Source organism: bacterium, assembly GCA_035380285.1.
Lineage (GTDB): Bacteria > Auribacterota > Erginobacteria > Erginobacterales > DAOSXE01 > DAOSXE01.
In genome coordinates this window covers 1-115,343 of record DAOSXE010000003.1, presented here as the reverse complement: position 1 = coordinate 115,343, position 115,343 = coordinate 1, and the positions used below count along the sequence as shown (strand labels likewise).

The 115,343-nt window shown below is 58.2% G+C and carries 92 protein-coding genes, 2 rRNA genes, 2 pseudogenes and 1 riboswitch; of the genes and pseudogenes, 12 read left to right on the top strand and 84 right to left on the bottom strand.

Annotation, left to right across the window (positions count from 1 at the left end; all coding sequences use genetic code 11):
* Positions 1 to 45 precede the first annotated feature (45 nt).
* From PLZ73_02130 to wecB (PLZ73_02110), 5 genes are read right to left on the bottom strand one after another with little or no spacing between them, the layout of a single operon-like run.
* Positions 46 to 855 carry a glycosyltransferase gene (locus PLZ73_02130; GenBank protein ID HOO76666.1) on the bottom strand — a complete coding sequence of 270 codons (810 nt, stop codon included), beginning with the start codon at positions 853 to 855 and terminating at the stop codon, positions 46 to 48.
* On the bottom strand, positions 848 to 1,840 hold the full coding sequence (locus PLZ73_02125) for a GDP-mannose 4,6-dehydratase (protein HOO76665.1): 993 nt from the start codon (positions 1,838 to 1,840) through the stop codon (positions 848 to 850). The genes PLZ73_02130 and PLZ73_02125 overlap by 8 nt, the downstream gene beginning before the upstream one ends.
* Before the next feature lie 25 nt (positions 1,841 to 1,865).
* Entirely contained in the window at positions 1,866 to 3,380 is a 1,515-nt protein-coding gene (locus PLZ73_02120; protein HOO76664.1) for a glycosyltransferase family 39 protein, read from the bottom strand.
* A gap of 3 nt (positions 3,381 to 3,383) precedes the next feature.
* Positions 3,384 to 4,121, bottom strand: a complete 738-nt coding sequence (locus tag PLZ73_02115) for a glycosyltransferase (GenBank protein ID HOO76663.1) — start codon at positions 4,119 to 4,121, stop codon at positions 3,384 to 3,386.
* Positions 4,118 to 5,209 (bottom strand): UDP-N-acetylglucosamine 2-epimerase (non-hydrolyzing), encoded by a 1,092-nt coding sequence (wecB, locus tag PLZ73_02110; GenBank protein HOO76662.1) that lies wholly within the window; start codon positions 5,207 to 5,209, stop codon positions 4,118 to 4,120. The genes PLZ73_02115 and wecB (PLZ73_02110) overlap by 4 nt, the downstream gene beginning before the upstream one ends.
* Between wecB (PLZ73_02110) and PLZ73_02105 the strand changes: the two genes are divergently transcribed.
* Positions 5,150 to 5,302, top strand: a complete 153-nt coding sequence (locus PLZ73_02105) for a hypothetical protein (GenBank protein HOO76661.1) — start codon at positions 5,150 to 5,152, stop codon at positions 5,300 to 5,302. The two genes, wecB (PLZ73_02110) and PLZ73_02105, sit on opposite strands and share 60 nt — an antisense overlap.
* A 281-nt stretch (positions 5,303 to 5,583) precedes the next feature.
* On the opposite strand, the gene PLZ73_02100 is transcribed toward PLZ73_02105, so the two are convergent.
* The 5 genes from PLZ73_02100 to PLZ73_02080 all read right to left on the bottom strand — a co-directional run bounded on the left by PLZ73_02100 (position 5,584) and on the right by PLZ73_02080 (position 10,699).
* Entirely contained in the window at positions 5,584 to 5,988 is a 405-nt protein-coding gene (locus PLZ73_02100; GenBank protein ID HOO76660.1) for a GxxExxY protein, read from the bottom strand.
* Positions 5,989 to 6,591: 603 nt separating this feature from the next.
* The gene (locus tag PLZ73_02095; protein HOO76659.1) at positions 6,592 to 7,401 is read right to left on the bottom strand and encodes a methyltransferase domain-containing protein; all 810 of its coding nucleotides are present in this window, start codon (positions 7,399 to 7,401) and stop codon (positions 6,592 to 6,594) included.
* 229 nt (positions 7,402 to 7,630) lie between these two features.
* Positions 7,631 to 8,002 (bottom strand): GxxExxY protein, encoded by a 372-nt coding sequence (locus PLZ73_02090; GenBank protein ID HOO76658.1) that lies wholly within the window; start codon positions 8,000 to 8,002, stop codon positions 7,631 to 7,633.
* Positions 8,003 to 8,057: 55 nt separating this feature from the next.
* Positions 8,058 to 9,518, bottom strand: coding sequence for a UDP-N-acetylglucosamine 2-epimerase (locus tag PLZ73_02085; GenBank protein ID HOO76657.1), 1,461 nt, complete (start codon positions 9,516 to 9,518; stop codon positions 8,058 to 8,060).
* Positions 9,515 to 10,699, bottom strand: coding sequence for a glycosyltransferase family 4 protein (locus PLZ73_02080; GenBank protein HOO76656.1), 1,185 nt, complete (start codon positions 10,697 to 10,699; stop codon positions 9,515 to 9,517). Before PLZ73_02080 ends, PLZ73_02085 begins: the two co-directional genes overlap by 4 nt.
* Here PLZ73_02080 and PLZ73_02075 point away from each other — a divergent pair.
* Positions 10,648 to 11,583: a hypothetical protein gene (locus tag PLZ73_02075; GenBank protein ID HOO76655.1), complete on the top strand. Its 936-nt coding sequence runs from the start codon at positions 10,648 to 10,650 to the stop codon at positions 11,581 to 11,583. The two genes, PLZ73_02080 and PLZ73_02075, sit on opposite strands and share 52 nt — an antisense overlap.
* Here the strand turns inward: PLZ73_02075 and PLZ73_02070 are convergent.
* The 14 genes and pseudogenes from PLZ73_02070 to PLZ73_02005 all read right to left on the bottom strand — a co-directional run bounded on the left by PLZ73_02070 (position 11,529) and on the right by PLZ73_02005 (position 26,902).
* Positions 11,529 to 12,842 (bottom strand): glycosyltransferase, encoded by a 1,314-nt coding sequence (locus tag PLZ73_02070; protein ID HOO76654.1) that lies wholly within the window; start codon positions 12,840 to 12,842, stop codon positions 11,529 to 11,531. The two genes, PLZ73_02075 and PLZ73_02070, sit on opposite strands and share 55 nt — an antisense overlap.
* A 5-nt stretch (positions 12,843 to 12,847) precedes the next feature.
* On the bottom strand, positions 12,848 to 14,245 hold the full coding sequence (locus PLZ73_02065; GenBank protein ID HOO76653.1) for a polysaccharide deacetylase family protein: 1,398 nt from the start codon (positions 14,243 to 14,245) through the stop codon (positions 12,848 to 12,850).
* A gap of 16 nt (positions 14,246 to 14,261) precedes the next feature.
* Positions 14,262 to 15,824, bottom strand: coding sequence for an alkaline phosphatase family protein (locus PLZ73_02060; GenBank protein ID HOO76652.1), 1,563 nt, complete (start codon positions 15,822 to 15,824; stop codon positions 14,262 to 14,264).
* On the bottom strand, positions 15,799 to 16,491 hold the full coding sequence (locus PLZ73_02055) for a glycosyltransferase family 4 protein (protein HOO76651.1): 693 nt from the start codon (positions 16,489 to 16,491) through the stop codon (positions 15,799 to 15,801). Before PLZ73_02055 ends, PLZ73_02060 begins: the two co-directional genes overlap by 26 nt.
* A 342-nt stretch (positions 16,492 to 16,833) precedes the next feature.
* On the bottom strand, positions 16,834 to 17,481 hold the full coding sequence (locus tag PLZ73_02050) for a class I SAM-dependent methyltransferase (GenBank protein HOO76650.1): 648 nt from the start codon (positions 17,479 to 17,481) through the stop codon (positions 16,834 to 16,836).
* Between the two features lie 908 nt (positions 17,482 to 18,389).
* The gene (locus tag PLZ73_02045; protein HOO76649.1) at positions 18,390 to 19,679 is read right to left on the bottom strand and encodes an ABC transporter ATP-binding protein; all 1,290 of its coding nucleotides are present in this window, start codon (positions 19,677 to 19,679) and stop codon (positions 18,390 to 18,392) included.
* A 5-nt stretch (positions 19,680 to 19,684) separates the two neighbouring features.
* Entirely contained in the window at positions 19,685 to 20,470 is a 786-nt protein-coding gene (locus PLZ73_02040) for an ABC transporter permease (GenBank protein HOO76648.1), read from the bottom strand.
* Positions 20,471 to 20,486: 16 nt separating this feature from the next.
* Positions 20,487 to 20,948, bottom strand: a complete 462-nt coding sequence (locus tag PLZ73_02035; protein ID HOO76647.1) for a hypothetical protein — start codon at positions 20,946 to 20,948, stop codon at positions 20,487 to 20,489.
* A gap of 138 nt (positions 20,949 to 21,086) precedes the next feature.
* The gene (locus PLZ73_02030) at positions 21,087 to 22,754 is read right to left on the bottom strand and encodes a glycosyltransferase family 39 protein (GenBank protein HOO76646.1); all 1,668 of its coding nucleotides are present in this window, start codon (positions 22,752 to 22,754) and stop codon (positions 21,087 to 21,089) included.
* A 158-nt stretch (positions 22,755 to 22,912) separates the two neighbouring features.
* Entirely contained in the window at positions 22,913 to 23,281 is a 369-nt protein-coding gene (locus tag PLZ73_02025; protein HOO76645.1) for a four helix bundle protein, read from the bottom strand.
* Positions 23,282 to 23,336: 55 nt separating this feature from the next.
* Positions 23,337 to 24,827, bottom strand: coding sequence for a DUF362 domain-containing protein (locus PLZ73_02020; protein ID HOO76644.1), 1,491 nt, complete (start codon positions 24,825 to 24,827; stop codon positions 23,337 to 23,339).
* 76 nt (positions 24,828 to 24,903) lie between these two features.
* On the bottom strand, positions 24,904 to 25,260 hold the full coding sequence (locus tag PLZ73_02015) for a four helix bundle protein (GenBank protein ID HOO76643.1): 357 nt from the start codon (positions 25,258 to 25,260) through the stop codon (positions 24,904 to 24,906).
* A 103-nt stretch (positions 25,261 to 25,363) separates the two neighbouring features.
* A pseudogene (locus tag PLZ73_02010) lies at positions 25,364 to 25,519 on the bottom strand (GxxExxY protein).
* Positions 25,520 to 25,597: 78 nt separating this feature from the next.
* Positions 25,598 to 26,902: a hypothetical protein gene (locus tag PLZ73_02005; protein HOO76642.1), complete on the bottom strand. Its 1,305-nt coding sequence runs from the start codon at positions 26,900 to 26,902 to the stop codon at positions 25,598 to 25,600.
* Positions 26,903 to 27,055: 153 nt separating this feature from the next.
* Between PLZ73_02005 and wecB (PLZ73_02000) the strand changes: the two genes are divergently transcribed.
* Positions 27,056 to 28,135: a UDP-N-acetylglucosamine 2-epimerase (non-hydrolyzing) gene (wecB, locus tag PLZ73_02000; protein HOO76641.1), complete on the top strand. Its 1,080-nt coding sequence runs from the start codon at positions 27,056 to 27,058 to the stop codon at positions 28,133 to 28,135.
* Here the strand turns inward: wecB (PLZ73_02000) and PLZ73_01995 are convergent.
* The 19 genes from PLZ73_01995 to PLZ73_01905 form a co-directional block, all read right to left on the bottom strand.
* Entirely contained in the window at positions 28,092 to 29,195 is a 1,104-nt protein-coding gene (locus PLZ73_01995) for an acyltransferase (protein HOO76640.1), read from the bottom strand. The genes wecB (PLZ73_02000) and PLZ73_01995 overlap by 44 nt on opposite strands.
* Positions 29,196 to 29,266: 71 nt before the next feature.
* Positions 29,267 to 30,250 (bottom strand): glycosyltransferase family 2 protein, encoded by a 984-nt coding sequence (locus tag PLZ73_01990; GenBank protein ID HOO76639.1) that lies wholly within the window; start codon positions 30,248 to 30,250, stop codon positions 29,267 to 29,269.
* Positions 30,213 to 31,241 carry a glycosyltransferase family 2 protein gene (locus PLZ73_01985; GenBank protein ID HOO76638.1) on the bottom strand — a complete coding sequence of 343 codons (1,029 nt, stop codon included), beginning with the start codon at positions 31,239 to 31,241 and terminating at the stop codon, positions 30,213 to 30,215. Before PLZ73_01985 ends, PLZ73_01990 begins: the two co-directional genes overlap by 38 nt.
* Positions 31,238 to 32,395 (bottom strand): DegT/DnrJ/EryC1/StrS family aminotransferase, encoded by a 1,158-nt coding sequence (locus PLZ73_01980; protein ID HOO76637.1) that lies wholly within the window; start codon positions 32,393 to 32,395, stop codon positions 31,238 to 31,240. Before PLZ73_01980 ends, PLZ73_01985 begins: the two co-directional genes overlap by 4 nt.
* Entirely contained in the window at positions 32,388 to 33,404 is a 1,017-nt protein-coding gene (locus PLZ73_01975; protein HOO76636.1) for a GDP-mannose 4,6-dehydratase, read from the bottom strand. Before PLZ73_01975 ends, PLZ73_01980 begins: the two co-directional genes overlap by 8 nt.
* Positions 33,405 to 33,492: 88 nt before the next feature.
* A complete protein-coding gene (locus PLZ73_01970; GenBank protein ID HOO76635.1) occupies positions 33,493 to 34,182 on the bottom strand; it encodes an acyltransferase in 690 nt (229 codons plus the stop codon).
* A 2-nt stretch (positions 34,183 to 34,184) separates the two neighbouring features.
* Complete coding sequence (locus PLZ73_01965) at positions 34,185 to 35,282, bottom strand: DegT/DnrJ/EryC1/StrS family aminotransferase (protein HOO76634.1); 1,098 nt, start codon at positions 35,280 to 35,282, stop codon at positions 34,185 to 34,187.
* Position 35,283: 1 nt separating this feature from the next.
* On the bottom strand, positions 35,284 to 36,312 hold the full coding sequence (locus PLZ73_01960; GenBank protein ID HOO76633.1) for a Gfo/Idh/MocA family oxidoreductase: 1,029 nt from the start codon (positions 36,310 to 36,312) through the stop codon (positions 35,284 to 35,286).
* Between the two features lie 24 nt (positions 36,313 to 36,336).
* Positions 36,337 to 36,828, bottom strand: coding sequence for an acyltransferase (locus tag PLZ73_01955; GenBank protein HOO76632.1), 492 nt, complete (start codon positions 36,826 to 36,828; stop codon positions 36,337 to 36,339).
* A 63-nt stretch (positions 36,829 to 36,891) separates the two neighbouring features.
* Complete coding sequence (locus tag PLZ73_01950; GenBank protein ID HOO76631.1) at positions 36,892 to 38,472, bottom strand: glycosyltransferase family 39 protein; 1,581 nt, start codon at positions 38,470 to 38,472, stop codon at positions 36,892 to 36,894.
* Positions 38,473 to 38,485: 13 nt separating this feature from the next.
* Complete coding sequence (locus PLZ73_01945) at positions 38,486 to 40,006, bottom strand: O-antigen ligase family protein (GenBank protein HOO76630.1); 1,521 nt, start codon at positions 40,004 to 40,006, stop codon at positions 38,486 to 38,488.
* Between the two features lie 595 nt (positions 40,007 to 40,601).
* A complete protein-coding gene (locus tag PLZ73_01940) occupies positions 40,602 to 41,915 on the bottom strand; it encodes an alkaline phosphatase family protein (protein ID HOO76629.1) in 1,314 nt (437 codons plus the stop codon).
* A 120-nt stretch (positions 41,916 to 42,035) separates the two neighbouring features.
* A complete protein-coding gene (locus tag PLZ73_01935; GenBank protein ID HOO76628.1) occupies positions 42,036 to 43,274 on the bottom strand; it encodes a GTP-binding protein in 1,239 nt (412 codons plus the stop codon).
* A 271-nt stretch (positions 43,275 to 43,545) separates the two neighbouring features.
* Complete coding sequence (gene cysD, locus PLZ73_01930; GenBank protein HOO76627.1) at positions 43,546 to 44,349, bottom strand: sulfate adenylyltransferase subunit CysD; 804 nt, start codon at positions 44,347 to 44,349, stop codon at positions 43,546 to 43,548.
* Between the two features lie 168 nt (positions 44,350 to 44,517).
* Positions 44,518 to 45,558: an SDR family NAD(P)-dependent oxidoreductase gene (locus PLZ73_01925; protein HOO76626.1), complete on the bottom strand. Its 1,041-nt coding sequence runs from the start codon at positions 45,556 to 45,558 to the stop codon at positions 44,518 to 44,520.
* Between the two features lie 205 nt (positions 45,559 to 45,763).
* Positions 45,764 to 46,597, bottom strand: a complete 834-nt coding sequence (locus PLZ73_01920) for a CpsD/CapB family tyrosine-protein kinase (protein ID HOO76625.1) — start codon at positions 46,595 to 46,597, stop codon at positions 45,764 to 45,766.
* Positions 46,598 to 46,621: 24 nt separating this feature from the next.
* Complete coding sequence (locus PLZ73_01915) at positions 46,622 to 48,277, bottom strand: Wzz/FepE/Etk N-terminal domain-containing protein (protein HOO76624.1); 1,656 nt, start codon at positions 48,275 to 48,277, stop codon at positions 46,622 to 46,624.
* A gap of 144 nt (positions 48,278 to 48,421) precedes the next feature.
* Positions 48,422 to 49,867, bottom strand: coding sequence for a polysaccharide biosynthesis/export family protein (locus PLZ73_01910; GenBank protein ID HOO76623.1), 1,446 nt, complete (start codon positions 49,865 to 49,867; stop codon positions 48,422 to 48,424).
* Between the two features lie 658 nt (positions 49,868 to 50,525).
* Positions 50,526 to 52,145, bottom strand: a complete 1,620-nt coding sequence (locus PLZ73_01905; protein HOO76622.1) for a hypothetical protein — start codon at positions 52,143 to 52,145, stop codon at positions 50,526 to 50,528.
* A 342-nt stretch (positions 52,146 to 52,487) separates the two neighbouring features.
* Between PLZ73_01905 and PLZ73_01900 the strand changes: the two genes are divergently transcribed.
* Both PLZ73_01900 and PLZ73_01895 read left to right on the top strand, forming a co-directional pair.
* Entirely contained in the window at positions 52,488 to 70,586 is an 18,099-nt protein-coding gene (locus PLZ73_01900) for a right-handed parallel beta-helix repeat-containing protein (protein ID HOO76621.1), read from the top strand.
* 66 nt (positions 70,587 to 70,652) lie between these two features.
* On the top strand, positions 70,653 to 70,937 hold the full coding sequence (locus PLZ73_01895; protein ID HOO76620.1) for a hypothetical protein: 285 nt from the start codon (positions 70,653 to 70,655) through the stop codon (positions 70,935 to 70,937).
* Between the two features lie 9 nt (positions 70,938 to 70,946).
* On the opposite strand, the gene PLZ73_01890 is transcribed toward PLZ73_01895, so the two are convergent.
* From PLZ73_01890 to recG, 27 genes and pseudogenes are all read right to left on the bottom strand, one after another.
* The gene (locus PLZ73_01890; protein ID HOO76619.1) at positions 70,947 to 71,849 is read right to left on the bottom strand and encodes a sugar phosphate isomerase/epimerase family protein; all 903 of its coding nucleotides are present in this window, start codon (positions 71,847 to 71,849) and stop codon (positions 70,947 to 70,949) included.
* An 84-nt stretch (positions 71,850 to 71,933) separates the two neighbouring features.
* A complete protein-coding gene (gene rpsU / locus PLZ73_01885) occupies positions 71,934 to 72,095 on the bottom strand; it encodes a 30S ribosomal protein S21 (protein ID HOO76618.1) in 162 nt (53 codons plus the stop codon).
* 92 nt (positions 72,096 to 72,187) lie between these two features.
* The gene (locus PLZ73_01880; GenBank protein HOO76617.1) at positions 72,188 to 72,856 is read right to left on the bottom strand and encodes a TonB family protein; all 669 of its coding nucleotides are present in this window, start codon (positions 72,854 to 72,856) and stop codon (positions 72,188 to 72,190) included.
* A gap of 3 nt (positions 72,857 to 72,859) precedes the next feature.
* Positions 72,860 to 73,492, bottom strand: a complete 633-nt coding sequence (locus PLZ73_01875; GenBank protein HOO76616.1) for a riboflavin synthase — start codon at positions 73,490 to 73,492, stop codon at positions 72,860 to 72,862.
* Between the two features lie 187 nt (positions 73,493 to 73,679).
* Complete coding sequence (gene ribD, locus PLZ73_01870; GenBank protein HOO76615.1) at positions 73,680 to 74,789, bottom strand: bifunctional diaminohydroxyphosphoribosylaminopyrimidine deaminase/5-amino-6-(5-phosphoribosylamino)uracil reductase RibD; 1,110 nt, start codon at positions 74,787 to 74,789, stop codon at positions 73,680 to 73,682.
* Positions 74,790 to 74,857: 68 nt separating this feature from the next.
* The gene (ftsY, locus tag PLZ73_01865) at positions 74,858 to 75,781 is read right to left on the bottom strand and encodes a signal recognition particle-docking protein FtsY (protein ID HOO76614.1); all 924 of its coding nucleotides are present in this window, start codon (positions 75,779 to 75,781) and stop codon (positions 74,858 to 74,860) included.
* The gene (locus PLZ73_01860; protein ID HOO76613.1) at positions 75,778 to 76,596 is read right to left on the bottom strand and encodes a PHP domain-containing protein; all 819 of its coding nucleotides are present in this window, start codon (positions 76,594 to 76,596) and stop codon (positions 75,778 to 75,780) included. Before PLZ73_01860 ends, ftsY begins: the two co-directional genes overlap by 4 nt.
* Positions 76,583 to 76,999, bottom strand: a complete 417-nt coding sequence (gene nusB, locus PLZ73_01855) for a transcription antitermination factor NusB (GenBank protein ID HOO76612.1) — start codon at positions 76,997 to 76,999, stop codon at positions 76,583 to 76,585. Before nusB ends, PLZ73_01860 begins: the two co-directional genes overlap by 14 nt.
* Before the next feature lie 6 nt (positions 77,000 to 77,005).
* Positions 77,006 to 77,470: a 6,7-dimethyl-8-ribityllumazine synthase gene (gene ribH, locus PLZ73_01850; GenBank protein HOO76611.1), complete on the bottom strand. Its 465-nt coding sequence runs from the start codon at positions 77,468 to 77,470 to the stop codon at positions 77,006 to 77,008.
* A 58-nt stretch (positions 77,471 to 77,528) separates the two neighbouring features.
* A complete protein-coding gene (locus PLZ73_01845; protein HOO76610.1) occupies positions 77,529 to 78,731 on the bottom strand; it encodes a bifunctional 3,4-dihydroxy-2-butanone-4-phosphate synthase/GTP cyclohydrolase II in 1,203 nt (400 codons plus the stop codon).
* Between the two features lie 74 nt (positions 78,732 to 78,805).
* A riboswitch (FMN riboswitch) is annotated at positions 78,806 to 78,940 on the bottom strand.
* Positions 78,941 to 79,000: 60 nt separating this feature from the next.
* Positions 79,001 to 82,501, bottom strand: coding sequence for a chromosome segregation protein SMC (smc, locus tag PLZ73_01840; protein ID HOO76609.1), 3,501 nt, complete (start codon positions 82,499 to 82,501; stop codon positions 79,001 to 79,003).
* A 75-nt stretch (positions 82,502 to 82,576) separates the two neighbouring features.
* Positions 82,577 to 82,846, bottom strand: a pseudogene (locus tag PLZ73_01835) (DUF5989 family protein).
* Positions 82,847 to 82,870: 24 nt separating this feature from the next.
* Positions 82,871 to 83,293 carry a hypothetical protein gene (locus PLZ73_01830; protein HOO76608.1) on the bottom strand — a complete coding sequence of 141 codons (423 nt, stop codon included), beginning with the start codon at positions 83,291 to 83,293 and terminating at the stop codon, positions 82,871 to 82,873.
* On the bottom strand, positions 83,286 to 85,223 hold the full coding sequence (locus PLZ73_01825; GenBank protein HOO76607.1) for a carbamoyltransferase: 1,938 nt from the start codon (positions 85,221 to 85,223) through the stop codon (positions 83,286 to 83,288). Before PLZ73_01825 ends, PLZ73_01830 begins: the two co-directional genes overlap by 8 nt.
* A 94-nt stretch (positions 85,224 to 85,317) precedes the next feature.
* Positions 85,318 to 86,514 carry an electron transfer flavoprotein subunit alpha gene (locus PLZ73_01820; GenBank protein ID HOO76606.1) on the bottom strand — a complete coding sequence of 399 codons (1,197 nt, stop codon included), beginning with the start codon at positions 86,512 to 86,514 and terminating at the stop codon, positions 85,318 to 85,320.
* A gap of 12 nt (positions 86,515 to 86,526) precedes the next feature.
* Positions 86,527 to 87,312: an electron transfer flavoprotein subunit beta/FixA family protein gene (locus PLZ73_01815; protein HOO76605.1), complete on the bottom strand. Its 786-nt coding sequence runs from the start codon at positions 87,310 to 87,312 to the stop codon at positions 86,527 to 86,529.
* An 11-nt stretch (positions 87,313 to 87,323) separates the two neighbouring features.
* Entirely contained in the window at positions 87,324 to 88,481 is a 1,158-nt protein-coding gene (locus PLZ73_01810) for an acyl-CoA dehydrogenase family protein (protein HOO76604.1), read from the bottom strand.
* A gap of 94 nt (positions 88,482 to 88,575) precedes the next feature.
* On the bottom strand, positions 88,576 to 89,814 hold the full coding sequence (gene fabF / locus PLZ73_01805) for a beta-ketoacyl-ACP synthase II (protein HOO76603.1): 1,239 nt from the start codon (positions 89,812 to 89,814) through the stop codon (positions 88,576 to 88,578).
* Positions 89,815 to 89,908: 94 nt separating this feature from the next.
* Complete coding sequence (gene acpP, locus PLZ73_01800; GenBank protein ID HOO76602.1) at positions 89,909 to 90,148, bottom strand: acyl carrier protein; 240 nt, start codon at positions 90,146 to 90,148, stop codon at positions 89,909 to 89,911.
* 56 nt (positions 90,149 to 90,204) lie between these two features.
* The gene (gene fabG, locus PLZ73_01795) at positions 90,205 to 90,945 is read right to left on the bottom strand and encodes a 3-oxoacyl-[acyl-carrier-protein] reductase (protein ID HOO76601.1); all 741 of its coding nucleotides are present in this window, start codon (positions 90,943 to 90,945) and stop codon (positions 90,205 to 90,207) included.
* A 76-nt stretch (positions 90,946 to 91,021) separates the two neighbouring features.
* Entirely contained in the window at positions 91,022 to 92,002 is a 981-nt protein-coding gene (locus PLZ73_01790; GenBank protein ID HOO76600.1) for a beta-ketoacyl-ACP synthase III, read from the bottom strand.
* Positions 92,003 to 92,012: 10 nt separating this feature from the next.
* Entirely contained in the window at positions 92,013 to 93,014 is a 1,002-nt protein-coding gene (plsX, locus tag PLZ73_01785) for a phosphate acyltransferase PlsX (GenBank protein ID HOO76599.1), read from the bottom strand.
* Between the two features lie 3 nt (positions 93,015 to 93,017).
* Positions 93,018 to 93,200, bottom strand: coding sequence for a 50S ribosomal protein L32 (gene rpmF / locus PLZ73_01780; protein ID HOO76598.1), 183 nt, complete (start codon positions 93,198 to 93,200; stop codon positions 93,018 to 93,020).
* Between the two features lie 47 nt (positions 93,201 to 93,247).
* Complete coding sequence (locus PLZ73_01775) at positions 93,248 to 93,715, bottom strand: DUF177 domain-containing protein (GenBank protein ID HOO76597.1); 468 nt, start codon at positions 93,713 to 93,715, stop codon at positions 93,248 to 93,250.
* Positions 93,712 to 94,200: a pantetheine-phosphate adenylyltransferase gene (coaD, locus tag PLZ73_01770; protein HOO76596.1), complete on the bottom strand. Its 489-nt coding sequence runs from the start codon at positions 94,198 to 94,200 to the stop codon at positions 93,712 to 93,714. The genes PLZ73_01775 and coaD overlap by 4 nt, the downstream gene beginning before the upstream one ends.
* Positions 94,200 to 94,790, bottom strand: a complete 591-nt coding sequence (gene rsmD / locus PLZ73_01765) for a 16S rRNA (guanine(966)-N(2))-methyltransferase RsmD (protein HOO76595.1) — start codon at positions 94,788 to 94,790, stop codon at positions 94,200 to 94,202. The genes coaD and rsmD overlap by 1 nt, the downstream gene beginning before the upstream one ends.
* A 33-nt stretch (positions 94,791 to 94,823) precedes the next feature.
* Positions 94,824 to 96,908 (bottom strand): ATP-dependent DNA helicase RecG, encoded by a 2,085-nt coding sequence (gene recG, locus PLZ73_01760; protein ID HOO76594.1) that lies wholly within the window; start codon positions 96,906 to 96,908, stop codon positions 94,824 to 94,826.
* Positions 96,909 to 96,971: 63 nt separating this feature from the next.
* Here recG and rpmB point away from each other — a divergent pair, with 63 nt between their 5' ends.
* Positions 96,972 to 97,199 carry a 50S ribosomal protein L28 gene (rpmB, locus tag PLZ73_01755; GenBank protein HOO76593.1) on the top strand — a complete coding sequence of 76 codons (228 nt, stop codon included), beginning with the start codon at positions 96,972 to 96,974 and terminating at the stop codon, positions 97,197 to 97,199.
* A gap of 48 nt (positions 97,200 to 97,247) precedes the next feature.
* Here the strand turns inward: rpmB and secD are convergent, their stop codons facing one another.
* The 3 genes from secD to tgt are packed head-to-tail and all read right to left on the bottom strand — an operon-like array spanning position 97,248 to position 101,517.
* Positions 97,248 to 99,983: a protein translocase subunit SecD gene (gene secD / locus PLZ73_01750; protein HOO76592.1), complete on the bottom strand. Its 2,736-nt coding sequence runs from the start codon at positions 99,981 to 99,983 to the stop codon at positions 97,248 to 97,250.
* A gap of 24 nt (positions 99,984 to 100,007) precedes the next feature.
* Positions 100,008 to 100,376: a preprotein translocase subunit YajC gene (yajC, locus tag PLZ73_01745; GenBank protein HOO76591.1), complete on the bottom strand. Its 369-nt coding sequence runs from the start codon at positions 100,374 to 100,376 to the stop codon at positions 100,008 to 100,010.
* Between the two features lie 34 nt (positions 100,377 to 100,410).
* Positions 100,411 to 101,517, bottom strand: a complete 1,107-nt coding sequence (gene tgt, locus PLZ73_01740) for a tRNA guanosine(34) transglycosylase Tgt (GenBank protein HOO76590.1) — start codon at positions 101,515 to 101,517, stop codon at positions 100,411 to 100,413.
* A gap of 526 nt (positions 101,518 to 102,043) precedes the next feature.
* On the opposite strand from tgt, the gene ruvA reads away from it, so the two are divergent.
* From ruvA to queA, 4 genes are read left to right on the top strand one after another with little or no spacing between them, the layout of a single operon-like run.
* On the top strand, positions 102,044 to 102,658 hold the full coding sequence (ruvA, locus tag PLZ73_01735; GenBank protein ID HOO76589.1) for a Holliday junction branch migration protein RuvA: 615 nt from the start codon (positions 102,044 to 102,046) through the stop codon (positions 102,656 to 102,658).
* Positions 102,651 to 103,682 (top strand): Holliday junction branch migration DNA helicase RuvB, encoded by a 1,032-nt coding sequence (gene ruvB, locus PLZ73_01730; protein HOO76588.1) that lies wholly within the window; start codon positions 102,651 to 102,653, stop codon positions 103,680 to 103,682. Before ruvA ends, ruvB begins: the two co-directional genes overlap by 8 nt.
* Positions 103,679 to 104,221: an epoxyqueuosine reductase QueH gene (locus tag PLZ73_01725; protein ID HOO76587.1), complete on the top strand. Its 543-nt coding sequence runs from the start codon at positions 103,679 to 103,681 to the stop codon at positions 104,219 to 104,221. Before ruvB ends, PLZ73_01725 begins: the two co-directional genes overlap by 4 nt.
* Before the next feature lie 11 nt (positions 104,222 to 104,232).
* Entirely contained in the window at positions 104,233 to 105,273 is a 1,041-nt protein-coding gene (gene queA, locus PLZ73_01720; GenBank protein ID HOO76586.1) for a tRNA preQ1(34) S-adenosylmethionine ribosyltransferase-isomerase QueA, read from the top strand.
* A 25-nt stretch (positions 105,274 to 105,298) separates the two neighbouring features.
* Here queA and ruvC read toward each other — a convergent pair whose 3' ends face one another.
* The 8 genes from ruvC to PLZ73_01680 form a co-directional block, all read right to left on the bottom strand.
* Positions 105,299 to 105,826, bottom strand: coding sequence for a crossover junction endodeoxyribonuclease RuvC (gene ruvC / locus PLZ73_01715; protein HOO76585.1), 528 nt, complete (start codon positions 105,824 to 105,826; stop codon positions 105,299 to 105,301).
* Positions 105,827 to 105,833: 7 nt separating this feature from the next.
* Entirely contained in the window at positions 105,834 to 106,583 is a 750-nt protein-coding gene (locus PLZ73_01710) for a YebC/PmpR family DNA-binding transcriptional regulator (protein HOO76584.1), read from the bottom strand.
* A 10-nt stretch (positions 106,584 to 106,593) separates the two neighbouring features.
* Positions 106,594 to 108,681, bottom strand: a complete 2,088-nt coding sequence (gene fusA, locus PLZ73_01705) for an elongation factor G (protein ID HOO76583.1) — start codon at positions 108,679 to 108,681, stop codon at positions 106,594 to 106,596.
* 205 nt (positions 108,682 to 108,886) lie between these two features.
* The gene (gene efp / locus PLZ73_01700) at positions 108,887 to 109,444 is read right to left on the bottom strand and encodes an elongation factor P (protein HOO76582.1); all 558 of its coding nucleotides are present in this window, start codon (positions 109,442 to 109,444) and stop codon (positions 108,887 to 108,889) included.
* 33 nt (positions 109,445 to 109,477) lie between these two features.
* Positions 109,478 to 109,777, bottom strand: coding sequence for an antibiotic biosynthesis monooxygenase (locus PLZ73_01695; protein HOO76581.1), 300 nt, complete (start codon positions 109,775 to 109,777; stop codon positions 109,478 to 109,480).
* Between the two features lie 88 nt (positions 109,778 to 109,865).
* On the bottom strand, positions 109,866 to 110,444 hold the full coding sequence (locus PLZ73_01690) for a hypothetical protein (GenBank protein ID HOO76580.1): 579 nt from the start codon (positions 110,442 to 110,444) through the stop codon (positions 109,866 to 109,868).
* The gene (locus PLZ73_01685; GenBank protein ID HOO76579.1) at positions 110,437 to 111,033 is read right to left on the bottom strand and encodes a biotin transporter BioY; all 597 of its coding nucleotides are present in this window, start codon (positions 111,031 to 111,033) and stop codon (positions 110,437 to 110,439) included. The genes PLZ73_01690 and PLZ73_01685 overlap by 8 nt, the downstream gene beginning before the upstream one ends.
* A 102-nt stretch (positions 111,034 to 111,135) precedes the next feature.
* Positions 111,136 to 112,275 carry a THUMP domain-containing protein gene (locus PLZ73_01680; protein HOO76578.1) on the bottom strand — a complete coding sequence of 380 codons (1,140 nt, stop codon included), beginning with the start codon at positions 112,273 to 112,275 and terminating at the stop codon, positions 111,136 to 111,138.
* A 157-nt stretch (positions 112,276 to 112,432) separates the two neighbouring features.
* Between PLZ73_01680 and pdxS the strand changes: the two genes are divergently transcribed.
* Positions 112,433 to 113,347, top strand: a complete 915-nt coding sequence (pdxS, locus tag PLZ73_01675; GenBank protein HOO76577.1) for a pyridoxal 5'-phosphate synthase lyase subunit PdxS — start codon at positions 112,433 to 112,435, stop codon at positions 113,345 to 113,347.
* A 21-nt stretch (positions 113,348 to 113,368) separates the two neighbouring features.
* Complete coding sequence (pdxT, locus tag PLZ73_01670; GenBank protein HOO76576.1) at positions 113,369 to 113,992, top strand: pyridoxal 5'-phosphate synthase glutaminase subunit PdxT; 624 nt, start codon at positions 113,369 to 113,371, stop codon at positions 113,990 to 113,992.
* 175 nt (positions 113,993 to 114,167) lie between these two features.
* Here pdxT and PLZ73_01665 read toward each other — a convergent pair whose 3' ends face one another.
* From PLZ73_01665 to PLZ73_01655, 3 genes are all read right to left on the bottom strand, one after another.
* Entirely contained in the window at positions 114,168 to 114,593 is a 426-nt protein-coding gene (locus PLZ73_01665; protein HOO76575.1) for a hypothetical protein, read from the bottom strand.
* A gap of 130 nt (positions 114,594 to 114,723) precedes the next feature.
* Positions 114,724 to 114,840 (bottom strand): 5S ribosomal RNA (rrf, locus tag PLZ73_01660).
* 92 nt (positions 114,841 to 114,932) lie between these two features.
* Positions 114,933 to 115,343, bottom strand: a 23S ribosomal RNA gene (locus tag PLZ73_01655); the annotation flags it as partial.

Sequence of the window (115,343 nt, the reverse complement as noted above, 5' to 3'; positions counted from 1 at the left end):
ACCTAACATTACTTTCAGGTTATCGAAGCTCACGTATCCCCGAATTTAAGATCCCCCTCGTTTCCCCTCTGTGTCCTCTGTGGTAACTTTTGCCGCGGCCAGGCGCCAGCGGGAGCAGGAAGCGAAGACCCGGAAATAGCCCTTCACCGTGCGCAAAATCTTCATCTTGCTCTTTCCCCGGCGCTTTCCCCAATCCACCCTGTATTCGATCTCCGAGATTCGAGCTCGGAGGAGCGCCAGCTTATAGAGCAGTTCCACCATGCATTCGAAACCGGGGCTCTCGATTATTTCCGGGCCGTAGATCATCTGGAGTCGCCTGATAATTCCACCGCGATAAAGCCGAAAAAAACTGCTGAACACCGTCAACCCGTGGATATTGAGCACGACCTTAACCAGGGCGTTGGCGACGTGGCTGACCAGCACCCGAAAAAAAGATACCTGCTCGAACCCGCCGCCGTAGGCATAGGGGCTGGCTAGAATCACATCATACCCTTCCCTCTCTCTGACCAGCATCCGGGAAACCATCCCCAAGCCGGAGGTGTTGTCGGCTTCCATGGTCACTACTAAATCTTCGCTTCGCAACCGTGGTTTCAGCTTGGAGAAAGCCCGGGCAAAAGAACGGCCCGGACCCAGATTGGCTTCATTGACGACGACTTCAATCTCGCACTGCCCTCGATGATCGTTCAAAATGCTCGCCCCCCCGTCGGTGCTGCCGTCGTCGATCGCCAGAACTTTGACTGAATATTCGGGATGATTATCGCTGAACATTTCGATCCCATGTAAAAGAGAAGGAAGATTGTCGGCTTCGTTCAGAAAGGGAAAAACCAGGTAGAGGACAACGGGTTCTTCAGGCATCTTTGCCGCTCCGAACCGCCTCGACCATCAAGCGCAACGCCTGTTCGAAGGGAATCTCCGGGCGATAACCCAGAATTTCCCGGGCGCGAGTCAAATCCGGTATTCGGCGCATGATATCCCGATACTTTCCGAAAACTTCATCGAAAGGAACATAGCGGATTTTAAGTTCTTTCCCCGTACCGGCAATTCGATGAATCATTCTAGCGGCTTCAATGACGCTCACTTCCTCGTCGTTCCCCAGATTGATGATGCATCCCACCGCTTTATCGCACTCCATCGCCTGAACGGTGCCTCGAACCAGATCGGTGACATAAGCCATAGACCGAGTCTGGGAACCGTCACCGTGTATTAAAACCTCCTCGTCGTTGAGGATGGCATTAACGAAGATCGGGATGTGGCCGCCGCTCCACTTGAAACTGGAACGAGGACTGAAACCGCCGAAGTATCTGAGAACCACGATCGGAAGACCGTATTGCTTATGATATCCAAAGGCCAACTGTTCGTCATAAAGCTTGGAAACCGCGTAGCTCCAGCGCTTGATCATACTGGGTCCGAGCAGAAGATCTCCATCCTCCCGAAATGGCAGATCCGGCGACATCCCATAAACGTCCGAGGTCGAGGCCAAGATAACCTTGGCTCCGGTATCTCGGGCTGCTTCCAGAATATTTTCCGTTCCTTTGGTATTTACCAATAATGTCGGCAGCCGCGAATCCGCTTCGGCGATTTTCTTCACTGCGGCCAAGTGAATTACTATATCCGCTCCCTCAGCCGCCTTCCGTACCAAAGACGCATCTAAAATATCGCCTTCAATAAGACTAAAGTTTTCGTCATTCCAATGCGACGCAATATTCTCGGCCTTTCCAAAACTGAAATTATCCAAGCCGACGACGTTGTAATTCCCATCCAAGAGAAGCGCATCCAACAAATGGGAACCGATCATGCCCCCGACGCCGGTAATAAATATCTTTTCTTTCGTATCCTTCACTGTCCTCTAAAAAATCCCGATCTATTTATTCTCCAATTATGTTCACATGGTAAATAGTATATCTTCCCTTGGATACAACCGGAGACAACTCTATTCCTGGATCGGAGGCCAACCAGCACATCTCCCCTCGTCTTATTTCTGCGGGAGACCTTCCCTTGATTCTATCGACTATCTTTTCCAACCAAGACCGTTGCTTATTATACGCGAAAATATAACTAATCTCCTTTCCTTGTGAGGCATTGCGTAACTCATCAATATTTTCCACTGCCTGTGGATCCGAAACTACTCCCTTCGACGTCGGGAAACAACATAATTCAGGATAAGCAACCCGTAAATATGAAAAGGTATTTGTCGGGCCGTCGGTAAGATATATTGTCGAATCAACGTCCTTGGCTATATTCAATACGCTGTCAAGTTCGCGACCGACTAGACCGACCTCTCCCAACGTACGCATCAAAAATAAGTTGACTGCCAAAATCGCCATAACAGTTACAACAGAGCATGCACAGGACTCCCCCAGAAGACGCAGTTTTTTTATACGCTCCAAACCCAAAGCGGCAATCAGGCCGGCTCCCAATATCCCCATATATTGGTGCCGCATGGCAACCGTTAATAAAACAATCAGCAACGCAACGGTAGGCAGGATATAGATGGAAGCTCCAAGCCGTAAGATGGGCCGTTTAAAATTTAAAATCCCCAATATGATCAGAGGCCACAAAACGCCGACGGCTAACAACGAATTCATTACGTTATATGGATAATCCCTGACACAACCTGAAAGTTGTTGGTTATCTGCCGCAGTATAAGGATTTATTCCCGTGATTGCAAAAAACAGCACTCCCGCAATCGCAAAGAAGATCGAAAATATAACAAACTTTTTAATGATATTTCTGTATTGGCGAGGGTTGTATAAAAGCATCCCGATTCCAAATGCGTAAAAAAGCGTTATGACTTCCATTCTACTGGTTACGCCACCCAATAAACTAATAGCGCTGCAAGCCATTAAGCCAAATTTCCAACCGTTTTTGGCGGTCCAACTCGAAACGAAGAGATACAGTGAAAGCACGACGAAAAATATAGCGGTTGTTTCAGTTAATGCTTTATAAGAAAGATACAAGGCAACCGGAGTACTAAGAGTCAGTATCGCTGATAATTTAGCGTATTTATCGTTTTCGGTGATAGATCGAATAATTCTTTCCCACCAAAAACCGACTGCTACCATCATCAGAGCAAACATTAAGCTCACGCAGAACAACCCTGATTTTCCAATGCCAAACAAAGCAAAAAAGAAATCTAATAACAATAAATGCGAGATTTTGGCTCGATACCAATCATATTCCCATGCCGCTCGCCCGCTTTGCATAAGCCAAGAATCCAAGTCCCAGACGTTAAGATAAGCAGTACGTGCCAGATAGGTATTTTCATCCCAGTCCCTATTCCCGTCGTAAGAAACAAATAAAAAGAGTAGATAAAAACCTATCGTTAGGAGACGTGAAGATCTGCAAATACGCAAAATTCCGCTGTTTTTTCCACTACTCATTCTTTACTTCAGCCCTAATCGCCGGCGGAGTAAAAGCATCAAAGTTTGCTTGACCGTCAATTTGACGTTCATTTTGCTGGGACCGGCCTTGAGATCGTATCGCAGGATAAAAGGGACTTCGGTAATTATCGGTTCGTAACGATTTACTTTTAAAAGCAAATCGACCATACAAGAAAAACCGGGTTCCGAAATAATTTCTTGGCCATAATCGGTAAATACCCTTTTGAGGAGAAATGCCTTATAGGCTCGATAGCCGCAGGTATAGTCTCTCACTCCCCTGATGGGAAAAGTAAGTTTACATAGGATTGCCGCTCCTCGACTCATTAACCTCCTGAAAAGGCTTACACCTCGTATCCGTGAACCTGCCCGATACCGGGAAGCGATAACGACATCATGACCTTCTTTAACAAGACGTACCATTCTGAAAACAAGGCCCGGAAGATGACTACCGTCAGAATCCATTGTGATAATAATTTCGTCATCGGCAGCGGTTTCCACCGCTCTTATCAATCCGGTTTTCAGCGCCTCAGCTAACCCACGATTAACACTGTGTGCAACAACTTCAATATCTATCGTCCCTTGGTAACTCCGAGCAATATCACCGGTACCATCCGAACTCCCATCATCGACTAAAATAATTCTCCAACGACGTTTTTCCTCCTCAAAAGCCCGAATAAAACTATCCAAAAGGTTCCCAATCGAACCGGCTTCATTGAATGCGGGCAACATAATCGTAATCATCGGTTACTCCCTCCTTTCGATCGGGATATATCACGGAAGAAATATCTCGTAATCTTGTCCATGATCCGTTTAGAAGCGGCTCCGTCTCCATACGGATTTTTCTTCCGTCCCAATTGCATTTTGCTATAAAAATCGTGACTCTCCAGTAACAGCTCCGCGGTAGAGATAATACGTTTTCGATCGGCGCCGACGAGCTTGGCCACCCCTAACTTCACGCCCTCCGGGCGTTCGGTCTTTTCCCTGAGGACCAGCACCGGCTTGTTGCAGGACGGTGCTTCCTCCTGAATACCTCCGGAGTCGGTGAGGATAAAATGCGACCGCTGCATCAGCTTGACCAAATCCCGGTAATGCAGCGGATCGACAAGCCAGACGTTGGCGATGTCGGACAATTCTTCCAATACCGGTTTCTTGACGTTCGGGTTCATATGAACCGGATAAACGAGCAACGCTTCGGGATGACGCCGGGCTATATCGGCCATCGCCCGGCAGATGTTCCGCAGCGGAATTCCGAAACTTTCCCGACGGTGTATGGTGATTAAAATCACCTTCCGATCCGCTTCGATCCGACGCAGGCGGGGATTAATAAAAGCTCGATTCAGGTTCCACACATACTGCAAGGCATCGATGACAGTATTACCGGTGACGAAGACCGACCCCGGATCTTTCCCCTCCGCAAGCAGGTGGCTTTTAGCCTCCGGAGTAGGAGCGAAGTGAAGATCGGCAAGAGTGGAAATCAGGCACCGGTTGGCTTCCTCGGGGTACGGCCGAAAGCGGTCGCCCGTCCTCAACCCGGCTTCGATATGACCGACGGCGATCCGGTTGTAAAACGCGGCCAGGGCCGCCATGGCCGCGGTCGTGGTGTCTCCCTGGACCAGAACCATCTCAGGCTCGACGTCTTCCAGCACCCCCTGAAGACGGGTGATGGTTCTGGCGGCCAGGCCGGTCAAGGTCTGATTTTTTTTCATCACCTTGAGATCGAAATCCACCGGAATCCGAAAATCCCGAAGCATCTGGTCGACCATCGACTGATGCTGACCGGTAAAGCAGACCTTGACCCGGAATCGACGGCGGCGGCGAGCTTCAAGGATAACCGGGGCGGTCTTGATGATTTCGGGCCGGGTTCCGATTACGAAAAGAATCTTTTTCATGCTTCACCTGCCATGGGATTCAATAAGTTGTAAGAGGAGATAGCCACAAAAGGCGCAAAATGCTCATGCTTTTGGGGGATGGCCACAAGAGGCACAAGAGGCGCATGTTTCTGGGGGATGGCCACAAGAGGCACAAAAGGCGCAAAATGCTCATGCTTTTGGGGGATGGCCACAAGAGGCACAAGAGGCACAAAAAGCTCAAATTCTTGAGGGAGTTTAATGACATCTCAATTTTCCGGTAGGGCTATGTTTTCAAATCCTTTGGAATATCACAAAAAATTGCTAACCGTTCGCGTCCCGTCGAATAGCCCTCTCTAGCAATCGCCTTCGCGTATGTCGTCGCGATTCAAGATATATTTTCTTATCTGCAGCCGAGGAGCGCCAAAGTTAATAAGCATACCGTGTTCCAACCCCGTGGCCCTCAAATAACCCAGTATCTGGGCCGTATGTTCCTCGGCTATATTCCGGCATGCCTTTAATTCGACGAGAAGCTCCCCTTCAATCAGCAGATCCGCTACGAATTGCCCCAACAATTCCCCATCTTCATCATAAACCGACACCGGGTATTGCCTTTCCAGTTTTATTCCGGCTTTATAAAGCCTGTGAACAAGCGCATTTTCGTATACTTTTTCAAGGTGACCCCATCTCAGATATTTATGTATCGCCATACTTGTTTCCCGTACCCGGTCACATAGTCTCATTACCTCCTTTTCTTCCATCGATTCTCCTTATTTCCTCTTGTGCCTTTTGTGCCTCTTGTGGCTATCTCTCCCCTCTTCCCCTGGATATCTTTGCACCTGATTTCTCTGATTAACCCTGATTGGGGAAGAATTCAGAATACAGTATTCAGTATTCAGTAGCCCCCAACCTCACCCCCTTCCCCCCTTCATGAACTTCATGTCCTTCATGGTCAAACAATTTTCCCGATGGGAAAAGGCCCATAGCTCCCACTGGCTGCTGGGCGGCATCTTCAGCCCGTCTTCAAACTTCTAAAGATCCTCTTGTGCCTTTTGTGCCTCTTGTGGCTATCTCTCCCCTCTTCCCCTGGATATCTTTGCACCTGATTTCTCTGATTAACCCTGATTGGGGAAGAATTCAGAATACAGTATTCAGTATTCAGTAGCCCCCAACCTCACCCCCTTCCCCCCTTCATGAACTTCATGTCCTTCATGGTCAAACAATTTTCCCGATGGGAAAAGGCCCATAGCTCCCACTGGCTGCTGGGCGGCATCTTCAGCCCGTCTTCAAACTTCTAAAGATCCTCTTGTGCCCTTTTGTGCCTCTTGTGGCTTCCTCTTTTCCCTCTTGTGGCTATTCCCCATTCATTTCCTGGCCAGGGTCAGCAGGTAAGGAAAAAAATCGGGACGAGTCCTTCCCAGGACAAATCCCACCAGGCGCCCGAAACGGCGGAACCACCGGCGCTGCTCGCCGCAACCGTCCAGGGAACTGTAATCGTCATGGAAATAAAACCGGACTTCCCGGAATCCGGCTGCACGAAGCTGTTCTTCCAATTCGGCCGGATTCAGACCTTTGAGGACGTGATGCCCGTATTCCGCCAGTTCCGCTTCTCCATGGCCGTCGGGGGGGTGCTCGTGCCTCCGAATCCGGCTGCCGCGCAGACGTACCAGGGCTGCCTTGATCCGGTCGTATACCCTTCCCCGCCGGGTGGCGTCGTGAAAGCGGTTGGGATCGTAATCGGCGTAAAAAAACCCTCCGGGTTGGAGGACCCGGAACGTTTCGGCCAGCAATGTCTTTTGATCGACCAAGTGATGAATAACCGAAAACGCGGTCACCCCCGAAAAGGTCTCGGCCGGAAAAGGAATGTGGTCGAAGTCGGCGCAGACGACGTCGGCTCCCTTTCCCGCCGCACGGCGGCACATCTCGAAACTGATATCGAACTGGAAAACCTCGGAAAAACGATTCCGGGCTTCGCGGAGAACGTTCCCGGTCCCGCACCCGGCGTCGAGCAGGCGACCGCCGTCGGCTCCTTGCCTGATGATATCCAGCACCTCGGCGATCCGGGCCTGGGTGACGCGGTTGTAATGGGCGGGATTTTCTTCGTCGTAGCGGGAAGCGCCCCGATCGAAGACCGCTCGGTTGGCCGATTTGACCCTGTCAGGTAAATTAGTCATTGCATACTTTCAAGCCGGAGAAACTTTTGCACCTGATTACTCTGATTAACTCTGCAAAGGGAAATTTTTAATGGGAAAGCAGAGCCTGCACTAAACCTCTTTTTCCACCATCCTATGCTCCACGCTCTAAGCCCTATGCTTCCTTCCCCCGAATCCTTTTTGCACCTGATTACTCTGATTAACTCTGACTGATAAATCGTAGGAACATTTCTCGTGGGCTGACCGGCTGTTAATGATGCAGGTATTTCCTCTTGGTTTGAACCGAGGTTCCGAAGTTAATCAACAGTCCGACTTCAAGCCGGCAACCTTTCAAGTAGTTCAATAACTGAATCTCATGCACATCGATGAGTTTCTTAACCGCCTTGATCTCTACCACGATCTTCCCGTCCACGAGCATGTCGATGACGAAATCGCCGACAATGTTTCCTTCATAATACACGGCTAAAGGCTTCTGTTGTTCCACCATCATACCGGTATTGCCGAGTTCGACGGCCAAGGCATTCTCATACACTTTTTCCAAAAATCCGAAACCCAGTGTCTTATGCACACGATAAGCAGCCTGTATTATTTTCTCCGTCGTCTCGCTATAGAGATATTCCATCCTAACCGTTCCATTCAGAGTAAATCAGAGTAATCAGGTGCCGACTTCCCTGCTCCTAAAATTTCAGGTATTCGATGTCGCCCTCGTCCGGGAATTCGAAGCCTTCGGCCTGGTGGGCCCATCGGAACGGCTTGGCCCCGCGCTCGATCAGGTCCGCCACCACCTCGATCATCTTCTTCCCGGCGCCGCTGCCGTAGAGGGAGCGCCGGGGGACCATCTTCCGGTACAGTTCCGGATTTTCGAAGAGGTAACCGACCATCGTTTCGATGAATTCGCCGCTGATCGGGGGAACCAGGAGGTTGCTCCGCGCCTGCATGACCGTTTCCGGCCGGTCGGTATTGAACCGGCAGGTAAGGCAGGGCTTTCCCAGCAGGTTCATCTCCTCCTGAACGCCGCCCGAGTCCGTGAGGACCGAAAAACAGCGGTCGGACTCGAGAAACTCGATCACATGGGAATACTTGGGCCAAACCTCGGTATAGAGGAAATTGGGCCGCCCGCGGAGACGGTCGAGATCGGGACGCAGGCCGTAGACGTCGAGAGCGTGGCGGGTCGCGTTCATCTCCACGAAATTCACGTTCCGGCCCGCCTCCACCAGGCGGACGATACCCTCGACGATGGACCGGAATCGGTGGGGAGTGAGGTTCCCGCGCCGGTGAATATCTATCCTCAGCCAGTCGCCCCGCCGTAATTGGGGATACTCATCGAAGACGCTGACGGGGTCCCGTTCCCGGCGCTTGAGCTCCAGAGCGTCGCTGACCACTCCGCCGATGACCCAGATGTTTTCGGCGGAATGCCCTTCCCGTAGGAGGTGGTCCCGGTTCAGCTCCAGGGGAGCGAAATGAAACTCGGAACCGGCGGCGGAGGTGAAGGTGTCGAACTGTTCCGGCATCGGCTCGTCACGCAGCAGCTCCCAGGGCCCGTTGAACTGCTTCTCGATGAAAGCCCCGGGTTCGAGCTCGACGATTCCTTTCATCTCCCGGGGAGCCATGCTTCTCAGCCCCGCCTCGTTCTGAATCGCTTTTTCCCCCCGGGAAAACATCCAGGCGGGCGGGATCATGCTGGTAAGAATGGTGTCTCCCAGGACCACGGGAACGACCGTGACTTCGGGCCAGCGCTCGCGCAGCATTTTCCCCAACCAGCGCATCTTGACCATCAGCTCCGCGCTCTTGAGCGCGAGATCGCCGCGGATACCGAGTTCCACCGCCACGTTCTTCCTGAAATCGAACTCGTCTTTCCCGTGGGTGAGGCGGGGATCGTAATGCTGCCCGGCGTCCAGGATCAGGTAGGGGATACCGGCGTCGCGGGCGGCGGCGATCGAGCCCCAGAACTTGTAGTAGCAGGGCTTGGTCCCGATGCAGAACACCAGAACCCAGCTGCCGATCTCCCGGGCCCGCTCCATCGCTTCCCGGATCCGTTCGGCGTCGACGAATATCGGGAACATCGTCAAACCCATCGGTTGGAACTGGGGAAGCTCGCTCTTCCCGAACATCAATTCGTAATTGGCATCGATACTCATTGGGCATGCTCCCTTGCCGATCGGGATGACGAACCGATCAGCGGCTCGAAAACGTTCATCAAGGTTTCAAGCATTTTAGGATAACCGTATTTTTCAATACACCTCTCTCTCGCCTTTGCCCCCATCTCTCCGGCTCGATTCCGGTCCCCGAGAGCTTTATCGAGAGCCGCGGCCATGCGAACCGGATCTCCCGGAGGGACCAGCCACCCGCATTCTTGGAGTATAGACGGGATATCGGAAACCGCCGTAGCCACGATCGGGCAGCCCAAGGCCATCGCGTCAAAAAGTTTCGCGGGGATATTAGCCTTCATCGTCGGCACATCCGGGGAAGGCAGCAGCACTACATCAGCGGCGGTCAGGTATTCCGGCATCCGAGAAAAAGGGACGGTTTCCTCGACAACGAGCTTATCTCCAATCTTTTCCTTGAGATTTCGAATAACCGTCGAGCCGGTTCCGGCTCCTATGACGGCCAACCGAAACCTCGGATCGGATACGGACCCCACGGCCGCCGCAACGGTTTCGACATCGAAGGCCCGCCGAGTCGGAGTTCCCAGATAAACCGCTATTCGATAATCGTCCCATCCCAGGCGTTTTCTGTTTTCCGACTTCGAAAACAACTTCGGGTCCAACACATCGGTGTTGCGCCCATGGGGCAACAGGACCCCACGACCGAAATAATCGCGGAGGAAGCTCGACACCACCGTCACGCCGTCGACCCGTTTTACCGCCTTTTCCGCCCAACGCGTATATAAAAGGCTCTCCGGGTCCCGGAGAAGCTCGCGTTTGGATTGGTCGCGGAGCCGGAATGATGTATACAAGGAAGACTCCCAGTCGTCGATATCGACCACGACCGGTATTCTTGCCTTCTTTTTTGCCAGCAGGGCCGGGAGCAGACTGGGAACGCGGGTCTTGACGGCGTACACGGCATCCGCGTCGATCAGATTTTTCAGTCGGTGGAGCGCTTTGACGAAACCCGGGAAAAGGCGCCCCCCCGTCGAGACTTCCACACTCCTGATCGGGATGTGGGTCGATGCCCACGGGGCCCAAAGTCCGCTTTTTTCGGTTATCCCGACGATTTCGACCTTGTAGCGCAGAGCAAGGACTTCGGCCAGCAGCGCGGCTCGGCCGAATGGCTGATGAGAAAGATCGTTACAGACAACCGTTATTTTTTCCCCGCTCATCACCCGAACCGCTATGGTTTCGACTTGATCCCGAGAAGAAGGAGTATTCGGCCCCGTTTCAAGAAACCGTTGATCCGATTAGCCCCTTCCGCGAGTCTCGTCCCCATTCTGTGCCCGAAAATTTGACGGCTGAAGGGGTAGCCGGTCCTGAAATATACACGGTAATTAACACCGGCGTCGGCCACCATTCTCAGAAGCGCCCGGGGAGAAAGCCCCCTTTCCCGAGGAGTTCCGACCGAGGGTTTTTCAACCGGAGAGGCCTTGCGCCCAAGAACTATCTTCCCGGCTTTTTCCACTATCTTCACCAGGAGATCAACCGGGTTGCGATCGATATCCGTTGGCTCCTGGATCCTGATGCCCCCCCCCGCTTTAAGGCAGCGGACGCTCTCGAAGATCGCCGTATCGAATCTGGGCAGGTGATGCAGCGTACCGGTTATGGTTACGCAATCGAACACCTCGGAAGCGAACGGCAGGTTTTCCGCGTCCCCGACAACGAAGTGGATTTTCGCCGAAAGACCGGCTTCTTCCGCTCTTTTCCGAGCGATATCTATCATTTTCTCGGCGATATCCATCGCTATCACCATTCCCGCCCCGGAAGCCGCTTCAACGGCTACCTGTCCCGTTCCGGTTCCGCAATCGAGAAAACAACCGCCTCGAAACCGGGAAAACAGTTCTTCGACTTTTTTCGCCGCCGGACCAAACTCGGCCTCCTCATGCCTCCGCATGGCATACCAACAATCGTACTCACCGGCGATGAGATTGTGGTGGGCCCGCTCGAGCCTTTTCCACTCCCGTGTATTCTCCGATTCCATCCCCTCGTTCCCTCGCGTCATGTTTCCCGTCCCGTTAAGCCATCCAGGATTTCGGCAAACTTTCGGGCGTGAAGAGACCGATCATACTCATCCAACTTGGAAGCGTCGACCCGGCACCGGGCCGCTCCTTTACCGTGAAACGCGGCTGTAATCGCCGCGGCCACCGCGGCCGGGTCGGGGGGAGACACCACCAGACCCGCACCGGTGGCACGGATCACTTCCGCCGCCGCGCCCTCCGACACCAAAGCCAGTATCGGCCTCCGGGAAGCCAGATACTCGAAAATCTTGTTGGAAACCACCATCTCGCCCCGCGGAACGTCGCCGAGAACCAGCAAGAGCAGATCGGATCCCATCATGGTCCGGGTAGCCCGGCGATGAGGCAGAAAACCGGTAAAGGCGACCCATGGCTCCAGTTTTCTTTCCGCCACCGCCCAAGCCAATTCCGGGTTGGGCGAACCGATGAAGTTGACCCTGAGTTTTTCAGCCAGCCGCGCGTCGGCGTCCACGGCGTGGCGAACGCCGTCGAGGAACACCCCGGGCCTGATTTCCTGGGTAAAGGTCCCGGCGTAGGAAATATTCCATTTCCCCGGCGCCGGATCGAGGGGGGGCTCGTGAAAATCATCGGGATCGAACCCATGCGGGATGGTGTGGAATTTCTCCGGATTTTCCGCGCCGGCGAGCCCGATGTGGCTGGCATTGATTTCATCGAGGATGCCGGTAACGGCGTCCGCTTCTTTCAAAACGGATCTTTCCAGAACTTCCTCCCTGCGCCGGAGGCGACCGGTCTTCGAGTAACGCCTATCCAGGGTCCACAGATCGCGCCAATCGGCAATCCAGGGAAGCCCGGATTCCCTCTTCAAGCGCATAGCGACGATATGATTGCTGTAGGGAGGAGCCGTGGAGAGGATCGCCGCCGGACGGTGCCGGGTTATGATCCGGCGCCCCAACCGTCCGGCCCACGGCATCCAGGCCGCCGTGGGATCGGGAACCAGTCGGCGGCTGAACCGGTCGTACCATCGATCCAGGCGCCAGTCGAGAGCATCAAGCGCCCGCCGGCCGCGCACTGTTCCCGCCGGTATCGCGCGCCGCGCGAACCGCTTGGCCGTGTCTAGCATAAACAGAGGTTCGGGCGAACGCGCCCTGTAAACGAGAAGCGAGGTCGGCAGCTCGTCGAAAAGGCTCATATCCATCCTCTTCACGGTTTCATGAGGGTTGCGGGCGCAGAGGATGACCGGTTCCCAGCCATACCGGGGCAGGTACTTGGCGAGTTTCTGCGCCCGCATGACCCAGGTTCCTCCCACCGGGGGAAACCAATAAGAGATCAGCAGCACCCTCTTCAATGCGCTCTCGCACTCCATAACCCTATCACCTCTTCCGGAACGGTCAGGAAGGCCTCTTTTTCCCTTAAATACTCGATGGTGCGGGCAAATACCGAATTCCAACCGGGGGGGGCAGCCCTTCCCAGTGAGGAGTTGTGCCAGAGCAAAACGAAAACCCCTCCAACGGACCTGATTTCATCTATCAGCTCGACCATTAGTTTCAATCCCTGTTCGGGCTCCAGGTCAAGATAACGGATCAGGGATGATTCCATTATCGTTAGCGGCAGTTCCCAGATACCCATCTCGCGTCGAAATTGGGTATCGAAGGGCATGAAAGGCAAACAGGTTCCGGCCCGGAAGCCGGGGGCCTCGGCGTAAGCAAGCGTCGTATCGTAAACGAACCCGGATTCCTCCTGGACCCGCCACGTGGATGGTACGCTGAACCGAAGAAAATGTTGGCGCACGCCGATGACCGGACTCCCCGTCACTTCTTCCAGGGCCGCTTTCTCGCGGGAAAGCAATCCCGCATCGAGGAATGAATCATAAGACCCATGCAAACCTATCTCGTGCTTACGCCCCAGCCTGCGAATAAGCCGACGAAAGGACTTGTCTTCGAGACTGTTGCACCCGTCGAATCGAGTTTTCCCACCGACGAGAATGTAAAAGGCTGCACGGGAAAGGCTGTCGTAATAATGAAAGGTATCGAACGGATCGGAAAGAAATAATTCTCCGGCCGCCCGAATCGCCCCCCGTACATCGCCGTGTTTTAAAATAGCCGCCGCCGCGCCGCGGAACAGTTGCCACCTTCGATAGCGTCTGAAGTGATCGATGTCACAGGTGATACAAGCAGCAAATTTCCGGCCGGACCAGGGGGCCTTACGCACCAAGGAAAGTCCGATTTGTTGGACCCAATCCAAGATCCGCTCGGCGTACCTATCGGCCAATGGTTGTTTCAGCAGGTTCGATTGACTTAATAAACTCCTTGCCGCGGGATAACGCTCGAATCTATCCCGTTCCCCCCTTCTTGTCTCTTCCAGGCGGCTTAAAAGATAAAATATCCCGGCAATAAGATCCTCTTCGGTTCGGACCGAAACATTCCCGTTCTGGAATGTTTCTTCGGCCCGGTTTTGCCCGAAGAGTATCGGGCAAGCGTTATGTCCCGCCGTTGTCTTAGATACGCCAACCTCGGGGACACGACCGATAAGACCCGAGGGAATAATCTGGAGTAAGCGACGGGAATGGCCGGGAGGAGGCACCCTACCATATGCAATAGTGACGGCTTCAGCCGGGACTGGACCACCCATTCCATACGGAGCAACGACCACCTCGGGCGATTGGAGACGGTTCGCTAGGAAATGGAACACGTATTCGATCTCGGGGCGATGCCCAAGGTCCTGGTAGGTGCAGTAGAGCATTCGGATGACCTGCCCGTCACAGATATCCCAAACTCTCGAGGCGTTGCGTCAATTCGGCCTGTTCGGAAGGTGAGGCAACGGCCGGATCTACCCTGATGGGCTCGCGTTTGCGCACCGTCCTAGCCGCCGGTTCGCTCCCCGCTTCAAATAATTCCCCAACAACCCGGCCGTCCATATCCTCGGGAATCTCCATCCCGAGCCAATGCATAATCGTAGGGGCAAGATCGATGATGTTAATCGGCCCGGGACACGGCCCCGGGTGAATCCCCTCGCCAGCCGCCAGGAATATCCCTTCCCGGACATTTTCCGCCCTCCACCGGGTGGGAAGACTGAAGGCTGTGGGGTTGTACGAAGCCACCGTGTATAGGTCGTGGGCCTGTTCGAACACCAAGTCAGGGGCAAAATCCAGATAGGGACCTCGATAGACTTCCTCCCGGGCGTAGACTCCCCGCGCAACCGGTTGACCCGAAACGGGATTTTTCAGGCTAGTCAAGCCTTCTTTAACTCGGCTCCGCACGCGGTAGTACTCCTCATCGTCTTTATCTCTTAGAATATAGACGACCCCCTGACCGAGTCCAATAGCGCGGGATTTCTCCCAATCGACTATTTCTAGAGGAATCGGGCTCAGGGGACTCTCCGATAGGAAGAGTAGAGATGAAAGGGCCCGGGGGAGGGTGTGACGGAGTCTCTCTTTGAGCCCGCGAGCCTCGAAGAAATCCTTCAACAAACCTCTGGGATTGAAGCCGAAAGGTTTGACCGCGGCCAGGCGCCGGCTCCAATGTGCACCCGGGATCAGAGAAAGCAGACCTTCCTCCTCCAACCAGCGGTTAATATGGAAGGTCGCACTTACCTTCCCTATCCCGTGGTCCGACATGAGAACAATCCGGAGATCGGGGCGCGCCCGAAAAATGCCGAGATAACGGTCGATTATTCTCCAGGCAGCAAGTGTGGCGGGATGATCGAAAAGAAAATGCTGAAGATTGTTGCTATAATAAATCGAAAGCTGGAGAAAATCGACCTCATCCAAAAGGGCCTCGGCGACTCGGAACCGTGTTCCAATTAAGTCGAGTATCCCCGCGATAGCCTCCTTGTTATCGTCCTCCTGGGTCTGGAGCGGGATGCGAGGGTGGACCCGGTATCCGAACTCTTCGCGCAGACGAACCTCCATTTCCGGAGGCTCGGCATACCCCGTCTCGGCGGCATCGGGCGGCCCTGCTATCCAGAACCCGCATGTGCGCTTGGGGGGATAAGAAGTGGGAAAGTTCAGAACCCCAACTCTCATCCGTTCCGCTAGATAATCGAAATAATCGGCGGACTTGAAGGTCTTCGCATCAAAGCCCCGCAACCGCCGCGCCTTTTTATCAAGCATCTTCCACCAATAAACCCCCAACTTTCCCGGATTCTTCCCTGTGGAGTAACAGCGCCAGTTGGGACAGGTAACGGCTGGGAGCTGGGCCAATGAGACTCCCCAGCTTCCTTCTTCCCGCAGGAGCGCTAAGTTGGGAAGTTCTCCGTCTTTCAACCAGGGCCCCAGGAGATCCCAGTTGGCCCCATCAAGACCGATCACGATCGTCTTCAATCGTCTCTTCCTTTTTATCTTGAACAAGCTCCCGCAAAACTCGAACCAGACCCTTTTCTCTGGCTTTCAAGTCAAAATTGGCGATTACCCTGTTCCTGGCCTTTTCTCCGGCTGAAGCCGGGAAGCACAAGGCTCGGGAGATGGCCGCGGCGGCGGAAGCCGGATCAGCATATTCGGCAAAGACACCTGTCTCTCCGACAACTTCGGGAAGCGAACCCCTCCCGGTCACCACGGGGATACAGCCGCAGGCCATGGCTTCGGCCACCGATAGCCCGAACCCTTCGTGTGCCGAAAGCTGGACATAAACCCTTGCTTTCTGGAAGTATTCCAGCCTTTGCTCATCCCCTACAAAATCAAGGTTGGGAGGAGCAATCGTGCGAAGATAATCGATGGTTCCATCCCGGTCCTTCCCGACCAGAGCGAACTTGATATGTGGCAAAAGAGCTGCTGCTTTGACAAAGTCTTCGTGTCCTTTTCTTTTCAGGTTTGAACGTGTAATCCAACCACCACTTATAACCAAATCCTCCTTCTCTCGGGCAGGACGATATCGGTCGACGTCTATTCCTCCCACATAGACAACCTCCATCTTCTTCGGGCTGGCCCAGCGCCGGACCTCGGAAGCCGAAAACTCGGAGAAGGGAATGACCAGATCCACCCCTTCCAGCATTGAACGACCCCGTTTCCGACCCCGCTGGAACCGCATGGCCCCGTAATTCGCCTCAGGAACCGCGGCAACATCCACCCCTCCGGCTACGAGTGCTGTCTTGACTCCCATCAGCCGGGCCATTTGGGCCGCCCGAGCGCCATACCCGGTCACAAACCAGAGGAAAAGAATGTCTGCCCTGGCCAGGGCTGCCAGGAGCCGGGGCCAAGTCCCACCCCCCTTCCACTCTAGCGTCCTGACCACGAATTCGTTCTGAAGAATGGCTAAGTCATTCCGACGCCATTGAGCCAAAAAATCGTGAATTACTACAACTCTTGTTTTCTTTCGGTGCATACTACTTTCCGCTCAGCGCAGAACCGCAATAATTTCTAGTGTATCTCCCAACCCTATCCACTCTAATGGCCTGCGGAATAACCATAACAATGGTATAGCCAAGATCATAAAAATATGACGCATAACTGTATTTAATGAATACAGCCCTTCGCGCAAAGCTGGCTGGCTAAAAACCGTGTTAATTTTCACTATTCTAAAACCTGCTTGTTCTAACCCTTTTTTTAAGTTCTCCTTATTAAAATGAATAACATGTTCACTAGGGATAAAAAAACGCCACTTAGTTCCAAATAACCACCTGTTCATCGATGAAATATTTGGGGTAGATAAGGCAAATATCCCCCCTTTATTTAATAACTTACCGACGCCACCCAGAATTAGAGCTGGACTATCGAGATGCTCAAGCACCCCCCACATAGTTAGCACATTGAAAGTCTCACCTTTTAAGCATTCTAGTGATTCGCCTGTGTATATCCTTCCCTTAATGCTACTATTTTGAGCGGCTATCTCCGCGGCGGACTGGACTTCAAATCCCCAGGCGTCAAAACCTTCTTCCAAAGCTATGCTTATAAACATTCCCGTACCACATCCAACATCAAGTAAGCGTCTCCCTCGTGCATGAGCCTTCAGTCTACGAATCCTCTTCATCCAACCCCGACGCATTCTCTCATAACTAGGAGTTCCTGGTTCCGGGAAATATCGCCTAGTATCCCGTAAGTAATATGCTCGATCATAATTAACTAACGGATGCTCTGTTCCAGAAGTAGTGAATATCAAGCCACAATTGCTACACTTGAAATATGCAATACCACCTTTTAAAAAAATGAAACGTACCCCGGTATAATCATCACAGAATCTACAATATTGCATTCTGTCGGACTTAGCCTCGCCTTTACCGATCATCATTTTCCCTGTATTCACCAATTAACAGGGCATTTGCGCTCGGATAAGGTTTGCCATACTGCCGCTTGAACGCAGTAAACATATCGGTTTGCTCCCACCTATTATCCGCTGAAACCCGGTGCATGAAACTACAATTGGCAAGCGGAACCTTTCCATTAAAAATACTTTCGTCCAAGAATAAGTTATACCCAAGCGGAATGCTGAAAATCACCCTCCCGCCAGGGTTTAGAAAACGTTGAAAACTTGTCGTCAAACCCAGTATTTTCTCTTGGTCTTTATTACCTTCATCCAAACCGATGTGTTCAAAGGTTGAGATACTTATACAAAGGTCGTAACGTCGCTTCGGGGTGTAAGTCAGTACATCCTCGCGTATAATCGAGCGGCGAAACGAAATCTCGTATTTATCAACTACATCGTGGGTTAATCGTCGGTAATGGGAAAGTACATTGCCTATTTCTAAAACAACTTCCGGAGGGTATTGATGCAACAGATTAAGAAATATGGGGATTTCTATCGCCCGCTCATTCCGCCAAGTATGGTTGTGATGATGAATGCAGTACAGATAATTCCTACCGTTGAAGCGAAATGTTTCATAGCGTAGCGGAGATTTTCGATGAAAACAATACCACCTAATAAAGTCCTGGAGAGAAGCCTTTTCCCGTTTTAATTCATGTATTAGACTGTATCTCATCCGAAACCCGCCAAGAGTGGGGGACGTGTATTGGTGACATATTAAAATTATTTGAGAACGCCCGAAGATACTTCCCCTCGAAACCGTATACTTCGTAGCCACTGACCACCTTGAATGTCCCCCATAGACTCTGATAGAGAAGTGTCTCCACACACTTCTCTCCGCGGATATAACCTGTTATCTGATATTCTCCTGGAAAAAGCGGAAGAGACGAGAAAGTACAATCGAGCTGGCCGCTTCCGGAAAGACAGCAGTTATTTCCATCAAAAAACATACTGGCAAAAAACGCCACCCTGCTACCGGACATCACACGGATGAGGACAAATGGTTTAACTGCTTCCGGAACAGAATAATGAATTCTCACAGTTAGGGGCGCTCCGTAGGCAAATGACCCTGACTTAGTTCCCCCTCCATCGAGAATTTCGACGTTGTGAATCTCGAGGACACTAGAAGATGGTGAATGGATTTTCTCCTCTCCTTCCTCCAAAACAGACTTGGTCCTCAGGGAACTTCGGGTTGAGGACATATATTTTTCCACCATAGCGGCCGGTTCGCCCTCCGCCTGGATCTCTCCATCCTTGAGAAAAATACAGCGGTCGCACATCGCCACCACCGACGGCATACTGTGGGAAACAAAGATGATTGCTATATCCTTTTCCTTGAACGAGAGCATCTTCTCCACGCAGCGAGTCTGGAAATCGGCATCGCCGACGGCCAGAACCTCATCAACAAGCATTACGTCCGGCTCCATACTTGCAGCGACGGCAAAACCCAGGCGCACTCTCATTCCCGAAGAGTATTTCTTCAGGGGAGTGTTCATGAATTTCTCCAGCCCCGAAAACCGCACGATGCTGTCATAGCGGTCTCCGATCTCGGCCCGACTCATCCCCATTATTACGCCGTTCATATAGACGTTTTCCTTGCCGGTCAGCTCGTTGTGGAAACCGGCGCCGATCTCGATTAGGGCTCCGACCCGGCCGAAGATCTGGGCCCGGCCCTGAGTGGGCTGAGTGATGCGGGAGAGTATTTTCAGGATGGTCGACTTGCCGGCTCCGTTGGGACCGATCAAGCCCACTACCTCGCCTTTCCTTACCCGGAAGGACACATCACGCAGGGCCCAGATCTCCCTCTCGGGATCGATGCGGTGAAGCCCGCGGTTCTCCGGGCGCATCCGCCAACGCAGCCAGTGAAAGGCATCGGACAGACCGCCAGGGTTTATCCGAAACTTTTTCGAGACCTTATCGAAAATTATGCCTTCTTCATTCATATCCACTAGACCACGTCGGCAAAACTTCCTTCCATCCTTTTAAAAATCGAGTAAGCCATTACCAGCCAGATAATCGCCATCGCCAGCACGATCAGGGTCAAAAAACCGTCGGGCGGCATCTGGTGAAGGATGATCCGGCGGTAACCATCTATTAACCCCGCCATCGGATTGACCGCGACATACCAAGGCCGATATCGCTCGGGGACCTTGCTCATCGAGAAAACTATCGGAGTAGCGTACATCCAGGCTTGGACAAGAAAGGGAATGCCATGTCGAATATCCCGATAATAGACGTTCAGGGCGGACATAAGAAGGACGACACCAACGGTAAATAGTATCTGGAGAAAGACCAGCGGAGGGACCAGCAGAAGTTCGGGACCGAAGGGGATTCCGTAATAGATCATAAAGGCAACGAAAATCACGGAGGCGATCAGCATATCGACAAGCGCGGCCAGGACCGCCGAGATCGGCAGAATTTCCCGGGGAAAGTAGATCTTCTTGATAAGGTCGGCCATTCTTAACATAGAGTTAGGACCGAAAGACAGCGAGGTGGAAAAGAACGTCCAAAAAATTAAAGCGCTGTAGGAAAATATCGGATAGGGAAAGTTCTCGCTGTCCAGATGAAGAAACCGGGAGAAAATCACGGTAAAAATCACCATCATCGCTACGGGTTGGATTACAGCCCAACCGACTCCGAAAATCGTTTGCTTATAGCGAATCTTGATTTCTCTGATCGTAAGGGTAATTATTAACTGTCTATACCCCCATAATTCTTTCAAAGATTCCATCATTGTCCGGCCTTGGCCATCATTCGAGTCCGCTACCTAATTCCAGCAATAGAGCTATTTTCCGATGAGAGTTCTTAATCATCTCCAATCTGCTGCGACAGAACTCTTTCTCGCCTTTATCGACCTGTCCATCTTCATCGGAAATGGATGTCAGCAGCTTGATCGATTCGTCGGCAGCAATAACGGATGAAGATAGTTTGCCTCGGACAAACGGTAATATACCCTTACGGAGAATATCTATGAAATCAGTTCTGGCTTCATAGTAATCCCGACGGCTGCCGGCCACCCAGACTTTACGTACCGCCGACCATTTCACAAGATCGCGTATATTCGTGGAGACCGAAGCTTTACTGATTTTCAGCTTTCCGGCCATATCGTCTAGGCTCATGGGACTGGGGTTGAAATAAAGCAACGCATACAATTGCCCCACGATACGACCCAAGCCAAAATCCTGAGTGGTCCTACCCGCCGCTTCAATCATATCGCGTCTTGCTTGTTCTACAGAATTAACCACGATTACCTTCGGGGCCTGAAATTTTGTTTAGTATATATTGAACATACTAAACGTTGTCAACCACAAAGCCTCAAACAGGATGACCGGTGAGGTTCACGGCCGGGGTTAATAAACGCGATAGATATCGATGCGCGGACCGGGGCAGGCAGGCCCGGGAGAAAAAGATTTGAGCAGCTTTCCCTCCTCCTCCACCCAACGGTAGAACAACCGCCGGTTGCGAACCAGTTGGGGGTATTTGGCCTCGACCAGGTCGTCGTTTTCGTAGTCGTCGCGAACTCCCGAGCTGATGACGAAATATTCGACTCCTTCCTCAAGCAGATAGCCGATGTCGACCGGCTGTTTGACATTGAGGTCGTAAATCCGGTGCCACGGCGTCGGGGGGTGATCGATAAAGTAGCGGAGAGCCCGAGAGTCGGTCTCTCCCCCCTTCATCCTTTCCCGGTACAGCGCCTTCAATTCCCCGGGCGACATTCGATATATATCGTAATCGATCACTGAATAGAGCCGGATATTGGGCCCGGCATAACCGGTGCTTTCCACCGCCACTCCGGCGCGGTCGGGAATGTTGTCCAATATCCATTGCCGAGCGAGGTCGATGGTGTTGAATTCGCTTCGGGAAAGGTCGTAGGAAACAATCTCCGGAATCCCGGGGCTGACCAGGAGAACCGTCACCATGGAGAATATCCATGCATGGCGCCTTAGCTTTTCGTGCGATGTTATCTCCCCCACAAAGGAAGCTGCCGACAGAAATAAAAACGGCATGATCGGTATTGCGTACCGAGGAGCGGCAAGTTGCGATTTTCCCATTACCGCTAGATATACGATGGGAAATATAATGATGGTCGCGCTGCTTAGCTTCCTCCCGCGGATAACCAACCAACCCATTCCCGCCCAGGAGATTACATAAAGAGGCCAACCCAATGAGACGGGCAAATAAGTAAATAGATAAGCTACCCAGCCATTGCTCACCTCCGCCCCGAGAAAGTTGGTATCCATTCCTTCATTAAACGAGAGAGAAGCCGTGGCATTGTATAACCCACCGAGTAAGTGGGGAAGATCCGTAACCAGCTCCGGTGTAAACAGAATAGACGAAGCAATAAATACACCTATCAATGCCAGGGTGTCGGAGGCCTTTTGGGCGAACCGGGTTCTTGACGAGAAGAAAATAATTCCAACGGGAATAAAATAAGCTAGATAGTAGATCCGGATCGAGATAGCGGCGGCCAGAAATATTCCCACCGCAATCAATTTTAGAAAACTTTTCCGGCGATGATACCCCGCCACGAAGAAGAGAGCCGCCATCCCGAAAAGCAGAGCGAAGGCTTGGCCTCGAGCAAACTGGGAAATTTGAATATGGGTTAAATTAAAGGCCAGAAAAAAAGCGGATGCCAAGGAAACGCCTCGATCAAAAAAACAACGGCCCAACCGGTAGAGCATCCAGATCCCAACAATGCCGGCGGCGCTTTCAACCGCGCGCCCAACCCAATAAAATATGAGTGGATCGGTATAATACCGCCCCATGAAAACCTCAATACTGGGAAATATTCCTCCTATCCGGCCGACCAGAAAAAACAGGGAGTAAAACCCGAACATGAGGTAGGTATAGACACCCATGAACCAATTCGGAGTGAACTCTCCCGCGCCGATTTTGAGGGAACGGTAAAGCTGAAAAGACTCGTCGGGAAAATGGCGGTACCAGATTCCCCCCAGGCGCGCCGCCGCGCCTAGAACAAGGATTCCGGTCAAGATCCAGTTGGCCTTTTTCCGATTCATAAATCAGCGTTCAGGGGAAAGAGCATAGAGCATAGGGCATAGAGCATAGAGTGACAACTATCCACGTAGAGTTTTCTGGAAACCGCTGATCATCCGACAAAAACCTAGGGTTCAGGGGAAAGAGCATAGAGCATAGGGCATAGAGCATAGAGTGACAACTATCCACGTAGAGTTTTCTGGAAACCGCTGATCATCCGACAGATCGTATCTAACTCAACCAATAAGTATTCTTTTTGTTCGATGCTGATTAAATCTCGCTTTTGAAGGATAAAGAGCATGTTGGCATTCTCAAAAGTGGAGCGTCGGGCAATATTCAGAAACTGATTAAACTCTTTTCGCGACCTACTTCCGGAACCCTCAGCTATATTATTCGACATCGAAAGAGCCGCACCCCGAATTTGGTCTGCAAAGCGAAAAAGTCTCTTCTTCTCTACCTCATCTGCTATATCCAATAACTTGATCCCAACCTCGACAGATTTACGCCAGATTTCAAGATCTTCAAATCTGAACTTAGCCTTTCCTGCCATATCGGGCTCCGATTTATTCTCCCTATTTATCCTATCTTTCATTCTACTCTATGCTCTATGCTCTCTGCTCCATGCCTCTCTCTATATGACCTTTCCAATTCGGGGCCGGCTCGAAGGGGGCAAGATGGGGCAGATCGGTCCCGGGCACGAGGCATACTTCCGGGGGCCGGGACCCGCCCAGGGAGAGGCCGGGAGCCGAGGCCACTTTGGCCACGATCGGGAGCCTGGCCTCGTCGAAGCCCATCAGGCCGACGGCAACCCGGTCCACGGCCAAGGGGTTGAACCCGGCGATCAGGACCCCGACGTGCCGGGGATCCGGAACCATCGGCCCCTTCCCTTCCCCGGCGATAATGCCGTCCATCAGGGAGAGATACGACCTTCGGGGGGTTTCGTGGATAACGCCGTCGCGGTCGGCATAGAGTAAAACCCGATTGAGGTCGACTCCCAATCTCCAGAGCGTGTCGTTTCCGTACCAATGGCCGCAACGGACCCGGCGGCCGAGCAGGCGCTTGTAGACGAGGTCGGCGGTCTCGATGGTGGGGTCCGCGGCCCGTTCCCCCAGGGAGAATCGCCGGTAGAAGTTCAACAACCGGTTCAGGGGCCGGGCCACAACCGAGCCGAGCCGGCCCAGGCCGATGTCTATGGCCGTTCTTACCAGCTTCCCTTTCCACCGGAGCCACTGGCCGCCGGTATCGGGATATTCGTCGCCCCCGTCGCGCGGCTCGCCGATCCGGTAATGAGGCAGAAAATTCTTGTCCGTGTTGATGCCCACGATGTTTTTGACGCTCAGGGTCACTCCCGCGGTCTTGTGGGTCTTGAGCTTGGGAACGCAGATGACGACATCGGCTTCGAGAATATCGGCCGCCACCGAATATTCCTGGATTTCGCCGCGATGGTGCGCCTGGGGGATGCGGCGGTCGAAATCGGCCCCGTAGTAGAGCTTCTCGATTTTCGGGGGCAGGCCGTAAAAAGCGCTGTGTTTCCCCAGGTTGACGATCGTGGTGTGCCGGGCGCCGTAACCCTGCACGCGGCGGTCCAGAAAAAGGTTGTTCTGATCGTAGCCGGAGACCACGACCCTTCTCAGGTCCCGCAAGCCGATCCGGAGCGGATACGATCGATTCAGGATCTCCAGCATCGGCCGCACCCGGTTGACTTCGATCAGCTTCTCCCAGTCGGCGTCGGTTACGGGCGCGTCGGCAACCAGGAGTTCCCCGCTTCCCTGCAAAGCCAGCTGGGCGTAATCGATCAGGGGCCGCAGAACCGAAGCGTGAACCACGATCGACAGTGGGGTTTCCCCCCCCCGGTGGTAGTGGAGGGCGAAGTTGGGTTTGATCACCACCTTGTTCCCGGGGCGGATCAGCTCTCCCAGGGGATTCCACTCCCTGGTCCCGAACCGTTCCCGGTCCAGCCCCAGGAGCTTCAGGGTTTCGCGCACCCCGGAGTAAACCCGGTTCCCCGGGTCGGTGCCGACCCGAAACGGAAGCCGCTCCAGCTCGGGGAAGACCTCCGGGGGATCGAACGGCGGTGTCCCAGGGTAATCCTTCAACCCCGTCTCCACCACAGCAACGGTATTGTTCAATAGGAGATTAGGCTGAAGACTGAAGGCTGAAGGATTCATTGAATTATTTGTCCTGCAACGAGCGAATTAAGCCATTAAGAACTTTTTCCGTCTCAATAAGTTTTATCCCAAGCAAGTCTGAATCTTGATGAACTAAAAATCCCAATCGTTGCGCCAGGTCATATTGATAATGTAGCTCCCTTGTCGAACCAAAGGCAATGGAGAGGAAGCGAACGTAATCCAAGGTAGTGGCTCTGGCACAACCTTCAACGATATTGGAAGCTGTCGATACCGCAGCTCGTCTCATTTGTGAAGTTAACCCATACTGCTCCTCTTTAGGAAAAAGAGCGGTGACTCGGTAGACCAATAACGCCACCTCATCAGCCAACTCAAACGCTCTCAGTTTGGTGTGATCTCTCATACCTTTATTTGGATTTTCTTATTTCTGCCCTATCTTCAGCCTTCAGCCTTCAGCCTTCAGTCTTCAGTCTAAAAAACTTTTATTTTTCCATCACGCAAAGACGCTAAGGGGCAAAGCCGCCAAGATTACTCTCCTCTTCCAAACCGTTAACCATCCTTTTAATTCCATTTTTCATCAAGTCGGCGCCAAAATTCAGAAGGAAACCAAGTCTCAAACCGGATAACCGCAAATAGGTGAGCAATTGCTTTAAATGAACTGGTTCTCCTATTTCATTTTCAGTCATTTTTCCTTCGCGCCTTGGCTTCTTTGCGCCTTTGCGTGATACGTCCCTTTCACTCTAAAAAACTTTTATCCTCGATTCGACGATGATGTTCTTGCCCGAAGCGGGGACCGGAATATCCTCCACATACTCGATCCGGATTTCGATACCCCGGAAAGCATTCCGGATATGGGCTTCATGCCCGGCGGCGTAACCGTCCCGGGGCACCACCCGCACCGTCAGCTCCTTCTCGTTTTCCTGGATGACCCGGAACGCCTGTACAGGGAGGTCCTTGAATATATGGGCCACGGCCGGGGCGGCGATGAGTTTCCCCTCCGGAGTCCGGATGATGTCCGAGACCCTGCCCACCACTTCCTCCAGGATCGGCAGGCCTCGGCCGCAGGCGCAGACCCGGTCGGAGAGAACGCCGACGTCGCCGATGGCGTAGCGGATGAGCGGCATCCCGTAACGGTTGAGGTCGGTTACCAGGATTTCCCCCCACTCTCCGGGAGCCACCGGGACACCGTCCCTGGCCGTCTCGATGACGACGTTCTCGGCGGCGATATGCAACCCCCGATGCTTGGGGCATTCGGCCGCAAGCATGAATTCGCGGCTGGAATAATTCTCGAAGGGCTCGCTCCCGAACCCCCGGCGGAGGATTTCCCGGGACCGGGGAGTGAGTTTTTCCGAGGAAGTGATGACATGGGCCGGCCGCCAGACCGCGGGGCCTCCCCGTTTTTTCAAAGCCCCGGCCAATATCTCCAGCCAGGAAACATATCCTTTGAGCCCGTGGGGCCGCAGGCGCAACAGATAATCGAGCGATTGTTCGATCTCGTCTTTCCCGGCGCCGAAGAGCGATATCCGCCGCTGCCCCTGGAGCCGGCGCAGCAGGCTGATCACGCTGTGTTTCTCTGCGGGGAGACCGGAAACGAGCAGAAACTTCTCCAAGGTCCTGTATCCGGCCCAGGAATACGACCGGTTGACCGCGGCCTCCGTCCAGGCCATCTCCCGGGCGTCGTGATAGAACCGGGTGGGCAGACCGCTCGACCCCCCGGTCGAGTAGAGGAGCATCAGCCGGTCCGGGAAATCCGCCGCGACCAATCGGGCGAAATTCTCGTTGACCTGTTCTTTGCTCAGAACCGGCAGGCGTGCCAGATCGACAACGCTCCGAATATCGGCGGCCTCGATCCCGTCCCGCTCCATGGCCTCCCGGTAAAAAGGCACCCGGTCCCAGGCGTGACGGATCAGAGCCTCGATTTTGCCGGAACGATACCGGGCCAGGTCTTCGGGTTTCCACCACTGCGATTTTTCCAGAAACCGCCGGGAGCGGCAATAGACGCGCCCGTACGGAAGCAGCGCGACAGTCTTGAGAATTTTATTCATCGGTCTTTTCCCGTGGTGTTTCCGCTTTTTATAATCGGGGTAACCACCGTAATATTATCAGAATCGATACGTTTTAACGACGCCCGGGTTGGCCGCCGCGCCGCCCAGGCCCCGTGAAACCGGGACGCCGTGGTTTCAGCGGAGCAGACGCCGATGAACGGGAAAATTTGTTCGATCGTGGGGGCCCGACCCCAGTTTATCAAGGCCGCCGCCGTCGGCCGAGAGCTGCGACGGCGGTTCGCCGAAGTTCTGATCCATACCGGTCAGCACTACGACGAGTCCATGTCTTCGGTATTCTTCGAGGAGTTGGAGATCCCCCCGCCGGACTACAACCTCGATATCCGTTCCGGCCCGCACGGCCGGCAGACCGGGGCCATGCTTGGGGCCCTGGAAGAAGTTCTGATAGGGGAACGGCCCGACCTGGTCCTGATTTACGGGGACACCAACTCGACCCTGGCCGGGGCGCTGGCGGCGGCGAAACTCCATCTCCCGATCGCACACGTGGAAGCCGGCTTGAGGAGCTTCAACCGGGAAATGCCGGAGGAGATCAACCGTATTCTCGCCGACGAAATCTCCACCCTGCTTTTCTGCCCCACCGCGACCGCCGTCGATAATCTCCGGCGTGAAGGCGTTACCTCGGGAGTCTTTCTGACCGGAGACGTCATGCTCGATGCGCTCATGCGTTATCGGGAAAAACCGTCGGGGGGACCCGCGCTTCTCCAATCTCTGAACCTGAACCCGGGCGGGTACCGGCTGCTGACCATCCACCGGGCCGGAAACACCGACTCGGTTTCGAACCTGGGATCGCTGCTGGCGGCGCTGGGGGAAAGCGGCACTCCCATCGTCTTCCCGGTTCACCCCCGCACCAGGGGCAGGATCTCCGAAGCCGGGCTGGCCGTGGCGAAGAACATACGCTGTATCGATCCGGTGGGATATCTGGAGATGCTGTTTCTGGAACGAAACGCCGACCTGATCCTGACCGATTCGGGGGGGATTCAAAAAGAAGCCTATATCTTCGGGGTCCCCTGCGTCACCCTCAGGGAAGAGACGGAGTGGGTCGAGACCGTCGCAGCGGGCTGGAATACGTTGGCGGGAACCGCGCCGGAGACCATCCTCTCGGCTCTGCTGCGTTCTCGCCCCAAGAGCGAACGGCCGAAGATATTCGGAAGCGGAACCAGCTCGGCCCTTATTACCGACATTCTCCTGGACTTTCTGGCACGGGGGTCGGCTTGACGTTCCTTCTCTCCTCCGTCCCCCAGATATAACGCCGCCAGGGGCGGGGGGTGACGCGGCCGCCGATCCAGACCAGCAGGAACGAACCGGCGGCGCAAAGGGGCAAGACAAACAGATGCCAGGGGAACAAAGGCCATCCCCGTCTCGCGAAAAGGCACCTGAACGCCCCGGTGAATATCAGATGTACCAGGTATACCGGCAGGACCATTCCTCCAAGTGTGATCCAGTACCGCGGGGCGCCGGGACGCGCCGGAGCGATCAAGAGCACAAACCCGGCCGCCGATACCCCCAATCCGAAGATCAGAGAGACGGGCGAAAAATACACGCTCCACGAATCGAACCGACCCGCCAGCACCAGGGTTTCCAGATACTTGGCGACGGCCAGCGCCGCCGCCGCCACCAGGATCGGGGCCCGGTTGCGCGCGGCCCACGCCCCCGCCCCGCTCCGGCGGAAAACGAGGCCCATGGAGTAACTGGCGAAGAACATGAGCGGATTGAGGTAGGTAGCCGCCGGTGAAACATGCCGGTACCCCTGGGGAAGCGCGATGGCATACCTGAAGACCAGCGCCGAGCAGACGACGCCCCCCACCAACCCGGTCGAAAACAGCACCCTGCAATCGACGTTTCTGAAAAGGTACCGCCCGATTTCAAAAAGCATAAGCAGGGCAAGAAAGTAATAAACGGAGGAATAACCGATCAGGAATCGGGCCCAGCCCTCCCAGGAACTCCTCCCGCCGGTGACCCCGACAAGCGGAAAATAGAGGATGGTGGCCCATAACAACCAGGGAATCAGGTAACGCCGGGAGAGGAGATACCCGAGAAAAGATTCCCGCCCTTCCCGGGGCGCCAGATAACCGCTGATGAAGAAGAATACCGGCACTCCGGCGGTGGAAACCACGGCGATGAGAGCAAGGTACCAGGGAGGAGCCGAAAAGAGGGGGGACGGGCTCGGATAGGGGGAAAAATGTGCGAAGAACACCGATCCCATCGCCAACACCCTCATCGCCTCGATGCCGGGATTCAGGACAGGGGCCCGCTTTATGAGGGGAGATTCAACCATTCACTGCGGCCGGGCGGAGATCGCCGTCGACGGAGCCGAACATGGAAACCCGGCTGTTCCTCCGAAAACGTTCAATCGTCCACATCGGCGGCCGCTCCCGCGCCGGAAGATTTGGCCAGGCGCTGCAGCCGATAGATGTCTCTCTTCAGGCTCCCCATCTGATTGGCGAGAAAACCGAAACTGAGCATCTGTATCCCCGCCACCAGGAGGATAACCATCAATAGATAAATCGGCCGGGCCGGGTAAAGGGTCCTCATTAGGAATTGAACGAAAAACATGACGCCCAGCGCGATTCCCCCCAACACCATCAGGAGCCCCACGGCTCCGAATATCAGCATCGGCTTCTGATAAAAGGAAAAGGCCAGGTGGCTGAAAATCAGACGGCGCGAATGGAACTTGGATTGGCGCCCCCGTTTCCCGGGAACGGCCGGCTCCCAACGGAGGACGGCGGGAATCTCCCCCACCCGGTATCCCAGGGCCAGGCATTTGGCCGCGATCTCCAGGTGGATTTCCTTGCGGTCGGATTCCAAATCCAAGGCCTGGATGACTTCCCGGCGGTATCCCCGGGTCATTCCGCTGAGCATGGTCAGGTCCCCGGAGACGGAGGCGGAGAGGAGTTTATTGCCGAACCGGCTCAGAAACGCGCGCTTGAAGGGGATGTTTTCCAGGCGGCCGCCGTCCTTGTAGGGGGAGGCGATCACCACGTCCAGTCCCGTTTCCTTCAAGGCCCGGTAGAGTTTTTCGATGATACCCTCCCCCCAGGAGAGGTCGGATTCGGTGGTAACGATAAAGCGTCCCCGGGCGGCGGCGAACCCCTGGCGCAGGGCATACCCCCGCCCCCGGTTGACCGGATAGGTGATCAGGTTCAGATGTTCTTCGGCGACGGCGAGAGGCTTCAGCAATCCCAGGGATCCGTCGGTGCTCCCGTCGTTGACCAGGATCAATTCCCAGGTTCGTCCACATTCCTTCAGAACCCGCAGAAGCTTCCTGGTATTTTCAGCAATGCCCTCCTCCTCGTTATAGAGGGGGGCAATAACGCTCAGCTCTATCGGCATGACAGTTGTTCCCTGCATCCACTGTTTCGGACTGCGACATGTTGAGACTGTCTTCTATCAGATAACGTGGCCGGTGACGAGCTTCGTCAAGCGCACGCCACAAATATTCACCGAGCACCCCCAGCATAAACATCATTATTCCGCTCACCACCAACAATACCGTCATCAAGGAAGACCAACCTTGGGGGGGAACGCCTCTGAGTGCATTAAAAAGGACAACAGCCAAATAGCAAAATCCGATCAAAGCGAAGAGAAAACCGGTATAAGTCATAAGGCGTATAGGAAAATAGGTAAACGACGTGATCGTATCGACGACCAGCTTGATCTTTTTTTTAAAAGTCCACCCGGACTTGCCGAATCGCCGGCTCTGCTTATCGTATAGAATGGATTTTTGCCTAAAGCCCATCCATGATAATAGCGAGAATATGCTCACATTATTTTCACCGAATTCGTTAAAAGCGACAATGACCCGCCTATCAAGAAGAAAAAAATCAGCGCCAGTGGGCGGTAGGTTCTTCATAGCCAGGGAATAACGCATTAATTTATAGTATATTTTAGAAAATAGTTTGTCTTTCCCGATATGACCCTCCCGCTTTCCTCGAACCGCCCATACTATTTGAGCACCTTTTTCCCATTCTTCCAACAATCTCGGAATTTCTTCCGGCGGATCCTGCAAGTCCGCGGCTAAAACAATCGCACAATTTCCAGGAGCATTATTCAGCCCACAGGCTATCGCTCTATGTGATCCGAAATTTCTTGAAAATCGGCAACCCCGCAACCGCTGATCCTCCGCCGCCAATTTGCGGAAGACGGGAAACGTGTCGTCGATCGAGGCATCATCCACCAATATCCATTCCCAATCGAATCCCGTCGCATCGAGAGATTTCTTTAATCGGGAGAAGAGCAATGCTAGATTAGCGGCCTCGTTATGCGCGGGCGTAATTACGCTGACCAACTGCCTGAAAGAACTTGATCCGTCCGGATATTTCATCTTCTCATGCATGCTTTTTGAAGAACTGCAGCTACCCGATCCTGCTCGGTCGGTTCCAACTGCGGGAAGAGCGGCAATAAGATGCATCTGTCCTGTGCATTTTCGGAAAGAGGCAATGGATAACGTGCGGTATGGTTGGAATAGGCTGGTTCACGATGGGCGCACATAATTCCTCGGCGAGTGGCAATCCCATGCTTTAGAAGATACTCCATCGTCGCCTTTTGACCAACATTCTCGGGAAGCATCACGCAATAACTTTGCCAATTGCTCCGTGTCCACGTCGGCTCATGCGGTATTTCCAGCCCCTCAATACCGCTAAGCAAATCTTCATATCGACGAGCCAGCGCACGACGTTTTTCGACAACAGCGGGAAGACGGCAAAGCTGTTCTCTTCCGATAGCCGCCTGAATATCGGTCATTCTGTAATTATACCCTAAACAATCGTACGATTCGAAAACAACCGTATCCGCCTCATGCCGATCTTTATCCGTGACACTCATGCCATGCTGGCGAAGAAGCCTGAATTGCCGATCCCAGTCTTCATGCCGGGTCGTGATCATCCCGCCATCGCCCGTTGTGAGCACCTTGCGGGGGTGAAAAGAGAAGCAGGCGATATCTCCATGTGGTTTCCCGATCTTTTCCCAAGAATTATCGATCAGAATTTCACTGCCAACCGCGCATGCGGCATCCTCGACCAATGGTAGGGAATACCGCCGAGTTAAAGCCATAAGCTTTTCCAAACAACACGGCATTCCCATCTGATGAACGCAAAGAACAGCTTTGGTACGGGGTGTAATAGCCCGCTCAACCAATTCGGGATCGATATTATATGTCCCTGGAATAATATCGACAAACACAGGAGCAGCTCCGCAGTATAAAATACTATTGGCCGTGGCTATAAAAGAATGGCTTACGGTGATTACTTCATCTCCAGGCTTGATACCCACGACCAGCAAAGCCAGGTGCAAAGCGGCTGTACAACTGGAAACCGCACAGGCATGATCCGCACCGACAAAGCCCCTAAATTCATTCTCGAATGCAGCGACCTCGGGACCTTGTGTCACCCATCCTGAACGAATCGGTCGCTGGGCGGCTTTTATTTCTGCTTTCTCGATAAATGGCCGTGTAATCGGAATATTATGCTTATTATCCATTGTAGGATATTTGGGACCGATCCCAATTTTGAACCACTTCGTCTTCAAGAAGTTTTTCCGGCGTTACCCCCTGTTCAACATACCATTCCTCCAATTTCTTCAATCCTTCGCGAAGAGAATAGGTTGGAGAAAAACCTATGAGTTTTCGCGCCGCTGAAATATCTGCGTAAAGGCGCAAGGTATCTCCGGGACGTGGCGGATAATGTTCTATCTGGCTTCTTGCTTTTCCGGTGATCGCCGCAACCTCTTCAACCAAATCATTAATCGAGATTTCTTTTCCGCTGGCTATATTTATCGTTTTCCCCACCGCTTTATCTTCAAGTCCCGCTAACAATATTCCACGAGCTGTGTCGGAGACGAATAAAAAATCTCTTGTTTGCCTACCGTCGCCAAAAATAATAATCGGTCGACCTGCCAAACACCTGAGTAGAAATTTAGGAATCACCTCGCCGCTGTCTCCTTCGTGATGGGAGCGCGGTCCGTAGGTATTGAAAGGCCTCACAATTACAGTGGGATATTCGTAAGATCGGTAAAATGCCCTGGCATAGCATTCTCCGGCCAACTTGGAAGCCCCGTAAACCGTCATCGGAAACGCAGGATGCCGTTCGTCCATAGGGACATTGAATCCGGTTCCATAGACTTCCGAAGAAGAAACTTGAACAAATCTCTCCACTCCAACTTTTCGAGAGGCTAAGAGGAGATCTAAGGTAGCGGTCGCGTTAACCTCATGATTCTCTTTAGGGGAATGGATGGAGTGACGAACGCCCAGGCAAGCAAGGTGAAAAATAATATCGATCGGTTTTAATAGCCTTTCCACCCTCTCGATAGAGCGAATATCAAGAATCTCCAGTCGGCAATCATTATTTATGACATCAGATAGGTTCTCTTTGCTCCCGGTAATCAGGTTATCCACAACAATAACCTCGGCGCCGGAGGTTATTAGTTGTCTGACCAACTCGGATCCTATAAATCCGGCGCCGCCGGTTACTAAAATTTTTTTTCCATTCAAGTTCATAACTGACCCCACCCGGGTTGATTCTATCCGTGGGTCCAACGCCCCGATATGAATCAATGTTGATCTCGACGAGGGAAGACAGCTATCGGGACGGCTTATAGCCGTCTCTCCATCTCAAAAATCTGGCCGGAACCCCGGCAACAATCGCATATGGTGCGACATCCTCGGCGACCACGGCGCCAGCGCCAATAATGCTTCCCTCGCCGACGACTACTCCGGGTAAGATAATCGCATTAACCCCTATATCCGCGGCCTTCTTGATTCTTACCGGGCGAATCTCCAATTCGGTGGCAATCAATGGTTCCTCAATGGGCATCCCTGTGTGACTCGAACCCAATACTTTTGCGCCCGGGCCCCAACCGACATAATCTTCGATAATTAAATCTCGGGCATCAAAATAACTCTGTGGTCCTATCCACACATAATTTCCTATCTTGCAGCGCCCATCGTGTCGGCCTTGGATAAACGTCTGTTCCCCAAGAAATACGCCATCGCCTATGTCAAACGTCTCGGGGTGGGAGAACCCTACCCCCGCTTCAATGCGAATTCCGGTCCCGACCCGATCCGCCAACGCTCGAAAAACGATCGCGCACATCAATCTCCCGAATTGCGAACAATCTGCACGAAACCGTCCGTAGAGCGCCACCAGAGCCTCCCTATCCATGGACTCACTCAAATACTGGGAAAACTCGTGATGGAAAGCAGGGTCGGGCGCGGCGCTCTTTCGACCGTGCCACGCCGGAACTTTTTTAAATGACTTCTTCTTATTCACACTTATTTAAGAATCGCCCCCAGGACAGAAGCAACTTCTCGTACTTCTTCCTCGGAAAGTTCGGGATACATCGGTAAAGAAATAACCTCGGACGCTATCTGTTCAGCTATGGGGAAATCACCCTTTTTATAACCCATGGACACATACCCCTCTTGGACATGAACGGGATACGGGTAGTGAATCCCGGTGTGGATGCCCTCTTTTTTCAAAGCCTCTATAACTCTGTCGCGGTTTTGCACCCTTGCGGCATAAATATGATAAACATGCCTGCAATTCTTTTTCTCGCTAGGGGGGATGACATCGACGTTCTCCAGCGCCTTACTGTAGACCGCAGCAATATGGCGCCGAGCTTCCGTCCACTGTTCGAGGTGGCGCAACTTGACTCGCAGGACCGCTCCTTGAAAACCGTCCATACGGTAATTGTATCCCAACATAACATGATGGTACTTTTTCTCCTGACCCCAATCTCGAAGCATTCTGATCTTCTGCGCATATTCGGGGTTGTCCGTTACGACAATCCCTCCTTCTCCGTAAGCTCCCAGGTTTTTACCGGGATAAAAGCTGAAACAACCCATATCCCCCAAACTTCCCACTCGTTTCCCTCTGTATTCGGATCCATGAGCTTGACAAGCATCTTCAATGACAACGATCTTTCTTGCCTGCGCGGTGTCAAGGACGGCCTCCATGTCGGCAGGATGGCCATACAGATGAACCGGTATGATTGCTTTGGTTTTATCCGTAATTGCGGCTTCTAGCCTGGATACATCGAAAGTATAATATTTCGGATCGATATCGATCAGCACCGGGCTGGCACCGGTATAAAGAATGGCGGCGACGGTGGCAACGAAGGTAAACGGGGTCGTGATGACTTCATCCCCGGGTCCTACGCCGGCAGCTAATAGAGCAAGGTGCAAAGCGCTGGTTCCGGAATTGACGGCGATTCCTTGACCGGCGGCACAATACGAGGCGAATTCCTCTTCGAAAGCCGTTACTTCTTTTCCCAATGTATATTGATTGCTTTCAAGGATTTTATCCAGTGCTTCCGCGATTTCCGTTTTTATTTCCTGGTACTGTACTTTGAGGTCTAGAAAAGGGATCATGTTAACTCCTATCGAATGGCTTCAAGTCGACAGCCTGGCCCATTTTTTTCATCGATTCATTGACGGCTTCGAGAATCTGTATAACACGAAGCCCCGCCCGACCGTCAGTCAGCGATCTCTCGGATTTCTCTATGCATCGAATGAAATAAGCAACCTCATTAGCCAATGCTTCTCCGATTTCAAGCTGCGGGATCCAAACATCTCCGGATCGATATCCGATCCGCATCTTGTAATCCGGGTTTTCGCTCGATGTTATCGTAATTCCTTTATCATAAACTCGTATTTTTTCGCTCGGCTCCAAGTCATCGAATACCACCATTTTTTTCGAACCGCTGAGCAGAAGCCGCCTGATCTTTACCGGAGCCAGCCAATCGACATGGATATGAGCTATCATGGTTCCGGAGAAGAACAACGTTATATACCCCGTGTTTTCAGGTTGCCCCTTGACATGGCTCATCGCAGTCGCGGAGACGGCCACTGGGCTTTCCGGGAGTATGAAATCCATAATGGTCAGATCATGCACGGCCAAATCCCAAAAAACATTCACATCGTGTTGAAAAAGACCTAGATTGATGCGAACCGAATCATAGTAGTTGATGTGGCCCAATTCATCGTTTTCCACTAAGAGCTTGATTTTTCTTATTGCCGGGGTGTACACGAAAGTGTGGTCGACATGGAGACAGAGATTTCTCTCATCGGCCTCGCTAATAAGCTCGCAGACCTGGGTGGAATTCTCTGCCAACGGTTTTTCAACCCATACATGCTTGCCCCTCTTTAATGCTTTAAGAGCTAAATCAAAATGTGTAGCTACCGGAGTGGCGATAACCACGGCATCAACACGGGGATCTTCTATCACCTCATCAGCATGAACGGTAACGGCCAGTTTCGGATAACGTTTTCTTGCCAACTCCAGGCGCTCGCGACGCAGATCGCCGACGATGATAAGCTCGGCTCCGTCGAGTTCAGCAAAGTTTCTGACCAAATTCGGTCCCCAGTATCCATATCCGATAATACCAACACCAATCGACATGTGATCCTTCCTTTCGTGTTATCCTTATCTGCCGGCTTCTCCCCCGGCGTCGTCCAATCTTTTGATTATTCTGGCAGGAATTCCCGCGACAAGACAATGTGCTGGGACATCGTCGGTAACCACGGCTCCCGCAGCCACCATCGCGTATTCCCCTATTTTAACACCACATAGAATTGTGGCGTTAGCCCCGATACTGGCTCCTCTGTTCACTTCGGTGGGAATTATTTCCCAATCATCCGGGTCCTTTAAGCTACCGTCGGAATTGATTGCTCGAGGATATTTATCGTTAGTAAAACAGACACTCGGTCCTATAAAAACCCCATCGCCGATGCTGATACCCTCCGGAATAAAAGCGAATGCCTGGATCTTGACGTTTTTTCCCACTATCACACCCTTTCTAATCTCGACAAATGCCCCTATTTTGCTGCCTTCGCCGATCGTGCAGCCATAGAGATTGACCAAGTCAGGGTGGTAGATCAGCACATTTTTTCCCAATACAACGTCGTTTTTTATCATGGTTTCTTACGCCTTACCTTAATTGATTGTAGAAAGTTATTTTCGGATTATCACATGTGTCTGTCAAGACATTATTCCAACCAGTCTTGCCCGTTCTTCCTTAATTGATTCGCCCCAAAAATTTCCAGTCAACAACCGTTTCCAAATAAGCGCGGCAAAGAGCATCATCAATGGTTCGATGGGGAATCGTAGCCGCTGCTGCCCATACGTGATCAACGTAAAAATAACGGTATAAATAATCATCGTCCAAGAAAACCTCAACGCAGGGCCGAAACGAAAATAGAAATAGATCCCGCCCAGAAAAAAACAGAGCAGCAGCACATAGCTTCCCGCCGCAATGTAGACGATCGCATTTTTTAGCATTTCCATTTGCGGATGATTCATAAACCGATTTTTTACCCTCTGATTGATTTGATATCCGACTATATATTCCAGATCCGGACTGAAAAATTTGCCCCATGTCCCCGCTTTGTGTTTTACCGTTTCCCAGGGATTACCGATCATATGCGATACGCCCATGCGGGCCATGGCGTCCGTCAGCTCCAGTTCGTTTTGATACTCGGTCCCCGCCTGACCTGAAATAAATTTCATTCCTTCCTCATTCGATGTGGTCAGAACCGCATACTGCACCTCGGTTCCCCACCATATAAATCTTTCGAAAACCAGATAATTTCGCAACCACCAGGGTAAAAACAAAATCACATAAAACATCGCGTACAATAAAAAAGTCTTGATAATAACTTTTAAAGAAATTCCGAGACGCACAAAGTAATATGCTAGCGCTATCGGAAATAATAGCAGTATCGGGCGAACCCACAAAGAAACGACGGCGATAATAATCCCTACTATAACTCTATACCATCCGCGATTTAGGCTAAACTCCATGGATTCGAATATATACACAACAGCAAGCAATAACGATGTAAAAAGAATATCGGAACAGAGATAACTGCTGACCACGATGTGGGTCGGGTATAAGGCCAATCCCAGAGAGGCCAATTTGCCGACGCCGTTGGATACTTTCCTGCCGATCGCAAACAGCAAAACGCAATTAAGAGAACTCAGGAATACATTCGAAATTTGTCCCGCTACTTCATTTATTCCGAACAACCAGTAAATCGCTGCCAAAAATAAATGATACCCCGGCGGTTTAAATGCGGTTGGTTCAGGATATCCATATTGACAATGCGAAACGATATCGGCGGCCTGCTGAGAATAAACCTTCCAGTCCGAGTATGATTCGTTTCCGATGAAGAGGACCCAGGCAAGCCGCAGCAAAAAAGCGACCGTAAATATCGATAACGACCACGATCTCGGCGATAGTCCGGCGGTTTTAGAAATTAAACCGATAATTATGGGGCGAACAGACCTCCAGAATATTCCGAATACCAGAAATAGGGTGCCCAACGTAATCAAAATCGATCCAAACCATCTGCCTAAAACATAAGTATTCGGGTTAGCGATTTCGGCTGCGACCAAACAAGCTACTTGCTTCAAGAAATACGGAGAGGCCAATATTATCCCGATGAAGAGACAAGCAACCGCCATAAAAATGAGAAAGTTGCGGCAAGTCGCCGCGCCTGCGGCAATTCGGCCGAAGCGGTTGATCCTGTCTATGTTCTTGCTGTTCGATGAAACAGTCATTCGTCGGCGCCTCTCACCCTAACCCTTCCTCGTATCTTTCCTGCGTGATAATGGAGTCCAATTTGACTATACAGGCGGATAATATCCAAAATATGGCCAGTAGATCTACGTGGTTAAGCCGCTGACCGGTTACATTAGCCACGATGATGGCGGGAGCGCAGCCGAGGTACCCGAGGGCAAAACCCCTGAGAAACGGGTTTCTCTCTCTTCGAAATACTCTATACGAACAATACACGGTATACCCAAAAAAGAGCATGATGCTGGCCAATGTAATTATCCCCATCTCCACCAACATCTTCAGCCAGCCGTTATGCGCCGACCCCCCCAGCTCGCCTCCGGTGTATTCCCGGATTTTATATTGAAAAACCCCATAGCCGTGCCCGAAAAATGGGTTCTGTTTCCAGACGTGGAGCCCCGTCTCCAGGAGAAGATAGCGGGTACGGACACTGATCGAACGTGATTCGGAGGCGTAGCTGGCCAACCCCGTCGAGGAACTATAAATAGTTTCCGAAGATTCCATTTTCGCGGCATCCTCGAACCGGTATCTGATCGTGTCCGGAATCATGGCCGGATTTAAAATAAACGGTACCACCGCCAGTAAAACAAGAATCACCAAGAGAATCGGGTTTTTAAAGAAAGTAATTACACCTAGGGACGGGGGCAATGAAACCCAGGCTCCCCGGGAGTTGGTAGGAATTAATATCCTAAGACTCATCAGCAATGGGAGTAGCAGAAGCTTGGCATCGAAACGGCGAAAATTCACCAGGAATTGCCCCCACATCAACCCGACATAATAAACGATAAACGCTCCGAAGTTATTAGGGTGACGGTTCAGCCCTCCCAGACGCCGATGCATTCCCGAGTAGGTCCCGAAACCAAGATTGACCCACTGTAAAAGACCCAGATAAACCGCCATAATCACTACGATCATGGAAACTCCCACCACGATCCGGATGGTGGAACGGTTTTGCAACCGGCGGACGAAAATCAGGTAAAGAACCATGGGAGTCAAAAAGCGCTTGAGATCGAGGATTATATCAGAAGAATAGTAGGCTGAACCGAAATAGAGACTCCCTCTGGCGAAGGAAACGACGATAGTGGCCATATATAACCAGACCATGGTATTGGCTGGAGACTTTCCGGAATACTTCCGTTCATCTTTGGATGATCCGGCAAACATCCCCAAGATCAAAGCGGCCAATACGATGTTGGTGCCGTTCAACGCCTGCTGTAATCCTCCAAAGTCAGCGGGCAGAATGGCGTTGTTGGGAATATAAAGGGCGGCGATGATGAGAAGTATCTCATAACGAAAAAGCAATCCATAAATCATTGCCGGGATGCCTATAACTCCGATAACCAGATACGTCAGTAGGGGAATAGAAAGAGACTTGGCCTCAATCGAAATAAACACGAATGAGACCAAAAAACACAGGGGCAACGCACGGCGGAAGCGGTCGCCGCGGGAATTGTTCCAGCAGTAATACAGCACCGTCAAGGTACTTAAAAAACCGACTAACTGATAAAGACGGCCCATGTTTTAGGGTCCAGGGGGAGAGCAGAGGGCATAGCGCATAGAGCATAGCGTAAGACCTCTACCAACCTCCCAGGGTTCAGGGTTCAGGGTTCAGGGTTCGGGGAAAGAGCAAAGAGCATAGTGCATAGAGCAGAACGTACTCCTCAACCTCACCTTCTTCCGCCCCCCTTCATGAACTTCATGTCCTTCATGGTTCTTTCCCAATTCATCCCCAATCAGAGTTAATCAGAGTAATCAGGTGCAATAAGGGTTCGGGGGGAAAGAGCAAAGAGCATAGTGCATAGAGCAGAGCGTACTCCTCAACCTCACCTTCTTCCGCCCCCCTTCATGATCTTCATGTCCTTCATGGTTCTTTCCCAATTTATCCCCAATCAGAGTTAATCAGAGTAATCAGGTGCGATAAGGGTTCAGGGTTCGGGGTTCAGGGTTCAGGAGGAAAACATAGAGCATAGGGCATAGCGTGCTCCTCAACCTCACCTTCTTCCGCCCCCCTTCATGAACTTCATGTCCTTCATGGTTCTTTCCCAATTCATCCCCAATCAGAGTTAATCAGAGTAATCAGGTGCAAAAATTCTTCCCTAATCCGTGGATACATTTACACCAACGAGGTGCCGTCGAAATCGTCGGGGACGGGAACGCCCATCATGGAGAGGATAGTGGGAGTCACGTCGTAAATCGCCGGACGCCGGGGGAATTCTTGCGCCCCCTGGATGAACAGCATGGCGTCATGGAACGTATGCATCCCGCTCAGGGGCCCGGTTTCGAACATCGCCTTGCGCTTCAACCCGGCCTTGAAATCGTAGCCGTCGTGGGGGTCGATGACGATATCCGGTCCTTCGCCGGCATAGGGCCCGGAAAGAGCTTCTTCGCGGCGATAGACCTTCTTGCAGATCGGCCTCCCGATTTCGGCCAATCCTTTCAGCTTGCGGACGATCTCCTCCCTCAATTCCCCGTATTCCCCCGGCTTGACCCCTCCCCGGGCCCATTTCCCCTCCTCGAGGATGTATATCTTCCCCGGCACCAGGGCGATGGCCCGGGCCCCGGGCGCAACCGCCTCGAAATCGAGATCGTGCGCGGGCGGGCGGGAAAAGGTCAGATATCCCCGGTCCTGGAGCCAGCGGTTGAGCTGGACTTCCTTTCTGATCCGGCAGAATCCGTGGTCGGAGAGGACGATAAGGCGGGTATCGGCATCCAGTTTATCGGCCACCCGGCCGATCACGGCGTCGATACGGCGGAAAAAATCGCGGCAATAGTCGCGGTTCTCGCCCTCGTCTCCCTCGGGATCGATGTACTTGAACATGAAGTGCATCAGGCGGTCGGTGTCCATGAAGTGGACGGCCAGGTAATCCCAGGGCTCGGAGTCCCAGAGGCGGAACAGGGTCCCGACCCGGCCCTCGAAGACCTCCAGATTCTCTTTTTTGAAATATTCGAGCGATTCCCGGGCCTTCATGGGATCGATATCGAGCCGGTAGCCCGTTGCTTCCAGCTTCGGCAGCGCCGAGGCCGGGTAGACCGCCTTAGCCAGGCTGGGGCTGAGGAACCCTCCCACGTTGATCCCCTCCACCGGACGGGGCGGATACGATCCCGGGATGCCCAGGGAGATGACCTTTTTCCCCGCCCGGGACAAGATTTCCTGGAGAGAAAGCGCCTTGCAGTCGGCGGAGTTGGGTATATGCAGTTCGAATTCCCGGGTCAGCTCCGCGAAACCGAAAACCCCGAAGCCTCCCGGGTTTTTCCCGGTCTGATAGCTGGTCCAGGCGACATTGGAGACCGTGGGCAGAATCGAATCCATCTGTGCCAGGCACCCCTCCCGGGCGAGGCGTGCCAGGTTGGGCATCGTCCCTTCCTCTCCCAGCCGCCGGGCGAGCGTGAAAGGGAAGCCGTCCAGCCCCAGAACCACCGTCTTCATAAGTCTTTGCCTCCGTCGCTGCGCGCGGTTTGATCGAAGTGGTTAATATAACAAGCCGCCTGTTCCTTAGACAGAAAAAACCCCGGCCGGAGCCGGGGTTATGAAGGCACGGGACGGATTTCAGGACTTCAGTTCATGGGCGATGATGCCGCCGGCCACGACGTCGTTTTTACGGACCAGGACGAAACGGCCCAACTCCGGAGTTTTGTAAAACGACTCCACCACCACCGGCCGCGAGACCGCGATCACCACCTCGCCCGCCTCGGTATCGTTGAGGACGGCGGCGTTCTCCTCGATGACCTCCAGGGAGGAAGAATCGATCCGTTCGCTGATGCGCTCGACCCGGGCCGGGACTTCTTCGGTGGCGACCCGCAGCAGGATCTCCTCCTCGATCGAAAATGGCGCGGGCGACATCCAGAAAATGCTGGCCTTGAACCGTTCGGTGACGGGCGGCTCCTCCCCGGGGTAAGCGGCGACCTGGCCCCTGTCGGGGGCGGATTCGGGTTCGGTGACGATCCCGGTGGACTCTCCGGCCGAAGCGTTCTCCTTCCCCGGCGTTCCCAACTCCAGTATCTTCGCCGTCCGGACCCGCGCCCCCGAGGGGAGGAACACCAGCTCCCTGCCCTTCTCCAGGACCCCGGCCTCGACCCGTCCCATGACCACTTTCTCCCCGGCGATCTCGTGGACGAGCTGGACCGGAAAGCGCATGGGCTTGGCCAGCGAAGAAGGGAGATTGACGAAGGAATCCAGCGCTTCCAGAAAGGTCGGCCCATCATACCAGGGCATGTTTTCGGAACGGCGGGAAACATTGTCCCCCTTCTTGGCCGAAATGGGGATGACCTGTTTGGGCTTGAGATCGACCCGGGCCAGGAAGGCGACGATGTCCTTCTTGATCTTTTCGAAGCGGGTTTCCTCGAACCCCACCTGGTCCATCTTGTTGACCACCACGATCAGCTGGTCCAAGCCGAGCAGGCCGATCATAAAGGCATGGCGCTGGGTCTGCTCCCTCACGCCCTCGGCGGCGTCCACGATCAGAACCGCGGCCTCCGCCTGGGACGCCCCGGTAATCATGTTCTTCAGGAACTCCTTGTGCCCGGGAGCGTCGATGATGACGTATTCCCGGCGGGGCGTCCGGAAGAAAGTCTGGGCGGTGTCGATGGTGATGTTCCGGCTCCGCTCCTCCTCCAGGTGGTCCATGACGTAGGCGAACTCGACTTCCTTGCCCTGCTCCTCCGAGGCGATCCTGATCTCTTCCAGCTTGTCCGGCGGCAGCGACTCGGTGTCGTAGAGCAGGCGCCCGATCAGCGTCGATTTCCCGTGGTCGACGTGGCCGACCATCACAAAACTCAGATTCTCCATTTCTTCCTCCAGCACTTTTTATCCACAGATTTCATAGATTAAAGAGGGGAAAACTCACCATGGAGACATATAGGGGGAATACCAGGGTTCAGGGTTCAGGGTTCGGGGGGAAAGAGCAGAGAGCATGAAGCACAGGTTATAGCGTGCCCCTCTTCCGGCCCCCTTCATGATCTTCATGTCCTTCATGGTTCTTTCCCAATTTCTCCTCAATCAGAGTTAATCAGAGTAATCAGGTGCAAAAATCCTTCCCTAGTCCGCGTAATCCTAGTTTTTACATGTAGCCCAGGGCTCTCAGTTTCTGCATGGTATTGACCGACTCCTTGTCCTGGGCCCGCCCCGCGCGCTCGGAGACCTTGGTGGTCTTGAGTTCCTCGATGATCTTGTCGATGGTATCGGCCTCGGAATCGACCGGGGAACAGCAGGGGACGCAACCGATGCTCCGGAAGCGCTTCCCGTTTTTGGCGAAGTAAAGCTCGGTGATGGGCAGCTTTTCGCGCTTCACGTATTCCCAGATATTGAGTTCGGTCCAGTGCAGGAGGGGGTGAACCCGGATGTGCTCCTCGTCCTCGGCCTTGGATTTGTACTGGTCCCAGAGTTCCGGCGGCTGGTTTTCGTAATCCCACTGGAACTGCTCGTTGCGGGGGGAGAAGTAGCGCTCCTTGGCCCGGATCCCGTGCTCGTCGCGGCGGATGCCCAGGAGCAGGGCCTTGAACCCATTCTGGGCGATCCCCATCTTCAAGGCGTTGGTCTTGAGCTGGGTGCAGCACTCCAGCTTCTCTCCGACGTTGGGCCCCATCCCCGCCGCCAGGGATTCCTCGTTGCGGGCCACCACCAGCTTCATCCCCCATTTTTTCGACCACTCGTCGCGGAAACGGTACATCTCCGGGAACTTATAGCTGGTGTCGATGTGCATCAGCGGGAACGGAACTTCGCCGTAAAACGCCTTGCGACAGAGATGCACCAGGGTGGTGGAATCCTTCCCGATCGACCAGAGGGCGGCGATGTCCTTGAACTGGTGATACGCCTCCCTGATGATGTAGATGCTCTTGGCCTCGAGTTCGCTCAGCTTGTCCATCGTTTTCTCCTTTGCGGTTCGCTAAAAAAGGAAATACTACCAAACGATCGGTGCGGATTAAAAGCCAATATCGTTCCCGCAAACCGCGGAAGGACCGTGTCCCGACCACCCCGAAGCGACATATCCGTGTTTTCGGGGACGAGGGAAGCGGGAACGCGAGTAAGAACTTCAGCGGTCCCGACTATCCAAAACGCCGCGGATGGACTCGAGGTTCTCCTCGACCCAGCGGTAGAGACGGGCTACCCCCTCCCTCACCCCCACCCGGGGAGCCCAATCCAGTTCGTCCCGGGCGCGGGCGATGTCGCTGACGTAGATTTTCTGATCCCCGGGGCGCCAGTCCGAGGACGAAACCGGGACGGAGCGCCCGGAAAGCTCTTCGAGAATTTTCAGAAACTCCCGCAGCGACACGGTGTTGCCGGGGCCGCCGCCGACGTTGAACATCTTTCCGGCGCAGCGGTCGATCCTCCGGACGGCGGCGTCGAAGGAATCGAGCAGATCGTCCATGAAGAGAACGTCCCGAACCTGACGGCCGTCGCCGAAGACGGTGATCCTCCTGCCGGTGAGCAGGGCGATGATGAACCAGGCCACCCATCCCTGATCCTCGATGCCGAACTGGCGGGGCCCGTAGATACAGGACTGCCGCATGACCACGGTCTTAAGTCCGTACATCCGGGCATAGTCACGAACGTACTGGTCGGCGGCGCCCTTGGAGCATCCGTAGGGGGAATGAAAATCCAGGGGCTGCGCCTCGCTCACCGCCGTTCGGGAACCGGCGAACCGGTACCGCGTTTCGGCAGGCTCGACCGGCATATCGTCGAGGTTGCCGTAGACCTTGTTCGTACTCGAAAAAATCAGGGCGCCCCGGTGCCCGGATTCCCGGGCCGCCTCCAGGAGATTGAAGGTGCCGAGAGCGTTGATCTCGAAATCGGTGCGGGGATCGGCGACCGAGGTGGTCACCGCCACCTGTGCCGCCAGGTGGAGGACGACGTCGAACCTCCCCCCGGCGAATACCGCCCGCACCTCTTTATAGTCGCGGACATCGACCGGCAGAAAGGCGAAGGAACCGAGGGTCTTGAGCCATTCCAGGTTGAGTTCCGAGCCTCTGCGGGAAAGATCGTCGAGGACGGCAACTTCGTCCCCGCGCTCCAGGGCCCGGGCGGCGGCGTTGCAGCCGATGAAACCCGCTCCCCCGGTGATCAACACCTTCATCTCTCGTCTCCTTTACCGTAACCATCTCCGGGTCTCATCCGCCCGGAGCCGTTACCAACAGCTAATTATAGTAACGCATCCGATGCCCCGAAACCAGGGCTGAAAACCCCGCTCCCGGCGGCTCCGGCAAAACGTTTTCCCCGGAACGCGCAGCGCGGACGGCACCCCTCGTTGCCGGGAAAAGGGGAACCGGGGCCCGGTAACCTCAAGCCCCGTAGTAGTGGGAAGAGTACATGTAGCGATAACGATAGAGGTAGTAAGGGATATACGTGACCACGCCCGTGAGTATGCTGCCGATGGGGTTGGCGTTGGCTTCGAGGAGGAGGGAATACGCCCGCTCGACGTCCACCGCCTGGGTCCTCCCCGCCCGCACCACCAGGATGGAGCCGTCGAGCGATTTTCCCAGGACCCCGGCGTCCGTCACCGCCAGGATGGGGGAAACGTCGAAGACGACGATGTCGAAAGCTTCCTTCAAGATCTCCAGGATCTCCCCCATCCGCACCGATCCCAGCAGTTCCGCGGGGTTGGCGGGGGGCGTACCGCTGGGGATGACGTACAGGCCCTCGGCGGCGGGTTTCTCGATGAACCGGGCAAGGTCGACGCTGCCGTTGAGAACATCGACCAAACCCGGCTCTTTTTCAATCCCCAAAAGGCGATGGACCGACGGTTTGCGCAGATCGGCATCGACCAGGATCACCCGCTTATCCATCTCCTGAGAAAAAGCCAGGGCCAGGTTGGCGGAGGTTAGGGTTTTCCCTTCTCCGCGGAGCGCGCTGGTGACCAGAAACGATTTCAGGCCGGTTTCGGGGAAGAGGGAAACGATGTTGGTCCGGATGGAACGGTACTGCTCGGCGATGTGGGATTTGGGGTCGCTGGCGGTCACGATCCGGGGATCGATGGCGTCGCCGGGACGGCGCGGTTTGGTCACGTAGGTGAGAACGCTGATCTCGTCCAGGATCCCGCTTTTTTTGGCCGATAGGTAATCCCTGACTTTTTCGACGCTGCTCCCGGCCCCGGCGCTTTTAATTTTTTTTCTCATCGATGTCTCTTTCCCGGCCCGGGCTCACACCGAGCTGCCGAAGACCATGGTGGCGATGATGCCGATAACGATAACGACGACGAACACGCCGATCCCCAACAGGCCCAGACGCTTCTTGGAAGTAATGAAGGCTTTCTCCTCCGGAGTGATGATCTGGCTGACGGCCCCGAGCATGGGCATGGGTAGAAACTCCCGGAGCTGGTTGGCCTCCTCGAAAGAATGATCGGTGACTTCGGCCAAAACCACCAGCGCAGCCCCAAGAACCAACCCGAAGAAAAATCCGGCGACAACGATCAGGGTGCGGTTGGGCTTAAAAGGCGCAAGGGGAATCTGGGCGTCGTCGATGACGTTGAACTTGGTCCCACGCTCCTGAAGCTCCAACCGCCTGGAAACGTAGGCCTGCTCGCGCTTGTTGACCAGGTTCATATAGGATCGGGAAAGGTTGGCCAGCTCGCGGCGGAGCTGGTCCATCTCTTTCTTGATCTTGGGGATGGTGGAAAGCTTGCGGAAGGATTCGTCCGCGATCTGGGACGTGATCTCGATGTCTTCCTTGATGGCGACGATCTGGTTGTCGATCTGGTTCAGCTCGGTCTTAAGCCCCTGGTAGATGGGGTTGAGAGAGGTGGTTTCTTCCCGGACCGACTGGCTGGCGGCCGACTTGATCGACTCCTGGAGGTTGTCGATCTCCTGCATCAGCCGGCGGACCATGGGGTGCTCCTCGGTGGAATCGACCTTGAGCCGGGCCAGCTCGATCTGCTTCTGGGTCAGCTCCGCTCGGAGGCTCCTGACCACCGGGTTGGTCTCGGTGATCCGCTGGGTGAGGATGAATTCGTTTTCGTTCTCCATCTGCCGAATTAAACTTGCCCGTTTTTTCTCCAGGGCCTTCAGCTCCCGGCCCTGACTGAGAAGATGGCTGCTGGAGTTGGAGTAGCGCAATTGATACATACTATGCGCGGTAGCTCCCAACGGACGTAGAGCTTCAGGAGAAAATGGAGGCGTTATCTCATTCCCGGTATACGGGTCCACCCAGGCGAGCTGATCGTATATCCGGTTGGAAACTTCCTCGGGGAGAAGCTCGACATTATCCTCCTGAAGCTTCTGCAGCTCCTCTTCCTTCTCCTCCATCTTCCGACGATACAGTTCGATCTCCTTGTTCAGCCACTCGATCCCCTGCTCGGTCTCCATCTCCTGGCTTTCCAGGTTCTCCTTGATGATCTTGCGGGTGATGGCGTTGACGATGTCCCGGCATTCCCGGGGGTTGAAGTATTCGCAGGAGACCTCGATGAAGTTGTTGTTGGTGTTTTTGACCGAGATACTGTCTCGAAGCAACGAAACCAGGTTGGCATATTCGATCGGACTCTTAGCCTGTTCTCCCAGATTGAGTTCCTTGATCACTTCCTCGATGACCGCCCGGCTCTTGACCATCTGGACGATGGAACTGAGCCTGGTGCTCAAGGAGGTGCCGATCGACATCCCCTTGATGAAGGGATTTTCCTTGGCTTTCTCCACCACCTGGATTACCGCCGTGCTTTTATAAACCGGTGTAACCAGGTACCCATACCCCCAGGCGATCAGGGAACAGAAGATCACCGGGACGACGAGGAGCATCTTGCGGTGAAAGATGATCTCCAGATAGCTCCGGGCCGTGCTCCGGATCGTCATGGTGATGGGTTCGACCATAGGGAAAACAGGGTTCAGGGTTTAAAAAGCATAGGGCATAGAGCATAGGGCATAGAGCCCCGGGAACCCCGGCTGGTTTCAAGTGCTTTCATGCCGGCATGCCTCTTCGATACGTCAAACCATTTCCCGGAACTTCAGCCGGCGTCAGCGGAGATAGTCCTTTCGGAATTGATCCCAATCTTCGTAAGCATCGCCGAGGCTGGCCAGGTCGGAAATGGGCTGGGTGATCTTCAGCACGATCTGCGAGAACTTGTCGATGACCAGCATCGGATAGTAGATGATCGTTCCCGGCTCGATCCGGATATTGTCCTGCATCTTCCCCTCGTAGAGCATGGCGTAGACGTTGATCCATCGGTGGGTGGGGTGGGTCCGATGAGGCGTGATCACCTGGATACGCCGCATCGCCGATTGATTCAATTGAGGGATACCGGCCCGGAACATGCAGTCCCAGAGGGTCATATTGGCTTTATCCATGATGTACTCGGCCCCGCCACCCTGAGGTTGAAGCACGTAGAATTTCTTGCTCCCGTAAAGGGTGATGAACACCTTGACGAAGGGGTTGTCGATGTAGGAAGTGAGACGCCTGCGCAGCTCCTCGGCCAGTTCGTCCCGGGTGAGCCCGTCGGCCATGATGATTTCGTTGGTGAGAGGGATGATCAGCTCGCCCCCTTCCTCAACCTTAGCCGAAAAACTGAACTCGGGGTGGTTGCGGACCACCACCTTGACGGCATCGTCCGGGCCCAGGGTGTACTGCTGAACGACGTCCTTTTCCGCCAGGCGGTAATCCTCTTCGGTCCTTCTTTGAATCTCGTGGTCGAGCCGGCGGAGGAATATCCCGGTCCGGCGGTAATCCCGGCGCTGGCGGTTGACCTCGACGAACTTCTCCTCGGCCCGGTCCAGGTCCCCCCGCTGAAAATACTCGAAACCCTGGGCGTAGGCTTCCCGGAGCGCCCGGTCCTCTTCCTCTCCCGCCATCTGGCGCAGTTCCGCTTCCTCCTGGGCCAGCTGCGCGGCCAGAGCTTCCTCTTCCTCCATATCCTTCTTCTCCAACTGGAGCCGGGCTTCGCCCAGGAGCCTGCGGGCTTCGCGGTTGGAGGGATCGACCCGGACCACGTTCTGGAAGGCCTCCACCGCCGCCGGGTAATCCGCCCCGCGCATGGCTTCGACGCCACGGTCGAACTCCGCCCTTAGGTCATCAAGAATTATCTCTTCGGTTCCCGAGTCACCGGCTTCTTCCGCCGCTAAAAGTTCCCAGGCTTCGCGGCGGTAGTAATCCGCCCGGCGGTAGCCGGGATCGATCAAGACCACTTCCTCGAAGGCGTTGACGGCTTGGCGGTAATCCCGGGCCTCGAAAGCGTCCAGGCCCAATCCGTAAAAATACCTGATCCTCAGCTCGGGCCGCACCGGCACCGATATTTCTTCTTCGACCTGAACTTCGACGACGGCTTCGGGCGGAGCTTCCGAGGCTTCGGCGGAAAGCGCCAAGGCCGCTTCCTCCGCCTCCAGCCGGTCCTGGGCCGGCCCCGCGGGCGCCAGCAGGAGTGAGAGCGGTATAAGAAGGTAGACGATCGCTGATCTATCCAGATGCATCTTCATTGCTCCGTGCTCGGGAAAATTTCAATTCGACAGATTACGCTTAACTTGAGAATTAAACCCTTCCCCGTCGGCAATTGTCAAGGCACTTTCTCCCCGACTTTTTCTCCCTGAATCAAAAAAGAGGGAAACGGGGAGAGGGTTAGCCACAAAAGGCACAAGAGGCACGAAAGTGCAGAAGGGGAAGCGGAGAGCGTTAGCCACAAAAGGCACAAGAGGATTTTGAATTGGGGGGCAAGGTAGGGGGCCTGTCCCCTCTATGCTCCATGCCCTATGCCCTATGCTTTCCCTACCATGAAGGGGAGAGGGTTAGCCACAAAAGGCACAAGAGGCACAAGAGGATTTTTAGATATGAAGACGGCCTGAAGATGCTCAGCGGCGGACAGTGGAAGCAAACTCCATCTGCGTAATTTTAGTTCCTTAATCTGTGAAACCTGCCTGCCGGCAGGCAGGTCTGTGGACTCATTGAAGAATCCAGGTGGGGGGGGGGGCTTTACGCTCCGCGCTGTGTTCCTCCTGAACCCCGAACCCTGAACCCTCGGGTGGGCCGGCGGTGGGTCTTACTCTATGCCCCATGCTCTCTGCTCTATGCTTTTCAATAGACTGATTATTAGACTTATACTATTTTATGCTTATAAATATTATTATATATAATCTATTCCAGATTTAAACGTTCAAAGACCCGCTTGCCGATCAGCATGTTCTCCCCGGGGAGGAGCAGACCCCGATCGAACCCCAACCAGGCCGGGACCCGACCGCTGGAATAAATATCCTCCCAGGGCGCCGGGTTTTCCGCCGGGGGGTACCGGTAGATCGTCGGAGAGAGATGGATAAAATCGACCCTGGGGGTGCCTTCGCGGATTTCGCGAAGCTGACCTATCTCCCACGGGATCCAGACGGCTGCCCGACGGGCGAACCAGGCCACCGCCCATGGAGAATCGGATACCACCAGCTCGTCCGGCTTGAGAACGGTCTGGATCTTATCCAGGCCGTTTTCCTCTTCCAGCAGGCGATACTCCTCGGGTCCCATCACCGACTCGAAATACCGTCGAATCGGCGGTCCCGAGAAAGCGGTCACCACGCCCGGATAGGCGCAGACCGACAAGAGCGCAGTCCAGGCGGCGGCCCGTTTCCACCCGCTTCCCGAAAATTTCTCCCCCGCACAATCGTGCAGAAACGCCAGGGCAAGCACCACGGCGGCGGGGAGAAAGACCATGAGCCCTCCCACCGTGTTCGGGTCGGTGAGAACGATGACCATGACCTCGGTTACGACCAAGACCCCCAGCATCCGCCCGGCGAAGGCCAGCCTCCATCCGGACCGGAACACCGCCGTCAGAAAAACCGCAAACAGCGGAGTATACCCCAGCACCTGCCAGTAAGGCCCGATCAAGCCCAGGAAAACCGCTGCCTTGACCGTTACCGTTCCCACCCAACCCGCGGGGAACGCGCTCAGGGAAATATCGCGGAACACCCGGTTCCCCGGCCAGGCCCCGGTGAAGGAAAAAAACTCGCTCCAACGCAGCGAGGCGAGCGGATTCCCGGCAACCGCCAGGTTGCGGATCAACCAGGGCGACAGCGTCATGAAAAACGCCCCCAGAAAAATCATCCCCTTTTTCCTCCGCCCGGCGGGGGAATACAGAACGTACATTCCGACGGCGCACGGGAGCAGAAAAATAAAGTCGAACTCGGAAAGGGCCAATATCCCGAAAACCGCTCCGGAAACCGCGGCGCGGCCGGGACCGCGGCCGGCGATCGCGATAAAGAAAATGAGGCAGATCACGGCCTGAAAGCCGATTCCCACCCCGGCATAGGCGGCCTCCAGCACCCCCGGACTGAGAGCGCAGGCCAGAAAAGCCGTTATCCCCCAACCCAGGCCGCAGAGCCGCCAGACCCAACCTCCCGCCAGCAGGCAGGCCCCCAGGGACCATACCAACGAGGTGGCGGTCACGACCTGGCTCTCGGGGCCGAACTTGCGGAAAAACAGCGAGAGCAGCCAAGGGTAGGCCGGGGAGTTATACAGATCGGGATAGACCTCCCGGCCCGGGAACCGCCCAAGGGTGGCCGGCCGGATGAAGTCGCTGGCGAAGCCCCGGCCCTCGGCCAGGTTGCGGGCGACCTGGGCGGCGTCCATGGCGTCGATGACGGTCAGCCCCTCGAAATTATTGAGATAATACGCCGTCCAGACCCCGACTGCGAGACAGACCGCCGCCGTCATGATGAAAATTTCGGCGGACAGCGAGTCCAGCCAGGTTACGCTGGGCGTTTTCTTGAACATGCTATTTCACCCGATCGTAAGGCAAGAACTTGTTCATCGGACCATCACTGGTAACGGCACCTTTCCTCCGTCATTGCGAGCGGAGCGAAGCAATCCACACACGTTTCTATGCCGAAGAGAATGCTTCGTCCCCATCGGGTCCCTGTCAATGACCTGTAAATGCAATTACGGACTCCCCCATGAACACTATACCAGAAAACCGTTGTAATGGCGTTTAAGGCTTTCACCGGGCCGAAGATCGGGCCGATGGTTGATTTCGCGCCAATATATGATATATACTAAATAACCAAGATTAGGGATATTGCCACGTTATTGCCGCGATTCGAAAGGGGTTCCCGAACGATGAACAATAGGTTTTTGCTGGCTACCCTGGCCGCCGCCCTCGTTTTCCTTGCCCCCGCCCCGGCTCCGGCCCAATCTCTGACCCTGACCGCGCCCAACCAAAGCGGGCTGGCCTGGAGCGGGGCCGAAGATATCGCCTGGACGGCGGGGACCTCGGGGTGGGCTCCCGGGGATGTCCTGACCATCGAACTCTCCGACAACGGGGGGAGTTCCTACGACTTCCTCCTGGCGATGAACATCCCCTACGACCTGGAAATCTTCCGTTTTCACTCCAGTCTCTTCGCCGACGGTTCTTCCTATCGGGTGCGCCTCTCCTGGACGGCCGGGGGCGGGGGCTCGGCCGAAAGCGGCTACGATTTTACCATCGCCAATCCCGTGACCGGGACCGCCTACTTCGTCAACGACACCGACACCGCCCTCGACGTTTACTGCACCGCCGCCGGCAGCGACGGAAACAGCGGCCTTTCCCCCGCTTCCCCCCGTTATACGCTACAGAGCATTATCAACGGCTATAACCTGGGCCCCGGAGACGTCATCTTCACCGACACCGGCACCTGGACTCTCCAGACGGGGATCAGCCTGACTTCGGCGGACGAAGGCACCTCCAGCGGTTACCTCGGTCTAGCCGGCTCTCCCAACGGCAGCCTTTTTATCGGAACCAAACTGCCGGCTTCCGCCCCGGGATTCAACGCCTACATCTCCCGATATTTGGATCTCTCCTCATTCAGCCTCCAGAGTTGTACTGGGCAGGGACTTTCGATCAACCGAGGACATTATTCTCAACTTCATAACATCTCGGTCACGGGCTCCGGGAAAGAAGGCTTCAAACTCGATACGGCCAACTTCGTGGACATAACCGACCTGATTTCATCTCACAACGCCGGACACGGTCTTTACGCGCTTAACTGCAATGCGTTGACGGTATCCGACTCCGCTTTCAACGACAACGGCGTGGCGGAAGAAAACATCCAGGGCCTCTATCTGGATAATTGCGACAACTCCACTTTTTTATCTTGCTCCGCTTCCGGAAACTATCATGGTTTTTATATCGCATCTTCAGAAGGACTGGAAATCGACAATGCCTTCGCCGAAAACAACGATTACATCGGCATTCGCCTCTATTCCTGTACGTCGAGCGCGGTAACGAATTCGTTTCTGCAGAATAACCACCGCAACCTCAGGATCGATAACGCGGAACGGATCGCGGCTATCAATAATTTTCTATATGGCGACATCTGTTTCCAGGTAACCGCCCTCAATGGCCTTGCAACTATTAGGAATAATATTATAATCCCATCCGGGTCAGGAGGTTACGGCTTCAGTCTTTCCGACACCGAGGAGTCGCTTGCTCAAAATTTAAGAAGCGACTACAACGATATCGTTCCCCGTAACGGCGCTCAGGTCGGGATTCTTATCGGGGTGGGCGATTTTTCCGATATCCGCAACTGGGTCTTGGGAATGGGGCAGGACGGCCACAGCCTCAGCCAAGGGGCGCTGGAAGTGGACCTGGCCGGTGGGGATGTCCACCTGCAGTCGACGGAGGGGACCTGGACCGCCGGAGCTTGGACGGTATACTCCGAGAGCAGCCCCTGTCTGAACTTGGGGCAACCCGAAATTGCCGCCACTACGCTTTCCGCCGCCGCCGCGACCGGCGCCGCCGAACTTTCCCTCGCCGACGCTTCCGGTTTCTCTTCCGCCGGAGGAACAATCCGAATCGGGACCGAAACGGCCTGGTACGAAACCGTATCCGGCAACACCCTGACCGGATGCACCGGGGTGACATGGAGCCATGAGACCGGAACAGCTGTCTACTACCCGGCTTCCGGGGACTATTCCCGAGAAACCGCCCCCAATGGAAGCCGGGTCAATATGGGCAAATACGCCGATACGGAAGAAGCTTCTCTTTCCTCCACGAATTCGCTGGACCTGACCTCCCCGCTGGGACGCCCGGCTGCTACCGAAAAATGGTCGGGCTCTCACGAGATCGCCTGGGAAACCTTCGGCTCCGGATGGGCCCCGGGAGATACGGTCGAAATCGAGTATTCGACCGATTCGACATTCTGGTTCACCCTCACTTCCGGAGTCGATTACAATCCGGTAACCGGTCCTCAATGGACTACGGCATCGGTCGGAGACGGGGCCAGCTACCGGGTCCGCATCGGCCAAGACGGAGGATCCATTCCCCGTGCCGACTATTCCCATTCGGGAATTTTTATGGTCGATAACTCCCCGCCGGAAAACGTCCGTACCTCTTCCCCCGCCGATGGTGCCTTCGGCCAGGAACTTTTGGTCAGTCTGGTCGCCCAAAACGCCACTGACAACGTCGCCGGTCTCGACGCCACCCCCTACTTCTTCGAAATCGATACTAACAACACCTTTCCCGCGCCCGTCAGCTCCGGCTGGCAGGCTTACAATGCCTGGACAGTTTCCGTCGATCCCAACAAAACTTACTACTGGAGGGTGCGGGCCCGGGACTCGGCCGACCCCAACAACGTCAGCGCCTTTTACGGCCAGAGCGACGCCCCCGATACCTATTCGACCTTCTCCACCCGTTCCTACTACTACGCCGAGGACATCGAGAGCTCCACCGTGGGGCTGCGCTGGATCCTGGCCAACATCGACCTGGCCCCGGGCGACAAGGTCTTCGTCACCCCCGGCTACTACGGGCTCAGCGCCCCCCTGGAGTTTTCCGCCGGGGACGAGGGGACGGCCGATCTGCCGGTCACCATCACCGGTTACGGGGGGGAAGTCGTCCTCGACGCCGGCGGGGTCGAATCCAACTGCCTGCGGATCACCGGGGATTATTTCGACGTCCAGTGGTTCTCCTTCAGCGGGGCCACCGCTTCCGGGGTCTACATCAGCGGGGACGGGAACTCCCTTTCTCTGGGCGGCAGCTTTTATAACGGAGGCGACGGGATCGAGGTGGCGGGCGAATCCAACACCATCAAGAACATGCTCGTCCACGACAACGCCCTCTCGGGGATCCACCTCTACGGGGCCTACGAAACCGCCGTCTTCAACAACACCTGCACCCTCAACGGGGCCTCTGAACTCTTCCTGGAAGACGCGCCCGGAGAAGGATCGAGCGCCGCCGAAATCTATAACAACATTCTCTGGGAACAGGGGGCGGATGCGGCCGTCCGGGTCGGGGGTCTCAGCCGGCTGGCTTTCGCTTCCGACTACAACGACCTCTACGCCACCGGGAGCGGAGCGGTCGGCTGCTGGAACGGGCAGACCGCGGTTTCCTTCGCGGACTGGACCGGGGCCTCGGGAGGGGACGGCAACGGGACCAGCCGCAACCCTCTCTTCGCCGGCACCGGGGACTACCACCCCCAGAGCACGGGCGGATCGTACCACGGAGGTGCCTGGCTCCCTGACGGGAACGATTCCCCGGCCCTGAACGCGGGGAGCCCCTACACTCCCTGCGGGCTCGAACCCGCCCCCAACGGGGGCCGGGCCAACCTGGGCCGCTACGGGAACACCCGGGAAGCCTCCCTCTCCCCCGGGAACCCGGGCGGCCGCGATTTCTACGTCAACGACGGCGACGACGCCTTCGACTACTACTGCACCACCACCGGCCTGCCCTGGCCCGTTCATAACGGCCTCTCCCCCGCCTCTCCCCTGGAGTCGGTCCAGGAAGTGCTGGTTCACTACACTCTCCAATCGGGCGACGTCGTCCGGGTCGATACCGGAAGCTACGTCCTCACCTCCCCGATCGAGCCTACTGTGAGCGGCGCCGCCGGCAATCCGATCACTCTGATCGGGTCTCCCGACGGAACCCTGATCGATGCCGGTTATGCGGTCAATAACTGCCTGCGACTGAGAAATACGTATTATTGGACCGTCGAAGCTATCGATTTCATCAACGCCACCGACGATAGCATTTACGGCAATGCGGTCGACAACCTGGTGGTTCGAAATTGCAATATCATCGGCAGTTTCAACAATGGAATTTATCTGACGCGATCAGATCATATCCTCGTGTCCGGCTGCGTGGTCAGTTTAAGCAGTTCTTCCGGTTTATTCATGGAGAGGATCACGGAGGATTCCGTCGCGGCTTCCAACACCATCTACAACAACAACGATTACGGCATCCGGGTCATCAGCGGTTCCGATGTCATCATCGAGAATAACTACTGCCATAATAACAACAACAGCGGCATCTACGTCTTTTCCAATCCCGGAACAAATCGCATCAGCGACAATATTTGCCACGATAACGGAGACCCCGGCTCCGGAACTTACTCAGGTATTTTCGCCAGCGGCGTTACCACCACGAATATTTCCGGAAACACCTGCTACAACCAACGCTATGGAATCTATGTCTATTCCGATAAGTTTGGAACCGTGCAGGGCAATATGGTTTCAAATTGTTATCGCGGCATCTTTCTGAACGTATTCAACGACGGATCAGCCGTTAATAACACGGTCTTTGAAAACAGCGATACAGGCATTATGTTCATCAGTTCCAATAACGTGCAAACAGCCAACAACACCATGTACTTGAACGGCTTGCGGAGTCTCTATGTAGATACCACGGTCACGAATTTAAACTCGGTCAACAATGTCTTTAGAGCCGACGGAAGCGGCAATTACGCCCTATATTACCGTTCCGGTTCCCCCGGCGGCCAAGGATATTCCTCGGATTACAACTGTTTCCAGATCTCCGGAGGCGCCGAACTCGGCTACTGGACCGGGGGGAGGGCCGGCCTCGAACAGTGGCAGCTTGCCACCCGCCGCGACGGCCACAGCTTCGAGGACGATCCCCGCTTCCTCGACCCCGCCGGGGGGGACTTCCACCTCCGCTCCTCCGAGGGGACCTTCACCGACGGCCGTTGGATCGGCTACGGGGTCGACAGCCCCTGCCTGAACAAGGGCAACCCCGGCGACGACTACTCCCTGGAACCGTCCCCCAACGGGAGCCGGGTCAATATCGGCGCCTACGGAAATACTCAGGAAGCGTCGATGTCCAGCCTCAAGACCCTCTCCCTGGAATCCCCCTATGGAGGAGAAAAGTGGTCCCGTTCCCACCCCATCTCCTGGTCGGCATACGGCGATACCTGGTCCCCGGCCGATACCGTTACCCTGGAATACACTTCAAACGCCGGTGCGTCATATAACTCGATCACCGACGGAATCCCCTACATCACCAGCCCCCTGGCGGCCTGGAACACCCTTTCCGCCGGCGCCGACAGCGCCATCTATAAAATCCGGATCAGCGCCGACGGGGGCCCAAGCCATTTTGCCGAGGACCTGAGCGGGCTCTTCACCGTGGACAATACTCCGCCCCATAATGTCGGATGCAGCCTTCCTCCTCTGGATTCGATTAGAGAATCCCTTTCCACTCCTTTAACTGCGCTCGGGGCCGGAGACTCGCCAGCCGGATTGGCCGGCCAGCCCTACTATTTCCAGATCGACGTCACCCCCGGCTTCGACTCTCCCAGCCTTCAGAATTCAGGTTGGAGGAGTTATCGCACCTGGCTGCCCGTGCTCCAGCCCAACACCACCTACTACTGGCGGGTCAACGCCCGGGATGCGGCCGATCCCACCAACGAATCCGGGTTCTGCGGCGACGTCGACACCCCGGGGACGTCCTGGTGGTTCCGAACCATCGGCGTTTATCACGCACTGGATATAGAATCCGAGACCGTGGGCCTGCGCTGGATCCTGGACAACTATGATATCGCCCCCGGCGATATCGTCTACGTCGATGCCGGAAGCTACTCGCTCTCGGATGTCCTGGTTTTGAATCCGGATGACGGGGGTTCCGAAGATGCTCAGGTCAAGATTATCGCCGATGGGGGCAAGGTCATACTTGACGCCGGAGGAGGGATAAACGCTTTGGAAATCGCCGGAGACTGGTTCGAAGTGGCTGGATTTGCCTTTACCGGAGCTACCGATGCCGGTCTGTTGATCACCGGGGACCATAACCAGGTTTCCGACGGCGAGGCCTACGGCAACGGAGGGGCCGGAATCGAAGCCACCGGGGATTATACCGTCATCCGCAATATGCTCAGTTACGCCAACGGAGCCGAGGGCATTCTCTTGGGAGCTTCCCGCTATGCTCTGATCGAGAACAACACCTGCGCCGATAATGGGACCCGACAACTCTACGTCGCCGATATTTTCCCGGCCTGGTCTGTCCACACCATGGGCTCGACCGACTGCACCGCGATCAACAACATCCTGACTGCGGCGGGGGCGGGGGCGATCGCCATCCAGGTGGACGGGGAGAGCGCCCCCGGGTGGGATTCGGACTACAACGACATCCACGCCCCGGCCCCGGCCGTCTTCGGGGTCTGGGCGGGAACGGCCGCCGCCGGCCTGGGCCAATGGCAGGACGCCTCGTTCGGCGACTTCTCCAGCCTGGGCACGGACCCGCTTTTCGTGGGGAGCGGAGATTACCATCCCCAATCTACCGAGGGTTCTTATCATGGAGGGACCTGGGGCGCCGATACTGGAACCTCGCCTGTTCTGGACTGCGGAAGCCCCGCCATTGCTTGCCTATTGGAAACTTCCCCGAACGGGGGCCGGACCAATCTCGGAGCCTACGGCAATACCGTCGAGGCATCCCGGTCTTCGGCGGGAGGCGGAACCAACTACTACGTTAACGATTCATCAACGCAATGGGATGTCTATTGTTCCACCGCCGGACTCCCGTGGCCCGCTCATGACGGCTTATCCTCTTCTTCGCCTTTAAATTCGCTGGAGACGGTTTTCAACAATCACACCATTGCTGCCGGCGACGTAATTTATGTCGACACCGGCGTTTACCCCTTGCTGAGCGAAACCAGGATCCCCGTCTCCGGGACGGCCCTTGCTCCCGTTATTCTGAACGGGTCCGCGAATGGATCGGTAATGTACATTCAAAATAATGCTCCCTCCTGTTTCTATCTAACGAATCGACAATTTATCGTTCTCAATTCATTCCGCTGCTTCAATGCTTCCGCCAACGGCATTCATCTTGCCGGCTCGACCAACATTGCTCTTAACCGTTGCGATATCCGGGGCAGCCTTCAAAGCGGAATCCATATCAACAATGCCATCGGCGGACGTATTTACATCAATGACTCGGAGATCAGTTACAATAATACTTACGGAATCGACGCCGCCACCCTCACCCAATCCGCAACTTTACATATCGCCGGGAACACTATCCATAACAACAACGGGCAGGGGATCTATCTGCTCAGTCTGGTTGGGAACGGTTTAATCGAGAATAACCGGATTTTTACAAACAATGAAGACGCCATCTACGTGAGTATCGTGACTCAAGGGCATATCAACGTTATCGGGAACCAATGTTATGACCATTCCGGAACCAATGATGACGGTATCATTATTTCCGACGGCAGCGGAATCGTAGCCGATAATATCCTTTACCGAAATTGGCGTGGGATAGTTCTCGTGAATAGTGAACTTTTCGAAGTAAGCGAGAATAGCATTTATGAAAATTATAATACGGGCTTACTCATTTCCAACACCCCCGAGGTTCAGGCCGTACATAATTTAATCTACGAAAACGCCGCGTCAGGCCTTACGTCCAACAGCGAGCGGACCATTTGTTCCGGAAATACGTTCTATCGAAATTTTTATCAACTCTACCTGGACGCCGCCGCCAAAAACAGTCTCGTGAACAACAATATTCTTTGGACTACCGGGACCGATCAATATGGGATCTATGTCGTCGGCAACCCGGCTTCGATGAATCTGGAATCGAATTTCAACTGTTTTTATATCGAGAACAATGCCAACGCCGGGCGGTGGTTGGGAGACAGGAAAACATTCTTTGACTGGCAGGCGGCCAGCGGCCAGGACGGCTCAAGCCTCAACATCAACCCGGTCTTCGCCGATGCCTCCGCAGGAGATTTCCACATCAAGAGCCCCGTGGGGCGTTACCTTGCCGATGGAAGCTGGGTGGCCGATACCGCGGGAGCCAGCGCCTGCCTCAACGCGGGCCAACTCTATCTGGCCGACTCTTATCTGGACGGAGAACTTAACGTCGGGGCAACGTTTATCGACCTCACTGATGCCACCAATTTTCAAAATGCAACGACAACCATCGAGATCGACGGCGATATCGTTTATTATAGCGGCAAAGTCGGTAACCGGCTGAACAATGTAACCGGACTTTGGCGGAATCATCCCTCCGGGAGCCGCGTCTTCCAACCGGCGGGTTCCGATTTCACACTTGAGCCTTTTCCCAATGGTGAGAGAACAAATGTCGGTGCCTACGGGGGCACAATCGAAGCATCTCTCGCGGATGTTAAAACCCTTGCTTTTGTCGAACCCCTAGGCGGGGAAGAATGGAATGGCATTCACACCATCCGCTGGCTGGCGGTTCCGGCCACGGAATGGCTCCCCGGAGACAATCTGAAACTCGAATATTCCACGGACGGCACTACTTTTACTCTGCTCTCCGACCTGGAATATCCATCGCAACAATTTCCCGATTGGGACACCACCCTGGTCGATGATGGAAACACCTATCAAGTTCGCATCACTTCCTTCGGAGAGCTGACCTCGACCAGCGGTCTTTTCACCATCGACAACTCCGCTCCGATCGATGTCGGAAGCTATCTCCCCGAAAACGGAACCGGGAGCCTGCCCGTCTATACCCCGCTGGAAGCCTATTGCGCCCGGGACGCCCTGGTGGGCCTGAACAGCGCGGCCTACTATTTTCAGGTCGATACCGACCCGGCGTTTACCGCTCCCGTCTCCTCGGGGTGGCGTTCGCTGAACGCCTGGCACCCCGACCTCTCCTCCGGAACCGTTTACTATTGGAGAGTGAAGGCCCGGGACAAGCTCGAAAACGAGTCCGGATTCTGCGGCCCGGTTCCAGATATCGCCGGCTATAGTTCCTTCTCGACCAGCGCGGTCTATACCGCCACCAACATCAACTCGGTCACTAACGGCCTGCGCTGGATCCTGGACAACCGCGATCTCGCTCCCGGAGACACGGTTTACCTCAACGCCGGCTTTTACGCACTAACCGCCCCCCTGGAGATCGAAATCGACCAGAGCGGGAACTCTTACTATCCTGTTCGGATTGCCGCCACCGGTGCCGGGGCCGTGCTCGACGGCGGCGGCCTGATCGGCCGCTGCGTCCTCCTCTCCGGAAATTTCGTGGTCCTGGAAAATGTCTCCTTCACCGGGGCCACCGACAGCGGCCTAGAGGTATCGGGGAACAATAACGAAATTTATTTCTGCCGTTCGTATTCGAACCCCGGCCGCGGGATCGTGTTCACGGGCAACGCCAATGCCCTGGTCAACTCGCTCCTCTACGGGAACGGAACCGGGGGGATTGTCCTGGACGGCTCGGAGCAATCCCGCCTGGTCAACGTGACCCTCGACGCCGACGGTGGAGACGAGATCGCCCTGAGTTCGTCCCCTTACGCCTATCTCCTCAACAACATCGTCTGGGCCCAGGGTGCTGGAAACCGGTGTATCGCCGTGGACGGTTCCAGCCAAGCCGGGTTCTCCTCGGAGTACAACAACCTTTACGCCACCTCTTCGGCCGCGGTCGGCTACTGGGACGGCTCCGACCGTTCCACCCTGGCCGACTGGCGCGCCGTTTCCTTCCAGGACCAGAGCAGCCTGAGCGACGATCCCATTTTCGTCGGCGGCGGCGATTACCATCCGCAGAGCCAGGAGGCTTCCTACCACACCGGTGCCTGGACCGCCGACACCTTCACCTCACCCGGCATCGACGCCGGAGACCCGGCATCGCCCAGTTATTCCGAATCGGCTCCCCGCGGAGGCAAGATCAACCTAGGAGCATACGGAAATACCTGGCAGGCAAGCCGCTCCTATTCCGGCGGGGGATCGCTTCCGGGAATCAACTGGTACCTGAACGACAACAGCACCGCCAACGACATCTACACTACCCACCAGGGCTCCGATTCCTACAGCGGCCAGAGCCCGGCTTTCCCCTTCCGTACCTTCTCCCGGCTTCTCGACGAAAACCTGGAACCGGGCGATACCGTGTTTGTCGATACCGGCACGTATCAGATTACGGCACCGGTCACGATCGACGACGGGGATTCCGGTTCCGACGCAGGTTGGGTATCTTTCGCCGGCAGTAGAAATTCTTCCCTGATAGATGGGCTTTTAACGGCAACCAACGGTCTAAGGCTAATCTCAGGTCACCATCTTGCGCTCCAGAGCTTAGTTCTTGCCAACAGCGCCGATATCGGTTCGTTGATGAGCGGGGCATACCGAATCCGCTTCGCCGACAATACCGTCTCATGGAACGGTCATTCCATGGCCGGTACCTCTGCACGGGGAAGGGCTCTACAGGTCACCGGAGGTTACGATATAGATATAGCCGACAACCTCTTTTCCCATAACCAAACCAGCGGGATCATTATTGAAGACTCCCCCAATCTCGCTTTATCCAACAATATCATCCGCGATCACCCCGGTTTCTGGACAACGATCGTCATAGATAGCGGAATTCGAGTAACGCGTTGCGATGAAGCCGAGCTTACCGGGAACATCGTATTCCGGAACAGTCGAGGTGTTCAGCTTCAGGATTCCGATGACGTTTCGGTCAGACAGAACATTTCCTATTCCAACGACGAAAGAGGTTTCAGTATCTCCGGGTCGACCTTGGAATTCTCCAAGAATATTTCTTACTTGAATTCAAATTATGGAATTTATTTATCGGCCTGTTCCGCCGATGAATTCAGGAATAACGTTTCTTATCAGAATACATTAAGGGAGTTACAGATTTCCGGGAGTACCGTTGATCAAGCTTTTAATAATGTTCTATGGGCGGTAGGGACCGGAAACGTCGTATTTAACGTGATTTCCGCAACAATCGGAAACCTGGATTTCAACGACATTATCCCCGAAACCGGCGCCCAAGTGGGGTCTTGGGAAGGCACTGCGGCGACGACACTGGCCTCCTGGCAAATTGCCTGTAGCCGCGATCAACACAGTCTCAGCCTCGATCCGCTCTTCGCCGATCCGAGCGGCGTCGACGGCACCATGGGCGGCCTGAACGGCGCGGACGACGACTTCCACCCCGTCAGCACCGAAGGTTCCTATCATTTTGCCGCCTGGTCGGCCGACACCGGCGACAGCCCCTGTCTCAACGCCGGGAACCCTTACGACCCCTACGACGCCGAAACCGATCCCAACGGCGCCCGGATCAATATGGGGGCTTATGGGGATTCCGCCCAGGCTTCGCGCTCTTCCCTCGACAGCATCTACCTGGTCACCCCCTACGGAGGGGCGGTAGGGAACGAGAAATGGAGCGGAACCCACGACCTGGCCTGGCTGCCGATCGGGCCCGGCTGGGGCGGCGGAGATACCGTCAGCCTGGAATACACCACCGACGGAAGCGCCTATATCTCCATCGCCGCCGGCCTGACCTGGAGCGACCTGACCTACCCCGCCTGGGACACGGCGGCGGCGGACGACGGCTCCACCTATCAGATCAGGGTCTCGGACGACGCCGATCCTGCGGCCGTCAACAGCAGCAGCGGCCGGTTCATCGTCGACAACACCGCGCCCGTCAACGTCGGCTGTCTCTGGCCCCCCGACAACACCCAGGGCCTCGATACCGACATCTCGCTGACGGGGCTGAACGCTCAGGACGCGCTTTCCGGATTGCACGCCCTCCCTTACTATTTCCGCATCGACAAGGACCCGTCGTTCTCCACGGCCGACCTGCAGAACTCCGGATGGTTAAGCTCCCCCGCGTGGAACCTCAGCGGCCTCGACACCCGGACCTGGTACTATTGGCAGGTGAAGGCCCGGGACGCGGCCGACCTGCCCAACGAAAGCGCGTTCGGGGCCGACACCGACGTTCCCGGCTCCTGGTGGGCGTTCAAGACCGCCGCCGTCTTCCACGTCGTCGACACCCAGGAACTGCGCGACGTTCTCGACACCGAGGCCTTGGAACCGGGGGACCGGATCTACCTCGACGCCGGCGGGGATTTCTCCAACGTGACCGCTCCCATCACCGCCTGGGGAACCTTCACCGGGACCGCCGACCTCCCCATCCACATCGAGGGAGAAAACGGCCGGCCCGTCATTTCCGGCGACGGCCTCGTCTCGACCCTCCTCGACATCCAGGGGTCGTACTTCCTGGTGCAGGGCCTCGATTTCACCGAGGCGGGAGGGAGCGGCCTTACCGTCAGTGGCAACGAGAACACCGTCAACAGCTGCGGCGCTTACGCCAACGGGAGCGCCGGGTTCGAAATCACCGGGGATCATACCCGGATACAGAACACCTTCAGCTACATCAACGGGTACTGCGGTATCCTGCTCAGCGGCGCCGACCGGTCCGAAGTCTACAACAACTCGTCCTACGACAACGGGACGTACGGCATTTCCCTCGCCGGCGCCACCCGGAACGCTCTCCTCAACAACATCCTCTGGGCGGTGGGCGGCGCGGAAAGCTGCGTCGGGGTCGGAGCAAGCAGCCAGCCCACCACCACCAGCAACTGGAACAACCTCTACGCCACCGGGGGTGCGGCCGTCGGCAACTGGAACGGCATCCGCTCCACCCTGGGGGATTGGCAGGTCGCCAGCCTCCAGGACGCGAACAGCCTCAGCGAAAACCCCTACTTCTACAAGCTGGCCTGGCCGGCCGACGACGGTTACATCTACGACCTTCACCTGATATCGCACTGGTTCTACACCTCCCGCTCCATCGACCGGGGGTACAGCGGCGGAGACATCCCTTCCTCGGACTACGACGCCGAAGGCCGATGGGACGATCCCGCGGTCGTCAACGAGGGAGGCGGCCCCTACAACTATTGGGACATCGGGGCCGACGAATACGTCGACACCGACCTGGACACCCTTCCCGACTACTGGGAATACCGATACTTCGGGAGCCTGGAATGGAGCGCCCTGGACGATCCCGACCACGACGGCTACGCCGGCATCGATTTCGTCAATATCGAGGAATATTACTACTACACCGATCCCAATAACCCCGACACCGATTTCGACACCTTCACCGACGGGGAAGAGATCGACTACGGAACCGATCCCCTCGACCCCGACACCGACAACGACGGGCTCCTGGACGGGCGGGAAATTTATTACTACATCAACCGCCCCTATTCTCCGAAAACGTGCGACCCGCTCGACCCGGACACCGACGACGACAGCTTCCACGCCAACTTCAACGACGGCTCGGAAGTTTACTACTGGGACAACGAATCCTGGGCTTCCTGGAGCGACGATATCGACTACGGCGGCGGCGACGGACTGGTCAACCTCCTCGACCCCGACGCCGACGGAGACGGCTGCCCCGACGGCTGGGAAGTCTATTACGCCCTGGACCCGGCCGACTACGGCCAGTTCAACCTTGATAACGGCGGAGTCGGAGACCCCGACGGGGACCGGCTCAGCAACTACGAGGAATACTATTTCGGGACCGACCCCACCAACCCCGGCGATCCCCTGACCATGTACGTCGACCTTAACGCCGCCGGCGCCGACGACGGCACTTCCTGGTCCGACGCCTGGACCACCATCGCCCAGGCCGCGGCCTGGGCCGACGCCACCGATCTCCCCGTCCGCATCCTGGTGGCGCCGGGAACCTACTACGAAAACCAGATCGAGCTGACCCGTTCGGGGATCGCCCTTCTCGGCGACAACCCGGGGCTGCCCCCGATTCTGGACGGAGGAGGGGGAGGAGGCCGCGGCTTCAATATCGAAGGCGGCGGTATCTGCCGGATCGGATCGTTCGAGATCCGCAACTGCGTCTACTCCCAGCACGGGGGCGCTTTCCGGATCTCGTCCTCATCCCCGTACCTCACCGGCCTCGTCATCCACGACAACGCCACCACCGGCGTCTCCCGCGGCGGAGCGATGTACATCCTGGGAACGGACTCCCGTCCGCTGATCTCCGGGTGCACCATCGTCAAGAACTCTGGTTATGGCAGCTACGGGGGAATCTATATTTCCGACGGAAGCCCGCGGATCTACGACTGCATCCTCTGGGGCAACGGAGACGATATCGGCCCGTCTTCGATCACCCCGGGCCAGCTTCTCTCCATTCTCTTCGGCTGCAATATCGAAGACGGAGACCTCGATGGTTTCAACGGCAACATCTCCTCCGAACCCGGCTTCCGCCATTATTACAGCAACCATCTCCACCTGGCTTCCTTCTACGGGGAGACCAACCCCTGCATCAACTCCGGTAACAGCTGGAAGGCGATGCTCCTCGATTTCGAGGGAGAGGGCCGGTGGAATTACCTCTCCATGCCCGAAACCGGATCGGGGATCGAAGGGTATTACTACTGCGACATCGGCGCCGACGAGTACCTCGACGTCGACTACAACACCCTGGCCGACTGGTGGGAAATCGAGTGGTTCTCCGCCACCGGCCAGGACCCCGACCTCGACGTCGAACCCGATGGATTGACCAACTACCAGGAATACTACTACCTGACCGATCCTACCAACCCCGATACCGATTTCGACGGGCTGACCGATTCCGACGAGGTGACCTACTGGGACGCCGTCCACGACGTCGACTGGCCCGCCAACCCCAACAACCCGCAGCGCTGGGACAGCGACGACAACGGCGACCTCCTGGTCAACATCCTCGACTGGGACAGCGATTGGGACCGCCTCTCCGACGGAGCCGAAGTCTATTACTACGGAACCGACCCCGCCGCCGTCGACACCGACGGGGACGGCATCGAAGACGGGGACGAGGTCGACTTCTGGAACGACGCCCACAACACCGCCTTCCCCGACGGCGCCGTCACCGACTGGTCCTACGACTGGGACGGCGACGGCATCCCCAACCTGCTCGACCCCGACTCGGACGCCGACGACATCCCCGACGGATGGGAGTGGGGCAACCTTTTCGATCCGGCCGACGACGGCTATTACTACCTGGTCAACGGCTCGGCCGGCGACCCCGACGACGACCGGATTTACAACCTGGTCGAATACCTCTTCGGAACCGATCCCCGCGATCCGGCCTCTCCGCCGGTAGTCGTCGTCGACGACGACGGAACCGTCGGGGTCGACTGCGACTACAACACCATCCGCGCCGCCCTGGCCGACAACGTCGGGCCCCTCTCGATCCTGGTCCGGGCCGGCTTCTACGCCGAAACCTCCATCGCCATGAAACAGGATATCGCCCTCCTGGGCGAATACGCCGCCGATACCGTCATCGACGCCTCCGGCGGCCGGGGAATCATCTTCAGCGGGATTTCGGCCGCGCTCCTCGACGGATTCACCATCACCAACGCCGAAATCGACGGCACCTCCGGCGCCGCCATCCTCTGCCTCAATTCCTCCCCCTACATCTCCAACTGCGTGATCGCCGGAAACCTGGCTACCGGGGGAGTCGGCGCCGCGCTCTATGCCGGAAACGGTTCCGCCCCCCGGATGGTGGGCTGCACCATCGCCGACAACGGCGGGGGCGCGGCCGTCTACCTCGATTCCCCCGAACCGGGCACCCTTCTCTCCAACGACATCCTCTGGGACAACGACGACGATCTTTTCGGAACCCAGACCGACATGGTCCGCAACTGCGACATCGAGGACGGGGACTACGACGGGGTCAACGGTAACCTCTCCCTCAACCCCCTCTTCGCAAGCCCGGTGACGGGCAACTACCACATCCACTGGACGTCCCCCATGATCTGCGCCGGGGCCTACCGCTATGCCGGCGGTTACGATATGGACGGATGGACCCGGCCGCAGACCGCCTGCCTGGGGCCGATCGTCCCCGGGCCGCCCGTCTACAAGATCCCGCAGGAATCGTTCAACATCGGGGCGCACGAGGCCCAGGCCCTTCCTTCTCCCACTCCCAGCCCCACCGTCACTCCCACCCCCACCGTCACTCCCACGCCCTCGGCCACGCCTTCTCCCACTCCCTCCCTCACACCTTCCGTCACCCCCACCCCTACGCCGATGACGCCGCCCCCCCTGACGCCGCCCATTCCTACTCCCGCCACTCCCACCCCCACGCCTTACGGCTACAAGACCCCGCCGCCCTCGCCCACACCCGAGTTTCCCACTCCCACTCCGGGACCGACGCCGATCGATTTCTGGTACCGCGACCGCATCCGCGAGGGCTACCTCATCCTCCACACCCCCCAGACTTACTACCTGATCGGCTGGGCCGCCGATACCTGGAGGGAGATCTACGACAAGCCGGACCACACCTGGTATATCGCCCAATGGGAGAAAGACGGCGACGTCTGGTGGAGCCAATGGACCTACCACGAGACCGCGACCCAATACCTCGACGCCCTCTGGACCACTCCCACTCCCATTCCCCCCAGCCCGATCACGCCCGAGCCGACTCCCTACATGGGCACCGCCACCCCCACTCCCCTCGGCTACAAGACGCCGACGCCGCCTCTCTTCCCCACTCCCACTCCCGAGCCTCCCGATATCCCCGATTTCCGGTACCGGGACCCCCGCTGGAACAGCTACCTCTTCCTCCACACCCCCGACACCTACTACGCCATCGGCTGGTCTTCCGACACCTGGCAGGATACGACCGCCGACATGCCCAACAACACCTGGTACATCGCCCAATGGTCCTACGGGAACGAGCCCTATGAAACCTGGTGGAGCGAATGGACCTACCACGGCCTCCGTACGCAGTACCTGGAACCCGCCTGGCCCGCCACTCCCACTCCCACCCCCACCGTCACCCCATCGCCCACCGTGACTCCTTCCGTCACCCCCACCCCTTCGTTCGCCTACTGGTTCCTGGCGGCGGGAGGGACCCGAATCAACGGCTACGACTTCGACGAATACATCTCGGTCACCAACCCCACCGGGGGGGACGCGCCCATCGAAATCACGGCCGTGGACGAACTGGGCCCCATCGTCCGTCGCAACGACATCGTCCCCGCCGAGAGCCGCTTCACCTTCGACCTGGCCACCCTGGTGGCGGGAACCCGGGGGGAGAACAACCCCTCGGTCTCGCTGCTGATCTACGACCAGACCGACCGCATCATCCTGGTCGACCGTTCCATGTATTGGAACGCCGGCGGCATCGAATGGGGCGGCGGCCACAACAGCATCGGCAGCCATGCCGCCGCCTCGACCTGGTCCCTGCCCGAAGGGGCCACCCACGCCTTCGACGAGTACATCCATATCGTCAACCCCGGCAAGGTCGGTGACCTGACCGGGTTCACATCCAACGTCCGGGTCACCTTCGTCAACCAGGAAGGCGACTCGTGGACCCGCTACAAGGAAATGCCCCCCGAGACCAACTGGAGCATCCACGTCAACGACGTGGTCGGGATTCAGCCCCATGTTTCGACCCTGGTCGAATCCCTCAACGGGGTCGGGGTCTCGGCCGACCGGACCATGTACTTCGACGGGCCCGGCTACGACGGGAGCAACGTGGAGTGGGTCGGCGGCCACTGTTCGATCGGAACCAACGAACGTTCGACCAACTGGTTCATCGCCGAGGGGTCCACCCGTACCTTCGACGAGTACATTCTCATCACCAACCCCTCCCAGGTTCAGGACGCCGACCTCAAGATCACTCTCCTCGACCGCGACGGCGTCCTCAAGGAGTTCGAACACGTGGTCCCGCCCCATACCCGTTACACCGTCTACGTGAACAAGGAAGTCGGCTGGACCGAACCCCACATCTCCGCCATCGTCGATTCCCGGCCCCGGCTCGCCCCGGCTCCGTCGCCTCATCCCGCGACCTACATCACGGTGGAACGGGCCATGTACTGGAAGCCGTTCACCCCGCAGGCCTGGGGCGCGGCCCACAACACCATCGGGGCGCTCTATACTTCGCCGGTCTGGTACCTGCCCGAAGGAGCCACCCAGGGGTTCGACGAGTACGTGCTCGTCGCCAACCCCGACCCGGACCATGCGTCCCAGGTCAAGGTCACTTTCTATTTCGAGAGCGACCCCCCCTACGAGTATTACGAAACGATCGACCCGCTCTCGCGCAAGACCATCTACGTCAATAAAATCATCTCTTCCCCCGCCATCTCGACCAAGGTGGAATCGCTGCCCGGCTATCCCGAGATCATCGCCGAGAGGGCGATGTACTGGCATTCCTACAACCCCTGGGTACAGTGGGTGGCCGGACACGCCACCATCGGTATAGCCAAGCGGTCGCAAGACTGACCTTGACCTGGAAGCGCTGTCGGCTATAATTCAAAAAAATCGCACGGGGATAGGAAGCGAGTGAGCTTGAGCCGGAAACTGCTGTTGGGACCGAGAGCCTTGGTCCTGTATCTGTCTTTGTTCCTGATCCTGGTGCCCGGGGTGAGCCGGGGAGGCATGACGGCTTCCCGGGAATCCTCGGGCCGGGACGTTCCGGCCGCGGCCGGACTCCCCCGTTTCCCCGTCCTTGCCGGAAGCGGGGTGCAATACCCCGATCAGGACGTTTCCTCGGAACTGGCGATCGTGTTCCTGATCCTGGGTGGCGCCGTCGGCCTGGCGGCCTGGGCGGCAACTTCCGCCAACCACCACTGATACTCCGAATCAGGCCGAGAGCATCTCCCTGGCGCCGGCTATGCCGGCCGCGGTTTCTCGGGGATGAACTTCGATGACGGGAACGACTCCCTCCTGCCCGACGGCGGAGCGCAGGACGGCGAAATCTACGGACCCCGAACCGGGAACGCGGTGGTCGGCGGTTCCCTCGACGTCATGGATATGCAGCCCGACCAGTCGGGAACCGTATCGTTCCAGGTAGGATAAGGCTCTCTCCAAGCCCGCGTTCTCCCGGACGGCGGCATGCCCGACGTCGTGCCAATAGCCCAGCGCCCGGGAATCCAACCCGTCCCAGAGTTCCTCGATTTCGTCCAGATTGGGGATCTCCCAGGGAAAATACCGGGTTTCCATTCCCAGCCTGACCCCGGCGGAACGGGCCGCGGGAACCAGTTCCTCGAGACTTTTTCGAACGGCCCGCAGATACGGAGATTTCCTTTTTTCCCGGGCGAGGAGTATTTTCTCTTTTTTCCGCAGGTAACGCGGCGTCCCTCCGCCCCCGGCGTCGATCCAGGCGTAGAGATCGCGGGCGGAGCGGGAGGGGGGCACGGCTCCCAGGTGAAGGACCACGGCCGAAGCGCCCAGTTCCCGGGCCCGGTCGATGGTGTTGAGGGTGTTGCGCACCGCCCAGGCCCGTTCCCTTTCCGCCGGAGCCGAAAGCGACGGGGGCTCCTCGCGGCGGCGCAACGGCGGTGCCGGGCAGTAATTGTGCAGGCTGGAAACTTCGACCGCTCCCTCGCGGACCATGTCGTGGACTTCCTCGACCATCCGGGAAGGCATGAACGCGTTCAGCTCGATTCTTTCAAAACCGAGGCCGGCGAGCTCGGCGACCATGGACCGGGCCCCGGGGTGCCGCCACGAATTCCAAACGGTCGAAATGGACAAGGGTTTCGCCATCGTCTTCTCGTCCCGCAAAAAACGATCCGGCCCCTGCCGGGGCCGGATCGCCGATGTTGCCGGGTGCTGTCGAAACCTCGGGGTTTAGCGGCGGGCTTTTCTGATCCGCCGACGGCGCTCGCTGGGTTTCTCGTAATGCCGGTGCTTTTTGATGCTCTTGATAATACCCTCCTTATCCATCTTTTTCTTGAGACGGCGAAGGGCCTTATCCACTGATTCGTTCGGTTTGAGCACGACCTTGGGCACGACTGCATCACCCCTTTGGGTTCGATAGTTGAGGTTGTTTCCAGGCTGTGAACTCTATAACGGCCCCGGGGAACCGTCAAGCCGCTTTTTCCTCACCGGGGATCTTCGGAAGACAAAGAGAAGACGATCGGAAGCTGGAAACAGAGTTCCTTCTCCTTGATCTCCGGCGGGAAGGGGGGAAAGTTGTCTCCGGCTTCCCGGACCGCCCTCAGCGCCTCGCGGTTGAATTCGGGAACCGCCGAGCCGCCGCCCCGGGGGATAACCGCTTCCGCCAGTTCGCCGTTCCGGCGCAAGGTAAAAATAACGATAACTTCTCCCTTCATCTCCGAACCGGCCAGAGCGGCGGGATACCTCCGGCACTGGAAGATCAGTTCCCATAACCGCCGGGTGTAGGCTTCCCGGGCCGCGGCGGCATCGGGAGTAGGCGCGGGAAGAACAAACCGCGGGTCCGGGGTCGGGGCGTCCGGTTCCGGCAGCGGGGCGATAACGGCCGGATCCGCTAGCCGTTTTTCCGCCGCCGGTTCAAGGGGCGGCGGCTGTTCGGCCACCGCCGGGGCGGGCTCCCCATGATGATCCGGGAAAAGCACTTCCGGCTCGTAGAGTCTGCAGAAAATCGTTTCCGAAGCACTGGCGGCAGCCGTGGAACCCGGACTTCTCCCGGAAATGAGCACCACCGCCCCGTGAAGGAGAACGGAGATGCCGAGGAAAAATGCGAACCAGGGCCTGACGCCCCCCCCGCCGTTGGGACTCGACCGAGTCAAACCCTACCTCAACAGCTCCGCCTGGTCCCAGGTCAGCCCTCGCCCCCCGTTCCCCGGCAACAACCGTTCGACGTACTTTGCGATCAGATCGGTTTCGATGTTGACCAGGTCGCCACTGCGGCGGAGGCGGAGGTTGGTCGAATCCCTGGTGAACGGGACTACGTGAACCACCGCCGAGGAGCCCTCGATAGCGGCTACGGTCAGGCTGATTCCGTCGACCGCGACCGATCCCTTCACCGCCAGGTAACGGACGTGACTGGAAGGGACCTCGATCTTGAGCAGCACCCCCCCGGCCTCCGGACGCAGATCGATTATCCGCCCGGTGCAGTCGACATGGCCGGTGACCAGGTGGCCGTCGAGGCGATCACCCACTATCAACGCCGGTTCCAGGTTGACCGCGGCCCCGGACCGCAGAGCCCCCAAGGTCGTGCGGGCCAACGTTTCCGGGGAAACGTCCATTTCCGCCGACCTTCCTCCCAGGCCTCTGACCGTCAGGCAGACCCCGTCGACCGCCAGGCTGTCCCCCACCCCGACCCCCGAAGCCAGAACGGCCGCCTCCAGACCGAGAACCCCGGCCCCGCCCCTCTCTTCCAGGAATCGAACCTTACCTATTTCCCTGATTATCCCGGTGAACATGTCTGATCATCCTTTATATTCAATACAATGGCGTCACCTTTTCTCTCGATATTTCCAGGTTCCCGTCGTCGGAGGAAACCTCCGCTTATTGACTATACCGATCGAAAACAAAGCGCAAAAGGACAAGCGATAATCGGGAAAGGCGTCGCCCAAACGCCGAGGAGCGCCGTCCATTGCAGCGGTTGTTTCATCCTTTTCTTCTTTTACCGGGCTCCAGCAACCCTCTGACGTAAATGTCGCCGCCCGGACGCGACAGTTCCAGCCGGCTCACGGATACGGCGTCGGCGATCGTCGCCGCGCCGGTGCCGGCCAGGGAAGAGACGGCGCCGCGGCCGCCCACCAGAATGGGGGCGAAGAAAAAATGCACTTCGTCCAACAAGCCCTGTTCGAGGCAGCGGGCCGCGGTGATTCCCCCGCCTTCGACCAGAAGCCGCACTATTTTCTCCCGGAACAGGTATTTGCCCAACATCCGCAGATCCAATTCGCTCCCGGTGCCGGGCAGAACGACGACCACGGCGCCGGCCTTTTCCAATCTTTTGACCCGGGCCGCCGGGGCGCCGGAGCCGACCGCCACCACCACTCCGGCGGATCGGGCAAAGAGCCGGGCACGGGGCGAGAGGCGGGCGCCGGGGTCGATCACCACCTTTTTCAGCCCGGGATTGGCGTAGCCCATGCGCGCGCTCAGAGAGGGGTCGTCCGCGTCCACCGTCCCGATCCCGACCATGACCGCGTCCGCCGACGAGCGCAGGCGATGGACGATCCGGCGGCTGGCGGCGGAGCTGATCCATTTCGAATTTCCGGTCTTAGTGGCGATCTTGCCGTCCAGGGAAAGCGCCAGCTTGAGCATGCCGTAGGGTCTCTCTTGCGCGATCCACACCGAAAAATCCCGGTTCAACAGCGAACATTCTTCCCGGCATACTCCGGTGACGACTTCTACCCCGGACCGGCGCAGCAGGTTCAAGCCTCTCCCCCGATGCCGGGGATTGGCGTCGACGGCGCCGACCACCACCCGCCGGACGCCATGGGCGAGAATGGCCGCGGTGCAGGGGGGAGTTTTCCCGAACGTGCTGCAGGGCTCCAGCGTCACGTAGAGCGTCGCTCCCCGGGCCCGGCTCCCGGCCCGGCTCAACACCCGGGCTTCGGCATGAGGCCCGCCGTAACGGGAGTGGTAGCCGGCGGCGACGACCTTGCCCCCTTTGACCAGCACCGCCCCCACTTTGGGGTTGGGGCGCACCCTGTCGCCGCCGCGGCGGGCCAGCCCCAGAGCCTGCTTCATGTAAAATTCGTCGCGGTTCATTTCGCATTTCCCATCCCGAACCGTTATCCCCCGGTTCGGGGAGTTTTCCGACGCGACGGCGAGGCCCCTCAGCTCCCGACGGTTTCGGGAGCGGTCAGAAGAGCCCGGGAAAATTCCGCGGCGTCGAACCCGGCCAAATCTTCCGGCCCTTCCCCCACCCCGACCATGACGATGGGGATTTTGAACCGAGAGCCGATCGCCGCCGCTATGCCGCCGCGGGCGGTGCCGTCCAGCTTGGTGAGGACGACCCCGTCGAGCTTGACCGATTCCATGAATTTCTCCGCCTGGGCCAGTCCGTTCTGCCCCACGGTCGCGTCCACGACCAGCAGCATCTCCCGGGGGGACCCCGGAACCGCTTTCTCGATCGAGCGAACCAGCTTGCCCACTTGTCCCATCAGATCGTCCCGGGTATGGAGTCTCCCCGCCGTATCCACAATCACCCGGTCGTACCCCCGCGCCCGGGCGGCACGGCAGGCGTCGAAAGCCACCGCCGCGGGATCGGAACCGGATTCCTGACTGACGATCTCCACCCCCAGCCTCCGGGCCCAGATCTCCAACTGATCGATGGCGGCGGCGCGGAAAGTGTCCGCCGCGGCCAACAGAACCTTCTCTCCCGCCGCCTGGCAGCGGCCGGCCAATTTCGCCGCCGTCGTGGTTTTTCCCGAGCCGTTCACTCCCCAGAGGACCGTTACCCGGGGGGGAGCGGAGGCGTCGCCGGCCGCGGCCGGGACCGGGGGAAACAGGGCGGCCAACTCTTCCCGGATCATTTCGCGGATACGCCCGGGATCAAAATTTTTTTCCCGGGACGCCCGCTCCCGCACCCGGGCGACCAGCTCCAGGGAAGTTTCGACGCCGACATCCACTTGAATAAGCGCCCCCTCCCAATCCTCCCAGAATTCATCGGAAATGGTTCCGGCCCGGCGAAACCAGCGCTCCATACGGCTTCGGATCGCCCCCCTGGACTTGCCCAAGCCCGAAGCGATTCCGCTCATTTCCCGACCAGCTCCCGCAATTCGTCCAGGACCTCGTAGGGAACCACGACCTCTCCCATGAGTATCCGGCTTTTATTGGGACCGTGACAATCCGAACCCCCGGTGACGATCAGGCCATAGTACCTGGCCAGCTCGATATAGTGATTGGTTTCGAATAGACTGTGGCTCGGGTAATAGGCTTCCAGACCCTGAAGCCCCATCGAGACCATCTCGGGGATCAAATCGTCCTTGCGCAGCTGCCCCGGGTGGGCCAAGACCGCGACCCCGCCCAGCTTCCTGATGATGCCGATGGCTTCGGGAAGGCTGAATGTCAGCTTGGGCACATACACGGGCCCCTGATTTCCGATATAACGGGAAAACGCTTCCTGCACGGAAGAGACGTAACCGCTCAAGTACATGGCCCGTCCGATATGAAGCCGGCCGATCGAACCGTCGCTTACCCCGGGGAAATATTTCTCCAGCTCCAGGGTAATGCCCATCCCTTCGAGCTTGGCCAGCATCAGCTCGGCCCGCTCCCGCCGGGCCTCCTGAAAACCGGAAAGCCGCTCCAGCAGTTCCGCATCCCGGTAATCGAATAAATACCCGAGCAGATGGATTTCGAAACCGTCGCATTCGATCGAGAGTTCCATCCCCGGCACCGCTTCCAACCCGAACGCGGAACTTCTGCGAATCTCTTCGGGAACCGAGGAGACCGAATCGTGGTCGGTGATGGATATGGCGGCCAAACCCTTGTCCCGGGCCGCCGTAAGCACTTCCTCCACCGTAAAAGCGCCGTCGGAGGCGGTGGTATGCAGATGAAGATCAATCGGCTTCATCCGCCGCCTCGGCCCGCGCCTTATCGAGAACGCCGTTGATGAACCGGCTGGACTGCTCGGACCCGTACCTCTTGGCGATCTCGATCGCTTCGTTGATGGCCACCGGCGAAGGGACTTCCCGCTCGTACGTCATTTCGAAGATGGCGAGACGGAGAATGGACAGGTCGACCAGACCGATTCGGCCCAACGACCAGTTTTTAACGATCCCCCGAAGGCGGCCGTCTATCTCGTCCCGATGCTCTTCGACCCCCAGAACCAGCCGTTCCGCATACCGGCGGCTTTCCTCGTCTCTTGGAACCGATGCGAAATAATCGTCGATCGCTTTCCGGAGCTCGCCCGGGTTCACGGCGTGGCCGTACAGAATCTGGAGCGCCTGCTCGCGGGCTTGTCGCCGAGAACCCATCGCTCTTCAGGAAAGTTCCCGGTAGAGGTTCACCATTTCGATGGCGGCCTGAGCCGCGGCGAAACCTTTATTCCCGGCCTTGGAACCCGACCGTTCGATCGCCTGTTCCAGGGTATCGGGGGTGATGATCCCATAACATACCGGCACCCCGCTCTGAAGCCCGGCTTGGGCCACGCCTTTGGTTACTTCGCTGCTGATATACTCCCAATGAGGAGTGTCTCCTCTGATCACCGCCCCCAGACAGATAACGGCGTCGTAACGTTCGGAGTCGGCCATCTTTTTCGCGGCCATCGGGATTTCCCATGCCCCCGGGACCCAGGCAACCTCCACCGCTTCCTCTTCTCCGCCGTGACGGGACAGGCAGTCGAGCGCGCCGGCCAACAGTTTCGAGGTAAAAATCTCGTTGAAACGGCTGACGACGATACCGATACGGATCCCCTGCGCCGACAGCTTGCCTTCAAAAATTTTCATGGATTCCTCCCTGGTGCCAGCTTTTCCCCGGCGGCGGATCGGTCGATTCCGGCCGCCTTCAAAGTACGTGATCCATCCTGTTTTTCTTGGTTTCCAGATAACGCCGGTTGTGGGGGTTGGGATCGATCCGGATCGGAACCGTCTCGGCGATATCGAGACCGTACCCCTTGAGGCCGACCACCTTGCGGGGATTGTTGGTCAGCAGCCGGATCGACGAAAGCCCCAGATCCTTCAGTACCTGCGCCCCCAGCCCGTATTCGCGGAGGTCGGCTTCATACCCCAGTTCTTCGTTGGCCTCGATCGTATCCAGGCCCCGATCCTGCAGGCAGTAAGCTTTGATCTTGCTCTCCAGGCCGATTCCTCTGCCCTCCTGCTCCAGATAGAGAAGGACGCCCCGGCCTTCCTCGGCGATACGCCTCATGGCTTCATGCAGCTGCTGGCCGCAATCGCAGCGGCGAGAGAGAAAAATATCTCCGGTGAGGCAGCTGGAGTGGACTCTTACCAGGATATTCTCCCTGCCGTCGACATCGCCCATGACCAAAGCCAACAGGGCCCGGTTGTCCAAGGTCGACCGGTACAGTTTCAGGTCGAATTCCCCCCACGGCGTGGGCAGGCGTGTGGACGCGGTCGGATAGACCAGACGATCCCGGCGGCGGCGGTATTCGATGAGGTCCGAGATCGAGCCCATCTTGAGATCGAATTCCCGGCAGAACTCCCTGAGCTGCGGCAGACGGGCCATGCTCCCGTCGGAATTGATGATCTCGCAGATGACGGCCGCCGGACGCTGCCCGCTCAGCCGGGCCAGGTCGACCGAAGCTTCGGTATGGCCGGCGCGGACCAGAACCCCCCCTTCGCGGGCTTTAAGGGGAAAAACATGGCCGGGAGTGACTATGTCTTCCCGACCGGTCGAGGGATCGGCCAGGATCGCGATCGTCTTCGCCCGGTCGGAAGCGGAGATTCCGGTGGTGATGTCCCGGCGGGCGTCGACGGATACGGTGAAGGCGGTGCAGAAGGTATCGCGGTTATTGCTCACCATCTGCTGCAACCCGAACCGTTCCAGATCCTCGGAGAGCATGGGAACGCAGACGAGCCCCTTGCCGTGTGTGATCATGAAATTGACCGCTTCCGCCGTAACCTTCTCGGCGGACAGGACCAGGTCGCCCTCGTTCTCCCGCCGCTCGTCGTCGGTAATGACGACCATCTTCCCCCGGCGTAAATCCTCGATGATCTCTTCAGTGGAATTGAATTTTTCTTCCGGCACGGTCCCGACTTCCCTCAGCGTTTTCCCGATCCGACAAAAAACCCCGAAGCTATGCCCCGGGGCGGAAAAAAACCTCGTTCCTTCTCTCATCCGGACTTTACCGTCGGCGCCGGAATTTCACCGGCTCAATCCCCGCAGGGACTCGCGGCCTTTCACCGCCGGTCGGGAATTGCCCGATTTCCCGGGCTCACCCTGCCCCGAAGTATTTTGTAAGTATAGGAGAGTGCGGGGCGGCGACGCAAGGCCTTTCGTCGGAACCGCGACGGCGCTCAGGCTTCGGTCTTTTCCGGGCTGAACTTGACCGAAACCACCTTGGAGACGCCGGACTCCTCCATGGTGATTCCGTAGAGAACGTCGGCTTCGGCAATGGTCTGCTTGTTGTGGGTGATGATGATGAACTGGGCTTCCCCGGACCGGCTTTTGAGCAGGTGGACGAAGCGGCTGATGTTCACCCCGTCCAGGGGGGCGTCGATCTCGTCCAGCAGGTAGAAGGGGCTGGGCTGAACCTTGAACAGGGCGAAGATGAAGGCGATGGTGGTCATGGCCCGTTCTCCCCCCGAAAGCAGGTTGATGTGCTGGAGCTTTTTCCCGGGAGGTTGGGCCACGATCTCCAGACCGCTGTCGAGAATGTCCTTCTCGTTGTCCAGAACCAGGTCGGCCTTGCCCCCCTCGAAGAGCTGGCGGAAAATATCCCGGAAGGAATTGCGGACGATATCGAACGTGGCCGCCAGCCGCTCCCGGGCGGTGATGTTGATCTTGCGGATAGCTTCCTCGATATGGATCCGGGCCGATTCCAGATCTTCTTTCTGTTCCAGGAGCAGCTTGAGACGGGCGTCGAAAACTTCCTTGTCCTCCAGGGCCGCCAAGTTGATATTGGTCATCTTCGCCATTTTTTCTTTAATCGATTCCGCTTCCCCGGCCATGGCGTCCTGATCGAAATCTCCTTCCGGTACTTCCAGTGCCTCCAGCTCCACCCCGTACGCTTCCCTGATTCTCTGGGAGATATTGTTCCGGCGCAGACGCGCTTCCGCCAACCTGACCTCGACCTGGCCGACTTTCTCCTGAGCTTCCTGCAGGGACGGCCTGACGTTCTGATACTCTTTTTCCGCATCTGTGCAGCGGCGTTCCCATTCCTCCACCGACAAGCGCAGGCGTTCGATCCCGGCCGTTCCCTCCTCCAATTCCCGGCTCCGGAGTTCGATCTCCCCGGCCAGTTCGTCGTTTTCCCGTTCAAGTTCGGAGACCCGGTCCCGTCCGGCGGTTATCTGCTCTTCCCGGGATGTCAGCGCGGCCTCATGGCCGGCCAGCTCCCGCTTGAGCATTTTCAACCGGGTGGAGAGGGAATCTTCCCGTTCCCGGGACGAGGCCAGGGCTATCTTCAAGCCGGTAATGCCCCGTTCCGCCTCCCGAACCTCGGAGCCGATCCGGGCGGAAGCCGCTTCCGCATCCTTCAGCCCGCGGGCCCCGTCCTCGCTGCGGACAGGATCCTTGGTCAGCTTCGCCTCCAACTCGTTCTTTCGCCCGCTCAGACGGACCAGGTCGGATTCGATCTCCTCCACCTCCCGGCGCGCGCCGGCCAGTTCCAGGCGGACCTGCTCCAGCCCCTTTTTCAATCGGTCCGATTCCCTGCTCGCTATGGCCTGGGCCAGTTCCCCGTCGCGAAGCCGAATCGACAGGTCGCGCAGAAAGGCGTCTTTCTCCTCCCGATCCCGCTCGGCGGCGGAGCGCTCCAGCTCCGCCTGCTCGAGTGCGCCGGTCGCCGCCGCGATCTCCGCAGACAGTTCCTCGAGCATCCGGGAACGGGAATATATTCGGCCGGAAGATGACGCCGTCCCCGCCCAGATTACGGAACCGTCGGAACGCTCCACCGTACCGGGGGCGATCACCCTGAAACCGGCGGCGCCGGCGGACGGGTCGGGCACGCCCAGCACGGCCGTTTCCAACCCCTTCATGGGGCCGGAGAAACGTATGTGCCGGTAGATCTCGGCCGAAGCCGGCTCCCGTGGCTCCAGCCGGGAGCGGACCAGGAGAACGGTCCGGCCGGCTTGGGCGTCGCGCAGGAGCGTCGCGGCCGCTTCGGCGGTGGCCCGATCCTCGACCACCAGCGCCCTTTCCTTATCTCCCAACAAAGCCTCCAGCAGCGCTTCAAAACCGGAATCGACCTCGATAAAGTCGGCAAGGAGACCGACGATCCCGGCACGGGACGGGAAACGATCTTCGCCGGCGTCGAGCAGGCACTTGATCCCGTCCGCGCCTTCCCCCGGGAAAGTCTCGGAATCGCGCAGCAGCCGATCCCGGGATTCCTTGACCTTCAAGGCCAATACCTGCTCGTCGCGGCGCGCGACGGCCGCCCGGTGCGCTTCGGCGGCGGCAGACGCTGCCGCCGATGCGGTCTTCAGTTCTTCCTTCAGCCGGCGCATTTCGGCTTCCCGTTCCTCGATGACCTCCGACGCCGAGACCTGTTCCTCCTCCTGTTCCTTCCCCGCTTCTTCCAGGCGCTCGATCTGCACGGCCAGGCGGCGCTTCCTCAGAACCAGCTCCTTGCTCCCGGCCTCGACCCCGGCGTATTCGTTGTTCAACCGCGCTTCGGCGCGGGAATTTTCCAGGAGGCGGTTCCGATAGTCGGCCGCCTGGCGCTGAGCTTCGTCCAAACGCCCGACCAGGCCCCGCAGTTCGGCTTCGCGCCGTTCCAGCTCCGCCTCCTGCTCCCGGTTGGCGGCGGCGAGTTTTCCCAGTTCGCCCTCGAGAGCGACCGCGGTTTTCCTCCCCTCTTCCAGATCCCGCGCCGTCTTCTCCTTTTCCCCGATCAGGCGCTGGACGTGGTTCTGGATATCTCCGATCTGACGCCGGTTCAGCTCCCGGCGATGGCCGGCTTTGTCGATTTCGGCGCGGCCGGTTATCTGGGCGGATCGAGCCTGGTGAAACGCGTCCTCCTCCTTCTTCAGATCCCGGCGCAGCCGGCTCAATTTTTCTTCGAGTTCGGTCGCCCGGTCCTGAAGTCCGCGGTAGGAGGATTCCAGGCCTTCCCGCTCGGCCCCGGACTCCTGCTCCACCCGCCGGATTTCCTCCAACTTGAGCAGACCGAGCGCGATCTCCAGCTCCCGGAGCCGTTCCCGGTGTTTCCGGTACTGTTCGGCCTGGCGGGTCTGCCGTTCCGCCACCGCCAGCTGACGTTTGACTTCCCGGATGATGTCGTCGATCCGCAGCAGGTTGTTCTGGGTGTGTTCGAGTTTGCGCAGAGCCTCTTCTCGCTTTTTACGGTACTTGCTGATCCCGGCGGCTTCTTCCAGGAGGAATCTCCGTTCTTCCGGACGGGAACGCAGCACCTGGTCGATCCGGCCTTGGCCGACCAGGCTGTACGACCGGTTGCCCAGGCCGGTCCCCAGCACCAGCTCGTTGATATCGCGCAGACGGCAGGGCTTGCGGTTGATGAAATACTGTCCCTCCCCCGATCTGAAGACGCGGCGGGTCAGCGTCACCTCGGAAAAATCGAGAGGAAGAGTCCCGTCGGCGTTGTCGAACGTCAGCGATACTTCGGCCATTCCCACCGCCTGCCGGGCGGTGGTGCCGTTAAAGATGACGTCCTCCATCTTATAGCCGCGCAGTTGCTTGGCGCTCTGTTCCCCCAAAACCCAGCTGATGGCATCGACGACGTTGGTCTTGCCGCAGCCGTTGGGTCCGACGATGGCGGTAACGCCGGGAGGGATTACGAGTTCGGTCTTTTCGGCGAACGACTTGAATCCGTTGAACTCGATCTTCTTCAGATACATGGGCGCATCCTCCGCCGCCGCGGGGCGGCGGGATGCGGGCGGGCCGTCTTCATCTGCGTGCCGGAGTTCACCGGCCTAGAACAGGGTGTAGATGAACGGCGACACGGCCGGATTGGAGGTCAGGATCACCAGCGCGCCCAATAGGAAAAGGAGCAGGCCGGATATCCACCAGAAGAGCATTTCCCGGTCTTAAAAGAGCGTGTAGATGAAGGGGGAAACCACCGGATTGGTGGTGGCGAGAACCAGGATTCCCAGTAGCAGGAGCATGATGATGATCGGCAGAAGCCACCATTTCTTCCGCTCCATCATGAAATCCCAAAATTCTTTGAGCAGAGACACTTTCATGAGCCGTTCCGTTGGTTTGAAGTATTAAAACTGCTTTTCGTAACGAGCGGGTTCGAATTCGGCGTCCGCGCCGGCCCGCTGAATCCAGTAGGAAGACGCGGCGGGATCGTATTTACGGTGCATGGGGTCTTTCCCGAAGGCCTTGCGCAGGAGACCCACCCCGGTGAATCCGATGTAGAAGACGACGGCCAGGATCAGGGAGGTGATGATGAAGGCGATGCACCTGGTGAAGTAGCTCCAGGCGCAGTAGACGGGTTTCAAGGATTCGGGGTGGATCAGCCCCCAGAGGAACACCGCGACCGCGGCCAGGTAGATCCAGAAAACGGTCGGCCAGAAATCCAGCTTGAAAATCCACAACAACGTGCCCAGCAGGACCAGCGCCGCCGGAACCGTTCGGGAAAAAAGCCGGATGTCCTTTATCTCCTTGGAAAAATCGAAATCAATCAAGGGTAAACTCCTTCATCCAGTCGAATTCTTCTTTCCATTCCTTCTGCTGCCGCTTGTCGAGCAGGTAGTTGCCCAGCAGCAGGTAGTCCATCTTCGTCCGCATGAAGCAGCGGAAGGCTTCTTCCGGGGTGCAGACGATCGGCTCTCCCCGGACATTGAACGAGGTATTGACGATTACGGGGCAGCCGTATTTCTCGTCGAATGTTTTGATCATATCGTAATACAGCGGATTGCCTCCGTCGCGGTCGACCGTCTGCAGCCGGGCGGAATAATTGACGTGAGTGATGGCGGGAACGTCGGAACGGGGATGGTGGATGATATTCCGGAATTTCAGGTAGTCCGTGTTTTCCAGGAGACGCTCCACCTTGGCCGCCTCTTTATGCCGGTTGACCTCCTTGAGGTCCACGATTTCCTTGCGCAGGACGGCTTTTTCCTCTTCCAGTTTCTGCTCGGCCTCGGCTTCGGTCGGCATGGGCAAACGCCGTTCTTCCCTGACATCGGTGATCAGAAGCATATAGGGACTGGCGTAATCGGTCTCGAAGTACTCGGCGACCTTCTCGCGGAGAACCGCCGGGGCGAACGGACGGAATGACTCCCGGAACTTGATCTTCAGATTCATGATCGACTGCATCTCTCCGGAACGGGCGTCTCCGAGAATGCTCCGGGCGCCCAGAGCCCGGGGACCGAACTCCATGCGCCCCTGAAACCAGCCGATGACGTTCTGCTGGGCGATCAGGTCCGCTATCTTTTCGGGGATTTCCTCGGTGGGAACGTATTCGTAGTCGGCGTTGATCCCGTCCAGGTAGCTCTTGACCTCGTCCGGGCCGAACTCGGGCCCTAGATAGGAGCCCTGCTGGAAGTCCCTGCCCTCGACGACCTTGCGTTCGTTCCCCAGGTATTGATACCAGACCAGCAGAGCGGCTCCCAAAGCCCCGCCGGCATCGCCCGCCGCGGGTTGAATCCAGATGTCCTTGAAGGGGCCTTCCCGGAGAATCCGGCCGTTGGCGGTGCAGTTCAAAGCCACGCCGCCGGCCATGCAGAGATTATCCATTCCGGTACGCTCGTGGATGTTTTTGACCATCTTCAGCATGATTTCTTCGGTGACTTCCTGGATCGAGGCCGCGCAGTCCATGTAGTGCTGATCGATATAATCCTCGGACCGCCGGGGAGGAGCGCCGAAAAGATCGTGAAAGGCGGCGTTGGTCATCCGGTTGCCGACCATGTAATCGAAATAATCGAGGTTAAGCCGGAACGAGCCGTCCGGTTTGATGTCGACCATCTTCTCCTTGATCAAGGGTGCGAACCGCGGACGACCGTAGGGGGCCAGCCCCATCAGCTTGTACTCGCCGGAATTGACCTTGAAACCGCAGTAGTAGGTAAACGCGGCATAGAGCAGCCCCAGGGAGTGGGGGAAATCGATCTCCGCCATCAGGGTCAGGCGGTTGTCCTTGCCCACCCCGAAACTGGTGGTCGCCCATTCCCCCACTCCGTCGATGGTGAGAAAAGCGGCTTCGCGGAAGGGGGAAGGATAAAAACAGGCGGCGCCATGGGATTCGTGGTGTTCGGGGAAGAGTATCTTACCGCCATAGTCGAGTTCCTGGTGGAGGGTATCCTTGATGTGGAGTTTCTGCTTCAGCCAGAGCGGAATCGCCTGATAAAACGACTTGAAGCCCCGGGGAGCAAAAGCCATGTACGTGTCGAGGATCCTTTCGAATTTGAGCAGGGGTTTGTCGTAAAAGGCTACGTAAGAAAGGTCGTTGATGGAAATTCCCGCCTGCTTCAGGCAGTATTCGATGGCGTTGCGGGGAAAATTAAAATCCTGTTTCTTGCGGGTGAACCGCTCCTCCTGGGCCGCGGCGACGATCTTCCCGTCCTGAATCAAAGCGGCGGCGGAATCGTGGTAGTAGGCCGAAATTCCGAGAATGTACATGTTTTTCTGTTCCTGCTTACAGGTTGACGATTGAAACCTTACCCCATAAATAGGCATGGTTTATACCATCGCCCCCGGAATCGAACAAGAAAAATCAGCCGTTGCGGCGGCTCTTGAGCGCCCGGATCAGGGCGGGAACGACCTCGAAAAGATCTCCCACGATTCCGAAGTCGGCGACCTGGAAGATAGGAGCGTGCGGATCCTTGTTGATGGCCACGATCGTGTCCGAGGACTGCATGCCCACCAGGTGCTGGATCGCTCCCGAAATCCCGCAGGCGATGTAAACCTTGGCCTGGACGGTTTTCCCGGTCTGGCCCACCTGATGCGCGTACGAAATCCACTCGGCGTCGACGGCCGACCGGGAGGCGCCCACGGCGCCGCCCAGAAGATCGGCCAGTTCCCTGAGCATTCCGAAGTTTTCGGGCCCTTTCAGGCCCCTCCCCCCCGAAACGATGATATCGGCTTCGGCGATGTTGACCGCGGTTTCGAACTCCTCCACCACTTCCAGGACCGAGGTGCGGGCGGAGGTTTCCCCCTCCTGCGGCATAACCCTGACGATTTCGCCGGAACGTCCGGGGTCCGCTTCGGCTTCCTTCATGACTTTATGACGGACGGTCGCCATCTGGGGCCGGTAGTCCTCGCAGAGAATGGTGGCCATGATATTGCCCCCGAAAGCCGGGCGGGTCTGGAGAAGATTGCCGGATTCGGGGTCTATTTCCAAACCGGTGCAATCGGCCGTCAGCCCGGTCCCGACCTCGGCGGCCACCCGGGGGATCAAAGCGCGGCCGATGGCGGTCGCGCCGGTTAAAACGATCTCCGGGCGGTGCTCCCGGATCAATCGGCAGATGATCCGGGCATACGCCTCGTCGACGAAACGCTCCAGCGAGGGATCTTCGACCAGGTAGACTCTTCCCGCTCCCCGGGAGATCAATTCCGCGGCCGCCGTCTCCAGATCGCTGCCGATAAGAACCGCGGCCAGATCGACTCCCCGAGCTTGGGCCAGACGCATGCCCGCGCCCAGAAGCTCGAACGTCACGGACTGAACCTTCCCCCCCTTCTGTTCGGCCACGATCCACACCCCGCGGTAATCGCCCAGATCCCGCCGGGGAGCCCCGCGCTCCGGAAGAGCGAGCGCCTTTACCGGGCAGACCTCGATGCAGGCGCCGCAGAGCGTGCAGGCGTCTTCGTCGACCACCGCCAGACGGTCCGCCATCGACAGGGCGCCGAAGGGGCAGGCGCCGACGCACTTGCCGCAGCCGATACAGGTATCTTTATCTATCAGCAGGCTCATTCCATGCTCCTTTCAGATCACCCCCGCCTTCTCCAGCTCTTCGACCAAGCCGGAGACGGCTTCGGCGGCATCGCCGGTGAACAACCTGCCGGCGCCGCGGGGAGGGGGAGAAAAGATCCTTACCACCCGGGTCGGGCTCCCATCCAACCCGATCCGCTCCGGCAGCGCGGCGATATCTTCGGCCGTCCAATGCGGAATTTCCTGTTTCTTCGCCTTCAACTTCCCCTTCAGGGACGGCAGCCGCGGTTCGTTGATCTCTTTAACCACCGTGAGCAGTATCGGGATATCGCCCTCTACCACCTCATATCCCTCCTCGGTCATCCTCTGCACCCGGATCCGGCCTTCGGAAACCTCCTCGACCCGGCGGACATAGGTGACCTGGGGGATATCCAAACAGGCCGCGATCTGGGGGCCGACCTGGGCGGTGTCTCCGTCGATCGCCTGCTTGCCGCAGATGATGCAGTCGACATCCCCCAGTTTCCGTATCCCCCGGGCCAGGGTATACCCCGTGGCCCAGGTATCGGAGCCGGCGAAAGCCCGGTCGCAGAGGAGAACCGCTTCGTCCGCCCCCAACGCCAGCGTTTCCCGCAGGGCGGCTTCGGCCTGGGGCGGACCCATGCTGATCACGGTGACTTTTCCCCCGAAGCGTTCCTTCAGCCTGACTCCTTCCTCCAGGGCGTAGAGGTCGAAGGGGTTGATGATGCTCTCCACCCCTTCCCTGATCAGGGTGTTGGTTTCGGGGTTGATCCGGACTTCGGTGGTGTCCGGTACCTGTTTGATGCAGACGACGATGTTCATTGACCCGTTCTCTACTTGCGGCTGGCGCTCTCTTTGATCAATTGGGCGGCGATGACGTTGCGCTGAATCTGGTTGGTGCCTTCGTAAATCTGGGTGATCTTGGCGTCGCGCATCATTTTTTCGGCGGGATATTCCTTCATGTAGCCGTAGCCCCCCAGCACCTGAACCGCGTCGGTCGTGACCTTCATGGCGGTGTCGGAAGCGAAGAGCTTGGCCATGGCCGAGACCTTGGAAATGTCCTTGTCGCCGGCGTCGATCGCCTTCGCCACGCTGTAGACCAGGGCCCGGGCCGCTTCCACCTGGGTCGCCATATCGGCCAGTATCCACTGCAGGCCCTGAAAAGCTATGATCGGTTTGTCGAATTGCTGGCGCTGGCGGGCGTATTCGACCGCCTCATCCAAGGCGCCGGCGGCGATCCCCAGGGCTTGAGCCGCGACTCCGGGCCGGGACTGATCGAGCGTCTTCATGGCGACGATGAAACCCATCCCCGCCCGCCCCAGCAGGTTGCGTTTGGGGACGCGGCAGTCTTCGAAAATCAGCTCCGTCGTCGAAGAACCGCGGATGCCCATCTTATTCTCGTCTTTCCCCACCGAGAAGCCGGGAGTCCCTTTCTCGACGATGAAGGCGCTGGCGCCGCGGCTGCCCTTGGCGCGGTCGGTTATGGCGATGACGGTAAAAATATCGGCCACTCCGCCGTTGGTTATGAAGCACTTGGTCCCGTTGATGACGTATTCGTCGCCGTCCGCGACCGCGGTGGTTCGGGTGGCGCCGGCGTCGCTCCCCGATTCGGGTTCGGTGAGGGCGAACGCCGCCAATTTTTCGCCGGAGGCGAGCGCGGGCAGGTACTGCTCCTTCTGCTCCTTGCTCCCGAACAAAAGGAGGGGAAACGTCCCCAGAGCGGTGGCGGCCAGACCCAGGGAGAGACCGCCGCAGACGCGACTGAGTTCTTCCACCGCCAGGCTCAGTTCCAAGACCCCGCCGCCGAGACCGCCGTATTCCTCGGGGATATAGATCCCGAAAAGATCGGATTCCCGGTACGCCTTGATCACGTCCCAGGAAAACTCGCCTTTTTCATCCATCTCCGCCCGAAGAGGCTTGAGCCGCTCCTCGGCCACCTGCCGGGCGAGATCCTTGATCATCTGCTGTTCTTCCGTAAGAAAATAATCCATCGCTGCCCCCTTCCCTGCCGCAACTGAAACCCCGATCGCCTCGCACCCTTCTTCGGGGTTCCCTCGAAGCGATCGGGGTCAGAGCGGATCCGGGTTAAAATGCCTTGAGAATCAGTGTCGAGTTGTGGCCTCCGAAGCCGAAAGAATTGCTCATGGCGACGGCTATCTTCCCTTCCCGGGCCTGGTTGGGGACGTAATCGAGATCGCATTCGGGATCGGGGTGCTCGTAATTGATGGTGGGAGGAATAGCGCCCTCTTTCATAGCCAACAGGCAGGCGATCGCCTCGAACGCCCCGGCGGCGCCCAGCAGGTGCCCGGATACCGACTTGGTCGAACTGACGGGCAGGCGGGAAGCGCCCGCGCCGAAGACGGTTTTGATCGCCATGGTTTCGTACTTGTCGTTGAGAGGAGTCGAGGTGCCGTGCGCGTTGATGTAGTCGACGTCGGCGGCGGAGACGCCGGCATCGGCCATGGCATTGGCCATACTCCGGGCAGCTCCTTCTCCGTCCGGAGCGGGAGCGGTGAGGTGGTAGGCGTCGGAAGTGGCGCCGTATCCGGCCAGTTCCCCGTAAATTCGGGCGCCCCGGGCGCGGGCGTGCTCCAGCTCTTCCAGGACCAGCATGGCCGCGCCTTCGGACATGACGAACCCGTCACGTTCGGCGTCGAACGGCCTCGACGACCCGGCGGGGTCGTCGTTGCGGCAGGACATGGCCTTCATCGAACAGAACCCCGCCAGCCCCAAGGGGGTAATCGGAGCTTCCGCGCCGCCGGAAACCACGACATCGGCCATGCCGTGGCGGATCGCCAGCAGGGCTTCTCCCAGGTTATGGTTGCCGGTGGCGCAGGCGGTGACCACGGAAAGGTTGGGACCTTTCATCCCGAAATGCATGGCGATGTTGCCGGGAAGAAGATTGATGATCATCATCGGGACCAGAAGCGGGGATATCCGCCCCGGACCGCGCTCGAGCAGGAGCTGGTGCTGGGCTTCTATCGTGGCCAGACCGCCGATGCCGGAACTGGCGTACACCCCGACCCGATTGGGGTCCACCGAGGCCATCTCCAACCCGGCATCCTCCACCGCCTGCATCGCCGCCACCATGCCCAATTGACAGAACCGGTCCATCCGCTTGGCTTGTTTGCGGTCGAGAACCTGGTCGATCTCCAGGTCCTTCACGACGCCCGCGATCTGGGTGGGAAAGGAAGAGACGTCGAACGCTTCGATTTTGCTCAGGCCACTCTTCCCGTTGACCAGAGAATCCCAAACCGCCGGAACGGTATGGCCGACCGGGGTCACCGCCCCGATACCGGTTACTACCACTCTCCTGCCGGACATGAACACACCCCCTGAATAAGACCTTTGTCCTTCCCCCGGAGACCCGGGGGAAGGACAGTTCGTATCGGCTGCCGATGGTCGATCCGTTCTGGAATCAGCCGTTGGCGTGCTCTTCGATATACTTGATGGCGGCCCCGACCGTGGTCAGCTTTTCGGCATCCTCATCGGGAACGTCGATCTCGAACTTCTCCTCGAGCGCCATCACCAGCTCGACGGTGTCGAGCGAATCGGCGCCGAGGTCTTCAATAAAAGAAGCTTCCGGAGTAACCTCATCGGGGTTCACTCCCAACTGCTCCACGATAACTTCCCTTACCTGCTGTTCGATGTTCTCCATCTTCTCTCCTCCGTTTTCCCGGCAGACAGGCCGGATTACAGGTTGGACGACTAATACTATATATACATTCCCCCGTCAACCACCAGCACATGGCCGGTGATATAGGCGGCCGCGGGCGACGCCAGGAAAACCACGGCCGAGGCCACGTCCCCCGGAACGCCCATTCTCCCCAGGGGGATCCCGGCGACCATCTTTTCCCTTATTTCCTGGGGGATTTTATCGGTCATGGCGGTCTCGATAAAGCCGGGAGCGACGGCATTGACCCGGACCGACCGGGGGGCCATTTCCCGGGCCAGAGACTTGGTCAATGCGACAACCCCGCCTTTGGATGCGGAGTAATTTGCCTGTCCGGCGTTTCCCATCAGACCCACAATCGACGCGATGTTGACGATGACTCCGGAACGCTGTTTCATCATCGGCCGGGCGACGGCGCGACAGACATTGAAGGTGCCTTTTAAATTAACGTCGAGAACCGCTTCCCAGTCATCGTCGCTCATCCGTACCAGAAGCGAATCCCGGGTGATCCCGGCGTTGTTGACCACTATATCCACGGCCCCCCAGAGGTCAAGGACTTTGTTGACCCCGGCGACGACGCTGGAAGGTTCGGCGACATTGACACCGAAAGCGGCGGCTTGTCTGCCTTTTTCCTTGATTTCGGCGACAACTCCGGAGCAGTCGGAGTCCTTGAGGTCCATAACCGCCACGTCGGCGCCGGCGTCCGCCAACGCCAAGGCGATGGCGCGCCCGATTCCCCGCGCCGCGCCGGTCACTATCGCCCGCTTCCCTTCTAATTCCATCTCCTCCCTCCCGTCTGTGCTTCGAATTTTCCCGGGGCACCGCACTCTTCGCGGCGGCGGGGCCATTCCCTTCCCTTCACCATTCGATCAGGGTCGCTCCCCAGGTCAGGCCGCCGCCGAAGGCCACGAGCATGATCCGGTCGCCCGGTTTGAGGATCCCGTCGCGGTCCATCTCCGCCAAGGCGATGGGGACGGTGGCTCCCGACATGTTCCCCAGGCGGTCCACGTTGATGTAAACCCGCTCTTCGGGGATCCGCGTGCCCTTGGCGACCGCCTTCATGATTCTCAAGTTGGCCTGGTGCGGGACCAGCCAGGTGATGTCGTCGGGGCCGAGGCCGTTGCGGTCCAACAGCAGCTGGCAGGCGTCCGCCATCGAGGCGACGGCAACCTTGAAGGTTTCGCGGCCGGCCATGTGTATGCAGTTGAGCCGCTGGTCGAGAACCTCGTGGGTAACCGGCCGCGCCGAACCCCCGGCCGGAATCTCCAGAAGCCCTTCCCGGGATCCGTCCGCGCCGATGGTGTTGTCCACGATCCGGCCCCGGGAACCGTTCGCGGCGATGACCGCCGCCCCGGCGCCGTCTCCGAAAAGGACACAGGTGTTCCGATCGGACCAATCGACCACAGCGGAGACCTTTTCGGCGGCGACCAGGAGGATATTCCGGTAGCAACCGAGAGAGAGAAAGCCTCGGGCGATCTCGACTCCGTAGATAAAGGCGGTGCACGCGGCCGAGTAGTCGAAAGCGGGGATCCGGCTCAAGCCCAGCCGGGCCTGGAGAAGACAGCCGGCGGCGGGCAGGGGTTTGTCGGCGGTGAAGGTTCCCAGGAGTATGCAGTCGATATCGGACAGTTCCAACCCGGCCGCCGCCACCGCCCGGCGGGAGGCCTGTTCCGCCAGGTAGGAGACGGTTTCTTCTTCGGATGCGATCCTCCGTTCGCGGATGCCGGTCCGGGTCACGATCCACTCGTCGGAAGTATCTACCATCTTTTCCAGGTCGGCGTTGGAAAGGACCTTTTCCGGAAGAAACAAGCCGGTGCCGATGATGGATGCGGTCTGCATGACTCCTCCTCTACTCTGCCGTTTGGCTGACGGCGGCGCTGATCTTATCATTCACTTTTTCCCGAGAATATCGTACGGCCGCGCCGAGAGCGCAGCTTATGGCGCGGGGCGTGGAAGCTCCATGACAGATAATACAGGTTCCTCGTACCCCCAGCAACGGCGCTCCGCCGTATTCTTCGGGGGAGATCCGCTTCCCCAGCCTCTTAAAGACCGGGCGCAGCAGCCACCCTCCGATCGATCGAAAGACGTTGCCGCGGAGCTCCCCGGTCAGCATCCCCTGGATGGCGGCGGCGACGCCCTCGGAAGCTTTGAGCAGGATGTTGCCGACGAACCCGTCGGCGACGACGACGTCGGCTTCTCCCATGAAAATTCTGCTGGCCTCGATATTGCCGATGAAATCGAGATCGGCGGCGGCCAACAGCTGATGAGCCCCTCTCGTCAATTCGTTGCCTTTCCCGGATTCGGAGCCGATGTTCAACAACGCCACCCGGGGACGCGCGCGGCCGCAGGCGAAATCAAAATAGCGAGCCCCCATCAGGGCGAATTGGAGAAGATGGGCCGGGCGACTGTCGGTGTTGGCCCCGGCGTCGAGAAGAGCGAAATAACCGCGAGCCGACGGCATCAGCGTACAGATGGCCGGTCGTTCCACCCCGGGCAGCATTCCCAACACCATCCTGGCTCCGGCAGCCGCGGCGCCCGTGTTCCCGGCGGTAACGACCGCGTCCGCCCCGCCCGAAGACGCCAGTTCCAGGGCCTTGAGCACCGAGGCCTCCCGTTTTCTTCTCAGCCCCTGCAGGGGGGGATCGGCCATTCCGATGACTTCGGAGGCGTGAACGATCTCCAGGTTCGGGGGGAGGGGCCGCCGAAGATCCAGGGCCCGCTCGATCCGAACGCGGTCCCCGACCAAAAGAATTTCATGGCCGGCGGCAACCGTGCGGGCCGCTTCCAGCGCGCCCAAGACCTCGACGTCCGGAGCCCCTTCGGACCCCATGGCGTCAAGGGCTATTTTCACGAATCAGGCCTCTTCGATCTGAACGACGATCTTTCCTTTGTAATATCCGCAGTGGGGACAAACCCGGTGGGATTCCTTCGGAGAACGGCAATGGGGGCACTCCGAAATGCTGGGAGTCGCAGGCATTACGGGGCTGCGCCGCATCCGCTTTTTGCTTTTAGAGGTTCTTCTTTTCGGAACGGCCATCGGCGTACCTTCCTTCGTTTATCTCTGTTCGCTCCCGGCCGCCGCCGCTACTCCAGGACGGCAAAGGGAGAATCCGGGACCCGCCCCGAGCATCCGCACGGCCCCAGGTTGAGGTTGCGGCCGCAGCTCGGGCATAGCCCCCGGCATTCTTCCGAGCAGAGAGGTTTAACCGGGAAAGCCAGGATAGTATATTCGCGTACGATCCCGGTCAAGTCGATAATCTGCTCGGGGGAAGTCACGGTGAATTCCGCGAAAACCTCGGGTTCGACGACGTCGGACTCGTACTCTTTCAGGCAGCGGGAACATTGAAAACGCGACCGAACCGCAACCTTCCCCCGCGCCAACACCATCTTTCCCGCCCGGGTGAGTGCGAAGTCATACTCGATCGGAGAAGCGACCGCCGTTCCGGGGTCGAGTTCGCCGAGCAATTCCGGGTCCGCCGCGCCCCGGGTGACGATCCCTTCGGTGCCGATTTCCCAAACCGGGAACGACAGCCCGGTTTTCGCACCCGTCACCGGGACCCCCCGATTTTTTCCCGAAACGCGGCCGCAACCACCGCGGGAACGAAGGCCGAGATATCCCCGCCGAGAACGGCGACTTCGCGGGTCATGCTGGAACTGAGATAGGTGAAAGGCTCGGCCGGCATTAAAAAAATAGTTTCCAGCGACGGGACCATCTTGCGGTTGGTCAAGGCCATCTGGAATTCATATTCGAAGTCCGAAACCGCTCGCAACCCCCGGATCATCACCTCGGCTCCCCGGGAACGGACATAATCGACCAGGAGACCGGAAAAACTGTCGACCTCGACCCCCGGAAATTTCCGGGTGGTTTCGCGCAAGAGAGTCAAGCGGGTTTCGAGATCGAAAAAGGGAGTTTTCTCCAGATTGCGGGCTACGGCCACGATCAGCCTGGGAAAAATGCGCACGGCCCTTTCGATCAGGTCGAGATGGCCGAAGGTCACGGGATCGAAACTGCCGGCGTACACGGCCGTTGCTTCCATCAGGCGACTCCTCCCCCCGAACGGGGGATCCTGCGGTAGATTACCACCCCTTCCGCCCCGTAGCGACGGCGGACCGCTTCGCGCCAACCATTCGGCGTCGCGGAAAGTTCCAACTTCCGGGGATATTCGACGACGGCTACCGCTTCCGGAGCGACCATAACACAGCCGTCGAGCAGCTCCAACAGCTTTTCCCCCTCGCCTCCGGGTTCGTGGAACCGGTAGGGAGGATCGGCGAAAATCAGGTCGAACGGAGGGACCGAAGACCGTTTCGCCCGCAACAGGGAAACCACTTCCCCGCGGCGGACGGCGGCTCGGGACGCCAGCCCCAGCCGGTCGATGTTCTCCCGGATAGCTCCGGCGGCTTCCTTCCAGGAATCGACGAACAGGGCCCGGGAAGAGCCTCGGCTGAGGGCCTCCAGGCCCAGGGCGCCGCTCCCGGCGTAAAGATCGAGAACCCGCGCCCCTTCCACCAGGTCCCCCAACAGGTCGAACATCCCTTCCCGGGCACGCGACCCCGTGGGCCGGGAACGGCTTCCCGGCGGGGTAACCAGGGGGCGCCCCTTGAACTCTCCGGCGATGATTCTAATCATCCTTCAGCCCCTTTCCCTCCGGTCGGGTCCGTTTCATATCCCTTCCTCCGCGCCGGCGGCGGGAAACCTCCGAGCCAGCATCCGCCCCAGGGGGCGGTGTTCTGCCAGAGAAAGTTCGGGATCGGTTTCCAGGAGAGCGCGGGCTTCGTTCCGAGCCGTCTCCAGTAACCGGTAATCGGCCAGGATGTCTCCGAAACGGAGTTCGGGAAGACCATGCTGCCGGATCCCGAAAAACTCCCCCGGCCCCCGTATTTCCAAGTCCCTGCGGGCGATGATGAAACCGTCGTCGATATCCCGCACCGTCTCCAGGCGGGCCCGCGCGTCCGGGGTCCGGGGATTGCCTTGAAGAATGCAGTAACCGGGATGAGCTCCCCGCCCCACGCGCCCGCGGAGCTGATGCAGCTGGGCCAGGCCGAACCGCTCCGCTCCCTCGACCAGCATGACGGAGGCGTTGGGAACGTCGAGCCCCAGTTCGACCACGGTGGTGGCGACCAGAACGTCGAGACTTCCAGAGGCGAAGTCCCGGCGGACATCTTCTTTTTCCTCCCCGCTCAAACGGCCGTGGATCAGGCCCACCCGCAAACCGGCGAAAGGGCCCCGGCGGAGGGCTTCGTAGTTGCCCCGGGCGCCGGCCTCGCCGTTCCCGGTTTCATCCAGCCGGGGATAGACGACAAAAGCCTGGCGCCCCGCTTCGACCTGAGTGCGGATGAACGCATAGGCTCCGCCGAGCTTGTCGGGGCCGATCCACCAGGTCTTGATCCCCGGACGCCCCGGGGGGAGCTGGTCGAGGACCGAGAGATCGAGGTCCCCGTAGACGAGGTAGGCCACCGTCCGGGGGATGGGGGTCGCGGTCATCACCAGGACATGGGGAGAGCCGGTCCGGGAAGCGAACGTAGTCTTCTGCCTGACCCCGAAACGCTGTTGTTCGTCGATCACCACCAACCCCAGCCTCCGAAAGTCGATTGTGCGGCTTAACAGCGCCTGGGTTCCCACCACGACATCGACGGCGCCCGACGCCAACCCCAGCTCGAGACGGCGCCGGTCAGCCGTTGAAAGCGAAGCGCCGAGGTATTCGACCGAAACCCCGCGGGAGGCGAACAGGCTCCGGATCCGGCTTTGGAGTTGGCGCGCCAGGACTTCGGTCGGGGCCATCACCGCGCCCTGGGCGCCGCAAACCACGCTGAACAGCAGGGCCGCGGCGGCTATCAGCGTTTTCCCCGACCCGACGTCGCCCATAAGCAGCCGGCTCATCGGAGCCTCCCCCGCCATGTCCGCCGCTATTTCCCCGAACGCGCGGTTCTGGGCCCGGGTGGGGACGAGGGCACAATCCTCCAGGAACGCTTCCACCTCGACCCAGCGTCCGGGATCGTGGCGACAGGCGCGTTCGCGGCGGCGGCGTTCACGGCGCATCCCAAGCAGCGCCAGCTGCAGAAGCAGGAATTCCTCGAGAATCAGCCGGCGCCGCGCGGCCTCCAGCGCCTCCCAGGTGGAGGGGAAATGCAGGTTCTTCCAGGCTTCCGGGCGGGGGGGAACCGCCCAGCGCCGCCGCAGATCGGCGGGGAGATCGTCGTCCCCCTCCAGCAGTTCCAGCGCCGCGCGGACCGAACGACGCAGTATTTTCGGAGGCACTCCGTCCAACGCCGGATAAACCGGCAAAATGCCTTCCTCCCGGAGGGCGCCGGGAAGACAGATATCCGGGTTCACCAGTTGCAACCGCCCGTAACGGCCGACCTTACCCGCGCAGACCAGCGTTTCCGCCGTCCGCAGCATTCCGGAAAGATAGGGCTGGTTGAACCAAACACAGGGGAGCGTGCCGCTTTCGTCCTCGAGCATGATCCGAACCGGGCGGCGCCGGCCCCGGGGAGGACCGCTGCGCAGTTGCCCGACCCGGCCTTCCACCACCGCCTCCATCCCCTCCCGCAACTCAGCGATCGGCGTCCTCCAGCGCCGGTCCAGATAGGCCCGGGGGAGATACTCGAGCAGATCGCGCGGGGTCCGGATACCGGCCCGGCCCAGGCTTCGGGCCCGGGCGGGGCCGATCCCATCCAGCCCGTCGACGGGGCCGTTCAGGAGGGAATTTGCCCGGGACGAAACGTCTTTTTTCCCTTGTTGCGGCATTTTCGCTTATGGTACAAGGTAGCGCTTTGCGTAACAACTTCCACTGAAATTCGGAGCCGAACGATGTCTAAGATTTGTGCTGTATGCGGGAAGGGCCCCCATGCGGGGCGGTCGATTACCCGAAGGGGTATGGCGAAAAAGAAGGGCGGCGTGGGGAAAAACATCACCGGCGTCAGCAAACGCACGTTCTACCCCAACCTCCAGAAAGTGCGCGCCGTGGTCGACGGCCGGGTTCAGACCGTCCGGGTCTGCGCCAAGTGCATTAAGGCGGGCAAGATCGTCAAACCCTGATCCCCCGCCTTCCCGGGATCCCTCGCCGAATCCGTTCCCGGCCTGCCTTCAGCCCTGATTCCGTTTTTCATGCCAGAAAAGCAGGAAGGGGCTGGCGATAAAGATCGAGGAATACGTCCCCACCACCACTCCGACCATCAGGGCGAACGCGAAGTCGTTGATGACCGCGCCGCCGAAGAGGAAGAGGAAGACGACCACGATAAAGGTCGTCACCGAGGTGAGGATGGTCCGGGAAAGAGTCTCGTTGATGCTGCGATTGATGATCTGAGCCAGGGGCTGGCCCCGCATCGCCTTCATGTTCTCCCGGATCCGGACGAAGACCACGATGGTATCGTTGAGCGAATAACCGACGATGGTCAAAAGCGCCGCGATCAGCGGAACGCTGAACTCCCGGATGGGGAAAACGAAGAGGCCGGCCAGCAGACCTACCGTAATGATGACGTCGTGGGCCAGCGCCAGGACCGCCCCCAGGGCGAATTTGAATTCCTTGAACCGGAACCAGATGTAGGCCATGATCGCGCCCAGCGCCAGAACCACCGCGCCCACCGCCTGGGTCCGCAGCCGGTGCCCGACCTTGGGCCCCACCATTTCGGTACGCTGCTCGTACAGGCCGGCGTCGATGGAATCCTCCAAGGCCTTCTTGATGGCGGCGTCGACGATCTCGGGGTCCTCGACCGAAGCCCGGATGATCACCCCGCGGCCCTCGTCGAAACTCTGAACCGAGGCATCGCCCAAATCGATACCGGAAAGGATGGTGCGGATTTCGCCTGCGTCCACGGGCCTCGTAAATTGCCGCTGGATCAAAATACCCCCGCTGAAATCGATGCCGAAGTTCTTTTCCCCGTTGTAGATGAAGGCGGCGACGGAGAGGACGATCAGGCTTCCGGAAACGGCGAAGGCGAACTTGCGTTTGCCGATGAAGTCGATATTGGGATGGCTGAGAAAGCGCAGCATGGTCAGCCCGGTGAATCCGCGGCTCAGGCAGAGCAGGTCGAATACGGTCCTAGTAACGACCAGGGCGGTGAACATGCTGGTGATGATGCCGATGGTCAGGGTCAAGGCGAAGCCCTTGATCGGGCCGGCGGTGGGGAGGAAGGCGAATCCGAACGGGTTGAGAAGCACCAGGGCGGCGATGATCGTGGTCAGATTGGCGTCGAGGATGGTGACGAACGCTTTCTGATACCCGTTGGCGATGGCCTGCTTGATCCCCTTGCCTTCGTCCTGTTCCTCACGGATGCGCTCGAAGATGAGGACGTTGGCGTCGACCGCCATCCCGATGGTGAGAATGATTCCGGCGATACCGGGAAGGGTCAGCGTCGCTTTCACCCCGAACAGGGACGGAAGTAGGCTGAGCGCGCCCACGATGAGAACGATGTTGAGGCAGAGGGCGAAATCCGCCACCAGCCCGGCCAGGAGGTAATAGGCGGCCATGAAGAGTACGACCACGATCAACCCGGCCACGGCGGCCTTGATACCTTTCCGGATCGAATCCTCTCCCAGGGAGGGCCCGACGGTCCGTTGTTCCTTGACCATGAGCGGGGCCGGATAGGCTCCGGCCGAAAGCTGGCTGGAAAGCAACCGGGCCTCGTCCACGTTGAAGTGCCCTTCGACGTACCCTTCCCCGTGCGGGATATGGGTCCGGATCAGGGGAGCCGAAAGCACCTTGCCGTCCAGGAGAATGGCCAGCCGGCGACCGGGGGGGTTGTCTTCGGCGTTATACTGCTGGGTGACGCGCGAAAATATCCTCGCTCCCTTTTTGTCGAACTTGAAATGGACGATCGGTTCCCGGCTGGTGGGGAGGAAGCCGAGCCAGGCCGCAGTCAGGGTTTCCCCGGTCAGTTCCGGCTTTTCCCGGACCAGGAGCTTTTCGACCCGGGTCTGCTTGTTCTTTCCCGTCGTTTCATAGCTTTTCAGCTCGAACCCGGGCGGGGCCTGGCCGGTCTCCAGCGCCTTGGCCAGACGTTCTTCGTTGTCGTCAACCAGGCGGAACTCGAGAAACGCTTCTCCTTGAATCAGGTCCATCACCTGCTCGGGGTTGCTCACCCCCGGCATCTGGATCAGGAGTTCGTTGTCGCCCTGAACCTGGATTTCTGGTTCGGCCACGCCGAACTTGTCCACCCGGGTCCGGAGAATATCGAGAGAACCCCGGTTGGCCTGGTCCAGTTCCTCTTCGAACATGGAGAACACTTTTTCATTGGTGTCGGGGACATCCTTCTCCTCGAGCCCGTATTTTTCCCGGTAATGTTCGGCGTAATAGCGGGGCAGGTCGAGATCTCGTGAAGCGGCCTCCGATTTCAGGATTTCCAGGGGGGTCCGAATCGAGCCCCGGGCTTTTTCGGCGGCGGCGGCGATAAACTCCCGGAACTGTTCGTCGGTATTGACCGCCCCCTTCTTGAAAAATTCGATGTCGTCGATGGCCAGAATGACGTGGATTCCGCCCTGGAGGTCCAGACCCAGATTGATGTTGCCGGCGGTATCGCGGGCGATATGCCGCAGCACCTTCTGGTTATCTTCGTAGCCGGGAAAATAACGGGTCAGATCCAGCCCCATTTCCCGGGCCTTGTCCTGGAGGATCTGAACGGCCGAGAGGGGAACTTTTTTTCGGCCCGCGGCGTACTTGACGTCCAGGGATTTGACCAGATCCTGGAATTGGGCGTCCTGATTAACGGCGTTCTCTTCCAGATAGGTCCGCACGTCGATTTCGCCCAGGGGCAACGACGCCCAGACGAACCCGGCCACGACCAGCACGATCAGCAACACCTTCCATCTCAGGTTTTTATCCATTCTGCGTACCCCTGCCGGTTCGGCTCAACTCTCGGAAGTCTTTTCAACCACCCGGCTGATGCTGGACCGGCTGACCTCGATCTTCACGTTTTCGGCGATTTTGACGGTTACGGTCTGTTCCTTGACCCCGGTGACCACTCCGTGGATCCCGCCGGCGGTCACTACTTTATCCCCCTTCTCCAAACCGGAGACCAGCTTCTGATGATCCTTCTGCCGCTTCTGCTGGGGACGAATCATCAGAAAATAGAGCAGTGCGAAAATGAGAACGATGGGAAGGAAACCCATCAACCCGCTGCCCTTGCCCCCTTCGCCGCCCGCAGGGGCGCACCCCATCCCTCCGCCGCCCTGCCCTCCTCCCGGAGGGGCCGACATCGCCATCGGTATGTATTTCATCGCTTGCTCCTTCCCGCTGTATCGTTCGTGTTGTCTATTGCGTTTCCCCGGATTCGAATTCTTCCAGAAACCGGTCGCGAAACGCGCCGAATTTCTCTTCCGCCACGGCCCGGCGCGCGTCGCGCATCATTTCCAGGTAAAAATGGAGATTATGCCATGTGCCCAGACGTGCCCCCAGCACCTCTCCGGCATTGAAAAGATGACGGAGGTAGGCCCGGGTGTAGTTGCGGCAGACGTAACAGCCGCAGTTCTCTTCGATCGGGCGGTGATCGTCGCGGTAGCGCGCATTTCTGACCACCACCTTTCCTCTCCGGGTGAAGACGGTGCCGTTGCGGCCGTAGCGCGTGGGCACGGTGCAGTCGAACATGTCCACTCCGAAAGCCAGCTGAACCACGATATCGTCCGGCGTTCCCGAACCCATGAGGTAGCGGGGCTTCTCCCCGGGCAGCAACGCCGCGGTAAGTTCGGCCAGTTCGTACATCAGCGGTTTCGGTTCTCCCACGCTCAACCCCCCGATCCCGTAGCCGCAGAAACCGATCCCCTCCATCTCCTCCACGCTCCGGCGCCTGAGATCCTCGAATACGCCGCCCTGAATGATTCCAAAGAGCACTTGACCGTCGTCGGGGTGGGCCCGGCGACAGCGGAGCGCCCATTCTATGGTCATGTCCAGGGAGGCGCAAGCATATTCATGTTCGCTGGGATAGGGGGGGCATTCATCCAGAGCCATCATGATATCCGAACCCAAAATCCGCTGGATTTCCACTGAGAGCTCGGGGGTGAGGCTCCGGAGGTCGCCGGAAATATGGTCCCGGAAGACGACTCCCTCTTCGGGAGAAATCTTCCGAAGATCCGCCAGGCTGAAAACCTGGTATCCGCCGGAATCGGTGAGAATGGGCCCGTCCCAGTTCATAAACCGATGGAGTCCGCCCGCGTGTTCCATGACCTCGAGCCCGGGACGGAGCCAGAGATGGTAGGTGTTGCCGAGGACGATCTCGGCCCCCACCTCCTTCATTTCTTCCGGAGTCATGCACTTGACCGTCCCCTGAGTGCCCACCGGCATGAAACACGGGGTGTGGACCGTCCCGTGAGCCAGTTCCAGCATTCCCAGGCGCGCCGACGTCGCCCGGTCCCGTTTTGTCACCGAAAATCGCAACCCGCCTCCTTCGCGAAAAAAAACTTCTACACCAAATCCACATCGATTTCAGCAATTAACTCCCCCCTCCGCCCCTGAAGATCTTTGCACCTGATTGACTCTGATTACTCTGATTAAGAGAAATTCGGATTTCAGAACCATGGAGGAAAGGCCGAGGTGTCTTGCTCTATGCTGCTTCGACCATGAAGGACATGAAGAGGAGAGAAAGAGGGTGAGGTGGGGAGATTTTACGCCCTGCGCCCTGCGCTCCTCGCTCCGCCCCATACCCTCCCTTGGGGCCGAGGTCGGGGGCTACTGAATTCTGAATACTGTATTCTGAATTCTTCCCCTAAAGCCCAAAGGGTTCGGTGCGCCCTGCGTCCACTCCTGAACCCCGAACCCTGAACCCTAGAGTGGTCCTGCGGTGGGCTCTTACCCTATGCCCTATGCTTCGACATGGTGAGTTCCCGGCCCGGTTAGCTGTTGGAGGAACCGGCCCGGCGGATATATACTTTATGATTACGGAGACCGAACGATGATCGAATATATCCGGGGAACGTTGGAAAAAAGCGGGACCGATTACTGCGTGATCGAGGCCGGAGGCATCGGGTACCGGATATACATCTCCCCCTCCACCCGCGAGTCCCTTCCTCCCGAAGGAGAACCCATCAAGCTTCATGTCTTCCACCAGGTTCGGGAAGCCGAACAGACCCTCTTCGGTTTCTCCAGATTGGAGGAGCGGGTACTCTTCGAACTTCTCCTGGGAGTGTCCCAGGTGGGACCCCGTCTGGCCCTGTCCGTGCTTTCGGGGCTGGCACCGGCGCTCTTCCGGCAGGCGGTGCTCAGGGAAGACGCCGCCCTGATATCCTCGGTCCGCGGGGTGGGGAAAAAAACCGCCGAGCGGATCGTTCTGGAGCTGAGGGACAAGGTTGCGGCTCTGCCGATCCCCACGGAGGCCGCCGGGGGCGGCGAAGAAAAGGGGCGTTACGGGGACGTCATCGCGGCCCTGGTCTCTCTCGGGTTCGGGAGGACGGAAGCGGCCGCGGCCCTGGACCGGGTGGCCGCCCCCGCGCGGAAGAACCTGGGCGCCGGGGAGCTGGTCCGCCTCTGCCTGGCTTCACTCGGCGAGCGCGGAGGAAGCGATGAATGATCGTTTCGTAGATTCCGCTCTCCACCAGAAAGACGGGAACCTGGACCTTAAACTCAGACCGACGGTGTTCGCCGATTTTATCGGGCAGGAGGCGGTCAAGGAGCGGTTGGGCATCACCCTGGCGGCGGCTCGGGAACGGGGGGAAGCCCTGGAGCACCTTCTCTTTTTCGGGCCCCCCGGCCTGGGTAAAACCACGCTCGCCCATATCGTCGCCGCGGAGATGGGCGCCGGCATCAAGATCACTTCCGGGCCGGCCGTGGAAAGGCCCGGAGATCTGGCCGGGCTTCTGACCAACCTCAAGGACGGCGATATCCTCTTCATCGACGAAATTCACCGCCTCTCCCACGTGGTGGAGGAGTACCTATACTCGGCCATGGAAGATTTCGTCATCGACATCATGATCGATCAGGGGCCCAGCGCCCGTTCGGTCAGGCTCAACCTCGCCCGTTTCACCCTCGTGGGCGCCACCACCCGGTACGGGCTTCTGAGCGCCCCACTCCGCAGCCGGATGGGGCTGGTCAACCGCCTGGATTACTATCCGCCCGAAGAACTCCACCGGATCGTGACCCGGTCGGCCGGGCTGCTGGGAATCGATATCGATCCGGAGGGCTCCCTGGAAATCGCGCGGCGGGCGCGGGGGACTCCCCGTATCGCCAATTCTCTTCTCAAACGCGTCCGCGACTACGCCCAGGTCAGGGCCGACAACCGGATCACCAGGGAAACGGCCCACGAAGCCCTGGGCATGCTGGGGATCGACGAGGAGGGGCTCGACGAAATGGACAAGCGCATCCTTCGCATCATCGTCGAACACTTCGACGGAGGGCCGGTGGGCATCGATACGATCGCGGTCGCCATCGGCGAGGAAGGAGACACGATCGCCGAGGTCTACGAGCCTTTTCTCATTCAGAAAGGCTTCCTGAAACGGACCCGGACCGGGAGAATGACCACCGAGCGGGCCTGCCGGCACCTGGGATGGGAACCCGGTCCCGGGACCCAAGGCGAACTCTTCCCCGGCAAGGGATGAAAGTCCTTCTTCATGTCTGTTGCGGCCCCTGCGCCACTTGGCCTTTTCAAGCCCTGGAAGAAGAGGGGCTGGAGGCCGACGGTTTTTTCTACAACCCCAACATCCACCCCTACCGCGAATACCGGGCCCGTAGGGAAGGAGCCGAAAGCCTGGCCGGGCAATCCGGCCGGCGCCTCTTGACCGACGCCGGATACGATATGCCCGAATTCTTCCGGCTCGTGGCCGGCCGGGAAACCGACCGCTGCCGTCTCTGCTACCGCTTGCGGCTGGAAAGGACGGCCCGGGCCGCCGCCGAGCGCGGCTACGGGGCCTTCACCTCCACTCTGCTTCTGAGCGTGCATCAGCGCCATGGGCTCGTTCGGGAAGAGGGGGAAGCGGCGGGGGCGGCGGCCGGGATCGACTTCCTCTACCGGGATTTCCGGACGGGGTGGAAGGAACACTGGGCCTTGACCGACCGTTATCGGCTGTACAAGCAACAGTATTGCGGCTGTCTCTACAGCGAGTACGAACGTTTCGCCCGAGCGGCCGGGCGTTCCTGAGCGAAACGGCGGTGAAGACCAGCGATTTCGAGTATGACCTCCCTCCCCGCCTTATCGCCCAGCACCCGCCCCCGCGAAGAGAAGATTCGCGGTTGATGGTCCTGGAGCGGGACGGGACACTCCGCCATCTTCGTTTTCCCGCCATCCTCGACTACCTGGGGCCCGGCGACCTGGCGGTATTCAACGACACCCGGGTCGTCCCCGCGCGCTTGAGGGGGACACGCCCGGGAACGGGGGGAGGGGCCGAAATCCTCCTGCTCCACTCCCGGGAAGACCGGGGCTGGAACGTCCTTCTCCGCCCGGCGCGGCGGACGCGGACCGGAACGGTCGTCGATCTCGGCGAAGGCGTCAGGGGAACGGTCCGGGGGCGCGACGAAACCGGAACGGTGATCATGGATTTCTCGGGTACCGCCGACCTGGCGGCGTTCGCCCGCCGACACGGCTCGGTCCCTCTCCCCCCCTATATCCGGAGAAAGAATTCTTCCCCGGCAACCGCGGCCCGGGACCGCGAACGGTATCAAACCGTCTATGCCGCCCGGGACGGCGCGGCCGCGGCTCCCACCGCCGGACTCCATTTCTCCCGGGAACTGTTGCGGGAGATGGAGGGCCGGGGGACGGCCCGAACCTTCGTCACCCTCCACGTCGGCTACGGGACCTTCCAGCCGGTGAGAACCTCCGAGATCGAGGAACACCGTATGCACGCCGAACATTATGAAATTACGGAAAACAGCGCCGAGGCGATCAACCGGCAGGTCCGGGAAGATCGTCCCCTCTGGCTGGTGGGTACGACCGCGGTCCGAGCCCTGGAAAGCGCCGCCGATGAAAACGGACGGATCGCTCCAGGGGCGCGGTGGACGGACATCTTCATCGTTCCCGGTTACCGTTTCCGCCTCCCCTTTCGCCTCCTTACCAACTTTCATCTTCCCGCTTCCACCCTGCTTATGCTCGTCTGCGCTCTGGCCGGGAAAGAGCGGATATTGGACGCCTACCGGGAAGCCGTCCGACGGGAATACCGGTTCTTCAGCTACGGAGACGCCATGCTCATTCTCTGAGCCCGGCGCACTCCCGAAAAGGCCTTCAGCCTCCGGAACTTTCGAGAGAGGCGAGCCGCAGGTCGTGAAGACAGGCGATCCCCAGGGCGAGCGCGTCGGAAATATCGAGAGGGTCGGGCGGGGAGGAAAGCCCCAGAATAAGCGTTACCATCCCCTGAACCTGGATTTTATCGGCCTGCCCCCGGCCCACCACCGCCTTCTTCACCCGGCGGGGAGCGTAGGAAACGACCCGCACCCCGGCGGCGGCCGCGGCCAACCGGCAGACCCCCAGCACTTCTCCCAGCTTCAGCGTGGAGCGCGCGTTGCGGTGGTAGAAGGCGTCTTCCAGTGCCACCACGTTCGGGGCCCACTTTCCCAGCAGTTCCCGAATCGTTTTGTGGATCAGCAGCAGTTTGTCCGGAGCGGACCCCTTCCGGGGAGGACGGATACAGCCGCATTCGAGCAGGACCGGGTCGCCCCCTCCCCGGGCTTCCAGCACTCCGTATCCGGCCACGATGGTGCCGGGGTCGATAGCCAGGACCCGAACCGATCTGAGCTGGCGCCCGGAATCCACGGCGGGATCAGTCTTCGAGTTCCGCCAGAATCTCGTCGGGGATGTCGAAGTTGGAGTAGACGTTCTGGACGTCCTCATGGTCTTCGAGGGCGTTGACCAGAGCCCACACTTTTTTGGCGTCTTCTCCCGAAACTCGAATCTCGTTCTGGGGGATCTGGGTGATTTCGGCCAGGGACGGTTCGATGCCGGCCTCTTCGATCGCGGCTTTCACCACCTCGAACTCGGCCAACCCGGTCATGATCTGATAAGCGTCATCCTCGACCCGGAAATCCTCGGCGCCGGCGTCAAGGGCCAAACCGAAAAGGGTCTCTTCCCCGATCGCGGATTTTTCCACGGTTATCAGGCCCTTCTGCTCGAACATCCAGGCCACCGCCCCGGGACCGCCCATGTTCCCTCCCCTTTTGTCGAAGATGTGCCGGATCTCGGCGGCGGAACGGTTTTTATTGTCGGTCAGGATTCGAAGCATGATCGCGACGCCGCCGGGCCCGTAACCTTCATACACCAGCTCTTCGTAGGTCACTCCCGGGAGCTCGCCCGTCCCTTTCTTGATCGCCCGGTCGATGTTCTCGGCGGGCATGTTGGCGGCTCGGGCCGCTTGGATCGTGGTCCGGAGGCGGGGGTTGGTCTTGATATCCCCCCCGCCGTCGCGCGCCAGGACGGTGATTTCCTTGCTCAGGCGACTGAAGATCTTTCCCCGCTTGGCGTCCGCCGCGCCTTTCTTATGCCGGATACTGTGCCATTTGGAATGACCGCTCATCGGCTACCTCCTACTCTTCCTCCTGCTCCTGTTTGACCTCGGCGATGATCTTCTGGGCGATGACGGAGGGAACCTCCTCGTAATGATCGTATTCCATGGTAAAGTGACCGGCGCCCCCGGTCATGCTCCGCAGTTCGGTCGAATACTTGAGAAGCTCCGCCATCGGCACCAACGCGTTGACGACCTGGCTGGCGCCCTTGGGGTCCAGCCCCAGGACCCGGCCCCGGCGGGAATTGAGATCTCCGGTTACCGCGCCCATATACTCGGTCGGTACGGTGATCGCCACTTTCATGATCGGTTCCAGCAGAACCGGGCGCGCGGCCCGGCATGATTCCTTGAACCCCTGACGGCCGGCGATCTGGAAAGCTATGTCCTTGGAATCGACCGGATGGGTCTTGCCGTCGTAAACGGTGGCGATGACGTCGACGACCGGGAACCCCGCCAGGGGGCCCTTGGCCATGGCCGAGAGATAACCTTTTTTGACGCTCTGCACCAACTGGGATGGGATGTGCCCCCCCACCACTTCATCCATGAACAGCAGTTTTCCGCCCCATCCGAGCTCGATAAGTTCCCGTCGGGCCTTTCCTTCGCTGTTCTCCGCGCCCTCGGTGTAAGGTTGAACATGCATCCAGACCTCGGCGAACTGGCCGGCGCCCCCGGTCTGCTTCTTATGCCGGTACTTGGTCTCTCCCCGGGAGGTGATGGTCTCCTTGTAGGCCACCTTCGGCTCCCGGAGTTCGATTTCAACCTTGAAATTCTGCTTGAGCCGATTCACCGCCACCTGAAACTGCACATCCCCCATACCGGTGAGAACGAACTCGCCGGTCATGGGGTTGCGGTCCATCCTCAAGGTCGGATCCTCGCTGATGATTTTGGGGAACGCTTCCGCGATCTTGTCTTCGTCGCCGCGGTCCTTGGCGTAGACGGCGGCCAAGGTGGTCGGGGAGGGAAACTTGATGGGAGGGAAAACATAACGATGCCCCGGGTCGCACAGGGTGTCCCCGCTGGAGGTGTTCTTGAGCTTGGGAAGCGCCACGATGAAGCCGGGGGCGGCCTGCTCGATGCTCTGCTGTTCCTTCCCCTTGATCAGGAGGATGTGCCCCACCCGTTCCTTGGAGGCGCTGGTGGCGTTGAATATTTCGGCGTCCGCCTTCAACGTGCCCGCCCAGATCCGGGCGAAGGAGATCTGCCCGACGTAGGGATCGTTGACACTCTTGAAAACCTGGGCGCACAGGGGCTCGGATGCGCCGGGCTTCACCGTTTCGTCTCCCACTCGGACTTCTCCCCGGGTTTCGGGGGAAGGGAAAAGATCGCAGATCCCGTCCAGCAGCTCCTTGACCCCTTTCCCGCTCAGGGCGGCCCCGGCGAAAACGGGGGAGACCTTCCCCTGGGTAAAGGCGTTGCGGAAACCCTCGTTGATCTCTTCGGGGGTAAGCTCCCCGGTCTCGAAATATTTTTCCAACAGGGCGTCGTCCGATTCCGCGGCCGCTTCGATCATGCTCTCCCGGATTTTAGCCATCCCTTCCCGGAGGGCGGGATCGACTTTATCCTCGATCCCTTCCTCGGACAGCTTGCACACGGCCGAAAAAGCCGGGTGGGTGCCGTCGGGCAGGGTTACCGGCACCAGAGCGCGGGACGCTCCTTCTTCCAGCGCGCTCAGGGTCGAGGAAAAATTCGAATGTTCCTTGTCGAGTTTACTGATGAAAAAGCCGATGGGGAGACCCTGTTCCCGCGCGGCTTCCCAGACGCGGAGGGTTCCCACCTCCATCCCCGCGACCCCGTCCACCACGATGACCACGGCGTCCACAACTTCCAGAGTCAATGCAACTTCTCCGTAAAAATCAGCGTACCCCGGAGTGTCGATGAGGAATATATCCTTACCGCCGTACCGGCAATTGAGCGGCGTGGCCCGGATGCTGATCTTGCGCGCCTGTTCCTCCGAACCGGTGTCGGAAAGCGATGTTCCCTGATCCACGCTTCCCTGGCGGGTATTGGCTCCGGCGGCAAACATGACGGCATCCACCAGCGTGGTTTTCCCGCTTCCATTCGCCCCGATAATGCCGATAGTGCGGATATCGCCGACTTTAAGCTCTGCCATGATGTTCATCCTCGCTCGGGTTGTATAGTTGCCGAAATCGTGCAGGGGGTTATATCACACCCTTCTTCCCGCGGGCAAGCCATGTCGACGGTTCCGATCGCCGCGCGGGCTTTCCTCCGGACACCGGCCGGAACGCGCGCGGGCGGGGGGACGGCCCGGAACATGCGCCGGAACCGGGGATCGGAACCGTCCCCGCTCCTCGATTTCAGGCTCGGCTCAGATAGTCGCCGGTGCGGGTGTCGATTTTAACGACCTCCCCGGCCTTGATAAAGAGCGGGACCTGAACCTCGATCCCGGTTTCCAGCTTCACCGGCTTGCGGACATTGGTGGCGCTGTCGCCCTTGACCCATTCGGGGGCTTCGACCACCTTGAGATTGATGCTGGAAGGGAGGTCGAGCTGTAAAGGAGTCGATTCGTAGAAAACCACGTCGTACGCGGCGCCTTCCACCAGGTAACCCCGGGAAGGGTCGACCAGATCGGCCGGCACCGGAACCTGATCGAAGGTATCCGTATCTATGAAAACGTAATCGTGGCCGTCGCGGTAACTGTACTCGAGCTTGCGCCGAACCAGGGGAACGATTTCCACCGTCTCCGTCGAGGAAAATCTGGTTTGGCTGGACTTACCGGTTCTGAGATTGCGCATCGTCGCCTGGACGTACGCCCCGCCCTTCCCGGGTTTGACCCGTTCGAGGTCGAGGACGACATGCAGGTCCCCGTCCTTGTTGACGGCGTTGCCCTTTCTCAAATCGTTGGCGATGGCCATCCGTCGCTCTCCTTTCCGGTGGCGGTTGCGGGGTTATTTCGGGAGGTCGAAGTAGAGAATTTCCTGCACTTCCCGTTCGGGCGCGGTGGAGTAGAGGGGATAGCCCGCGCGCTGCTCGAGAAACATGTTGTCCTCCACCCCGCCGTCGGCCGCATCGCGGTTTTTCCAGACGGTGATCGCCTGGACCTGCTGCTGGCGGGGGCGGTCGATCAGGTAGAAACCGCGGTAACCGGGCTGACGGCTGACCTCGGGGACGATGTAATCCCGGTAGAGCTCCCGCAATTCTTCGATCTTGCCTTCCTTGATATTGATCGTAAGGATCTGAGCGTACATCGCAAACCTCCGCTTTGAACGGTGTCGCAGACATTGTATGCAGGGCGCAGGTTCCTGCAAAGAGGGAATTGTCCCCCCACCGGCGTCTTCAAACCGGTTGCGGTTTCCTCTTCCCGCCGCCACCCGGGGCGGAACCGGCTATGTCGGGAGAGAGCATTTCGGGGCTGCGCACGACGCGGCGGGCGGATTCGGTGAAGAGCCGGGACGGGTCCACCGCGACCCCGATCCGGGGGAGGTCCAGCCGATCGGCGTCCCAACAGGCCCAAACGGTCGGATCCTCGGTCACGCGCTCGTGGGTGTGGTGGCGGCAGGCGAAAGCCAAGGTTTCCTTCTCGGCGCGGGTGAGTCCCAGGTCGCCGGGTGAAAACAGCTTCAGAAAATCGGCGGCCCGGGGGCCGTGGCCCCGGTCGCTGCCGTCGTTCAGACGCCGGCAGTCGTGAAAGCAGGCGAACCAGGCCGCCACCAGGCCGTTCGCCTGCTCGCGCCGGCAGATATAGGCGCCGAACCACGCTACCCGTTCCCAGTGAGAGATGCCGTGTATCGACTCCGGATCCACCGCCATGTTCCGGATCAAATCCGAAACGACGGCGGCGGCGCCGGGCGGCGGGGGAATACCCGGGAACAGCGCCTGGCCGACGTCCCGGAAACCGGTCAACTTCTCAATCATCCCCGACCGGGAACCGCCGCTCCAGGAAGCGGGTTCCGGTGTAGGCGGCGATCACTTTGAGTAAATCGCCGAACAAAAACGGGTAGAAACCAAGCGCGGCCGCCGTCGCCCAGCCGGTTCCGACGACGATTTTCAGGACGACGGTTCCCGGAATCAGAATAAACGCGATATCCCCCAGGTAGAAAAGCCCGCATTGAAGCTGCGGCCTCAGACCCCGGAACCGCACCTGCCGGAAAGCCCACCCCGAGATCCCGGCAAAAAGAACGAACCCGGCCAGGTAGCCGGCGGTAACGCCGCTCCATATGCCGATCCCGGAAGCGGCGCCCGTGAAAACCGGCAACCCCGCCGCTCCCATCGCGGCATACGCCGCCATGGAAACGATGCCATAGCCCGGCCCGAGCAACATTCCGCTGGAAAGAACGAACAGGGTTTGGAGGGTCAGGGGAACCGGAGTGAAAGGAAGCGGGATCCGGACCTGAGCTCCCACCGCGGTCAGGCAGGCGAACGCGACGGCGAGGGTCATTTTAAGCCAGGTTTCCCGAACCGAAAGAATGCGGAAACTCAAGGGCACGGTAGCGACGGTGTTCATGGGACGCTTCCTCCTGTGACGACGATCCCGGCTCTGATGCCTTATATCGAACTATGATAGCCAGTTTGGGGAACCGCGGCAAGAGCGGAGCGCCGCCGCGACCTAGTACAGTTCGTATTTGGCCAGGCGCCCTTCAAGGCCGCCGCTGACCAGAAGCCTCTTCCAGGAAGGTTTCAGGCCTATATTCTTGATGAATTCGCGGTTGCCGAAATAGATATAAGCGGTCGCGCCCCGGCACCGCTGCTTGAGAAAATCGCCCAGGCGTCGGTAAAAATTCCCCAAGTCCGCCCCCTTCCCCAACCGCAAGCCGTATGGCGGGTTACAGACGATGGTCGTGTTTTCCAAACCTTCGAGATCGAAAACATCGCTTTCGACGATTTTGACGCGGCCTTCGGGATCGATCGCGGAGCAGTTGCGCAGCGCCGCCCGGACGGCATCGGGGGAGACGTCGCTGCCGGAGACGGCTCCGGGGGCGACCGGTCGTATCCCGCTCTCGGCTTCTTCCCTGACCGTCCGCCAGAGATCGGCGTCGAAATCGGGAAACCGCTCGAACCCGAACGACGGCCGCAAAAAACCCGCCGGAATCTTCGAAGCGCGCATGTAGGCTTCGCAGAGTATCGTCCCCGATCCGCAGAACGGGTCATACAGGGGCGTTTCTCCTTCCCATTCCGCATACGCGAGCACGGCCGCGGCCACCGTCTCCGCCATGGGCGCGGTCAGGCCGTCGTGTCGATACCCCCGCCGGTGGAGGGAACCTCCCGAGGCGTCCACGCTGAGGGTGGCCTTATTGCCGGCCAGATAAAGATGGACGCCGACATCCGGGTTCCGGGTGTCCACCGCGGGGCGCTTACCCGTGCGTTCCCGGAAATAATCGACCACCGCGTCTTTAACGCGCAGGGCCGCGTACCGGGAGTGCTTGACGCAACTGCGGCTCACGGATGCGGAAACCGCGAACGTCCGGCCCGGGTCGAGAAAATCCTCCCAGGCGATGGCCGCGGCTCCCCGGTAGAGGTCCCGCTCCGAACGGCACCAAAAGACCGTCAAAGGCGCCAGGACCCGGGAAAACAAGCGCCCCCGGTAATTAATGGCGTAAAAATTCTTAGGGGGCGCGCTGAAATGGATTCCGCGGTAATCGGAACGCGTCTCGACCGCGCCCAGAGCCCGCAATTCGGCCTGGGCGATATCCTTGACTTCTTCCGCCGTTTGAGCGAAGTAAGTGTCGGTTTCCTGGTAATGATACATCCCCGATCCTCCGGGCCGGTCGGGGAGAGGCTACCATACCCGGCGCCCGGGTCAAAAACCTATCGCGGGCGCGGCGCCCGGGAGTGGGGAAAGGCGAAATTAATGGTTCACGCCTTTCCGGGATCGGTAGTATATTTCGACAATAAAGGAGCCTTGGATGAACGCGAATAAAAACACCGGCGGGGCCCGAGCCGTAGCCGGAAGCTTTAAAGTCAAAGCGGGTTTGGCCCAGATGCTCAAAGGCGGGGTGATCATGGACGTCGTCACCCCCGACCAGGCGGTGATCGCCGAAAAAGCGGGAGCGGTGGCGGTAATGGCCCTGGAACGGGTCCCCGCCGATATCAGGGCACAAGGCGGCGTCGCCCGGATGTCCGACCCCGGTTTGATCAAAGAGATCATGGCCGCGGTGACCATTCCGGTTATGGCCAAGGCCAGAATCGGGCACTTCGTCGAAGCCCAGATCCTCCAGGCGCTCGGGGTCGATTACGTCGACGAGAGCGAGGTCCTCACCCCCGCGGACTCCCGGAACCACATCTGGAAACACGATTTCACCATTCCCTTCGTCTGCGGCGCCCGGAACCTGGGGGAAGCGCTGCGCCGGATCGCGGAAGGGGCGGCCATGATCAGAACCAAGGGCGAAGCGGGCACCGGCGACGTCGTCCAGGCCGTTTTTCATGCCCGGACGGTCCTCGGCGAGATCCGCCGGCTGCAGAACATGCCGCTGGAAGAGCTGACCTCTTACGCCAAGGAACTGGGAGCCCCCCTGGAACTGGTCGTGCAGACCCGGAAGGCGGGGCGGTTGCCCGTGGTCAATTTCGCCGCCGGCGGCATCGCCACCCCCGCCGACGCCGCCCTGCTCATGCAGATCGGTGTCGACGGCGTCTTCGTCGGCTCCGGGATCTTCAAGAGCGGAGACCCCGCCGGGCGGGCCAAAGCTATCGTCGAGGCCACCACCCACTATCAGAACCCCGAAATCCTGGCCCGAGTCAGCGCCAACCTGGGTGAGCCCATGGTGGGAATCAACGTTGACTCCCTGGACGAAAAGCAGCGGCTGGAAGGGCGCGGTTGGTAGGAACGCCGGGATCCGCTCCGGATGAAACGACCCCCTTCAGTTACCGGTGCGTCCCCGAGGATCGGCCTCCTTTCCCTCCAGGGGGCCTTCATCGAGCATGTCGGCATCCTCAGACTTCTCGGCGCCGAAGTGACCGAGGTCCGACTCCCCGCCCAGCTCGCTCCCCTTGACGGATTGATTATTCCCGGCGGCGAAAGTACGACCATGGGGAAACTGGCCGAAACTTTCGAACTGCTCGAACCCCTGCGCGTATTCAGCCGTTCCCGCCCTACCTGGGGCATCTGCGCGGGGATGATCGCCCTGGCCGCGGAAATCCGGGGGGAACGACCGCTGCTGGGAACGTTGGGCATTTCGGTGGTTCGCAACGCTTTCGGGCGGCAGGTGGACAGTTTCGAAATCGACCTGGATATCCCCGTGCTGCCCGGCGAACCCCGGCCTTTCCCCGCCGTCTTCATCCGGGCGCCTAAATTTGAGGCGGCGGAGCAGAAAAACCTGGTTATCCTGGCCCGGCTGCCCGACGGTTCCCCCGCCGCGGTCCGTCAAGAACACCTGCTGGCGACCTCGTTTCACCCCGAACTCACGGACGACCTCCGCTTCCATCAATATTTCCTGGATATGGTCGCGGAACACCGGGCCGGAAGTTAGGGTTCAGGGGAAGAATTCAGTAACCTCCGCCTCGGCCCCCCAAAGCGGTCCACAGATTTACACAGAGAGTTTTCGGGTTGTGAAGGCGGGATGAAGATGTCTCGGTGGAGACAGTGAGAAGCAAAGAGCATAGGGCATACCATAGAGAAAAAAACCTCTGTGGTTCAATTTTTTCTTATTCCAGTTCCGAGGACTCTCCCTGGACCGGTTCCGGGCGCCGGGGAAAGAAATGGATGAACCCCAGAATCGAACCCCCTTCGTTCCATTCGATCTTGCCGTCCGGGTCCATGACGATGTGGCTTCGTTCCCGGATCATCTCTCCCATGTACTGGAAGAGCACTTGCTCCGTCCTTACTTCCGGGAGCTCGACGGCGTCAACGGGTATCCAGAAGGTCCAATAATCGTCGATGTCGAGGCCGATGACTTCACGGAAACAATAAATGAAGAAGCGTCCGCATTTTCCGCACCGGGCGATGGACACCTCGAAACGATCGAGGCTGATCACTTCTCCCACCGGCTGCAGCATGGAGCGCAGGGTCTCGATCGTCAGCTGCTTCGCCTTCGCCAGTTCGATCAGGTCGCACTCCATAGCTCTCTCCATAGCGTATACCTGCGAAGTTTAACAGCGCTTCGGGCGATACACAAGGCGATCGACCACGCGCGCAAACCGCAACGCGCCCCTGAAAACGGGAGCCCCCGAAAGCCGAAGCTCCCGGGGGCTCTTAGAGAAAACCCCGCGACGACCTACTCTCCCTCCCAGTCTCCCGGGAAGTACCATCGGCTCAGAAGGGCTTAACGACCGTGTTCGGGATGGGAACGGGTGTGGCCCCTTCGACATGGTCACGGGGAAAATTTCTCGATCCCGCCGGGAGTAAAACTCCCGGCGGGATCGTCACAATTCGTATCCCCACGGAAAATCTACCGCGGAATCGGAAGAAATATGGCCAAGCCGATCGGCTTATTAGTACAGGTTAGCTGAACGTGTCGCCACGCTTACACACCCTGCCTATCAACCTGGTAGTCTGCCAGGTGCCTGATGGGGATGTCTCATCTTGGAGGAGGCTTGGCGCTTAGATGCTTTCAGCGCTTATCCTTTCCGAACGTAGCTACCCAGCAATGCCGTTGGCACGACAACTGGAACACCAGAGGTCCGTCAATCCCGGTCCTCTCGTACTAGGGACTGCTCTCCTCAGACATCCTGCGCCCACAACGGATAAGGACCGAACTGTCTCACGACGTTCTGAACCCAGCTCGCGTACCGCTTTAACCGGCGAACAGCCGGACCCTTGGGACCTTCTCCAGCCCCAGGATGCGATGAGCCGACATCGAGGTGCCAAACCGCGCCGTCGAT

Coding starts and splice junctions, on each gene's coding strand:
- PLZ73_01900 (HOO76621.1), top strand. CDS start 52,488: ATGAACAATAGGTTTTTGCTGGCTACCCTGGCCGCCGCCCTCGTTTTC.
- PLZ73_01690 (HOO76580.1), bottom strand. CDS start 110,444: ATGATTGAGAAGTTGACCGGTTTCCGGGACGTCGGCCAGGCGCTGTTC.
- PLZ73_02085 (HOO76657.1), bottom strand. CDS start 9,518: ATGAGTATCGATGCCAATTACGAATTGATGTTCGGGAAGAGCGAGCTT.
- secD (HOO76592.1), bottom strand. CDS start 99,983: ATGGATAAAAACCTGAGATGGAAGGTGTTGCTGATCGTGCTGGTCGTG.
- ruvA (HOO76589.1), top strand. CDS start 102,044: ATGATCGAATATATCCGGGGAACGTTGGAAAAAAGCGGGACCGATTAC.
- fabG (HOO76601.1), bottom strand. CDS start 90,945: ATGGAATTAGAAGGGAAGCGGGCGATAGTGACCGGCGCGGCGCGGGGA.
- rsmD (HOO76595.1), bottom strand. CDS start 94,790: ATGATTAGAATCATCGCCGGAGAGTTCAAGGGGCGCCCCCTGGTTACC.
- PLZ73_02055 (HOO76651.1), bottom strand. CDS start 16,491: ATGCTGGAAGGGGTGGATCTGGTCATTCCCTTCTCCGAGTTTTCGGCT.
- PLZ73_01915 (HOO76624.1), bottom strand. CDS start 48,277: ATGGTCGAACCCATCACCATGACGATCCGGAGCACGGCCCGGAGCTAT.
- PLZ73_01945 (HOO76630.1), bottom strand. CDS start 40,006: ATGGGCCGTCTTTATCAGTTAGTCGGTTTTTTAAGTACCTTGACGGTG.
- PLZ73_01890 (HOO76619.1), bottom strand. CDS start 71,849: ATGGCGAAACCCTTGTCCATTTCGACCGTTTGGAATTCGTGGCGGCAC.
- PLZ73_01825 (HOO76607.1), bottom strand. CDS start 85,223: ATGTACATTCTCGGAATTTCGGCCTACTACCACGATTCCGCCGCCGCT.
- PLZ73_01790 (HOO76600.1), bottom strand. CDS start 92,002: ATGCAGACCGCATCCATCATCGGCACCGGCTTGTTTCTTCCGGAAAAG.
- ribH (HOO76611.1), bottom strand. CDS start 77,470: ATGAAAATTTTTGAAGGCAAGCTGTCGGCGCAGGGGATCCGTATCGGT.
- PLZ73_01980 (HOO76637.1), bottom strand. CDS start 32,395: ATGGATAATAAGCATAATATTCCGATTACACGGCCATTTATCGAGAAA.
- PLZ73_02130 (HOO76666.1), bottom strand. CDS start 855: ATGCCTGAAGAACCCGTTGTCCTCTACCTGGTTTTTCCCTTTCTGAAC.
- rpmF (HOO76598.1), bottom strand. CDS start 93,200: ATGGCCGTTCCGAAAAGAAGAACCTCTAAAAGCAAAAAGCGGATGCGG.
- PLZ73_02120 (HOO76664.1), bottom strand. CDS start 3,380: ATGAGTAGTGGAAAAAACAGCGGAATTTTGCGTATTTGCAGATCTTCA.
- PLZ73_01710 (HOO76584.1), bottom strand. CDS start 106,583: ATGAGCGGTCATTCCAAATGGCACAGTATCCGGCATAAGAAAGGCGCG.
- PLZ73_01920 (HOO76625.1), bottom strand. CDS start 46,597: ATGAGAAAAAAAATTAAAAGCGCCGGGGCCGGGAGCAGCGTCGAAAAA.
- PLZ73_01925 (HOO76626.1), bottom strand. CDS start 45,558: ATGAAGGTGTTGATCACCGGGGGAGCGGGTTTCATCGGCTGCAACGCC.
- PLZ73_01725 (HOO76587.1), top strand. CDS start 103,679: ATGAAAGTCCTTCTTCATGTCTGTTGCGGCCCCTGCGCCACTTGGCCT.
- ruvB (HOO76588.1), top strand. CDS start 102,651: ATGAATGATCGTTTCGTAGATTCCGCTCTCCACCAGAAAGACGGGAAC.
- nusB (HOO76612.1), bottom strand. CDS start 76,999: ATGGGTTCTCGGCGACAAGCCCGCGAGCAGGCGCTCCAGATTCTGTAC.
- PLZ73_01985 (HOO76638.1), bottom strand. CDS start 31,241: ATGAAATATCCGGACGGATCAAGTTCTTTCAGGCAGTTGGTCAGCGTA.
- yajC (HOO76591.1), bottom strand. CDS start 100,376: ATGAAATACATACCGATGGCGATGTCGGCCCCTCCGGGAGGAGGGCAG.
- PLZ73_01875 (HOO76616.1), bottom strand. CDS start 73,492: ATGTTCACCGGGATAATCAGGGAAATAGGTAAGGTTCGATTCCTGGAA.
- recG (HOO76594.1), bottom strand. CDS start 96,908: ATGCCGCAACAAGGGAAAAAAGACGTTTCGTCCCGGGCAAATTCCCTC.
- ribD (HOO76615.1), bottom strand. CDS start 74,789: ATGAACCGCGACGAATTTTACATGAAGCAGGCTCTGGGGCTGGCCCGC.
- rpmB (HOO76593.1), top strand. CDS start 96,972: ATGTCTAAGATTTGTGCTGTATGCGGGAAGGGCCCCCATGCGGGGCGG.
- PLZ73_02100 (HOO76660.1), bottom strand. CDS start 5,988: ATGGAAGAAAAGGAGGTAATGAGACTATGTGACCGGGTACGGGAAACA.
- PLZ73_02080 (HOO76656.1), bottom strand. CDS start 10,699: ATGAGCGGGGAAAAAATAACGGTTGTCTGTAACGATCTTTCTCATCAG.
- PLZ73_02090 (HOO76658.1), bottom strand. CDS start 8,002: ATGGAATATCTCTATAGCGAGACGACGGAGAAAATAATACAGGCTGCT.
- PLZ73_01905 (HOO76622.1), bottom strand. CDS start 52,145: ATGTTCAAGAAAACGCCCAGCGTAACCTGGCTGGACTCGCTGTCCGCC.
- PLZ73_01685 (HOO76579.1), bottom strand. CDS start 111,033: ATGAACACCGTCGCTACCGTGCCCTTGAGTTTCCGCATTCTTTCGGTT.
- PLZ73_02045 (HOO76649.1), bottom strand. CDS start 19,679: ATGAATGAAGAAGGCATAATTTTCGATAAGGTCTCGAAAAAGTTTCGG.
- acpP (HOO76602.1), bottom strand. CDS start 90,148: ATGGAGAACATCGAACAGCAGGTAAGGGAAGTTATCGTGGAGCAGTTG.
- PLZ73_01820 (HOO76606.1), bottom strand. CDS start 86,514: ATGAGCCTGCTGATAGATAAAGATACCTGTATCGGCTGCGGCAAGTGC.
- PLZ73_02005 (HOO76642.1), bottom strand. CDS start 26,902: ATGAATAAAATTCTCAAGACTGTCGCGCTGCTTCCGTACGGGCGCGTC.
- PLZ73_02015 (HOO76643.1), bottom strand. CDS start 25,260: ATGAGAGATCACACCAAACTGAGAGCGTTTGAGTTGGCTGATGAGGTG.
- PLZ73_02025 (HOO76645.1), bottom strand. CDS start 23,281: ATGGCAGGAAAGGCTAAGTTCAGATTTGAAGATCTTGAAATCTGGCGT.
- PLZ73_01680 (HOO76578.1), bottom strand. CDS start 112,275: ATGTATCATTACCAGGAAACCGACACTTACTTCGCTCAAACGGCGGAA.
- fusA (HOO76583.1), bottom strand. CDS start 108,681: ATGGCAGAGCTTAAAGTCGGCGATATCCGCACTATCGGCATTATCGGG.
- PLZ73_02050 (HOO76650.1), bottom strand. CDS start 17,481: ATGCGTCGGGGTTGGATGAAGAGGATTCGTAGACTGAAGGCTCATGCA.
- PLZ73_01995 (HOO76640.1), bottom strand. CDS start 29,195: ATGGTTGAATCTCCCCTCATAAAGCGGGCCCCTGTCCTGAATCCCGGC.
- PLZ73_02075 (HOO76655.1), top strand. CDS start 10,648: ATGGCTGATGAGAAAGATCGTTACAGACAACCGTTATTTTTTCCCCGC.
- PLZ73_01910 (HOO76623.1), bottom strand. CDS start 49,867: ATGCATCTGGATAGATCAGCGATCGTCTACCTTCTTATACCGCTCTCA.
- PLZ73_01965 (HOO76634.1), bottom strand. CDS start 35,282: ATGATCCCTTTTCTAGACCTCAAAGTACAGTACCAGGAAATAAAAACG.
- PLZ73_02040 (HOO76648.1), bottom strand. CDS start 20,470: ATGATGGAATCTTTGAAAGAATTATGGGGGTATAGACAGTTAATAATT.
- PLZ73_01815 (HOO76605.1), bottom strand. CDS start 87,312: ATGAACATCGTCGTCTGCATCAAACAGGTACCGGACACCACCGAAGTC.
- fabF (HOO76603.1), bottom strand. CDS start 89,814: ATGTCCGGCAGGAGAGTGGTAGTAACCGGTATCGGGGCGGTGACCCCG.
- PLZ73_01935 (HOO76628.1), bottom strand. CDS start 43,274: ATGGAGAATCTGAGTTTTGTGATGGTCGGCCACGTCGACCACGGGAAA.
- PLZ73_01955 (HOO76632.1), bottom strand. CDS start 36,828: ATGATAAAAAACGACGTTGTATTGGGAAAAAATGTGCTGATCTACCAC.
- PLZ73_02030 (HOO76646.1), bottom strand. CDS start 22,754: ATGAATCGGAAAAAGGCCAACTGGATCTTGACCGGAATCCTTGTTCTA.
- PLZ73_02095 (HOO76659.1), bottom strand. CDS start 7,401: ATGACTAATTTACCTGACAGGGTCAAATCGGCCAACCGAGCGGTCTTC.
- smc (HOO76609.1), bottom strand. CDS start 82,501: ATGTATCTGAAGAAGATCGAGTTCAACGGATTCAAGTCGTTCGCCGAA.
- cysD (HOO76627.1), bottom strand. CDS start 44,349: ATGGACAAGCTGAGCGAACTCGAGGCCAAGAGCATCTACATCATCAGG.
- PLZ73_01960 (HOO76633.1), bottom strand. CDS start 36,312: ATGTCGATTGGTGTTGGTATTATCGGATATGGATACTGGGGACCGAAT.
- PLZ73_01950 (HOO76631.1), bottom strand. CDS start 38,472: ATGACTGTTTCATCGAACAGCAAGAACATAGACAGGATCAACCGCTTC.
- PLZ73_01665 (HOO76575.1), bottom strand. CDS start 114,593: ATGGAGAGAGCTATGGAGTGCGACCTGATCGAACTGGCGAAGGCGAAG.
- PLZ73_02105 (HOO76661.1), top strand. CDS start 5,150: ATGCTGACCGGTAAAGCAGACCTTGACCCGGAATCGACGGCGGCGGCG.
- efp (HOO76582.1), bottom strand. CDS start 109,444: ATGGCCATCGCCAACGATTTGAGAAAGGGCAACGCCGTCAACAAGGAC.
- wecB (HOO76641.1), top strand. CDS start 27,056: ATGAACGGGAAAATTTGTTCGATCGTGGGGGCCCGACCCCAGTTTATC.
- PLZ73_02065 (HOO76653.1), bottom strand. CDS start 14,245: ATGCTCTACTGCACCTACCAGGACCTTGGGCATCGCCCCGAGATCGAA.
- PLZ73_01695 (HOO76581.1), bottom strand. CDS start 109,777: ATGTACGCTCAGATCCTTACGATCAATATCAAGGAAGGCAAGATCGAA.
- PLZ73_01810 (HOO76604.1), bottom strand. CDS start 88,481: ATGGATTATTTTCTTACGGAAGAACAGCAGATGATCAAGGATCTCGCC.
- pdxS (HOO76577.1), top strand. CDS start 112,433: ATGAACGCGAATAAAAACACCGGCGGGGCCCGAGCCGTAGCCGGAAGC.
- coaD (HOO76596.1), bottom strand. CDS start 94,200: ATGGAAGCAACGGCCGTGTACGCCGGCAGTTTCGATCCCGTGACCTTC.
- PLZ73_01860 (HOO76613.1), bottom strand. CDS start 76,596: ATGAAGCCGATTGATCTTCATCTGCATACCACCGCCTCCGACGGCGCT.
- PLZ73_02115 (HOO76663.1), bottom strand. CDS start 4,121: ATGATTACGATTATGTTGCCCGCATTCAATGAAGCCGGTTCGATTGGG.
- PLZ73_02035 (HOO76647.1), bottom strand. CDS start 20,948: ATGATTGAAGCGGCGGGTAGGACCACTCAGGATTTTGGCTTGGGTCGT.
- pdxT (HOO76576.1), top strand. CDS start 113,369: ATGAAACGACCCCCTTCAGTTACCGGTGCGTCCCCGAGGATCGGCCTC.
- PLZ73_01990 (HOO76639.1), bottom strand. CDS start 30,250: ATGCCGATAGAGCTGAGCGTTATTGCCCCCCTCTATAACGAGGAGGAG.
- PLZ73_01940 (HOO76629.1), bottom strand. CDS start 41,915: ATGAAGACGGTGGTTCTGGGGCTGGACGGCTTCCCTTTCACGCTCGCC.
- ftsY (HOO76614.1), bottom strand. CDS start 75,781: ATGAGCGGAATCGCTTCGGGCTTGGGCAAGTCCAGGGGGGCGATCCGA.